Genomic DNA, 115,343 nt, shown 5'->3' with positions numbered 1-115,343 from the left:
CACTAAGCTTCTCGATCCGGTAGGTGGCTGTGTTCCGGTGAATAAACAGCTTTTTAGCCGTCTCATTGACATGACCATCGTTCTCTAGATAAACCTCCAGCGTCCGCAGCATTTCTCTGACATACTCCGGCTCGCGGCTGAGCAGTCCTCTAAGGGTTCCGTTGCAATATTTCTCCATAACTTCTGTCGGGATTTGCCCGAGAAGCAGGGTAAGCTCAAGCTGCCGATAATGCACAACACTTCCATGTACGCCCCCGTGCTGAAGCATTCCCATGCATTCCTTTACCTCTGCAAAAGCTTCCCTCAGCCCATCCGCCTTCGTTTTACAACTACTAATCGCAGCTCGAGGATAATACCCCTTATCAAACTTCAGGTTGTCAAAACAAGCTTGGACTAACTCCTGAAATTGTTCAGGACTCTGACGATCTCCCGGATAGATGGACAATAATCCTTGATCAACGATCACATGAATTCCCTTTAATTCCCTCAGCACAGGGTGCTCGTTGTACTCTTCTTTTAATTTAAGCAGCTCACTCTGGCGTTCCTCACCGGTTGCAGCAGTATCGGTTAATATCAGCCGAAACGGCGACAGAAGCAGTTCAATTTCCAAGCTGAGCGCAGCCTGGGCTAGATCCGTGTAGGTTAAATGCCCACTCAAGCAACGCCTAAGTAATCTACTAAACTCCCTGTGTTCCGACTGTTCAAAATAATCCTCGTAGCCTGAATGAATATGATATGAAATAAGTTCAGCACCCTGAACAAATAAACTCTCTTCCACAGGAAGCAATAAAGGATCGATGGAACAATACAATAGATATCCGGAGCACTTTTCTCCTTGAATTAGTGGAGTACGATAACCCGTCTGATCTTCTACACGGAAGCGATGATTCCGTTTCTGCCATGGCCACCCTTCGAGAAGCTGTGAGGGCTGATATTCTGAGTTGTTGTAGATCACATCCCCACGTGCGCTAACCACCACAAGTGAATGGCCAATCACTTCAGACACTGAATCAAACAACTGACGGCTACGGACGGATCGCAAAGCGAATTGCATCAGCTTTTTCTGCTTCTCCATAATGCTCTGCAGAACATGAGTACTGCGGCTAAGCTCGGCGCGGAACAGACCATTCATCTGATCCGAAAAAGTGAACTGAAACGGTAACTGGATTAAAGGGAAGTTAAGACTCTCCGCTTCAGCAATCAATTGCACCGGTACCTCATCCCAAAATCGCCCCAACTTAATACCCAAAGCCGAAGATCCCCTGCGATTCAATGTTTGCAGCAAAGCAGAGGCATCCTCCAGATTGTCCTTAATTAAATAGGCTGTCGTTAGCAGCATTTCACCTTCTTTGATCCAGTCCGAAATATCGGGTGCATCCATCACATTTATCGACTTCACAATTCGATGCTTCCCCTTGGCCCCCGCAATAAGCTTCGCCTCGGACAAAGGATAAATGGACAACGCTTCTTCAACCGTAAGATGCATGCCATCCCTCCTTTTTAGGATCAATCAAACCATTCCTGATCTTTTAATGTTATTTTATGTAACATTATAATTAAAATGAACCTGCTTGAATAGAGAAAAATTAAATTTATATGTTTATTATGTAAATAAACTTAACATATGGTTGCGTCTATGATTAATTATTCGTCTTTAGTTCACATCACTTGTGCAGGTAGTATAATTAGATCGGACTAAATACATGATGGATTCGGAGGAGATCTTTTGAGTAAAACGCAAGTGTTTACAGGTTCACCCTGGGAGTCGGTCGTTGGTTATTCTCGCGCCATTCGAATCGGCAATCGTATCGAAGTCGCAGGAACAACCGCCATGCAAGACGGGGGAGTAGTCGGTGTAGGAGATCCTTATGCCCAGACGAAATTCATTCTACACACCATCGAAAAAGCGCTAAACCAGCTAGATGCTGATTTGTCGCATGTGATAAGAACAAGAATGTTCGTGACAGACATTTCCCGCTGGGAAGAGGTCGGCAAAGCACACGGCGAATTCTTCAAAGACATTCAGCCTGTAGCAACCATGGTTGAGGTAAAGGCACTCATTGATCCACTACTGCTAGTAGAAATAGAAGTCGAAGCATTCGTAGAATAGATTTCGCACGGGGCATAGGCATGGAGTACGGGGCATGGAGCACGAGGCACAGGGCATGGAGCACGAGGCACAGGGCATGGAGCACGAGGCACAGGGCATGGAGCACGAGGCACAGGGCATGGAGCACGAGGCACAGGGCATGGAGCACGAGGCACCTTCTTTAAGGAAGGTGCTTTGTTTGTTTTCAGAATAAAATATGAGCGTGTTTCGGCTGATCTCTATGGTGCAGGGCATTTATGGCTTTCATTTCGGGCTATAGCGCCGGAATTTCTGCATTCTGGTGCATTTATACACCTCTTTCAGACTATATCGCCAGAATTCCTGCATTCTGGTACATTTATACACCTCTTTCAGGCTATATCTCCGGATTTCCTGAATTCTGGTGGATTTTTACACCTCTTTCAGGCTATATCGCCAGAATTCCTGCATTCTGGTACATTTATACACCTCTTTCAGGCTATATCTCCGGATTTCCTGCATTTTGGTGCATTTATACACCTCTTTCAGGCTATAGCGCCGGAACTCCTACATTCTGGTGGATTTATACACCTCTTTCAGGCTATATCGCCAGATTTCCTGAATTCTGGTGGATTTTTACACCTCTTTCAGGCTATATCGCCAGAATTCCTGCATTCTGGTACATTTATACACCTCTTTCAGGCTATATCTCCGGATTTCCTGAATTCTGGTGCATTTATACACCTCTTTCCGCTGATATCGCCGGAATTCCGAAGTCCTGAGGCATTTTGGCCGTTCAGTTTATCTACATGAGTCAATTTCCTGCATTCTACGAAATTTATACCGTTCTTTTTCATCACATGGAGGTATTTACTAAACCGCTAGTCTTATGCCAACATTTGGGCGCTGTATTTTTCTTTTTACTCTAACGCACCGTTATTGAACCCACTTCGTCACGTTGAGATCTTTTGTTTTCAAAACCAATTTCACCTATCATCTCAAAACCATCAAGAACCATTAAGAACCATTATCTCAAGACCGCCGCCACACCTCCTTCACCCATGTGAGTAACCGATGATCCTGACCATGTCCTGCGATAACGGACAATCCCAACGGTGCCCCATTTGTTGAGCGCATGGGTAATGTCACTTGTGGCAGGCCTGCCAGTCCAGCTATACAGCTCAACATCATCGCCCCACTACGATTCTCCTCCAATCGACTCAAATCCCCTCCACGCAGTGGCGCTGGACCAGGTACTGTCGGAATCACAAGACAATTATCTTCTCCCAGCAGATCGTGTAATTGGGCAGAAATTTCCTTACGCTTATTCTGAGCGATACTACGATCCTTGCCCGCTAAACTGGCAGCCCAAGAGAACCGCGCTGCAATATCAGGCCCAAAGACTGGTTTTACCTTCTCAATCCAGGCGCTATGTGTTACCCATATTTCACTACCTTGCAGCTCTCGAAAAATATCCATCCAGATCTTCAAACCTTCGGGAGCTATTATAGTATCGAGGGTATGATAAGCACCGTTTCGTAAGTGGTTCAGTCCATCTGTTAGAATATCCACATCCTTTGGAGCGACCAACTCCCAACAGTCCGTAGCAACAAATAATGTTTTCATTTTTTCTTGTAAACTTTCCACTTTAGCCTTCTGTGAATTACTCTCCAGTCCCTTCTTCACCTTTTTTTCCGCACCATTTTCTATACTCTCTAAATTTTTCTCTATCCTAGTTTCTAAACTCATCTCTATACTCTCTAAATTTTTCTCTATCCTAGTTTCTAAGCTCATGTCTATACCCTTCTCTAGATTTTCCTGTTCCTCCATGCTTATCGTTTCTTCTTCAACCATGCTCCCAGTACCAAGTAAAACCTCCCCAACCTTCTGGAGTACATCGATACGGTCAGCCATCCAACCTACCGTATCAAATTGCGGCGACAATGGAATCACACCTTCTATATCTACAGCACCATGCGTCGGTCGAAAGCCATATACTCCGCAATAAGCAGAAGGGACGCGAATAGAACCACCTGTGTCTGTTCCAAGTGCAAAATCAACACTACCAGAGGCTACCGCTACTGCCGATCCGCTGGAAGAACCACCTGGGATACAACCTGCGGCACTCGGATTTATCGGGGTTCCATAATGATGGTTCTCACCACCCAGACTGTACATTAGCTCATCCGTATGAGTTGCTCCTTGAAGCGTCGCTCCCGATTGGAGTAGCTGACGCACTACTGCCGCATGTTCTGAAGGCGGATTGTGGCTCCACAGCCAATCTGGGTTGCCTGCGCTAGAACAATGTCCAGCCACCGCATATACATCCTTCACCGCAAAGGTAAGTCCGTCCAATATCCCGTTTCCTAAATTTCCGACTGTTAGTTCGGGATCTATAAACGCACCATACCGATTATCCAGAACCATAGCTCCATCCTCCTCCCGTCACCATTCCTTATAAAATCTTAAACATCCCATCTCTGATCTTAGTCACCTTCTCCTAAACCCTTATTCATACCTTTCTTAATCAACACTTCTAAAACCCTAATCATTTAGTCTTAAAAACTTTTCGTGACGCTAAATTAAGATCTCTTATGCTACTTATCCAAGAAACTTTTCAGTAAACCCTTCCTCCGAAATAACAGGAGGACGAAATTAGGCGTAAGAGATAAGTAAGGTTTGGCTTAACGTCTAGCTAAAGCTTAGCTCTAGGGCGTAGGTCGAAGGCTTAGTACGGATCTTTAAATTGAATTTTTAAATCGAATCTTTAATTCAAATCTTCAGTTCAAGTCTTTAGAAAAACACCTTTAACTCCCCCCTCTGTGAACCTACATTCAAACGCACAAAGCTTCTCCCATCCCTTTCACTCTCCAGCCTATGTCCTACCTCCATCTCCAACTCTAGCTACACGCATCCCACTCTACCAACCAATCGCCGCGCCATCGCAGCGCGGGTCCGTCCCTCCACTACGATATCCATTGTCATCTATCGAAATCACGTGGGCATGACCCACGATCCCGTCATATGCGTCCAGTTTCCGGACTATATGACCAGCTCCCGCCAGACCTGCCAGCACCTCATCTGCTACCCGTCCCTCCACCTTCAGCTCCTGCGTAGGCTCCCCCCACGTTCTCCCCCACACAAAACGCGGTTCACTTATAGCCGTCTGAGGATTCATTCCATAATGCAGCATTCTTGTAAGGAGCAGCGTTTGAGTCTGAGGCTGACCTTCGCCCCCTTGTGTACCATACAGAATCGCTGGTTTGCCCTCTCGGCAGGCCATGGCTGGCATCAGGGTGTGAAAGCTGCGCTTATGCGGCTCAAGTGTATTGATATGACTCGGATCAAGCGAAAAAAATGAACCCCGATTCTGCAGCAGAATCCCGGTATTCCCAGCTACCACACCGGAGCCAAACTCAAAATACAGACTTTGAATAAAAGAGACCGCATTCCCCTCCTCGTCCACAACCGCAGCATATGCAGTATCACTCCCGATGGGCTGACTTGTCAGCTGTGCCGCTTTTTGCATCAAGATCGTAGAGGCCAGTTGCCCTGCATAGTTCTTATCCAGCAGCTGCACCAAAGGAATAGCACTAAAATCCGGATCTGTAAGCACTCTATCCCGATCGCGAAAACTCAGCTTAAGCGCCTCAACAAGCAGGTGATAATATTCATAAGAGCCATGCTCGATTTCTCCGAAATTAAAATGCTCCAATAAATTAAGACTCATCAATCCCGTAAATCCTTGTGAATTTGGCGGCACTTGATACACCGTATGCCCGTGATATTCCGTATGAATCGGCTCGCCCCAATCCCCCTGATGATCCGCAAAGTCATCCCGTGTGAGATAACCCCCAGCTGCCAGCATATAATCACAGATATCTTCAGCGATCTTCCCCTTATAAAAAGCATCCCGTCCACCCGCAGCCAGCGTCCGCAGTGTTACAGCCAGTTGTGTCTGCTGAAATCTCGACCCAGCAGATACAACCCCTCCGCCCGGCATGTAAATCGCAGATGCCTCTGCCGACAATGCCGCTCCAGCAAGCAGAGTATTATTCCGCTGATCCGGCGACATCGGAAACCCGCCCTGAGCATAGCCGATGGCTGGCTCCAGCACCTCCGCTAGCGTTAAACGGCCATACTTACTCAGCATAGCATCCCAGCTATCCACCATCCCCGGCACGGTGATGGCACTACGAATCCCTCGCCTAGGAATGGCATTCTCGCCAGTGAAGCAACTTCTGCGAACTCCGTAACCCGACCGTCCACTTCCGTTATAAGCCCGAACACAAGCCTCCTGCTTGTAATAGGTCAACCAGAACGAATCCCCGCCAAGCCCTGTCATATGTGGGTAGACTACAGCCAGCGTCGCACTAATCGCCACTGCCGCATCATAGGCATTTCCCCCTTTTTCCAACACGCGCGCACCCGCAGCCGAAGCTAAATAATGGGGGCTGACGACCATCGTTTTTGTGCCTATTACGGGTTTCTCCGCCATGTTCCCCATCTCCCTATAAACTTCTCGCTTAATTAATGTCATTTAACATTACATAAAAAACCCTTGTCAATCGATTACGCCAAACCGCAAAATAACCATCCTCTTTTTGTGTCCCATGCACAAAGATTAGTTAATCGCTAGTCAACCTCGTAGCTTCACACATATGAATTGTATAAAATGAGCTCTAAAAACAAGGGGAGGTCTCATGTGATATTCATCCATAACGACTATGTACAATTAGCTATCGCCATGTTCAGAACTGGAATTGTTGGCTATGGAGGAGGACCTTCCGTGATTCCATTGATCCGGCATGATGCGGTAACTCGCTACACTTGGCTAAGTGATGATGAATTCGGAGAGACATTGGCGATTGCCAACGCACTACCCGGACCTATTGCCACCAAAATGGCGGCTTATCTCGGGTATAAACTTCGAGGAGTTAAAGGGGCTATTCTTTCGGTACTGGCACATATTTTACCTAGCTGCATGGCCATGATCTTCCTGTTGTCTGCTGTAAATTATTTAAGTGGCTCGAAGGTAGTCGCTGGAATGATCGCGGGGGTATCCCCTGTCATCGCTGTCATGTTAGGAATAATGGCATATGAGTTTGCACAAAAAGCTTATAAAGGACTAGGGAAATTTCTCAGTATAGCCTTCACCCTACTCGCATTACTCCTGTTACAAATACTAAAAATACATCCAGCTATCGTAATTGTACTTTTCCTTGGTTACGGAGCATTTCATTACCGGATCATTGCGAAGAAACAACAAGGAGGATCAAGCTGATGGACTGGTTAGAGCTCATATACGGATTTTTCATGGCTAATCTGCTTGGATATGGCGGCGGTCCTTCCTCTATTCCGCTGATGTATCAAGAAATCGTTCCCCATTACGGCTGGCTAACCGATGAACAGTTCTCCAATATGCTTGCACTAGGCAACGCCTTACCTGGCCCGATTGCTACCAAAATCGCAGCTTATGTCGGCTATGATGTCTACGGCTGGATTGGACTTATTCTGGCAATATTAGCGACCGTACTCCCCTCCGCAGCAGCGCTTATTATCCTGTTAGAGGTCATGCAAAAATACAAGCATTCCCCCGTAGTGAAAGGGATGACATTGCTTGTTCAACCGGTCATCGCTGTTATGATGGCTGTGCTCACTTGGACAATGGCGAAAGGTCCTGCAGACTCTATCGGAATCTGGCAAACACTGCTCATTGCCGTAATCGCATCCTTTGCCATAAAGCGGCTTAAGCTGCATCCTGCGTTAGTCATCTTAGCCGCTTTTGCCTATGGGGGTCTGGTACTGCGCTACACTGTCTAACGAAACTATTTCAAAATATACTGGGACAACACCGCCTGTACCTCATAAATATTTACGGATTTGTTAAAGGTCTTCTTGAGCGGCACAGCGCTGCTGGATATATAGATACATAACTCCGCATCCAGATCAAAGTGTCCTGCCGTCTCCACGGAATAATGCGAGATGCTTTTGTAAGGAATGGAATGATAATCCGTCTTTTTGCCCGTCAGTCCCTGTTTATCCACTAGAATCAATCGTTTGTCCGTAAAAATAAACATATCTCTAATCAGCTTGTAGGCTCGTTCAATTTTCTCTTGAGGGGCAAGAATTTGTGCGTATTCCCGCTGTACTTCTGCCAGATTCACTTGCGATGCATTCCCCATCAATCCGTCAAAAAGCGCCATTTAACTCCCCCTTTTCATCTGTTAAATTTCAGTGGATTGTCTCCCCCACATAGAACCATATTATTCCACAATTAATATTCTATGCAGTGTAAGCCCCCTCTCTGCCATCTTTTTACTTGCTAAATTTCCGATTATTGTTTACACTGTCATTAAATTTGTTAAGAAAGGGGTGTGGAAGGAATGGATCACAATTGGACCAACAGTGTTATGAGTCGGCTACCTAAAGCGATAGCTGGCATTGCTCATGTAAATGGCGATAACGGGAGAACTCTGTCCATTTCCATGAATTTAATAACACTACACAATTGTGAAATGCCTTTCCTGCCATCACCCGGACGGATCAGTTAACCGGAGAATGATAAGGCCGTGGGGAAATTTCCCTACGGTCTTTTTTTATGGTTTTTTTACAGAATACCAGTTTCGATTTAGGGTTCTGGCGGTGAAAAGGGCATTATTAAAGGAGAATATATATGATTATTCAATGCCAAAATGTTCAAAAATACCACGGTGCACAGCTCGTACTGAATAGCATCACCTTCGATATCCGCCAAGGGGAAAAAATCGGCCTAATCGGCCGCAACGGCTGCGGTAAAACTACGCTTTTCCACTTACTGAATGGTGAAGAGCGCCCCGATCAAGGGCAAATCTCAATTCGCAAAGGCAGCGTAGTAGGTATGCTGGCTCAAATTCAAGAGGTTAACGAAAAAGAAACTGTATATGAGGTTCTACAACGCAGTTTTGCTGAGCCTCTGCAGTGGCAACAACGCCTGCGAGAGCTGGAGCTTGAAATGTCCACCTTCAATACCGGAACGGATGAAACACTATGGAATCGACTGCTGAAAGAATACGGTAGTCTTCAGGATAAATTCGAGACCGCAGGAGGCTACGAAATTGAATCCACTATTCAGCGGGTTGCCACTGGTCTAGGAATCGGAACTGGGCAATATAGCCGACTCTTCTCCTCACTTTCTGGCGGCGAGAAAACTAAAGTCGGACTCGCAGAACTGCTGCTGCGTAGACCTGATGTACTTCTACTCGATGAGCCAACCAATCATCTAGATATGAACGCCATTGAGTGGTTAGAGCAGTACTTACAGAGCTATGACGGTACAGTGTTAGCCATTTCCCATGATCGTTACTTCCTCGATGCTGTAGTCAAGAAAGTGATCGAGATTGAGGATGGCGAGGCTTTTACCTTCCACACCAACTACAGCGGCTATCAAGTAGAGAAGGAAACACGCCTGCTTCAACAATTCGCTGATTATCAAGAACAGCAGAAAAAAATAAAACAAATGCAGGAGAGCATCAAACGCCTCATCGAATTCGGGAATCGCGGGACGCCTCCTAACCCTGCCTTTTACCGGAGAGCAGCTTCCATGCAAAAAGCACTGGATCGTATGGTGAAGGTTAAACGTCCTATTCTAGAGCGCAAATCGATGGATTTGCAACTGCAGCAAAACGATCGCTCCGGGAACCAGGTCGTCATTCTAGAGGATATCGGTAAAGCCTATGGAGCACGAAGCCTGTTTACTGACGCAAACGAAGTGCTTCGCTACGGAGAGACTACAGCGCTTATTGGTGGTAACGGGGCAGGGAAAAGTACACTTTTAAGAATTATATTAGGTCAGGAAACGCCTGACACCGGAAGCTGTACACTGGGTTCAAGAACTGTTGTCGGTTACCTTGCGCAAGAGGCTGTCCCTGACAATAACAAACAATCTGTACTCCGCTACTTCCGTGAAGAGGCCGGACTAGAGGAAGGTGAAGCTCGCGGACAGCTTGCACGTTTCCTGTTCTATGGTGCCGATGTGTTCAAAGACATCACGAATCTGTCTGGAGGAGAATGGACCCGCCTACGTTTCGCTGTGTTGATGCATCGCAAACCTAACCTGCTGATTTTGGATGAACCAACAAACCATCTAGATATCGACTCCCGTGAGGCGCTAGAGGAAGCCTTAGAGGAATTTCCGGGTACAGTACTGGCCGTATCGCATGACCGCTATTTCATTAATCGTCTGTTCCATAAGCTCTGGTCCATTGAAAGTGGACGATTTGGAGTCTTTAACGGTAACTATGAGTATTACAAAGAGAAGCAAGCTGAACAGGTATTGGCAGCACCCGCCTCTATTCCTGAACAGCCTAAGCCTTCCTCTTCAGAAGGAGCCTTTTCACGCTCCGGCAAGTCTCCATCTAACGGGTCCGTGAATGGGACTACGGCTAACTCATCAAGTTCCCGCAAGAAGAGCAAGCTCTTCGATTGGGAAAAGGCTATAGCAGAGGCTGAGGAGCAGCTTGGGGAAATCGATGCCAAAATGCTAGATCCACAGATCAGTAGCAATGCAGCAGAACTCACCGAGCTGCAAAAAGAACGCGATGTAGTGCAAGAACAATTGGATGATCTTTATGCGGGTTGGATGGAAACAACTGGACACTAATGTTTATTAAACAAGGAGGTACGAATATGAGTAACGAAACGAAGATTAAGCTTTTTTGGGAAGAATACACCCAGCTTCATCCACAAGCAGCGAATAACTACGAGGCTTGGGCCTTTGGCGACAGTCCTCAAATGGCCGATGAACTGCTGGATCTGGTCATCCGCGGGATTAAGACAGGAACCGCTTCGAACTATGAGGTTTATGAAGTCTGCGATGACGAGACCTTACCGGAAATTGGACGACATAGTATTCTGTTGGATGGCCGCGGCCATCCGCAAGCAGTAATCGTTACGACAGCAGTACAAATTACGCCCTTTGATGAGGTTGGCGCTGACTTTGCCTATAGCGAAGGCGAGGATGACAGAACATTGGAGTCGTGGCGCTATGAGCATGAGAAGTTTTTCACCAGAGAATCCTTAGCATTTCTGAAGAAGCCTTTTGATCTAAAGATGAAGGTCGTTTGCGAGAACTTTAGACTAGTATATACGAAATCCTAAGAAACTCAGGAAAATAAAAAGGCGGCCTCTTCAGTTACGAAGAGACCGCCTTTGATGTATACTATACAACTATTAGAGTTAGATAATTATTAGAATATGGCTCAGTGCCAAAACCCCAGAATCCAGCCAATCACAGAGATCCATAATGGAATGCTGATTAAGATACCCCAAACCAGCCCAGTGGCAATATTGCCCTCTGCAGGACGCACCACATTTTCCTGTTTTAATGGAATGCTCAACTTTTCTTGTTCCATGCGATCCCCTCCTAAAATTCTTATCGTCACAGTAGAGGAAAAAATGTAGACCGCTCGACCCAAAAAACTTAGAATATTGAACTTTTTTAGATATAAAGGCTCAGCGGCCCAACATTGTAAGTGCTTACATAATAGTTATTACCCAACATTTAAATTATTAAAAACAACACTTTACGGAAGTCATATATAATATGCAGGTTCTTAGTCCAATATTACTACTTTTTCTGGATTTCGTAAATATTCAAACATCATGCGAATCTGCACCTCTGTATTCCGCTCAACTGAGAGCTCAGGCAGTTCATCTTCAGCAAAAAAGGATACTTCACTAGTCTCCACTCCTTGCATCGCCTCGCCGCCCACAATTCTGCACAAAATAAAAAACTTGTACACGTGATACGGCTCCGGAGGGTGGTTATGAAATTTTTTATCCAGAACAGCCAGCAAGCGAATCGCTTCCGCCTCAAACCCTGATTCTTCCCCAATTTCCTTAACAACGACCTCACTCGGTGACAGCCCTATGTCCCCCCAGCCTCCAGGAAGCGCCCACTTTCCATCCAATTTCTCGCGGACAAGCAGAATTCTGTCGTCCTGAAAAACAACACCGCGGATATCTACTTTCGGAGTAGCATAGCCACCCTCACTAGCAAAGGAGAGTCTTATTCTCTCCTTGCTTTCGAACGTATAATTAGCGAGGATATCCACACTTAGCTCCCGCAAAGCTTGATACCGTTCTATATCATAGACATCTTTAGCGTAAGTTAGACCAGTCTGTGCGATGGCCTGTATTTCTTTTGCCCAGGTTAACCATTTCTGCTCCATTGCTGCACCCCTTTTAAATACCTACATTAGGATTACTGGCAAAGCATTAAATGACGGGAGAACAAACCCTTTTTAGCTTCACAACGGTCTATAATCGTAAATCCAGCTTCCGTGATCATCTCATCCATCGGTTCAATCGCAACGATCACCACACGGTCAGCAATCCGGCGAGCATTCACTAAAATAGCAAACTGTTCCTCAGGTGTAATACTAGAATATAGATTATAAGGCATATCTACAATAGCTACATCGTAATGTTCAGTAATGTCAGCAATATCCCCAAGCGTTACCTCACTAGTGAATCCAAAATGGGCAATATTCGTTCTGGCACCGATCGCGATCTGAGGGTTAATGTCACGTCCGACCATATTGATTCCCATCGACAGCGCTTCTACCATCACGGTTCCGATGCCGCAGCAAGGATCAATTGCTCGCACACCTTCCGGGTTCGGAACGGCTATATTGACCGCTGCTCTGGCCACTCGTGTACTAAGCGCAATAGAGTAGCTGCGCGGCTTCTTCATCTGACGGAACCAGGTGGCCTTGTTCTTATGATAAGATCCAAAGTACCAGCGACCGCCCAGCGTAACAATACCGTATACCAACTCAGGGTGGTTTACATCCGCCTCTCCTTCAATACGCAGCCCGATTTCTCGTTCGATCACTCTACGCTCATCATATTCTATTTTGTCCGCAGGAGTCAGATCATTGGTCTTTACAAAAATAACCTTAAACGTCTTACCCCCAAGCTCCACCTGCTCCGTCTGATCATAAATCTCAGGCAAGCTTTCTCCCTCGTACATGACATCAATTCGCTCTTTAATGAAGGGACTGCGGCTTACATCCACTTCTACCTCACTCTTAAAGATTGAAGAAGGTACTTCCTCTCCAAAAAGACAACGGAGCTCCATCTGACATAGTGATAACTCGTCCTCTGAACAGGTATACGTATATATAAATGTGTTTTTTTCACTTTTCTTTAGCAAAATAATCCATCCTCTATCCCAGTAAATTGTAATGTTAGCTTGCTACTCCTGCGTTTCGTGCTGACGATCATAACCAATACGCGCCTTAGCGATTTCAGCATTGTTCCTATTGACCCATTCCACTAGGGAGGTTAGAGGATCAAGCAGGGACTCTCCTAGACTTGTCAGACCGTATTCAACAGTCAAAGGTACCGTAGGCGTGACTTTACGCCAAACTATACCGTCTCGTTCTAAATGACGGAGCGTCTGGGTCAGCATCCGTTGTGATATCCCACTACAACGCCGCTGCAGTTCTTTAAACCGCAGTGCCTTTGCACCCAAATTCACAACAATGAGCACACTCCATTTGTCCCCAACCCTGTCCAGAATTTGGCGGGTGATGGAGCAATCCTCCAGCGTTGGCATTAAGCGAATGGGTTCGTCCATTGAATGTTCCAACTGTAGTTACCTCCATGTAACTTAAGCATGTAATAGACCTTCTTGTCCCTTAAGCTTATCCAGCTTATCATGGTTACTGTTAGTAATCAACAACCGGAAAGGAACTATGAATTACGAAAAAAAGCTCCGGTCATGAGGATCAGATAAGACATCTTTCTAATCGCTTTTGATCCATAATGAGTTCTCCAGTATAATGATTCCTATAGAATGCTAAACAAGACGGTCACGCATGGCGATAAAGCTCATGCCCAGGCGCTTACGAAGCCGGTTTTGCGCAGCAAAACTTAAGGAGGTACATACCCACTATGTCATACGAAACGTATTTTTCAACGCACCGGGATGAACATCTCGAAGAACTAAAACAATGGCTCAAGATTCCAAGTATTTCTGCCTTGTCTGAGCATAAGGACGATGTACTAGCTGCAGCCCATTGGCTGACGGACACACTAAAGAAAGCCGGACTTGAGAACATTGAACTTCATCCGACAGCGGGACATCCCGTCATATATGCTGATTATCTTCATGCTCCGGGTAAGCCAACCATTCTTGTATACGGCCACTACGATGTGCAGCCAGTAGATCCACTAAACCTGTGGACCACACCTCCATTCGAACCAGAAATCCGTGACGGCAAGCTATATGCACGCGGAGCAACGGATGACAAAGGACAAGTATTCATTCACCTCAAAGCGATTGAAGCGATCCTGAAACAAGAAGGTACTCTTCCTGTTAACATCAAGCTCTGTATAGAAGGTGAAGAAGAAATCGGCAGCGTAAATCTGCCTCCATTCCTGGAAGCTAATAAAGAAAAGCTGGCTGCGGATGCGGTGCTAGTCTCCGATACATCCCTGCTCGAACGCGGTCGTCCTGCAATTTGCACCGGACTGCGCGGCCTAGGATCACTTGAAGTGAGCGTGACTACAGCTCTTACAGACCTTCACTCCGGATCTTACGGCGGCGGTGTTCCGAATGCACTGCATGCTCTCGTGTCCTTGCTCAGCTCTCTTCATGACGACAAAGGTCGTGTTTCTGTAAAAGGCTTCTATGATGGTGTACCTGAACTTTCACCTATGCTACGTGAAGAATTTGTGAAGCAAGGCGTGAATGAAGAGAAAATCCGCGAAGGACTTGGACTCGATGCATTATACGGCGAAGAAGGTTACTCCTTTGTAGAACGTATTGGTGCTCGCCCTACACTTGAGCTTAACGGCGTCTATGGCGGTTTCCAAGGCGAAGGTAGCAAGACGGTTATTCCAAAAGAAGCACATGCGAAGATTACCTGCCGTCTCGTTGGCGATCAGGACCCACAGCATATTCTTGATGCCGTTGAGGCGCATCTGAAGGCTAATATTCAAACCGGAGCGAAAGTGCATGTGAAGCAAATGGAGAAGGCGCGTGCCTTTAACATCGATCCATCGAACCCTATTCTGCAAACAGCAGCAGACGCTTACGGAAAAGTATACGGAACCCGCGCCCTCTTCACCAAAGACGGTGGCTCCATTCCGATCATGGAAAGCTTCGCCCGTGTACTTGAAGCACCCGTGGTCCTGATGGGCTTTGGTCTTGATGATGAGAACCTGCATGCACCGGATGAGCATTTCAACCTTGAGAACTTTGATAAGGGACTGCTCACCATTGTTGAGTTCTTGAAAACTGTTTAAGTGAAAAGATAGTATATAAAAAGCCAGGCTTCTCTTCGTTGAGGAGCCTGGCTTTTTGATAATCTAAGCGCAATTCATAATAAAAACCAACTGCCAAAACATAAAAAAATCCTTGCATCGCAAGGATTTGGAAGTTTAAATTATGGAGCGGGTGATGGGAATCGAACCCACGCTATCAGCTTGGAAGGCTGAAGTTCTACCATTGAACTACACCCGCATTAGAAAGTGAGTACAAGAGATATTGTATCACCCCCATAAATAAAAATCAACATTTTTTTGTTCTAGCATAAACGCCTTTCGGCGTCCTTATAAGGACGCCGAAAGGCGTTTAGCTAGAATTATAAGACATAGAGTATGGTGTGAAACTTATACTTTCTTATATTTTACAAGGAAGCACCGAGGGGAGCCTTTTTCAAAAAAGATGTCTCAAATTCAGCAGCGTGAATAGGTTTACTGAACAAAAAGCCTTGAGCTTCATGGCAATGCTGCTCGCGCAAAAACTGAAGCTGCTCCTTGTTCTCCACCCCTTCTGCTGTAACCTTAAGCTTCAAATGATGCGCCATAGAAGTAATCGTGGAGACTATAGCCGCATTATTACTATCCTCCATAACCTCGGAGACAAACGATCTGTCTATCTTCAGCCTGTCAATCGGCATATTCTTCAAATAATGCAATGAGCTATAGCCTGTTCCAAAATCATCGATGCTAATAAATACACCAAGATCTTTCAAACGCTTCAGCTGATCAAAAGCCGTTTCTTTGTCCAAAGTCATACTCTCTGTAATTTCAAGATCGACATAACATGGATCTAATCCAATATCGGTCAAAATGGAATGAATCTTGCCTGCAAGGTTCGGTTGAAGAAATTGACGCATAGATAAGTTGATGGAGACGCATATCGGTTGATAACCAGCTAACTGCCACTGTTTATTTTGAAGACAAGCCGTCTTAAGTACCCATTCCCCAATCGGAACAATCAGCCCACTATCCTCAGCCAATGGAATAAACTCATTTGGTGAGACAATACCACGCTTTGGATGATTCCAACGCAATAATGCTTCCATTCCTACAATCTCTTCCGTCTCCAACTGCACCTTTGGCTGATATACGAGATAGAACTCATCACGTTCAAGCGCTCTTCGAAGATCATTTTCAAGCTTCAATCGTTCCTTTGCCTTCATCTGCATGGCTGGGATATAACGACGAATCTCTACTCCCTGTTCCTTCGCATTATGAACCGCAGTATCCGCATTTTGAATTAGATGTTCAGCCGTTTCCCCGTCACCAGGATATATACTCATCCCTAAACTGAGCGAGATATGATACTCACCAGAGTCTATATTAACGGGGGCTTCAAATAATCTAAGCAACTCTGTAGCCCTTTCCAAACATTCTCCAAGACTTGCTCTATCTGTCATCAGAAAAGCAAACTCATCTGCCCCCATACTATACAGCTCTTCACTGGGTCTAGCCTCATTACCAAGCCGCTCAGACACCAATTTTAATAATAGATCTCCGGCATAATGACCTAGAGAGTCATTTATATTCTTAAAATGATTAATATTCATAATGGCCAAAGCTGAGAATTGATCACTAGTGTCTGGCTCTCCAGCATCAATCATTTCTTCAACACGCTGTGTCAGCCGACGTCTATTTGGAAGTCCTGTTAAATCATCATGATAAGCCAAGTAATTGATCCGTTCTTCAGCCAACTGCTTCTCGTAAAATGGCTCTTCAATCGTCAGTCGATACACACCGGTAAGCAACTGGTAATATGCAACTCCGCTACATAACATCCCAAAGAGATCATCAATATTCCCTCCACTTATGGGAGTCATAAAAAACGCCTGGCCTAGAGAGAAAAAAATCAGTGCCCGAATAATAACAAGCAGCGAGGCTGACTTTTCATTATTGCCAGGAAATACAATGACAGCGACACTCGCCAAGTAAACAAACAGTACCCCCAGATCAACGAATTGTTTAATCGTACTCATCCAAGGCTTAGTAAACAACTCCGGCACTGCCGAGTGGATAAATATAAATAATGCGATAAAGAGCACAATCAACATGAAGGCGATTCTGAATACATTTCTTTTTTCGGTGACGGTCACAGGTTTATCTTCTCTACTAAAAATGAACAATATGCCTAGCCCGCTGGATAGCCGTGAAAAGGTAAGTAGCCACCTTGACTCCTCAGGGGTAATAAATGATGATATCAATGGAAATGCTACAAAACCGAGTGTATGCAAGAAATCAATAATACATATTCCGCCAAAAAGAGCAGCGACATATAATCTTCCTTTAGATAATCTGCTAGAGAAGAACAACCAGCCCTGTGCAAATATCGCAAACCCAAAAGCAACAGTACAACAGCCGACAATGAGGTAGAGTGCAGAAATAATATCCCAATTGTCCAATCGGTTTAGCGATGTATGGAAAATTTGAATGAATAGGAACAGTAAGGCTCCTATAATAGCCGCTTGAATTGTCTTTTTCTCTTCTTGTCTCATAAGTCCCTCGCGTCTGAAAATGATGTCTATTAATAAGCAACTATGTATAGTCTTGTCCTATGTATAAATATCGGCTAGATCGGTCTTTAAAGTTACATTTCTTTTGTGAGGTAGTATTTCCATAACGATTATTCATAAATCTTGCATAAATATAAACCATTTTCTTCTAGCAGGCAAGCATTAATGCCTCCAACTTCCTTATAGGGACGGTCCGCAATTTAGCGAAAAATTATAAGAATAATTTAATTAGAGAAACTTATAGAATTTTTATTCAATAAAAAAAAAAGCACTTCCCCCAATGAACGGGTTCAGTGCTTCTGAACAACAGGTTTATTTATCTCCGAAGTTAACTTCTGGTGTCGTAAGCTTATCATAGAAATCAACCGCTTTATCCTTATCCGCTGATGCGCGTAGCGCCATAGCCGAACGTGGATGCTCATCAAGCGTTCCAGTGATCATGTAAGGAATAATATAGCCCCACTCTTCTTTTTCACGCAAAGGAATCATCAGGCGTTCAATGATATCAATTACAGGACGCAAAGTGTAACGAGTATTCTTCAAATGAGTCACTAGCAACTCTGTAGGACAGTTTCCGGCAGCACGTCCCATTCCATAACAGGAAGCGTCCAGCAGCTCGACACCTTTCTCAGCAGCAATCAACGTATTAGAGAACGCCAGTTGAAGATTATTGTGGGTATGTACGCCCAGGCGTTTGTTAGGCAGATGAGTTTTGAACTTCTCAACCAAATAGTTGATATCATTATGATCTAGACTACCGTATGAATCCACAATGTATACTACATCAACTACGCTCTCACGAATCATTTCGAAAGCTTCTAATAATTCATTCTCCATTACATTAGACAAAGCCATAATATTGATCGTTGTCTCATAGCCTAGATCATGGAAAGTTTGTACCAGCTGCAAGGCTTTCTCCACATCTTTGCTGTAACAAGCCACACGAATCAGATCCAGCATACTTTCGCTGCGAGGTAAAATATCATTCTCATCTACACGACCGATATCAACCAAAGCAGAAAGCTTGGTATGTCCCTTTTGCGGGATAACTTTACGTAAGAAATCATCGTTCAGAAAACGCCACGGTCCGGCACCTTCTGCTCCTTTGAGCAGTTTAGGGGAGTTTTTATAACCGATTTCCATATAGTCAACACCAGCCTCATTCAAGCCGGCATACAGATTTTGCACAAATTCCACGCTGAAATCCCAGTTGTTAACTAGCCCCCCATCGCGAATGGTGCAGTCAACAATCTTACATTGATTAGTCTTCATAATTATCTCCCTTCAATTCCTGCAATCATCGTAACCGCTATTGCAATCATTATAACCGCTAGCATAGCTTTACTATGCAATTTATATCGTTCAATCATACTTTAATGAAGAATAAGTTGTAAAGGATATTTCCTCTAAACTCATTGAAGTGTTACCACATAGTGTCAGCGACAAATATCACAGTATACAAACACTTAAAAATGCTACATTACAATAAAACAGTTGAGATTGATTATCAGTCTCTTTTGGAGGGATTACAATAGCTACTTCTACCTGCTGTTCCTTATTGAAATTACAACCTGGTGCTGCCGGATCTATTCATAAAATAGAAGGAATGAACCCTATTCTACGCCGTCGTCTTGCTGATCTCGGAGTTTCAGAGGGTGTGAGCATCCGTCTTAAAGGAAAGGGACCTTTTTGGGGACCAATTACACTAGAATGCAACGGACAGTTGTTTGCCATCCGCCGCAAGGAAGCTTCTCTGATTGAGGTGAATGTATCTTGAGTTCTATAGCTCTTGTGGGCAATCCCAATACAGGTAAGACCTCTCTCTTCAATACATTAACGACTTCATACGAATATGTAGGTAACTGGTCAGGGGTTACCGTTGAGAAAAAGATCGGAAATCTGAAGAACGGGGCAGGCAGGCTTATAGATTTACCCGGCATCTATTCTCTTCACCCACTCTCCCGCGATGAAGGGGTCGCAGCCCAATATCTAATAGAAGAATCCCCAGAAGCATTAATTAATATCGTGGATGCCTCCCAGCTGGAACGTAATCTGCTGCTCACCCTTCAACTACTTGAGTATGGAAAGCCTACTGTAATCGGTCTTAATATGATTGACGTCGCCAATGCGCGTGGTATTCGTATTAATCAAACCATTTTACAATCAAGATTGGGCGTAACAGTCCTTCCACTTATAGCAAGAACCGGTAAAGGCAGCGTACAGATGCTCAGCATCCTAGAAGAATCGTCAGCTATTCCTGCTGTAAAGTTCAAGCTGAACTATGGCGACATAGTCGAACGAGCGATATCTTCTATAGAAAAGGAATTACGTTCTATAAAAGATCTGCCCAACCACCGTTGGGTCGCTCTACAGCTAATGGAACAGAATCCGGTTATCCTTCAGTTCCTGAAGTCGCGTATAGACGTTACGGAACTGCTGAATATCTGTGAATCTTGTCAGAGTGAGCTGCAAATCAAAAAACTCGCCCTGACACTCCCGCAATGGATTCGCTCGAACCGCATGGAGTATATTCACAATATTTGTATCGAAGTCCTTGATACGACAGCTCAGAAGCCCCATAACTTGACTGAACGATTAGATTCGATATTGACTCATCGCTTTTTGGGACTGCCCTTATTTATCTTCTTTATGTATGTTCTCTTTAAGACTACATTTGACTGGGTTGGCGGACCCCTATCGGATATCTTAGATGGTCTGATATCCGGCCCTATTAGTGATGGAACGAATTCACTGCTTCAAACCATAGGAGCTTCCGGCTTCACACATGCTTTGATCGTGGATGGTATCATCGGCGGTGTAGGCGGTGTACTGGTCTTTGTTCCGCAGATCTTCATTCTCTTCCTGATCATTTCCTTTCTGGAGGACTCCGGATACATGGCAAGGGTCTGCTTGTTGATGGACAGCACCATGGAACGAATGGGACTGAACGGAAAAGCATTCATTCCATTCATCATTGGTTTTGGTTGCAATGTACCGGCCATAATGGCGGCGCGAAGCATCGAACAGCCCAAGGACCGCATGCTGACAACCCTATTAATGCCGCTGATGTCTTGTTCAGCAAGATTACCTGTTTATGCATTATTTGCAGTTGTATTCTTCCCTGAGCAACAAGCGTTTGCCGTTCTCTCTATGTATGTTATGGGTATTGTGTTTGCCCTAATTCTTTGTAAGGTATTCTCTAAATACTTATTCAAAAATGAATCCTCTGTCTTTATCATCGAGCTCCCTCCTTACCGTATGCCGCAGATTAAGACCTTATCGCGCAGCACTTGGGAGAAGGGCAAAGGGTTCCTTCGTAAAGCGGGAACGATTATTCTAGCTGGCTCAGCGATTATTTGGTTTATGTCATATGCGGGTCCCGGTGGATTTGATGTAGAAATGGATCATAGCTTCCTGGCTAAATTCGGTGGCATGATTGCACCACTACTAGAACCGCTTGGTTTCGGAACGTGGCAGGCTGGCTCTACCTTGGTTCCAGGATTTTTAGCGAAAGAGGTTGTTGTGTCTACGATGAATATCATCTATCACGCACCGGATACCGCTGGATTAGAGAATCAAATTTCACAAGTCTTTACACCGCTGAGTGCAGTCAGCTTTATGGCCTTTATCCTGCTATATATTCCTTGTCTGGCCACTGTAGGGGTTATCAAAAAGGAAACAGCCTCTTGGAAATGGACTTTCTTCTCCATTGGCTATTCTCTTGCTCTGGCGTATATCGTATCTTTTGTTATTTTCCAAGGCGGGCGATTATTAGGCTGGTCGTAGAACTTGTAATTTGTTGATTCTCTTAATGAAAGTGGGGCACCGTAATGATAAATGTTCTAATTGTCACTCTGATCTTCGGTTATTCAGGCTGGATCATCTATCGACATGTGCAAAAGGGCAAGCAAGGTGCTTGCGCTGGCTGTGATAAGGGCAAGAGCTGTTCAGCAGCGTCTTTAGATTCTCCCCTCTCCTGCTGCTCAACACCTGTTAACAAGAAGAAGTAGACTTGCACTAACAGTTATATGTAAGGGTTCATAGTTTAGCTTTCAAAGCTTTCGGGTATGTTTGTTATAAGTAATTACAGACTATACCAAGGAGGTAATCACTATGAACACAAAAAAGACATTTTTAACAACCGCTGCATTGGGAGTAGCCTATTTACTGAAAAATAAGGGAACTCGCGATAAAATTATGAACAGTATTCAATCCTTTACTTCCCAATCGAAGACTAAAAAATCCAATGGCACTGTTTAATCTTTATCATCCTTACAAAAGCAAAGAAACCTCGCCTTAGCGAATGGTTGGTCATACAGACCATCTCCCTAAGGCGAGGTTTCTATTTGTTGATTATGAAGAGCTAATCATTCGCTTTCGCCGAGCAACCACTGAACCAATGTGCGAACCATGACTCCTGTACCGCCTCTAGGATTAACTCCACGTTCTTTAGAAAGAAATGCGGTTCCAGCAATATCTAGATGTATCCACGGCAGACCTTCCGCAAACTCACCTACAAATAACCCAGCGGTAGTGGCTCCCCCGAATCTTCCTGCGGTGTTACGGATATCGGCCACTTCACTCTTTAGCATTTCGCGGAATTCCGGGTAAGCCGGAAGCTGCCAAATTTTTTCACCCGAAACATTAGCTGCTGTCAGAAACTGCCCCATGAATTCTTCGTTGTTAGTAACAGCACCTGTAGCTATGTCTCCCAATGTCGATAACACCGCACCTGTCAGCGTGGCGACATCAATAACACGTTTCGCTCCCCACTCGCGGGCATAAGTCAGCGCATCCCCAAGTACAAGTCTACCTTCTGCATCGGTATTCAACACTTCAATAGTTCTTCCGCTCATTGATGTAATGATATCCCCGGGTTTGAAGGCATTAGCAGAAGGCATATTCTCAGCAGATGGAATGACCATTACGACATTAATTCGTGGACGTAATCGGCCTAATGCCTCCATTACTCCAAGCACAGTCGCTGCGCCCCCCATATCACTGATTAACTCTTCCATGCCTGGGGCTCTTTTTAAGGATATCCCCCCTGTATCAAAAGTAATCCCTTTACCGACCAGCCCCACTACATTATCCCAGTGCCCCGTTCCCTGGTAACGGATAACGATCATTCGCGGAGGGTTTACACTTCCTTTTCCGACTGCGAGCAATCCGCCCATTCCTTTTTGCTCAATTTCCCGTTCATCCAGCACTTCGGAAGGAAATCCATAACGTTCAGCTACTTCTATAGCGGCCACAGCAAGGTCAGATGGAGTCAGCAGATTGCCGGGCATATTCGTCAAGTTCCGTGCCAGATTCGTAGCCTCACCAAAAGCCAGCCCTCTCTGCATACCCAGATTCCAGTCATGCTCGAAAGTATTCTCTGACTTCTTCTCCATAGTGAAAATAACCGAGTTTGGACCTGTATATTGTGATTGCTCCTGCTTATACGTGGGACGACGGTAGGAACCAAGTGACAACCCCTCAGACAACGCGTAGGCAATAGATACGCTATCCCCATCTACTGTTAGCTCCTGAATATTTCCCGGCACCTGAAACACTAGCTGTATCGCCTTCAATCGAAGTGCTGCACGAGCTGTCTGAACTGCCATTTGACGTAGATCTTCAGTCGTAAGAAGTTGGTCCCCCTTTCCAACCAAAATCGCAATAGGACAACCGGATGTCTGCTCTAAAGGTAGTACATAAGTCTGGTTTAGCTTTCCACTAAATAGACCTGTCTTCCCTAATAGGCGAATGCTGTCATTCCATCTCTCTGAAAGACCTCCATGTTGGGCCTCCGACTCAGAGATAATAAGGATAAGGGCATCACCCTGTATTTCATCAATGGAACTGCCGCTGTGGAATTGTATATTCATTATGTCTACCTCCATTTGTCTCCCAAAACCAATCCCCATTGTAACATAAGCAAGGCTGATCTCTGCATCTGTATTATCCGCAGGGATCAGCCTCTTAAACGCTTTATATTCTAATTAAATGTACTAATGGATTAATGGCAATGAGATCACAAAATGAGTACCTTCATTAACTCTACTGCTGACAGAAATACATCCGCCATGATTTTTGATGATTCGGTCACTCACGGAAAGCCCGAGCCCAGTCCCATTCTCCTTTGTCGTAAAAAATGGATTGAATAACCTGTCCAGTGTACGGATATCCATTCCCTTACCGTTATCAGAAATGAAAATACGGACCTCAGAGCCCTCCCTGCCGGCTCCAACCTCTATTTTACCCATTAGACCATCTGCTCTATCCGCAACGGCCTCCATAGCGTTTCTAATCATGTTGAGGACTACCTGTTTCATTTGTTTCACATCTCCAGAAATCATCATATCCTCCTGAAAAGGATGTAGATTGATCTGGCAACCTTTCATCAAGGCTTCGCTTTCTGTAAGCAGCACCACCTCTTTAAGTAAGGCTGACACAGGAATCATCCCCACTTGAGGAACTGATGGCTTGGAAGAGGTTAGAAATTCATGGATAATATCGTTCGCACGATCGATCTCCGCCAAGATAATCTTGCCATATTCCTGCTTTCCAAGCTGTTGTAGATGCGGATGAAGCAATTGAATGAATCCACGAATTGCTGTTAATGGATTCCGGATTTCATGGGCAATAGATGCGGATAATTTACCTAGCATAGCTAAACTATCGTTCTGATAAGCTGTTTGCTCAATCAACTTATAATCGGAGATTTCTTTAACTGTAAACAAATAACAACCCTTCATTTGCTCTCCACAGCATAATGTAACCTTCCAATAACGACCATACTCGTCTAAAAACTCATAATTAGATTTTCCTTTGTATACCATCTCTCTATAGCTTTGCAATACTTGCTTTTTCTTAAAGCGGCTCAATCGAACATTAGATAACAGGTGTGATATTGTACAGCCCACAAGGGAGTGTCGGGTTAACTCAAGCATCCCGTACATTTGCTTATTTACAAAACTTATAACTCCCTCTTCATCAAAAAGCATGATTCCGCTGTCAATATTCTCTAGTACATCCTCGTATGTAGTATCCGCAGGTCCTGATTGATAGGTTCTTCCCGGTAATAGAAGACTTTCTTGATATTGGCTAATCACGATACGAAGTTCCCCCTTTTACTGCATTTGACGAAGACGCTAAAGCGACATCAAATTACTATGTATTTGAGTATATGACGAAGCCGCCAGAACATTCGGTAATCGTTGCACTTTTTCCAACCGGTTCAATTATATTCCAATCATATCCAAGTGAAGTAGACAACGCAATCAGAGAAACTGTCGAATGATAAAAAAATTCATAAAATGATTCCAAAGACATATAAAATATCACATCAAATTTTATTTATTACTATTAGTTCGTTCAAATGTATTACACAGTTATAAAAAAACAGAAAAACTAAAAAGCCCTCGCAGTTGCGAAGGCCTTGAAAAAGAAATGGGTTAGACCCAAATTACAAATAATCTTATGCTTTCTGTTGCAGACGAAGGCGTCTCTGACTCATCACAGCTAATCTTTTCTTCAATTCCCGTTCCCACTTCGTGTCCTCAATCTGTTTGGCTACAGCAAGCAGGTCAAGTGCCATATCGATCTGGCTCCGCACAATAGCTAGAGGCTCTTCACTCTCGATGTTAATGACATTCTCGAATATTGCAGTTTCGTCTTCCATGACATAGTCCTGAAAATCCACATCAGTAACTCCGTCCCCATGTGCGTATTCCGCCAAGATCTCATATTCATTCTCGACCTTATAGTGAACCTCTACACGATGACATACCGGACAAAAAAGCAGGGGAACATTATGGACTTGCGTGCGATAATGTTTAAGGGTTCCCTTTGTTCCTACCATACTCGCTCCACAGCAAAAGCTCATATTTGTTCACCCTCCTTAGATTAACTAACTCACCTGAGTTTTTATTATTGTATTACATTACCCTAATGGAGATTCCTCCACTCGAGGACATAATATAACTTTTCACGCCTATTTTCAAATCCATTTTTTTATTTTAGACTTTTTGGAGCAAAAAACCTCCTTACAGAAAAATTTCTGCAAGGAGGTTCAAATCAGAATATCAAAGATCAGATAATAGCAGAGGATCAGTTAAAGGTTTCTGTCACCTGGTTTCCAGTCCATTGGGCATAAGCCACCCGATTGCAGTGCTTGAAGAACTCGAAGTGTTTCTTCTACGCTGCGACCTACATCATTGTGATTAACAACTTGGTATTTCAATTCGCCTTCAGGATCGATTATGAACAATCCACGTAATGCAATGCCTTCTTCTTCAATTAGAATGCCGTAGTCTTTCGCAACTTGTTTCGTAATATCTGCAGCAAGCGGGAAGTTCAAACGGCCAAGACCATTGGAATCCTTAGGTGTATTGATCCATGCTTTGTGGCTGTGGATCGAATCTACACTTGCGCCGAGAATTTCTGTATCAAGTGCTTCGAACTGCGCAGCAGCATCACTAAGAGCTTTGATTTCAGTTGGGCATACAAAAGTGAAGTCCAGAGGATAAAAGAAGAATACCAGCCATTTACCACGGTAGTCGGATAGACTTATTTCACCAAAATCTTTACCATCACCTGATACGGTTTGCATTGTAAAGTCTGGGGCTGGTTTACCAGCTAAACGTTCAGCCATTGCCAAAATCCTCCCTTAATTATGTAAGAAACCAACCATTTCTTGTCATGATATGCTGGAATAATTTACATCTTGTCTACATATCAAATGGTATCATCGTACAAAATCAAAGTCAATCTTAGACAATTTCCACTCTACTCGTAATTAAAAATCAGATTATATTACGCTTTGCGGATAGCTGCAACAATCAGGTCGCCCATTTCAGATGTACTGATCGCTTTGCTCTTATCTACCGCAATATCACTTGTACGGTGTCCTGCATCCAATACTTCAGCCACAGCAGCCTCTATCGCAGCAGCCGCATCCTCATAACCAAAGGTTAAACGGTACATCAGTGCTAAAGACAAGATCGTTGCAATTGGGTTCGCAAGCCCTTGTCCGGCAATATCAGGTGCGGAGCCGTGGACGGGCTCGTAGAGGCCATAATTACCGTCGCCCATCGAAGCAGAAGCAAGCATACCGATAGAGCCAGTCAACATCGCAGCCTCATCGCTCAGGATGTCACCGAACATGTTCTCGGTAACGATAACATCAAAGCTGGCTGGACGGCGCAGCAGCTGCATGGCGCAGTTATCAACGAGCACATGCTCTACTTCTACCTCCGGATATTCTGGAGCAATCTTATTTACAACCTCACGCCATAAACGTGATGTTTCAAGGACATTCGCTTTATCAACACTTGCAAGCTTATTGCGACGCTTGCCAGCAATTTCAAAAGCCTGACGTACGATTCGTTCCACTTCCATTACGTTGTATACACAAGTATCTACAGCTTCTTCTCCATGTTCACCTTGACGACGCAATTTATCTCCGAAGTAAATCCCGCCTGTCAGCTCACGAACGACCATAAGATCTGTTCCTTCCAGAACTTCCGGCTTTAGGGTCGAAGCATCCTTAAGGCAATCGAATACGACTGCTGGACGCAAGTTTGAGAACAATCCAAGCGCTTTACGAATGCCAAGCAATCCGGTTTCAGGACGAAGCTCCTTTGAATTGTTATCCCACTTTGGTCCGCCTACAGCACCCAGTAATACAGCGTCTGCACTACGACAGATTTCTAATGTATCTTCTGGCAGCGGTGTGCCTCTCTCATCTATTGCAATGCCACCAAATAGAGCGTGCTCCGTTTCAAAGGCATAACCAAATACTGCTTCCGTTCTTTTCAATACTTTTTCTGCTTCAGCTACTACTTCAGGTCCAATACCATCCCCTGCGATTACGGCGATTTTTTTAACCTCACTCATCTCAGTCACTCCTCAAGTGGTCTGCTCTAACAGACATAGTTCTTCTTTATATTGTTGTATCATACCCAGTCATAAAGGACAAAGATATAAATTCTATTGAACTGATAGGTAACGCCTATAAGTTAGGTTAGGAAATCCCATCTACCTATAAGGTTGGGGGGATTTTTAGCGTTAAATAATCTATTTTGGGAACTATGAGATTGTCATCCACCAAAAAGAGCTTTTCAGGCTTAAATAACTGTATCTTTTTCAATTTATAAAAATCGTAAAGCACCTGTTCAATTGACAAATTATTCATTAAAAGATATTTCGTCTCTAACATGGTGTTTAGTAATTGATCCTGCAAAATCAAAAATTGACCATTTATTTAGATCGCCAAAGAAAAAAGGTAGTACACCATCGCAACTGGCATTGGCGTGGACATTAGCAAAAGGAGCACTTCCAATACCAGGAACGAGACGAATTAGTTATTTAGAGGAAAATGTAGGAGCTGTGGACATTGTGCTGACTCCCGATGACTTAGCACGTATTGAAGCTGTTAGTCCTCAGTCAGCCGTTCAAGGCGGTAGATATGATGATAGCAGCATGAAAGGTCTCAATATCTAAATTCGTTATACGAATAGACAGCTTCAAATAAGCAGAAAGAAACCCGGCGGGTTACTTAGGTATGCGCTCTATGTAAAAACCATCCTAAGTCCGCTTCATATTTGCTCTTCTTTCTGAAGATGTTTACAATTAAGTTGAAATCATCTACCTAAGGAGTGAATGCGAAGTGCAATATGCTAAGCTTGGCAAATCCGGTATGAAGGTCAGTCGGCTATGTCTTGGAACAATGAACTTCGGCCCACAAACAGATGAACAAGAAGCCTTCCGTATTATGGACGCTGCACTCGACGCAGGTGTTAATTTTTTTGATACCGCTAACATTTATGGCTGGGGTGAGAATTCCGGTCTAACCGAAACGATTATTGGACGCTGGTTTAAGCAAGGTGGTGGGCGACGTGAAAAGGTCGTGCTGGCTACCAAGGTGTACGGAGCTATGAGCGATAAGCTCGACGGACCTAATGATGAACAAGGCTTATCCTCCTATATCATTCGCCGCCATCTAGAGGGCTCTCTGCAGCGTCTCCAGACCGATCATATTGAATTGTACCAGATGCACCATGTGGATCGCAGTGTCTCTTGGGACGAGCTGTGGGGGGCGTTCGAGCTTGCTGTAAATCAAGGCAAGATTGGTTATGTCGGCTCCAGCAACTTTGCGGGGTGGGATATCGCTGTAGCTCAACAAGAAGCCAAGGCACGTGGCTTTTTAGGGTTAGTTTCTGAGCAGCATAAATACAGCCTGACCTGCCGACTTCCTGAACTTGAAGTATTGCCAGCTTCTCTCCATCTTGGTTTAGGTGTTATTCCTTGGAGCCCACTGGATGGAGGTCTTCTCGGGCGTAATGCACTTAAGAAAATAGAAGGCAGCCGCAGTGGAGGAAACGCCGAGCGCGTAGAGCAATTCAAGGATCAGCTTGAGGCATTTGCAAGCTTATGTATGGAGCTTGGAGAACCGCAAGATAATGTAGCTCTAGCATGGTTGCTAGCCAATCCTGCTGTAACCGCACCAATTATTGGACCACGTACACTGGAGCAATTTGAGAGTGCACTACGCAGTCTTGAGATTGTATTAGATGAGTCAGTACTTAAACGGCTAGATGAAATCTTCCCAGGACCGGGCGGAGAAGCCCCTAAAGCTTACGCTTGGTAGGACTATTATACAAAAAGGGAGCCTAGACTAGGCTCCCTTTATTATTCGTGCTTATTCAGCTGTGTCCACGGTCACGCTTCCATTACTTGTGCTTAGGTCCACAGTATATGTTCCTTTACCGAGAATGGCAGTGCCATAGCTATCCCCGTCTCGATCCCAGGACACATTCCCTTTCAGCGAACCATTGCTGGTATCTGCTGTAATCTTCGCATCGGACACCGATGGCAATCCCACCGTAATCTTTCCGTTACTTGACGAACACTTCCATTTTCCGGTCACTGCTGAATTAATAGTGATCTTGCCGTTACTGCTTTTTGCGGTTAATGCACCATCTATATTATCCAATATAATAGCTCCATTAGAGCTTTTGAGTTGCGCTCCACCTTGGATGTTCTGAACAGTCAGTGAGCCATTACTGGTATGTGCCTCTACTCCGCCGGCAACATCATGAATATTTAATACCCCATTACTTGTGTCCACCACTAAGCCAGACTTTAAATTCCAGGCTTCTATCGACCCATCGCTAGTATCAACTTCAACAGCAAGGCTGCTAGGTACATTCACATTTAGATACGGACTTTTAGTATTAAATCCAAACTGAATATTAGAGAACCAATTATGATCTGTATCGAGCTCCATAATCAGCGTATCTCCCTCAGTTTTAACTTTCCATTTCTTTTCCAACGCACTTTCAGCTTCACTTTGGGATTTTCCAGGCAGAAGTAGGCTTCCGTCATAATCCAATGAGCTTCCATCTATCCCCTCGACCTTTACTTTTCCACTTGGAAGTACGATTTTCAGCGTCGTAATATTGTCTTTCACTTCGACATTCCCGCTAAGTGGAGTCAAATGTGTATTCCCAATTAGACTGCTCAGTGAGCCTCCGGCCATTACTGACTGAGCACTGCTTGCTCCAATCAGCAGGATGATCAATAGGATAGCCCAGCCGCTTACACGACTTTTGACATCGGATTTAATAAACAGTCTGAGCAACATCTCGAGTCCAAACAGGATCAACAGTGCTGGCCATAAATAACCTAGTACTTCATAGCTGATCATATTATACTGAGCCATTACAATAATGACGCCTAGCGTAATACAGCCTAAGGCTGCAGTGAAACTCCCGATTTTCCATCTCCCCATAGTCAAATCCCCGTTTCTTATGCTCTCGTATTGTTTCGCAGCATCTTGAGTCCGTATGCTATCAGTCCCAATGAAAGCAAGATCGTACCAATGTTAATCTCAATCAACATTCTCCACAACGTCGGGAATGCTGAAATTACCAGCATAAGAAACCCGGCAACAACACACCCGATACCGACCCAAGCTGGATTCACATCTTCATGTGGGTAACCCGGCATAGAGGATATCCCCATCGTCCAAGGTTCTCCGAAACTGTCTGGATGAAACATCATACGCTCGTGTTCGGCTGCAGTTATTTTCATCCAAGCTGCTTTCTGCAGGGCATCAAACAATTGGTAAAACCATAGTGCAGCTAGGGCAAAAGGGAAGATCATGGGCTCAGACGGAATAAACATAATACATAAGGAAGCCCCGATCATAAACTGCAGTCCCTGCTTTTTGAAGCCTAAATACAAATGACCTACACCAGGAATCATAGCCAGCATAAAAGTGAGCCAACGTCTCTTCTTAATCATAATACATCCTCCTAAATTTTGGATAGCATAAACTTTGGTTTATCTGAATCCATCTATTTTTTATTAATCCCTTTATGACTATTTTCCAAAGCCACCAAACCATTGGGTCACCGAATTCGACACATGACCATTAATTTCAGTGATTCCATAAGCCAAATTCTCAAAAACTCCAAACTGTAACAATAACAAGCTTAAGCAGGCAGCCACAGCATAATGCATCCAAGAAGTTCTAGGAGCAGAACGACGTCTTACGCTTGTCGCTTTAATTGCTCGCTCTCTCCGCCCTGTTTCGAGCTGCTCGATATGGGCCATAACATCTGATGCAAGATCTGGAAAGTCCATCTGTTCATGCTGATATTCGCTGTCTGCTTCCATTTCTGACCATAGAGCTGACATTTCCTTCGCTTCCTCCAGCCACTCCGCGCAATCAGGACAGGATTGTATGTGCAACCGGATACTCAGCTCCATATCTGAAGACAGTAGACCGTCAATGTAATGTGGCATCCATTCCTTCACTATTGCACAATTCATCGCAATTCCTCCCTTTGTCTACGCATCATCTGTCTGGCACGATATAGCTGCGATTCGATCGTCTTAACGGATACACCTTTTTGCTCCGCTATCTCTTGATAAGAATTCCGCTGAAAATAGTACAGCTGTACGACCGACCGGTACGGTTCAGCAAGGCTGTTCACATTCTCACCCAATTCAGCTGATTGTTCCTGCTCTAGCACCTCTTGCTCAGGTGTTTGAGAAGTTACCCAATCATTCTCAGTGTAATCAGCTGCACTTCGATGCCTCCACTCCCTATCATTAGCGCGTTTCCAGTCCAGACAGGTTCGGTAGGCTATACGATACAGCCAGGTCGAGAAGGAAGACTGTCCTCTGAAGGAGGGGAGCGCTTTATATGCTTTTATAAAAACCTCCTGGGCCATATCTTTGGCCGATTCGGCTTCCCCAGTAATCTTGACGCACACTCTGTATACCATGCCTTGATAACGAGTCACCAAATGCCCAAAGGCTTGATGCTCACCGTTCAGCACGGCTGATATCCATTCCGCCTCTTCCAGCTTTCTCCCCTCCTTCACCTTCATAACGTTAGACGCCGGACAAATCCACTTCCCTGCAACTTCATCAAATCTTTTTTTAAAAAATTTTGAAATATCTTTGAGAAGGGAATATATTGTTTTTTGTCGAATAATGTTTAATTACTATGACCAAACGAAAACTCTTTCTAATTATCGTGTTATTTCTTACTATACTGACTTGCTTTCGCTTCCTATGGATTTGGGCTTCGCCTCACGCTATACAACCACAATTAGTCAAAGGAGTACTCGATTTACGAAATAAAGAATTGAATCAAGACAAGCTCCTTACCTTAAAAGGGCAATGGGAGTTCTATCCTAATACGCTGCTTCCCACTTTCAATAAAGAATCGCTAAATAATGCTACGCCTAAAAAATATATACAAGTTCCAGGTCAATGGAACGAAGCAATTAATAATGGCAAAAAAACGGCTTTCGGTTACGGTTCCTATCGGTTACGTATTCTTGTAGATAAAAATGAAAAGCAGTCTTACGGCATCCTCATATCCGGGGTTCGAACCTCTTCGGAAATTTATATTAATGGTGAACTGCTAGGAAGTTCAGGTTCTCCGTCTGCCGATAAGGAAGACTATATTCCTCATGTCTTACCTTACTCCATTTCTTTTACAACTGATGAGAGTGAGATTGAAATTGTCATTCATGCAGCCAACTACTCTTTAGCTCATACAGGCGGGATTTACAAACCCATTTTATTTGGCAACGAAAAAGCTTTAACACACCAGAGGATCGTTTCCATAGGCCTTCAGCTGTTATTATGTGTAGTACTTCTACTTCATGCAGTCTATGCAGCAATATTATATACCATTGGACCGCGGCAAAAGATGTTGATCTATTTTATTCTATTGGTAATTTCCGCTATAACTACTGTTCTCATTGATGATGACAAACTTTTGCTGCATATGCTTCCCTTAAACTACCAATGGAGCTTAAAACTATTAATCATATCTAATATTTTCGCTTTTATATTCATCTTACTAACAAGCAAGCAACTCATGTTTCAGAATTTAAAAATTAAAAGTGTTCGGATCCTTACTAGCTTATCTCTGGTACATATCCTTTTCATACTGCTCGGTCCCGTTGTCCACTATTACGAATCGTATATACTTATTTTTTTCATCAATATATTCGTTCTATCATTAGAAGTTGTAGTTCTCTTTCTGAAATCTACTCTTAGAAACCACGATGGCTCTATTTTTCTATTGTTATCTATCTTAGCCATCGTTAACAGCACCCACTGGGGATTGTTAAAAAATTACGACCTGATCAACGTTACCTATTATCCTTTTGATCTCATTATTGCCTTTTTATGCTTTGCGACTTTTGGATTCAAACGCTATTTCTGGAATACTAAGCAGACTGAAAATCTGGCACAGAGCCTGCAAAGAACTGTTACACAAAAGGATAATTTCCTAGCTAATACCTCTCACGAGCTTAAAAACCCGCTACATAGCATCATTAATATTGCTGAGACCGTCTTAGACAGTGAAAGAGAATCCTTAATGCTTGAGAACGCAAATAATCTAGAACTGCTAATTACCGTTGGAAGACGTATGTCGCTACTAATAAACGATCTACTAGATCAATCACAGCTTCGTGAGAGCAACATTCAATTGCAGCTAAGAGATGTTCCCATTCAATCTGTAGCTGTTGGTGTGCTCGATATGCTCAAATTTCTAACGGAAGGCAAAAACATTACATTAATTTCGGAAATCCCTGACTCCTTTCCTTCTGTTGTGGCAGATGAAAAAAGGCTCATCCAGATTTTGTTCAATCTGCTTCAAAATGCTGTTAAATATACGAGTACAGGCTCAGTGAGAGTCCATGCCGATATTCATAAAGGTTTGGCGCGCATCCATATTACGGATACTGGGATTGGGATGAACGAAGAAACACAGCTAAGAGCCTTTCAACCCTATGAGCAGGGTGACTCAAACATGACAGCAATCAGTGGTGGAATCGGATTAGGCTTAAGCATTTGTAAACAACTGGTTGAACTTCACGGTGGAGAGATTAGCGTAAAATCTTCACTTGGCAAAGGCTCTACTTTTACTTTTACTATGCCTCTATCCGATGCCAGCATCCAAAAATTCAATTCAGAACCCCCAACAGTGTCTGAATACAAGGACAAGCAATCCCAAATTACGCTATCCGAGATTGCCGCTACATCTACTTCATCAACGGATGGAAGAAGACCTAGGATTTTGGCTGTCGATGATGATCCCGTTAATCTGAAAATCCTTACTAGCGTACTGTCCATCAAAGACTATGAAATGGTTACGGTAACCAGTGGAATCGATGCTTTAATAAAGCTAGATACGGATCAATGGGATTTAATCATTACAGATGTAATGATGCCCCAGATGTCCGGCTATGAATTAACACAGAAAATTCGTGAACGTTTTACCATAGCTGAGCTTCCTATTCTACTTCTGACCGCACGTAGCCAGCCGGAAGATATATACACAGGATTTGTTTCGGGTGCAAACGACTATGTAATGAAACCCATGAACGCTATGGAGCTAAGAGGAAGGGTACGTTCCTTAACAGACTTAAAGCAGTCCGTAAATGAACGGCTTCGTCTGGAAGCAGCGTATCTACAAGCGCAAATACAACCACATTTCTTATTTAATACATTAAATTCCATATCTGCACTGGCATCTTTTGATACAAAGCGTATGAGTCATCTCATTGATGCCTTTAGTTCTTATTTGCGGCTAAGCTTTAACTTTTTGAACGCTGAGCCGATGATATCGATTGAACACGAGCTTGAGCTTGTCCGTGCCTATCTGTACATAGAGAAAGAACGCTTTGAGGACAGGATGACCATCAACTGGGATTTACCAGAGAACCTGCATTTTCAGTTACCCCCCTTGACCATTCAGCCACTTGTTGAAAATGCCGTTAGGCACGGTATATTAACCCGCTCCAAAGGAGGTACGCTTACAATATCCATCAAAGAACTGGTTAATGATATTGAGATTACGATTGCTGATAACGGTAAAGGTATGACTGCCGAACAACTTCAACAACTACTGAGCAGTCAGTCTAATGTAACACAAGGGATTGGATTTCTTAATACACATAAGCGGTTGTTACGTGTCTACGCGACGGGTTTGCAAATTAAAAGCAAGGAAGGGCAAGGAACTTCAGTAAGTTTCATAATCCCTTTTGAAAAAAGAAATATGATTCGCAAAAATCCCTATTCACAGACAGACTTGAATGAACCGAAATAGAAGTAAGAGTTTATTGTTTTTTGCTAAAAATACTATGTTGAGTGGTGAAATAACAATGATTCAAGCAGTGTTGGTGGACGATGAACGGCTTGCCCTCGTAAAGTTAGAATTCATGTTAAAAGAAATGGAAGCTGTTCAAATCGTCGCATCCTATACAGATCCTGTCCAAGCCATACAAGAAACTCCAGCATTGGAGCCTGACGTTATTTTCATTGATATTGAAATGCCTGAAATAAGCGGTCTTCAGGCTGCCGCAATTCTGCAAGAGGTCTGCCCAAACGCAAATATAGTTTTCGTGACCGCGTATAACCAATATGCAGTGGAAGCCTTTGAATTAAATGCGATCGATTATATATTGAAGCCCGTACGACATGACCGGTTGCTCAAGACCGTGCAACGCTTGGAGGACAGATTGAAGCTTGCTCCAAAAAGCACAAGGGTAGCGCATGAAATAACGATTCGTTGTTTTCAATCGCTGCGCTTTGAACGAGGAGGACAGCCATTGAACAATCTCCGTTGGAGAACCTCTAAGGCTCAAGAATTGTTTGCTTTCTTGCTTCATAATCGCAACCGATTTGTCAGTAAAGACACCCTGATTGACCTACTGTGGCCAGACTTCAATCTTAAAAAGGCTTCTACCCATCTCTATACAACCATTTATCAAGTACGGCAATGCTTAAAGCAGAGTGAGGTGGACCTGCATATCAGCAACGTCAGTGGCGGTGAAGGGTATTCGCTTGAGACCGGTCCGCTTCTAATTGATGCAGCCCAGTGGGAGCACAACATTCTTGCACTCGAAACTATCACAGAGGACAATTGTGCAGAACATCAAAGCTTATTTGATCTTTATTCAGGAGATTATTTTGGAGATTACGATTATCTGTGGGCAGAGGGCGAACGACAACGCCTGCGCACCATTTGGCTGCACCACGCTATGGGGATGGCCCAGTTCTATATCGACAGCAGCAGAGTTCCTGAAGCTGTAACCGTGTATCAAAGGGTAGTACAGCTTCAGCCCTATTTTGAACAAGGACATTTAGGATTAATGAAGGTCTACGATAGTATCGGGGAACGTTCCGCTGTGGAAGAACAATACAAAATTCTCAAAGATCTATTAATAAGTGAACTCAGTATCGGACTCCCAGCCAGTGTTGAAGAGTGGTACGAACAATGGGAGCTCCATAACCTCAGAGTTCAATAAACAAGAATATACTTTCTGAACATAACAAAGACACCCGATACTATCTGGGTGTCTTTGTTATTACGATATATTATATGCCCTATTATCCTAATACCGGTTGATCTACGAAGGTAACAGCGGTATCTGAAGTGCTGTGCAATTCAAAGATGACAATCTCATTGTCGCCTTGTTTCAATAGAGGACCTGGCACATACATTGTTTTCTGTGGTCCAATTTTCCAATAGCGTCCAAGGTTGAACCCATTAATGAACACGACACCTTTAGTCCATCCTTCCATGCTCAAGAACGTATCACAAGGTTCATCCACAACCAAGGTGCTGCGGAAGAAGCTAGGTTCCACTTGCCTGAATAAACCTTCAAACTGCAGACCAGATAAATCCGTTAATGGCAACGTATAAGTCGTCCATTCAGACAGAAACTGCCGTCCATAACGCACCCCTTCGGTAATCCCTTTACAATCTCTCATAAAAGGACCATAGTTGACGCGTCCTAAATTCTCCACAAGTATACTAACATGCAGCCCTTCGGCCGGCACCTCGAACTCTAATTTAACCTCTGGCTCTACACGATCTAAGGTTGCAGTGAGCTCTCCATTCAGAAAGACTAATGCACGATCATGTAAATCCTGGATGAAGAACTCGTCTTTGGGACGAGGTCCTGTAAGGAACGTACTATAATGAATAAAGCCATAATCCTGACCCAATTTCTCCATCGGTTCAGGGTATGCAGAATGAATGGGTACAGAAATGCGATTCAAGTTTGCGGTAAGTGAAGTTTGCTCCTTCATCTCTACTCTCCCATATGCTCTCTTAGCAACAGGAGCTGGAAGCTCAATGGGTCCGAGATCTGCATATTTGGAGATCACTTCACGAACTGCATAATATTTAGCTGTCGGCTCACCGGATTCACTCAATAAGGAATCATAGTCATAACTAGTTATTGTTGGTTCATAGCTGTCAAACGTATGTCCATTCGCTCCGTTGTAGAACCCAAAGTTGGTTCCGCCGTGGAACATATAGAAATTAACGGATGCACCTAAACTAAGTATCTCATCCAATACCTTCGCTACATCCTCAGCCGGACGCGTATGATGCTCCTCACACCAATGATCAAACCAACCGTTCCAGTATTCCATACACATGATTGGAGCCTCTGGTTGGTATTCACGGAGCTTGTTGAATGCTTCTACTGGACGTGATCCAAAGTTCACCGTCTCCAGAACACCTGGGACCATACCTCCCTGTAACATCGCGTCTTCAGGTCCATCGGAAGTGAATAGTAGTACATCTATCCCACGGGAAATCATGCTGTCTTTTAAATGAGTCAAATAGCGCTTGTCATTACCGTAACTTCCATACTCATTCTCAATCTGCATAGCAATGATCGGGCCGCCATTTGTACATAACAGTGGTTGTAATTTGGGGAGCAATACATCATAATACGCATCTACATGATCTAGAAATGGCTTATGGTAGCATCGAAGACGCATATCCGAATCAGCTAGCAACCAAGATGGCAGTCCACCAAATTCCCATTCTGCACAAATATAAGGTGCTGGACGAACGATGACATGCAGACCCAAATCTCCTGCCAATTCAATAAACCGGACTACATCTGCCATGCCTTCAAAATGAAGTTGGCCTTTCTTCGGCTCGTGTAAATTCCATGCCACATAGGTTTCAACCGTATTTAAGCCGCAAGCTTTTAATTTGATAAGACGGTCTTCCCAATGTTCCGGTAGAGTCCGAAAATAATGGATGGCTCCTGAGATAAGCCGTATCGCCTGATCGTTATAATAAAAGGAAGATCCTGAATAATGAAAAGTTGCCATATTCACAACACCTCGTAATGGTATGATCACTTAAGTAGAATAACTTGCTATCGCTTGATTGATCCGCTCTCTTGCCTCTAAGAGCCATGTTCCATGATCCCTTGGGTATACAGAGAAGGTCAACGATGTACTCAGACCCTCTTCCATAATGGCTATCGTTGCTTTCTTGCCAATTTTCTGTTCAAGTAATTCTAATGCGCGCAAATCCTGTAACCCTTCATATAGAACTTCTAATCGAATGGATTCAATCGGGCCTTCTTTTCCCGGATAGACCAAGTAGGCATCTCCTGAGGGAAATGCATGCTCAGCGTCAGTCGTACGATAAGGGTCCAGTTGCTGATTCAATGAATATTGCGAGTACCAAAAGTTATAACCCCAATGCAAGAAGCCCTGTAATCCGAATTTATACAATTGAAACCCGATTATACGATTTCTAGCAGACGGCATGTTGAAAAACCGGTTGGATACTTGTTCACCTTGAGCGCAGCAATAGTACGTCCAAAGGTCTGGAACCTGATGTTCTAAGAACGGTTCAATATGCGTATTCGCAGGAACCGGCCTTTTCACCAGGCCCTGTTCATACAACTCCAATTCGGACAAAGCGTCCATGATCGGGTAACTTGATAAATGTTTATAAATGATCTCACTTGCAGCTCGGTACGATTCCAAATGTTCCTCTCCTGGTTCATCTGAAATATGGAACCAGCTTTGCTGGTCTATTCCCTGCTCTTTCAAATATTGATCTAAGCAAGGTAATAATTGATCCAAGAAACTACGGTATTCCGCCGAGGATGCGTCCGTATCCCAGCCGAATAGTTGCTGATCTTCACCTTGAATGGTTACCATTATTTTTGGTGCACATTTTGCACCCCATTGAGTAAATAAATGAGAGAACTCAAAGTATTTGAAGCCAAGTCGGCGGCACATCGATACCCAACGAGTAAGCAGATCAAATCCGAATTCATAACGATCTCCCGCTTTAGTCACGGATATCAATTGAACGGTTGGACGTACTCCACCAATGGCTGTATCCAAAGGCGGTGTAAACAACGGAGTTAAGATCATGTTCATACCATGCTTAACCATCGTATCTGCATAACGTTCTATAAGGGCCCAATGCGCTTCACTAAATACTTCGACACCATACTTTGTAGCAAGACAATCCACATGGAACCATTCCGTATGAATTAGCTGTTGCGGCGGTAGTGTTGCAGGGATGACGGTTAACTCGAATACATCTGATTCACCTAACATCTGCCCTTCAGATGATTGGAAGAAGACCTGAATAGAGCGAAGCCCCGTACTCATTGTTTCATCCAAGGTTATCGTCACCCATAAAGATCGCCATTGTCCCGGGATCGATGAAATAGATTGTTGATCCAGCGTATACAATGGATCTGGATATAATCCCGGCGTAGTTCTTAGCACATCGTCATCATGATTTTTGAAACAAGGCATTTCTGAGGGAACAAGTCCAACGGATCTTATACATATTAAATCTGGAAGAGATGACTTTACCTCTACTTCAATATTCTTTAGAAGTGTGTCTGAGGTATAAGCGACTTGGAACGAAAATGTTTCTCCAACAAGTGCGGTTGCACTGTGATAGGATTCATGATTCGGCACTTCATCAGCAAATACCTTAACCAACGAACTTAATAACATCGTCTGAAGTGGCTGTGGAGCATTCATCGTTGCTTCACCTCTTCATCATTACAGACACTTTGTGCAAATTCTTTCAGAACAATACTGTTACCCTCGATGCGAGATTGCTCTGCTGCAAAAGCCATAAGGTGACTTTGAACGGAATGATTGGCTGATGTAAGACCTTGAATCTTCCCTTCCGCTCGAACCAGCTTAACAAAATCTTTGATTAACCCCATATCGCCGCCGCCATGACCAACGTGACCACCTGCATTCTCAAACGAGATTCTCTCTACCTTACCGCTGCCAAAATGGAGCACTTCAATTTCATTCTTCTCCATCGCACCGCGAATTTCTCCCGTGGTACCCATCAGCTTGAGGGTACGACTTACATCTTTGGTAAACGCACTCATTGTAAAAGCTATAGTTACGGAATTAGCGAATTCTAGATTTACCACTTGATGATCGACGACATCATTATCACAATGATAGACACATCGTCCATAAGGTCCTTCCTGAAGAGCATTCAGGCGGGCTTCATAGCTTGGATCATCACTAATTGCCGATGTAGGCCAATCCGTATTCTCCGTCAAATATTGATTAGGAGCATAATAGAGACATTTATCTGCTGCTGGGCATCCATCTGTGCAACGTAGCGGGGCTCCTTCCGGTGCTTCACTAGATTTAAAATGGGACAGTGAGCCAAAGGAAGACACTCGAACACATTCTGAATCTGTCAACCAGGAAAGAATGTCCAGATCATGACAAGACTTAGCGAGAATCATCGGACTGGACTCATCCTTTTTGCGCCAATTCCCTCTTACGAAGCTATGAGCTTGATGCCAGTAACCCACGTTCTCATTATGTTGAATGGACATCAATTGTCCGATCGCACCACTTTCCAGCAGTTCCTTAATCGTAGAGAAGAAATTGGTATATCTCAATACATGGCATATCGAGAAGACACGATTCACTTTAGAGGCCATTTCACCCATAAGTACACATTCCTTGGCATCAGGGGACATCGGTTTTTCTAATAGTACATGATACCCTGCCTCCAGTGCTTTCATTGTTGGCACATAGTGCTGATTGTCTTGGGTACAGATAAATACCGCATCTGCTACTTTCGGGGAGGAAAAAAAATCATCCCAATGGGTAAAGCACACGTCATCAGCCAGCTTATGTCTTTCCTTAAATTTATTTCTCCGCTTCGCATTCGGCTCTGCAACAGCTACAACTTGAAGCTCATTGGGGTGCTGAATCGCATATTCTGAATAATTAATTCCTCGCAGGCCCGCTCCAATTAAAGCAACAGTAACTTTCTTCATCGCAATCTGCTCCTTCATATGAGACTTTATGCTATGTCTGTACTCTATTTCTTTATTCTTTAACACTACCAACGGTCATTCCCTTTACGAAATACTTTTGTAAGAATGGATACACTACCATAATTGGCAATGCGCCCATGAATATTTGCGCCGTTCGGATCGTCTTCTCACTCAGGTTCTCCATCACCTTGAGCTGCTCAATGGACATCGATGACATCTGGGCATTGATAGACATAATCAAGGTAGAAAGATAGGTCTGTAGCGGATAATGCTCAGGTGAATTCAGGTAAAGGATACCGTCAAACCAAGCGTTCCAATGCCCAACTATGGTGAATAAGCCAATCGTTGCGATGGATGGAAGGGATATCGGTAAATAAATTTGCCAAAGTACTCTCCAATGTCCGGCACCATCAATCGTAGCCGCTTCATCCAATTCTCTTGGAATAGCTCTGAAGAAGTTAAGCATCAGAACCATATTCCATACATTCAATGCACCTGGTAAGATAAGCGCCCAAATGGAATCGATTAAGCCTGTATTTTTCACTACGATATACGTCGGAATTAAGCCGCCTCCAAAAAACATCGTAATCGCGAATATCCATACATATACGGTTCTAAACTTAAACTGATCATTCGATTTGGACAGTGGAAAAGCAGTAATAAATACTAGAAACAAGTTAACTACTGAACCGAGCACTACTCGTTTTACGGAGACTCCCAAGGAACGAAAAAACTCTACCTTTTCTCCTAAATATACATAAGCATCCCAGGAAAAGCCGACGGGCCAAAGCTTCACTTCTCCAGCCATCGCAGCTGTATTCGAGCTAAGTGAGATGGAGAGTAAGTGTACAAATGGGATAATGCCGAGTATGGTAATGAAAGTTAACAACAGCGTATTGAACACGATAAATAACTTTCTGCTGAATGATTGTTTATGTAGCACCATCTCCACCTCCTAGAATATGCGGTAATTGTTAAACTTGTAAGCTGCATAGTAAGTTGTTGATACCATAAATAAAGATATTATCGATTTAAAGAGACCCACTGCTGCCGCAGGTCCAAATTGTTGGCTGAACATCCCTAATCGATAGACAAATGTATCTATTATATCTGCGCCTGCATATACAGTCGGGTTATACATAATCAATATCTGCTCAAAACCTGCGTTAAGAATACCACCGAGACCTAATACACTAAGTAAAATAATAATCGGTGCTATACCTGGAAGCGTAATGTTAAGCATTTGCTTCCATTTCCCTGCACCATCTACCTCTGCCGCTTCATACAGCGTCGCATTAATTCCTGTGATGGCAGCAAGCAAGATGATCATATTGTAGCCCATGCCTTTCCAGACATCCGAGCCAATGATAATCCCCCTGAACCAACCATTATCAAGCATGAACATGATAGGTTCTAAGCCCATAGAGGAAATTAAGCCATTAATAGGTCCATTCAGAGAGAATAATTCAATAATGACACCCCCAAGGACGGTCCATGAAAGGAAGAACGGGAGGAAAATGGCGGATTGAATAAAACCTGCGAACCATTTCTTAGTAAGCTCATTTAATAATAAAGCTAGAATGAGCGGGACAAGCAGAGACAATACCATTTTGATGATGGCTATAACTAGCGTATTCCAAAGTACTTGCTTAAAATCCGGTAAATTAAATACATAACGGAAGTTATCTAATCCCACAAAATCGGATTTAAAAAAACCGGATAACGGCTCAAACTGTTGAAACGCCATAACCAGGCCGGCCATCGGTCCGTAGGCATAAATCAGTGTAACAATCACACCCGGTATTAACATGATATGAAGCGGAAATTCTTTCTTGAGTGATTTCATAGATGCCCTCCTCACCAACTTACTCATTTTAAAAACGGGAGGTGAGTCGTCTCACCCGACTCACCTCACCCGCTTTCTTGTTCCTATGATTTATTTCGTAGCTTCCGTGCTATACCATTCATTGACCTCATCGATAATTTCATTACCGCCAAGTGCCTTCCAGCTATCCACGAATTTATCGAAATCATCAAGAGAACCGCCCATGATAATCTTGGTAAAGGACTCTTGCATCAACTTATCCAGCTGACCACCCTTTTCCACTACTGTTGGTGTAGGAAGACCGTAAAACTCGTTGTATACAAATTGTTGATTTTCTTTAATTTGTCGTGTTAAGCCCCAACCACCGTCTTTTGCAGCCCGGCTATAATATTGACCCCAGTTTACACCTTTGGTAGCGTTAGATGTGTCGCCTGCTAGGAAGTCCTTAGTCGCTTTGAAAGTATCTGCAACGGTCTTATAATTTGCATCGTCTATTGTAATTTCAGTCTGATTAGCATCGAGCGCTTTGTTTACTTCCCTGTAAATCGTATCAATATCAACAGGGTTAGCAATCCGTGGGTTAAACCAGTTGTATACATAGCCATCTGCCGCTTTGTTCTTATCCTTGTATTTCTTATTACCAACTTCAATGTAGAAATTGAGCATCTTAATCGCTGCTTCTGGGTTCTTCATCTTTTTGTTCACAACGAAAATTTTATTGCTGCGGATTTTTGGAACAAGTGATTTAGCTGGACCATCAATCCCTGGAAGTTGAATTGCAATCCAATCCGCCTTTGGATCTTTGTCTACGTTGGAGTTAAGTGGCCAGTTCGGATACCACCACTCTCCGTAGGAAATACCCACTTTACCTGCAGTCAGATCTTCTACAGCCTTATTCTCATCCTTTAGTGCAAACTCTTTATCAATAATTCCATCTTTATACCATGCTTGTAGCTTACCAAGTGCAGTCTTCACTTCAGGCTGAATCAATCCCGGTAACAATTTGTCATCGCCGCCTTTAATCCAAGCCGATTGTTTATCACCAACGGAAGGATAAGCACCGAATCCATTAAAGAAACCTCTGACATCAAATCCCCAAAAGAAGAGATTCTTTTGCATGGCGATTCCATAGGTGTCATTCTTACCATTCTGATCTGGATCATTATGTGTGAATGCTTGTGCAACTTTCTCAAGCTCATCGATCGTCTTCGGTGCCTGTAAACCTAGATTATTAAGCCAATCTTGACGAACCCATAGCAACTGCGTGGATAAGAAGGGATCTTCAAATGCAGGAATACCTAATTGCTTACCATCCGCACTGAATGTTTTCATCGCGAATCCACCATCTGAGTCCATATAAGCCTTAAGAGCTGGTGACGCATATTGTGCATAAGCATCTGTCAGATCAGCAAGCATATCTTGCTTTTTAAGTTTCTCATAGTTCTTCTGATCAACTTCTATCACATCGGGTAGATCCCCCGATGCCATGGCAAGCGAGAACTTCTGCTCAAACTGGGCAGAGGGAACGGTCCATTTGTATTTCACTTCAATATTCATCATCTCTTTGAGATCTTTCAGGTAGGCATTTTGTTCCGGTGTTATTCCGCTTGGGGTTCTTGGATCTTCTGGTGGATTATATCCTAGTATTTCTGTAACAGTGACCGTTTCCGGATATTTCCCTAGTGGATCAGGTGCTGTGGCGCTGTCTGTCGCACTATTCGCAGTGTCTTCCTTAGGCGTAGTAGGTTCATTCGTATTTCCATTTCCTTGACTTCCACACGCTGACAATAATGAAAGAATCATCGTTACTGACAAAATCATTTTCCATGGTCCCATTTTTTTCATCTGAACGCTTCCCCCCTTTGTTTGCTGCAATTCTTGTTGTGAATCAGTGTTCCTAGTTATTATTTTAGTCACACGGGAAACCGCTTTCAATTTCACTTTTTTTACATCACTTTCACTTTATTTACTTATTTTGAATTTCGATATTCCTGTGGAGATAAACCCATTTTCCGTTTGAAGAATGTTGTAAAGTAGGATGGTGATTCAAAACCGACCCGGATGGCGATTTCATTTAATTTCAGAGTTGTATTCTTCATCAGCTGCAGAGCAACATGCAGCTTCGTCGACTGGATATACTCTAATAAATTTTGACCTGTCGTCTGTTTATAATAACGAGATAAATAGGACGGATTAAGATGCACCTCTGCAGCAATTGAGGTAAGCGATAAATCTCCAGATAGGTTCTCCTGCACAAATTGGTGAATTTGTTCGATGATTAGCGTCTTGAAATCTTCCTGCTCAATTCCTCCAGCTTTGTGCATCGTATCCTCAAGTTGACTTAGTTTCTCAAGGTCAAGGATAAGCATGTGCTGACCTAATAAAGCTCTCTTAAGAATCATAGAGCGCACTGCTTCAACTTGAAGATGGATCGATTCCCAATGGTTAAGTAAATCCCCCGATATTCCGAATGAAACGCAGACACTTAGCAGCTCATCACACTCATTCTGTACAGGTTCTAATATCCCTCTCATATAAGCAACGATTCCAGGCCAATTCACCCCTTGATCTGGATAGTTACTACGAAAGCGATTCAGCAACCCTTCATCCGGTTGAAGTAGCCATATGAATACACGATCATCATAAATCACTTCTTCACATGCAATAGATGCAGGCAGGTGATCATGGAAAATACGCTGAACAGACGGAGGCATTTTAAATTTAGGATCATCTAGTCGATCCAAGATACCCACAAGAAAGAACGAAGGACGATCTAATGCAATGCCGAACTCTACATCCTTGTAACGTGCATTATTGAGTATAGAAGTGATAGACTCCCCGCTCAGCACCCGCTCCATCAGCTCTCTCTTTAGGAAGGAACTAGCGATTTGATAGTGCATTTGTGCCTTCTCCATTTGAAGTCTACGACGGTTCTCCTCGTCTAGCTTGTCGACTGCTGCCTTCACAGCTTGGAAAATAGGTTCAATTCCTTCCGTTTTCAGAATGTAATTGTCCACATTCTTACGGATCGCTTCGTATACATAATCAAATTCACTGTATCCTGTAAGGAAAATCACTCGGCATAATGGCCAATAATAGACGATTTCGTCCACGAGCTGGAGACCATTCTTCTGAGGCATACGAATATCGCTAACCAAAATATCCAATTTCGTTTTCTTAGCAATTTCAAGAGCTTCGCTTGAGGAGTACGCTTTTCGTATATCCAGTTCAAATTCTGAGTTATCCTGAAACAGTTGGACTAATCCATTCACAATCACAGGCTCGTCATCTACGATTAGTAATCTATACATAATCACACTTCCTTACTCTCATATTTAACTATCAGTTCTACCTTCAATCCTCCGTATTTGCTGCGTGAGACAAACAAGCCACTATCTGGTCCGTACTTCAATTGGAGTCTATTATTAACGTTGATTAATCCCGTCTTCTCAACTTGTTTCAGACCCATCGCAAGTTTCTTCTGCAAGTACTCTATTTCCTCATCTTTTAAAAGATTGCCGTTATCTTCAACCGTGATAATTACTACTCCCTCTTCGCATTCGGCACCAATATAAACAACTCCGTGTCGAGAGTCGTCTTCGAAAGCATGCTCGAACACATTCTCAACAATCGGCTGAATAATCAGCCTCGGTACTAAAATCGCATTCGCCAAAACGGGTATTTCTTCATATTCGAAAGAAATACGATTCGAAAAGCGAATACACTGAATTTCACAATAATCAAGCGCATGCTGATACTCCTTAAAGAAAGGCACCTCGTCCGATCCACTTCTCGTGATGTATTGATAATAGCTCCCTAGCTTTTGTGAGAGCTCAGCCGCACTATCGGAATCTCCTACTTTACACATCATGTAAATATTAAAGAAGCTGTTATAGAGAAAATGCGGGTTAATCTGTGACTGCAATTGCTTCAACTGCGAATGCTGCAGGGCAATCTTCTGCTCATAATTCTCCTCAATAGAACACTTAAGTCTAGAAGCCATGCGATTAAAACTATTAAAAATATAGTAAAACTCATCTTTGGTCTTTGACTCGATGACTAAATCAAGATTATCCGTTTCTACCATACGGAATGTCTTAACCAATTTGGATAAGGGCCTATGAATCATTAGATTTACCGAATAAGAATAAAGTATCATTACCACAATAGCGATGACGAAAGAGGCGTATAGTAGTGTGTTAAATTGGCTTAAGGGCCTTGTGATTTCATTCTGATTCACGTACATAATCAAGGATAGATTCAAAGAACTGATAAAGTTATGGGCAATAAAGTAACTTTTACCGTTCACCTTGTTTATTTCTGGGATATCGGAATTAAACTGATCCTGTTTGGTGATGAGCTTAAGGACCTCAGTAGATACTAACTGATCGTCTGTAGTAGATAGAATATTGCCCAGCTCATTACTTCCCAGAAATACCTCCGATTCTTGATATAAGGTTGCGATTTGATTCAGTGCCTCCAATAGCTTTCCTTTTGAGATTTCAATGTAAGACCAAAGCTCCGCATTATCTCCTGTTTCTATAAGGAAAATCGCATCACCGCTCCGATAGAATGAAGGCTTCTGCTTAACGTTAAGTAACGAGGAAATTTTTTCGTACTCCATATTAGGAATAGGCGTGATCCCCGTCTTACCAGAAATCGTTTTGCCCAGAGACTTAACATATACCCCGGCGTTAACCACGTATTCACTTGAGGCAATGATCCGATTCAATAGATCTTCAGCATTACCGATTAATTCTACCTCTTCATACTTTTCTAAACTTTCGCCTCGAAAACTAAGCTTCTGTATGTTTTTATCTTCTTGAAATTGTAATTGTTGATTGCGGATGAAATATATCTCTTTATCCAGTTGCTTGGAATAGAATGACGCCCCAGCCAGGGATGAGTCCAAAATCGTATTTTTGGTGAATGACATCCCCTTATAATTCACCCAAATATTCATCGATATGAGCGGAATCAAAAAGACGATAAAAACGATGACAACTTTCTGATAGACGAACCATTTTACTTTTCCCGTAGCCAGCAGCTTCATTCTCTACCTCCGTATCTACTCATTTTGAGCCCTTAAAGCTATAAAAAAGACCCGTAAAGTAGTCCTTTCCTCAAGGGAGGATTTTACGGGTAATGACTATTCTTTTAATTATAGATAGACTATCATCATGTCATGCTAAGAAGACTTTCATCCCATCATAGGAAATGATGAAATTCTCCTCTGCTGTATTCTTAACTAAAGTATCGTGCAACTCTGCGCTGTAATGAGAGAAATGAGTGAGAATAAATGATGTACTAGTATCACAGCTTTTTTGTTCAAGCAAACGTTCTCTTACAATCCGACATCCGGAGATCCCCATATGATAATCATATCTATCTTCTAGCCCATAATTACAATCTAGACTAACAACGTCCAGGTGTTTATCACGGAGATAATTGAAGGTTGCATCACTGAATACACCACTATCATTGCCGTATAAGAATCTTGTGTTATTCTGCTCAAGTAAATAGATAAAGCTATGTTCATCCGGCTTGTGATGGGCTGGCAATGCGGTTACTGTCACTTCTCCTAAAGTGAAGGGCATGAAAGGCAGTATGATATGAAACTCGTAAAAAGGATCTTCAATCGTATCGGTTCCATAATCATAGCGCAGAGCTGACTTCATCGTTTCTTCTACCGTTTCATTTCCATAAATATGTAGTTTTTTTCCACTCTCCTGCAGCTGACAATACCAATGTTCATGCCTCATCATGAGCTCTGCTGCTGCAAAATGATCAGTATGCGAATGCGTAACAATCAAATGATTAACTTTCCCCAAATCCAATTTGTAACGAAGCTTATTCATATACATGTCAGGTGAGAAATCCAGCAGCAAATCAGAGTTAATAAGCGCTCCTGTACGAGCGCGAATATTCTTGCCACCAAGCTCCATCGCCATAGAGCAACGTTCACATTGACAAAATAAAGCTGGATAACCCTCACTTGCTCCAGTTCCTAAATACATAAATTCCATGGTATCATCTCCCAGCGCATTTTATGATAGCGCTTACTATTTAGTGAAAAAAGATATAAGCTAAATAGTGTCGCTGGCGCTACATTACGAATAATGAGCGAAAATCCCATTTTCGTCAAGGTTCACTTTGTTGGGAGTTAGGTAAGTAAGTGAAGAAGGTTATGAAGCGAGCAGCCATAGACCAAAAATAAAGAGTAAGGCTCCTCCAATAAGAGGAGGAGCCTTACTCCGTTGACATTTATACTATGGGAGTTGAGTGCCGCCTGTCTTCGCCCGCACCCTTGTCATTACGATGTATTAATTACTTCGTTTAAATCTTCGAGTTAACACAAATCCCACAAGAACTAGACTTCCACCTACTAAGTAAATAGGTAGCGCACTGTCTTCTCCCGTTTTCGGGAGCTGAGTTGGTTTATTGCTGTTATCCCCTGGTTCTTTCACTGTACCTGTCGGTACTTCCTCAACATCAATCTCAATCTCGATCTCTTCTTCATTTCCATTCTCATCTGTCACAATGATCGTGAACTTGTCTTTTCCAACGTAACCTGGATCTGGTGTATAAATCCACTTGCCGTCTTTAGTAATTGTTACCTTACCATGATCGGGCTTATCACCGATACTTGGCACGCCCCCAAGTGGGATTTCGCCTTCAAGCGGAATGTCCTCATCAGTTGTCAGATTCTGCACAGGTGGTGTTACCTGCGGAACAATAGGCGTACTAGTTGCCACCGGTGTGACTGTTGGCGCTGCTGTTGGTGTCACAGTTGGCATTGCCACCACAGGTGTTGCTGATGGAGTAGCAGTAACGATTGCTCCCGGTATTGACGTCGGGGTCGACACAGGGAAAATTGGATTGTCTGGCGTCGACGTCGGTGTTACTGTCGACACAGGTGTTTCCGTCGGCGTTGGTGTTACTGTTGGTGTTGATGTTGGTGTTACTGGTGATGTCGGTGTTGTTGTCGACGTCGGTGTTGTTGTCGACGTCGGTGTTGTTGTCGGCGTCGGTGTTGTTGTCGGCGTCGGTGTTACCGTCGGCGTTGCTGTCGGCTTCGGGATTTTATTGGTTATTGTTAACTTATAACCTGCCGTTGTATTAATATCCACTTCATGTGGTGTTGGATCAAGAATATAACCAACTGGTGCTTCTGTTTCAATTAATACATATTTACCACCTGGCAGCTTGGTAAATTCAAGTATCCCATTTATATCCGTTGTTCCTTCCTTAATCCAGATCTTGTCCTTATCAATGACACGATAGAGATCAAAGACAGCGCCACTTAGCATCTTAGCATTATCCTTATCATCTACCTTAGTAATCGTTAATGGACCTCTTACACCGCTTCCTGTACCGGAACCGCTAGAGAGCTTAACTGTAATATCCTCAGTAGATTCATGTGGAATGACCTTGATGTTCTTACCATCAAATTTAACCTTGTTTGTAACTTTATCATTATGATTTGCGGTGATCAGAGAGTCATATTTTAGAATGTAAGCCTCTGAAATATCTTTTAGGAAACTAAGCTTAAAGCTTTCCTTTCCATCGATATCCGTAGTAATCTCCAGCTTGTAGTCCGTATCTCTAATCAATTCTTGAGAAGTTTCTTTTACAGTTCCATCACTTAAGACTGTCGTTTTAAAGACATGGAATGTATTAGACAAGAGCATTTGATTATCACTCGGAATATCCGTAATTACAGCCTCTGTTACAAAAGATTGGTTACGGTTGATATTAATTACCCAATTAATCTTATTGCCATTCTGTGATCCAGTTTTATTAACGTATTCCCCACCTTGAGGGACATTAACCGAAGCTTCCAGCTTTGCAGACTCTTTTGTATTACCGTCATATAGAATAGCTGTATTGGTAATTTTACTTAAATCAATCGCTTGATCAACAAACATAGTTTTGAAAGTGACATAGAACGCGTAAGTAATGGCTTTGTTAAATGTTACCTTCAGTTCACTGCCAATCACCTTTGCTTCATAATCATTGGAATCCACATTGGCTCCCGGAGTTGGATCTCCATTCTTTCCATACCCCCATTTGTAAACTTTTACAGAATCCTTAACAACAACTTGGCCAGCCGGAATGGAATCAATCAGTTCGGCGTTCTTTAACGTTTTCTGATTATAATTGGCGCCAACGTTCCAAGTAATTTCCTTCGTTTGAGCATTGTAAGAACCACTCTTTTTACCGTTGTTCTTTACCTCGGCTCTAGGATCAAAGGTAGCGGTAACTTCTTTTTTCTTCGGCTTACCATTCTCATCCCATTTAAGTGCGGCTGTATTGGAGAACTTATCCGTATTAGGAGCCAACCAATCATAATTAAAGCTTGTTGTATAAGTAATTGTGTAAGGTTCGGATATCGGATCATTAAAAGTAATTACAAACCCATCAGTAATTGCAACTGGATTACTCTCATTGTAAACAACGCTATGAACGGTCGCAGTTCCACCTTTTGTCGGCTTAACCTTTAAAGTATTTGGAACAAGCTTTAGTCCGGCATTACCGAAAGTATCCGTAACCACCAGATTATCCATAGTCACACTATCGTCGTTAATTTGGATGGTCCAATCAACTGTTTTATTGGCATAGTTAACATTACTATAATTTTTATGAAGAATATGCTGCTTGATATAATTTGAAGCGGGTTCAGTCTTTCCGTCATAAGTAACCTTGTTTGTAATCGTAGTATCATCATGAACTCTGTCATTTGCCTTTGTTTGATATTCAATTCTGTAGGCCGAATGAATATCATTGTTAAATTTCAGGTCAAAACCTTTTAAACCTGTCGCAGTTGTTGGGGTTATCGTATATTCGCTTGAATCAAGCGCTACTGCCCCCTTAACTCCTTGTCCATTTCCGTCGATAGTAACAGGATAGACCTTAACAGAACTAAGGATTAGATCTTGTGTATTGTTGAACAAATCATTCAATACAGCTTTTGCAGCTGTAATTGGTTTTTCATTGTAATTGAAATTTACAGCCCAGGAAATTATCTGAGTCGCTTCATCGTATCCTGTAGATACTTTAGACAACGGTTTACCGCGCCCTACTGGAACTGTAGCATCGTCTTTCTTAGATATTCCGTCACCCGTTAAGATAGCCTCATTCTTAAATGTTGTTGCATCTACACCAGCACCGATAATATCTGTTGAAAATCCAATCCGGTACGCCTTAGTAATTGGCTTGTCATTAAATTTCAGATTAAGCTCTCCAGAAGTGGAAGCTGTCACATCATACTTACTGTTATTCACCAAACTTCCAAGACTTGCAGTCCCATCGACATTCACATCAAGCTCATAAACAGCTATAGATACTGTATTTAGTGACAATTCTGCAGGAAGCTTGTCCGTAACCACCGCATTGTTAATACTGTCTAGTGACTTATTTACATCAACAGTCCATGCGATGCTAGTTGGATTATAATACTGCGGCTTAGGCACACCATTTTTTTCTATCGAAGAACTGTCTTTGGGCTTAAGATTAAGTTCAATGATCTGAGTACCACCCTGTATCGGGAATGTTAGCGTCTGATTTGTGGAGCCTGTAATTTTCTTAGAACTCAAAAGCGATCTTACTGTAAAGGTCCCCCCTACTTGATAGTGGGATTCGATATAATCGTTAAATGTGAATACAACTTTGTTCGTATTTTTGTCGACTGTATAAGTTCCAATAATTTCATCATCAAACATTAGATTATCATTTAGATCGTTATAAAGTTCAAATTGTGTAGGAAGATCAAAGGTAAAGGTTGATCCATCCTCATATTGATGTCCATCAGGAAGTGCCCATGTATAATTCAATTCCGTGTTGGAGTCAAGCTCATATACACTTCCAGTCACCGTACTAGTGTATTTGTCATCGGTGTATACAGCCAGCGTTACACTAGTAATGAGATTATCTCCAATCACAGTGCCGTTTCCACTCGCATATGCTGGCGTATTAAACCCGGAGCCAAAGCTATAAGCCCATTGCGTCACAAGTAATAATACTATGAGCCATGCGCTTATTTTCTTTTTTGATAACATTATTAAAAGCCTCCTTTTCAATTCGTTCATTGTGCTTTTCAAAAGCTCTATCTTTGGATCCAGTACTCTTATGCTCTGTATTTACCTCCTTGAACTTTTCTCCTTCTACAAATTGCCATGCTTACATCTATTGTAAATAGTGCATCTATACATAATCTGAACAGATTACTGTATCAGTCTTTTTCATCCCTTTTTATTCCAAATAAAAAAGCAGGGATATGCGAGTAACTCGCTTATCCCTGCGTATCAATAAATACTCATTTGGACCTTAATTGTAAGGATAGTCAACTTAGAAGAAAGTTAATATAAAAATGTACCTATTAAAGACTAGCGTGATCACGTTTGGTGTAAGTTTTACGTTTCTCCAAAAGCTTGTTCAGCGCATCAATATACGCGCGAGCACTTGCCTCTAGAATATCGGTACTAAGTCCACGTCCCTGTGCAGCAACTTCACCCTGCGACAGTACTACATGAACCTCACCTTGTGCATCTTTACCACGTGAGACGGATTTAATGGAATAGTCCCCAAGGGTAACTTCCTCACCCGTAGCTTTGTCAATTGCGTTGTAGATAGCATCTACTGAACCATTACCTTCGGCAACCGCAACAATTGGCTGCTCTTCCGGACCATTAATAATAACCTTGGCGGTTGGAACAGCTTCATTACCGTAAGTTACGTAAATCGTCTGAAGTCTGAATACTTCTGGCGTATCAATTAACTTCTCTTCAATTAATGCCAAAATATCTTCATCAGACACTTCTTTTTTCTTATCGGCCAAATCCTTAAACCTTGAAAAAGCTGTATTAAGCTCTTCTTCCGATAAATCATATCCTAGATCACTTAACTTATCACGGAAAGCATGGCGTCCAGAGTGCTTACCAAGTACCAGTTTGCTCTCTTTAAGACCAATGGTCTCCGGTGTCATGATCTCATAAGTCGTTTTCTCTTTCAGCATCCCATCCTGGTGAATACCCGATTCATGAGCAAATGCGTTAGCTCCTACAATTGCTTTATTCCCTGGGACCACCATACCGGTGAGCTTGCTGACCAAACGACTTGTGCGAGAAATTTCGGACAACGTTAACGAAGTTTTAGCGCCAAAAAATTCAGCACGTGTCTCCAGTGCCAATGCTACTTCTTCAATCGCTGTGTTTCCAGCACGTTCACCGATACCATTAATCGTTCCTTCGATCTGATCGGCACCATTCTGAATCGCTGCGAGCGTATTTGCCGTAGCCATGCCAAGATCGTTATGACAATGAGCACTAAGCTGTACACGTTCAATATCAGGTACATTTTCTTTTAAATATTTAAAAATAGCTCCGTACTCTGAAGGATTCAGATAACCCACAGTATCCGGAATGTTAACAACATTAGCACCTTCTCGGATAGCCATTCCGACCATTTCAGCCATGAATTCATACTCCGTACGACCTGCGTCTTCTAATGAAAACTCAAGCTTAGGGAAATATTTCTTGGCATATCGGATAGCGGATTGTGCAGTTTCCAGCACCTGAGCTTTATCCATCCGGAGTTTATGCTGGCGGTGAATAGGAGATGTAGCTAGAAAAATATGAATGCAAGGGTCCTGTGCCCCCTGCAGCGCTTCTTTTACAGCGTCGATATCTGTCTCTCTAGAACGCGAAAGACCGATTACCGTGACGTTCTTTACAGCTCTTGCTACCGCATTTACTGAAGCCAGGTCACCTGGTGAAGCAGCAGGAAAGCCCGCTTCCATGCGGTCAATCCCCAGCTTTTCCAGCTGGTAGGCGATCTCTACTTTCTCACGCGTGTTAAGGTTCACACCCGGCGACTGCTCTCCGTCTCGCAGCGTCGTATCGAACACATAAATTTTCCGCATGCAAAGCACCTCCCAAAGATTGTGCTAAAACCCTCAAATGCGGCTCGTATAGTCACGGCCGCATTTGAATGGTCACACTATTTAATCATAAGTATATATGATTACTTCTTAATCCAGTGCATCATTTCACGCAATTGGCTACCTACAACTTCTACTGGGTGAGCAGCTTCGTTGCGGCGAGTAGCTGTAAGGAAAGCACGTCCGGATTGGTTCTCAAGGATGAAGTCGCGAGCGAATTTACCTTCTTGGATATCCGTCAGAACAGCTTTCATTGCTTTTTTAGTATCTTCAGTTACAATGCGTGGTCCAGTTACATAGTCACCGTATTCCGCAGTGTTACTGATGGAATCGCGCATGCTGGACAATCCGCCTTCATATACCATGTCAACGATCAGTTTCAGCTCGTGCAGACATTCGAAGTAAGCCATTTCAGGAGCATATCCAGCTTCTGTCAAAGTTTCGAATCCAGCTTTGATCAGTGCGGAAACACCACCGCAAAGCACTGCTTGTTCGCCGAACAAGTCGGTTTCGGTTTCTTCGCGGAAAGAAGTTTCGATAACTCCTGCACGTGTACAACCAATACCTTTTGCATATGCAAGACCGATTTCTTTCGCTTTACCTGTTGCATCTTGTTCGATAGCAATCAAGCCAGGAACGCCGAAGCCCTCAACATAAGTACGACGAACCATGTGACCTGGAGATTTTGGTGCTACCAGCAACACGTCCGCATCTTTAGGAGCAACGATTTGTCCAAAGTGTACGTTAAAGCCGTGGGAGAACATCAGAGCCGCACCTTTTTTAAGGTTTGGTTCCACTTCGTTTTTATATACGGATGCTTGAGTTTCATCTGGCATCAGAATTTGCACAACATCTGCACGGGATACTGCTTCAGCTACTGGCAATACTTCAAAACCGTCATTTTTTGCAGTTTCGAAAGATTTACCTTCACGAAGACCGATGACAACTTGTAGACCACTGTCACGAAGATTCTGTGCTTGGGCATGTCCTTGGCTACCGTACCCGATTACCGCAATTGTCTTTCCTTTTAATACACTAAGTTCTGCATCCTGTTCATAGTACGTTGTAACTGCCATTGTCAATATCCTCCTTTAATTTGAGACCCATCATAAAGAGCGGGTGCTTCAAGAGAACTGGATTCATATCCTATCAAGCTCCTCTTCAAGCTCCCGCTCTTTAGCGGGAAGTTCATTCATATCATATCAGATTAATGCAATCAAGCAGTAATCCGTTAAAGTCGCAAAATAAAATATTTAAGAGTTACCGCGCACCATAGCCGTAACACCTGTGCGAGAAAGCTCTCTGATCCCATAAGGCTTCAAAAGCTCGATCATCGCATCAATCTTCTGTGTATCTCCAACTACCTGCACCAGCAATGTTGTACTTCCGATATCTACAACCGAGGCTCGGAAGGTTTCTACAACACCCATGATCTCCGGACGCTCACTTGGATCAGCGTTCACTTTAATCAGAGCCAGCTCACGTGCTACCATTGGCTTAGCTCCAAGATCAACGACTTTGATAACATCAATTAGCTTATAAAGCTGCTTCTCGATTTGTTCAAGGGTATGCTGGTCGCCAAGAGTAACGATAACCATCCGGGATAATCCGACCTCTTCGGACTGGCCGACTGTAATACTCTCAATATTAAATCCGCGGCGACCGAACAAACCTGACACCCGCTGAAGCACACCCGGCTGGTCATTTACGAGTACAGAAATCGTATGTCTTGTCACTGTTATTCATCCCCCATCAGCATATGATCGATGGTTGAACCTTGAGTTACCATCGGGTAGACATTCTCGTCTTTTGGAACAACGAATTCTACCAATACTGGACCCGGTGTTTCCAGAGCTTGCTGCCATGCATCACGAGCCTCTTCCTTATTCGTGGCCCGTAGACCTTTTACGCCATAAGCTTCAGCCAGCTTTACAAAATCCGGACTGCCTGCAAGGTCTGTATAGCTATAACGTTTGTCATAGATAAGATTCTGCCATTGGCGAACCATTCCAAGTACCTGATTGTTAATAACAACGATTTTGACCGGTATGTTGTTAATCGAACAAATCGCAAGCTCTTGGGAACACATTTGCATGCCGCCGTCTCCGTTAATCGATACTACCAATCGATCAGGATGTGCCATTTGTGCACCAATTGCTGAGGGGAATCCGAAGCCCATCGTTCCAAGACCACCTGAAGTAATCCATGAACGCGGATGATTGAACTTGTAATATTGTGCTGCCCACATTTGATGCTGGCCAACGTCCGTAGTAACAATCGCTTCACCGTTAGTGGTGTCATTAATCATTTCAATAACCCATTGTGGTTTAAGCTCTGTCTCCGAATCTTTATACCTAAGTGGCTGATCAAGCTTCGACTGCGCGATATGCGTTCTCCAAGCATCAGCCTTAGATGCACGGCCAACCTCAGGAATCAGCATTTCCAGTACAGTTTTTACATCTCCAACGATCGGAATATCAGGCGATACATTTTTTCCGATTTCTGCAGGATCAATATCGATATGCACGATCTTGGCTTTTGGCGCGAAGCCGTCAAGCCTACCCGTAACACGGTCATCAAAGCGGGCGCCGATATTAATGAGCAAATCGCATTGTTGAATCGCATTGTTTGCGGTATATGTGCCATGCATACCTGGCATTCCCATCCAAAGCTCTTCTGCACTTGGGAAGGCTCCAAGTCCTAGCAAGGTTGTAGTGATTGGAATCTCTGTCCGTTTCACGAATTCGAACATTGCTTCATGTGCTCCGGAGTAGATAACTCCTCCACCCGCAATGATAATTGGACGTTCAGCAACCGCAATCGCACGAACCAATTTATCAAGCTGCAGTTTGTTTGGAACTGTACAAGGGTTGTAGCCACGAAGATTTACGGTCTTCACTGGTGTGAACAATGTCTTTGCCGCGGACACATCTTTCGGAATATCGATCAACACAGGACCTTTACGACCCGTATTCGCCACATGAAAAGCTTCATGAATGACACGTGGGAGATCCTCAACATCTCTTACAAAGTAGCTGTGCTTAGTGATTGGCATCGTGATTCCGGTAATGTCTGCTTCCTGGAAAGCATCTGTACCGATCAAGCTGGAGAATACGTTACCTGTGATTACAACCAATGGAGTGGAGTCCATATATGCTGTAGCAATACCTGTTACAAGGTTTGTTGCTCCAGGACCTGAGGTTGCGATACATACCCCTGGTTTGCCACTTGCTCTAGCGTAACCGTCAGCTGCATGAATCGCGCCTTGCTCATGACGTGTTAACACGTGATTGAAATCCGTAAAACCGTACAATGCATCATAAATGTACAATACAGCCCCACCTGGATAACCGAATACTGTGTCTACACCCTCCAATACAAGGCTGCGGAGTAGTATTTCCGAACCGGTAATGACTTCCGGCTCCATCCATTTTTCTTTTAGCTGCTCTGTAGACCGTAATTCCGGTATTTGCGCGCTCATCAGTATTCCTCCTCCGATATTTAACATTCATTATGCAAATGACGGACCGTCCTCTATACATCAGCAATAGTTATTTATAAAACAAAAAAACCTTTCGCCTCCCACGCACAGTATTAGCGCGTGAGGGACGAAAGGTTGATCTTCCGTGGTACCACCCATGTTTGCATTACATCTCGCGATGCAACGCCTTATCAGGTATACAAAAATCCATCGATGTAGGCAAGGGCCCTAATCTCTGTAACCTGAAGTCCGTAACGCGGACTAAACGATTCCCCCTAATAATTCCACCACTCTAGCCAGTGGACCTTTCAGGGAAACAGCTCCGAGGTGAGCTCGTATATAAGGGATTTCGGTGGAGGTTGCAGCAAATCCTCACACTCTCTGAGCAAAAGAGCCCTTAAAACTTCGTCCTCATCATCGCCGATACATGTATGTTCGTTAAAATGTTTAGACACATTATATGATTCCTAACACGGATAGTCAATACCCATATTTTTAAAATCGTCACAACTCCTACTTCTACGCTCTCGGAACGCCTGACCCTCTCCCAACATATGATGTACGACAATGCGTGGAAAGGGGACGCTCTAATGATTCGCTATCGTCGACCCAAGCAGGATGACGTTATTATTTTTGATTTAATCGAGCGACAGCTTGTACCATTATCTCATCTGCCGCAAACTGAAATCACTAAAATCAAAAAGGATTTACCCCGTCGCCTGGGACACGGAATCACCCTTGTCACCTGTCCCGACTATGAAAGCGATCCAAACGGGTTTGTCCATTTCTTGCTGCATGGTGATTTACTCTACATCGATATGCTGGCTATTGCACCCGAAGCCCGGCGAAAACACTTGGGGAATATGCTTATGGATCGAGCAGAAAGGTTTGCACTATCTCGCGGATGTCATCGTTCTAAGGTTTCCGTAGATTTAGGGAATGAAGCAGCGCTATCCTTTTATCAAAAATTGGGCTACAGCGTAGCCCGTTATCAGTCCCTAAGTTTTTGTTATGAGCTTGAGAAACGCTTCATGTAGCTAAAGCAGCTCTGATCGGAACTTAAAAGAATCCAAAAGGTTGATATGGTGTACCTCCGTACCCATAACCTCCATAAGGAGTTCCATATCCGTAACCGCCGCCATAAGGTGTAGCTCCGCCATAGCCACCACCATAACCACCGCCATAAGCATAAGGTGCAGTTCCAACGGCGAGCAAATCAAACAGCACTAATGGAATGATTGCTTTCGTTTGTACTTTTTTACCACTTACACGTTGCAATATAAGACGATTTCCTGATACTCGTAGCAGCTTACCTGTAACCTGAGTGCCATCCTTTTTCACAGCGATGATCTGCTTACCTACGAGTCTCATAACCTGCTTTTTCGTAACTGGCTTAGTCATAATATCCCCTCCAAAAAAATGTTTTGCAAGCCTCTGATTCCCATCATCTTCAAAACAGTTTATTCGTTTAGAAGGACCTTCGCCTGTACACTTGCCTGTACTTTTCAATGTTTATCCATATCGATGCTAACAAAAAAACCGCATTTCCGGAAAAAGTCCGGAGATGCGGTTCGGTAATGTTATAAGCTAAAAATTGAAAAGATCTAGCGCTTACTAGGATCGTATGGCTGACCTAACGCCTTAGGAGCAGCGGAACGACCTACAGCACCCACCAATACAATGATCGTTAATACGTAAGGAATCATAAAGATAAACTCTTGTGGAATGTCCTTTGACCATTCAAACAATTGTACGTAGTTACGGATCGCTTGAGAGAATCCGAAGAATACAGCAGCGCCAAAGGCACCAAGCGGATTCCACTTACCAAAGATCATCGCTGCAATCGCAATAAAACCTTGACCTGAAATCGTATTATGTCCAAAGGTTCCCGTTGTAGTTAGAGTGATTGTAGCACCACCGATACCAGCCAGCAATCCACTCAGCATTACGCCGATATATCTCATCCGCTTCACCTTGACCCCTAAGGTGTCTGCAGCACTAGGATGTTCACCTACTGCGCGTAAACGCAGTCCAAATGGCGTTTTAAACAAAACGAAATAAATAACAATAACCAGCACAATGGCCAGATAAGTGGTCGGATAGGAATTAAATATCCCTTCACCAATCACCGGGATTTTAGAGAGTCCAGGAATTGCAACCTTGTTAAACCCATCGATTAGTGGAGTTTCAGCAGATCCATCAAACAACAGCTTTACCATGTAGAGCGTACTGCCTGCGGCTAAAAAGTTAATAACCGTACCACTGATCGTCTGATCCGATTTAAAGGTAATAGCTGCAACTGCATGAATTAGTGAACCAAGTACCCCGACGGCCATAGCACATAGTACGCCAACCCAAGGAGCCCATTCACCCATCCCAGCATCTTGAGCATAATAACCGCCCACTGCTGCGGCAAAAGCACCAAACATCATCAAACCTTCAAGTCCAATATTTACGACACCGGAGCGTTCAGAGAAGATGCCGCCAAGTGAGGCAAAAATAAGCGCTGTGGAAAAAACAAGCGTTGTATTAAGCAGTTGACCTAACGTCTGCAGATCCATCTATAACACCTTCTCTTTCTTGCGCTTGAAGTAAAAGGGCTTAAGCACCCAGCGCACAATCCCTTGTGCCGCAATAAAGAATATGATTGAACCTATAACGATACGAATAAGCTCTGGAGGAACATCTGCAGCAAAACTCATTCCTGCAGAACCATAAGTCAACGTACCATAGAGAATCGCAGCAAGAACAACACCAAGTGGATGTGTTAAACCAAGTAGAGCCACTGCGATACCATCAAATCCATATCCTGGTGATGCCGCGAACACAGATTGATAATGGAATACACCCAGTACCTCCCCTGCTCCGGCCAACCCTGCAAATACTCCACTTATGAACATTGCTTTTACAACGTTACGGCCAACATTCATACCTGCGTACTCGGCAGCATGAGGATTGTAACCAACAGCACGCATTTCATATCCTTGTTTAGTCTTCCATAAGTAGACATAGAAGAATACTGCTGCGGCAAGGGCAATAGCTGTTCCCCAGTGCAGACGTGCATTGTCAAATAACGAATTCAAGAACGTCATAGAAAGTGAAGCTGGAATATCCTCGGAACGATTCTGTCCCGGGAGTAACAGAAATGCTCTTACAATATAATTCGACAAGTACAGAGCAACCCAGTTTAACATGATCGTGGTAATAACTTCATTAATCCCACGTTTGGCCTTCAAGTAGCCAGCGATACCAGCCCACAGACCTCCACATAACCCCGCTATAATAACAGCAAGCGGAACCAATATGAATCCTGGCAAGGCTGCAAATTTAATGCCCACCACGGTCGCAGCTGTCATACCAATCATCACTTGTCCGTCTGCCCCGATATTAAACATCCCTGAACGGAATGCAAAGGCTACGGCTAAACCAGTGAGCATTAATGGCGTCATTTCGCGCACGGCTTCACCAAAGTTGTACAAGTTACCAAATACGCGTGAGAACAGTGCGGAGTAAGCAGTTATCGGATCATAACCACCCATAAGCATAACTATTGCTCCCACAAGAAAACCAAGCACGATGGCGACAAGAGGAACGATATAGCTGTCAGTTGTGAAGATTTTTTTGAACTTATTCAACTGCCTTACCTCCCCGCTTCAAGCTGCCTGCCATCATAAGACCCAGTTCCTGGTCATTCGTATCCTGCGGGAACACTTCACCGACAATTTTGCCTTCATAGATAACAGCAATTCTGTCTGATACATTCATAATCTCGTCCAATTCAAACGAAATGAGCAAAACAGCTTTTCCTTGGTCACGCTGTGCGATAAGCTGCTTTTGAACAAACTCGATAGCACCAACATCTAGACCGCGTGTTGGTTGTGCTGCAATAAGTAATGTCGGATCTTTATCTATTTCCCGAGCAATAATCGCTTTCTGTTGATTTCCGCCGGATAGAGAACGTGCTTTGGTCTGAATTGAAGGTGTACGCACATCAAATTGCTCCACAAGACCTTCAGCATATTTATCAATGACATCATTTTGCATAAAGCCATTTTTGTTATATGGACTCTTATAGTAAGTTTCCAGAACCATGTTCTCACTTACTGAGAAATCAAGCACCAAACCATGCTTATGACGGTCCTCTGGAATATGAGACACATTCATCTCCGTAATCTTACGCGGGGATAAATTAGCTATTTCGTTCCCGGACACCTGAATAGAACCAGAATCAATTTTACGCAGACCTGTAATGGCCTGAATTAGTTCACTCTGTCCATTGCCATCTACACCAGCTATTCCAAGAATTTCTCCGGCTTTCACATCAAAGCTAAGGCCGTCCAGCACTGAGACACCATCTTTACTCTTGCTGTTCACATCCTTCAGCTCGAGTACAGTTTTGCCAACCTCAGGAGCCTTCTTATCCACCTTGAAGGTTACGCCACGTCCAACCATCTTCTCAGCTAGTTCATTCGGATTAGTCTCTGCGGTATTTACGGTATCGATTACTTTTCCGCGTCTAATAATGGTGACCCGATCAGATATTTGCATAATTTCTTTAAGCTTATGCGTAATCAGGATAATAGATTTTCCCTCTGCAACAAGCCGCTTCATAATCGCCATCAATTCCGTAATTTCTTGAGGCGTAAGTACTGCAGTCGGCTCATCAAATATGAGAATATCCGCTCCGCGGTACAGGGTCTTCATAATTTCTACCCTTTGCTGCATACCTACAGAAATGTCATGAATAACGGCATTTGGATTCACTTGCAGGCCATATTGCTCCGATAGCTTCCGAACCTGTTCCGCAGCGGATTTATAGTCAATTTTAAGACCTTTCTTCGGCTCCATCCCAAGAACGATATTCTCAGTCACCGTAAAAGGTTCCACAAGCTTGAAATGCTGATGCACCATACCAATACCAAGCTCAATCGCTTTATTGGGGTTATCAATAATAACCGGTTTCCCGTCGATTTCAATACTACCTTCATCCGGTTGGTACAATCCAAATACGATATTCATTAGAGTAGATTTGCCTGCACCATTCTCACCTAGCAATGCAAGGATTTCACCCTTCTTTAATGTCAAGCTAATGGAATCGTTAGCAACAATACCGGGAAATCGTTTTGTGATTTGCTTCAACTCTACGACTGGAGCCGCAGCACTCATGGAATCACCCTCATCACAGAAATATATAACTACCATGTAGACACGGATGTACCGCCCTTTTCAAGGCGGTATAACTGTGTCTAACTTATTATAACCAGTGCTTTAACAAGGAATAAGGCCAGCGCATAACCGGCCTTATTCCTTGTTGCTTATTGATATCCGATAAATTAAAGGGAGATATTACTCTGCAGGAACTGTAATGATTCCATCAATGATTTGTTTTTTGAAATCTTCAACTTTAGCCAAGATCTCTTCAGAAACGTTAACTTTAGATGTATCAGAGATACCTACACCATTGTCTTTCAAACCAAGAACAGTTGTAGTACCGCCTTTGAAAGTACCGTCGATTACTTCTTTGGAAACCTTCTTCACAGCTTCGTCAACGCGTTTGATCATGGAAGTCAAAGTTACGTCTGTACCAAATTCAATGGATTGGTCTTTGTCTACACCGATAACCCATACTTTAGCACCGCCGGCTTTGTTACGGGATTTAGCTTCGTTAAATACGCCATTTCCTGTTGCACCAGCAGCAGGGAAGATGATGTCATTACCATCGTTGTACAATGTAGCTGCAAGGGATTTACCAGTATCCGGTTTGTCATATGCACCTGCATAAGTAATTGTAACTTTAGCTTCAGGGTTAACTGCCGCTACACCAGCTTTAAATCCTACTTCAAAACGTTTGATTACTGGGCTTTCCATACCACCAATGAAAGCTACTTTGTTAGTTTTTGTAGTCAAACCAGCAACCACACCAACCAAGAAAGAACCTTCGTTCTCAGAGAAAGTAACGGATGCAACGTTAGGAGCATCTACAACGCTATCGATAATTGCCAAGTTAGCATTTGGGTTCTCACCAGCAACCTTTTTAATTGCGTCGCCAAGATCAAAACCGATACCCCAAGTCAAGTTGTAGCCATCTTTAACGAATTGGTTAAGGTTTGGCTCATAGTCAGCATTGGATTTACTTTGCAAATATTTAACGGAAGTGCCAGTTTCTTTTTCAAGAGCCTGTAATGCTTCCCATGCGGATTGGTTAAACGACTTATCGTTAACACCACCGATGTCAGTAACCATACCAAATTTGAAATCTTTTCCAGCGTTTGTTCCACCATTTGTTCCTGCGTTAGTCTCGCCATTTGCAGCATTCTTAGCGTTGTTGTTTCCGCAACCCGCCAATACTACTGTAAATGCCAGCAACATTACAAGAGATAGTTTGAAAACTTTTTTCATTGAATGTGATCCCCCTTAAAATATTGGATGTCTTCTGTGTTCTGCTTGGACATTCCATAGATCAAATTATAACTGCAATAAAATCTAAAATCCAGTCCATAAATGACCTCAGGTCAATAATAATTTGTACTTTTTCGCAAGTAACCGCTTTCCATGACACGGCATGTAATCATCATGTTTGGGTGATGTTAGAAAACCTTAATTTCTTCTGTATAGTATTCCAACACATTACAAATATTATTGCACACTTATGCGTTTTCTATTATCATGATTGCTTAGTATTTGCACTGAAAGGAAGTTATCAGATATGACCGATGAAAAAAATCCACAAACGATGCCGGCTTTTAAGTATTGCCGTGAATCACGCGTTTTCAAAACAGGACGCGTTTTCCCTAATGATGTCAACAATCACAAAACATTGTTTGGCGGCAAGCTTATGAGTGGCATTGATGAAGTAGCCTCCATTTCAGCTATGCGCCATTGCCGCGCTAACGTCGTCACAGCCTCTACAGACTCCGTTGACTTTTTGAGACCTATCCGACCTACAGACTCTGTATGCTTCGAATCCTTCGTTTCTTGGACAGGACGCACAAGCATAGAGGTATTTGTAAAGATCATTTCAGAAAATCTATATACGGGTGAGCGCGCCGTAGCCGCCACTTCATTTCTTACCTTTGTTGCAGTCGGCGAGGATGGCACTCCCACTCCGGTTCCTGCTATTATCCCGGAAACCGATGAAGAGAAACTGATCAATGAATCCGCTAATGAACGTTCTGAGCTGCGCAAAGTGAGAAGAACCATCAGCAAAAAACTCGCTGCCGAACTCAATACTGTGAAGTACTGGGAATAACTCTGCATCAAGCAGAGTTTTTTCCTCATTCCTTAAACAAGCTTTCATTCTATACACTGTATACCGCACAAAAAAGCACCGCTGCATGGGCAACACGCAGACGGTGCTTTTCGATTATATCACAACACTTACGCGTTGATTTTCTCTTTGGCAATACCAGCCAATGAGTTGAATGCGTTAAGATCATTTACAGCCAGATCAGCCAACATCTTACGGTTAACTTCTACACCAGCCAATTTCAGGCCGTATACAAGCTTGCTGTAAGAAAGACCATTCAAACGAGCTGCTGCATTAATACGAACGATCCACAGTCTGCGGAAGTTACGTTTAGTTTGACGACGGTCGCGGTAAGCGTAAACCATCGATTTCATTACTTGTTCTTTAGCTGTTTTAAAAATGCGGTGTTTAGAACCGAAATAACCTTTTGCCAATTTCAACACTTTTTTATGTCTACGACGAACTACAAATCCGCCCTTAACTCTTGCCATATTAATAAACCTCCCAAAAATGTGTGATAAACTATTTCAAGTTAGCCAATCCTTGTTTCAAACGTCTTACATCCCCAGGGGCCATTACTGGATTACCGTTCAGAACGCGCTTAGCGCGTTTAGATTTGTGGGACAGCAAGTGGTTTTTGTGAGCTTTGTAACGTGTTACTTTACCAGTTCCGGTAATTTTGAAGCGACCTTTCAGGCTGCTATGTGTTTTCATCTTAGGCATGGTGTTTCCTCCTTGAATATTATGCGGCGCCAAATTGCAGGTAAGCAAGTGACTCCAGATTTATTGGGCTTTAGGAGCCAAAATCATAATCATGCTGCGACCTTCCAGCTTAGGCTGGCGCTCAACAACAGATATATCAGCCACTTCGTTCTTAACTCTCTCGAGGATTTTCTGGCCGATATTCGCATGTGTAATCTCACGTCCGCGGAAACGTACGGAGCACTTCACTTTATCGCCTTCACCCAAGAACTTGATCACATTGCGGAACTTGGTTTGATAATCATGTTCCTCAATGTTAGCACGGAACCAGACTTCCTTGATATCAACGATCTTCTGGTTCTTACGTGCTTCCTTCTCTTTCTTCTGCGTTTCATAACGGAACTTGCCGTAATCCATGATGCGGCATACCGGCGGCTTAGCCTGCGGTGCTACATTGACTAAATCTAGATTAAGATCGATCGCCATTTGCAACGCTTCGCGGATCGGTTTAATTCCGATTTGTTCACCTTCCGCACCAACCAACCGAACTTCTTTGGCCCGAATTTCATCATTGATCATATGTTCCTTACTGATAACTCTCCACCTCCGGATCTTTTTAGCAACTATACTATCCTACTCCATAAAAAAGGGGTGCCGGTAACACCCGACACCCCGTGTTTGATCAACGTTCATGAACATTAACATTCATAAAGCATTGAGATCAAAACCAGCCGGCGAAAATGCCAGTCAGGTGAGAAGCAGGTGCTTCTTCTTGCAATCCCTATGATTTGCGTACTTGAATACTATACACCACTCCAAACGGAGTGTCAAATCTTTTTATACAACATCTTTAAATATGTTAAACCTGTTTGCTTTGCACTTCTTCAAGTCTTACGACACGCGTATGCTTGGTATGGCTCCATTGCTTGTTGTTCTGCGTGAAGAACGCATAGAACGTAATAGGATACCAAGAGATCAGGTAAATTGGGAAGAACAACAGATAAGCGTACACCTTCTTAAATTTAACCTTCTCCAAAGCCATCGCAACCCCAAAGGTCACCAGATTCAAGCCGATAGCAAGGAAGCCGAGCCAGACTGGCAAGCTGCCGTAAATATTAGCGATGTTTGGTCCGTTAAAGAGGGCCATATCCACCCACATTACCGCCGTCATTAAAAAGGTAAGCAAAACAATATATACATTCGCTCCGTAAAGCGCGAGGTCAAACTTTGTTAAGCTGCGTTCTTTAATACTTTGCCAAAGTAATGGAAAAAAATAACGACGTGCTACAGTAAAGTGTCCCTGCATCCAGCGCAGACGCTGTCTTGATGAAGCCTTGAAAGTTAGAGGCTTCTCATCAAAAACCTTTGCGTCATAATTGAACTTTGGATATACACCATGAGATGCACTGCGCATCGTGAACTCCAGATCTTCAACCAAGCTTGTAGCTCCCCAGCCCATCTCTTTAAGAAGAGTGGTCTCGAAACACATTCCTGTTCCGCCAAGGAAGTTCGCCATATTCAAATTATGGCGTGAAAGTTGCCACAAACGGTTAATATACCAATACGACACACCATACGCTGCAGTGATCCATGAATCTTCTGGATTCTTAGTATCAATATAACCTTGAATAACACGTGCTCCTGAACAAAGATCATTGTTCATCTCCATTAGGAACTCTGTATGTGCCAGATTATCGGCATCAAACATTACGACTGCATCATATTGACGCTGCATGCCCCAAAGCTCCTTGAGCATCCATTCAATTGCATAACCTTTACCACGCAGATTCGGGTTAGTGCGGACACAAGCGTTCATTCCGTGCTCTCTAACGATGCGAGCTGTACCATCTGTACAATTGTCACAAATTACAAATACGTCAAACAGTTCTGAAGGATAGTTAAGCTGCTTCAGGTTCTCCATTAACGCGCCGACGACTTCTTCCTCGTTATGTGCAGCAACTAGTACTGCAAATGTTTTTTCTGGCTTATACTTTGTTTTTGTCTTTTTCCTGTGTAGACCAAATAACGAAAAGGTAAACTGATAAACTGCGATTGCTGCCAAGATCACTTGGAGCGTAACAAACAGTGCGTCTGTCATGACCTTTTGATGCCCCCTTTTTTCACTCTCGGTGTTCTTTTTTTCTCTCTAGATTGCTTAACGTTCCTTCTGACCCTTTTGTTGCATCCCTTTACAATAGACCAAGAGTATTCTTATTCTCGGCAGACTTCACAATTTTTATATATGTTGTTTAAAAGAATTGTATGGAATCCATGATTTAGGATCCTTATTTATCTCTTACCCTTTTAAACATGTTTAGTCCGCTTGAATCATTGTACGGCGTTAGCGGCTCTAAGTCAAAACTAGCAAATTTCTAGCAAAACTGAGCTTTTCCTTGAAATGGACTACCTTTAAAAAGTATGATTAAGACAGATCTATGCTAAAGAACGGACTGCTCATAAGCACCTGTTATCGGTAGCCAACTGGCGGAGGGACAAGATATGAGACATTTATTCATGAAGCTACATCTCTGGGAGCAGCGCCTTTTTAAGTGGATCAACGGACGAATGCATAATCGCTTTCTGAACTTTTGGCTCTTCTATCTCACTCATTTGGGTGGAGCTACAAGCACAATTGTTATCAACATACTGATCTGGGCATTTGCTCCTCAGGCATGGAGAACTGCCAGCCTGCAAGCAATGACAGCTCTAGCTGTTAGCCATTTGCCCGTTGCTGTCGCCAAAAAACTGTATCCACGCATGCGGCCTTATCTGGCGTTACCGGATACGAACACATTTCGTAATCCATTAAAGGATCATTCTTTTCCGTCTGGTCATACTACAGCTATCTTTGCTTCAACGGTCCCATATATGGTAGCATTTCCTGCCTTAACCGTTATTCTGCTGCCCCTGGCCTGTATTGTCGGGTTTTCACGCATTTATCTGGGATTACATTATCCATCAGATGTATTTGCAGGCTTAGTGATCGGAACCAGTGTCGCAGCAGGTACCATAGCCTTATGGATCTGAAGTATATAGGTTAAACCGGGAAAACCTTTGAGAATAGGTGAATCAAAATTGCAAAAAAAAAGAATCTTAATACTCTCAGAAGGCTTTGGCGCGGGACATACTCAAGCTGCTTATGCACTGTCGAGCAGTCTGCGCCAACTGTCACCTAATTTACAAACAAAGGTGCTGGAACTAGGGAATTTTCTAAATCCCAAAATGGCACCTATTATTCTGTCCGCTTATCGCAAGACGGTAACGACTCAACCAAAGCTGATGGGCTACGTCTACCGCCATCAGAAATCATTTAATCGTCTTACCACACTTGCCCTGCATCGTATATTTTATACGCATACCAAAAATGTTGTTATGCAGCTGAAGCCTGACGTTATTGTCTGTACACACTTTATTCCGGGTGCTGTAGTATCTCGGCTAAAGAGAGTGGATCCTACCTTACAGGTACCGCTCGTAACTGTTATAACGGATTATGACGCACATGCCAGCTGGATCAGTCCAGAGGTAGACCGTTATCTGGTTTCAACACCTGAGGTTAAGTCCAAATTGCGCATGCGGAACATTCCTGCTGCAAAAATTCGGGTCACCGGGATACCCGTACATCCTAACTTTTGGGAGCATCCTGGAAAGCAGGAGATACGAGAGCAATTCAATCTAAAGGATATCCCCACAGTACTAGTCATGGGCGGCGGCTGGGGGATCATGAATGATCAGGTAGTAAATGCCTGTCTTGCAGACTGGCGGGACAAGATTCAGATTGTCTTTTGTCTCGGAAATAACGATAAGCTGCTGCGTGAAATGAAAGAAGATCCTCGTTATAATCATCCCAATATTTCTCTAATCGGCTTTACGCGTGAGATCGATAAACTTATGGAGGTATCCGATCTGCTAGTCACAAAGCCGGGTGGAATGACCTGTAGTGAAGGACTCGCTAAAGGAATTCCGATGCTTTTCTATCACCCTCTGCCCGGGCAGGAGGAGGAGAATTGCCGCTATTTTACTGCATCAGGCTTCGGAGAGCCGATAGAATCTTTAGACGTAGTCGTAATGTGGATGGAACGCCTCTTAAACAACTATGAAGACGTGCAGAATAAGCGGAAGCTCCATCTAGAGGAAATCGCTCGATACCACCCCTTACAAAGCGCTCAAAGCATTATCGAATTACTGGAATAGCAAATAAAGCGGCAAGCCTCCATATCTCTGGAGACTTGCCGCTTTATTGTTAACTACAGCCGATATTTATCTAATCGAGTAGCCTGATACTGTTTGAGTGCTTCTGCGCCTACAATTGCCTCACAACGATGGATATTCACGCCACGTCCCACAAATTTCGTCTCGTATTCCGTCATAATATGATCCTCATTTATGATGCCGTCTGCATGTAGGTCCAAAGAAATATTTTTCATCTGTAAACCAAAGTCTGCAAATGCATTCAATGAAAATTCAAATAGGCTTCGGGAATCTGTTTTCAGATGAATTTCACCTAGGTCGCTTAGCAGGCCGCGATATTTGTCAAGAAAACGCGGATGTGTCAAACGACGTCGAGCATGCTTACTCTTAGGCCACGGATCACTGAAGTTAAGATAAATTCGTTCCAGCTCTCCAGGAGCAAATACTTCCTCTGCGTAATCAATATTGGCAAGCGCCAATTTCAGATTAGGTGGCGTCTCATGACCTGCTGGCTCCCAAACTGCTCTAGCCTTATCTCCAGCACGACGGATCAGTTCATCATACATATCAACGCCGATAAAATTAATATCGGGATATTTGAAGCTCATTTGGCTGATAAACTGCCCCTTGCCCATTCCGAACTCCACATGGATCGGATGATCATTTCCGAACAGCTTGGACCACTCACCTTTATAACTACGAGGGTCAAGAATGACTAGATCGGTCTGTTCTTCCAAACTTTCACGTATTCCTTTTCTTCCGCGTAAACGCATAGGTATTCCTCCGATTATCTCTTATACGATAACTGTCACTTGCAATATTGTGCCGAAATTGTCCCGAAAAGTAAAGGGATTGGGGTAAAAAGAAAAAGGAATTCTCTGGTTCAGCTCTTAAATGAGCTATCCAGAGGAATTCCTTCGTTGTGTATATTTGGATTTAAGGCTCATTCTTGTCCGGTAGATTAGGATCTACTTTGTGTTTGAGCTTGTGGCAAATGTCTTTTTTTCGAATGCACTACGAATTTTACGCTGTGCATCTGTCTTGATCTTAGGGTTTCCGTTAAATTCCACGCCTGTTAGTGCAAGGGCTTCATCTGGCGTTAAGTGGACTTCAATCGAATCTTTACCCTCAGCATATACCGTTTGAGAATTCATTGCTATCACCTCACGGTTATTATTATGGATCGGACGACACGAAATTATGAACTCCTGGTTGAATTTCTTTATGCCACAGCAGCTTTTCACACTCTGAATATAACATACTATGTAAGCATTTTCAAGTTGAAAGCGCCTTACTTGCAGCCTATTTTTAATGCCAGTCCCGGGAGTGAATGTTACGCCGAGCTCTGTTTTTTGATACAATGTATTGGATTATAAAGAAACGGCTGTGTGTTCTCTTTTATAAAGATGCCATCCGTCTCAGAAAAATATAAGAATCAGGATTCTTATCCATGATTATATTTTCAGAAAGGAGCTCTTTGTGTCTAATCTTCAATACACTACTCCTCCGCTCCTGTGGGGGGATAAACGTTTCCATACTTGGAATTATGAAATGCGTGAGCAAATGAATACCAAGGTGTTCAAAGTTATGCTCGATGCAGGCTTTACCTGTCCCAACCGTGATGGCTCCATCGCTAAAGGTGGTTGTACTTTTTGCAGTGCCAGAGGTTCTGGTGATTTTGCGGGAAGTCGCCGAGATGATCTCGTCACCCAATTTAATAATATCCGTGACAAACAGCATCTAAAATGGCCAAACGCTAAATACATCGGATACTTTCAGGCCTATACCAATACGTACGCTCCGGTCGAAGAGCTTAGAGAATATTTCGAAGTGATTTTGCAGCAGCCAGGTGTCGTAGGACTATCTATTGCTACACGGCCTGACTGTTTGCCAGATGATGTTGTCGAATATTTAGCAGAGCTAAACGAACGCACGTATCTGTGGGTAGAGATGGGTCTTCAGACTATACACGACTCTACTTCAGAGCTAATTAATCGGGCTCACGATAGCCAGTGTTATGTAGATGCTGTTGAGAAGCTGCGGCGTCACGGCATTCGTGTCTGCACCCATATCATTCACGGTCTTCCACAAGAGACGCATGAAATGATGCTTGAAACTGTATCTGCTGTGGCTCGCATGGATGTGCAAGGAATTAAGATTCACCTTCTGCATCTCATGCGTAAAACACCAATGGTGAAGCAATACGAAGCCGGATTGCTTCGATTCATGGAACAGGACGAGTATGTGAAGCTAATTGCCGATTCACTCGAAATTCTGCCTCCTGAGATGATTGTGCACCGTCTAACTGGCGACGCGCCTCGAGATCTCTTAGTCGGACCGATGTGGAGTCTCAAGAAATGGGAAGTGCTAAATGCCATTGACGCTGAACTTGTTGCCCGCGATACTTGGCAGGGTAAGTATTGGAGGAAGAGCTGATGGGCTTTATGTCCGTTCTAAGCTTTGCCCATAAATTAATCTCTGAGCGACTGACCTTAGGTGACCGAGCTATCGATGCTACTGTGGGGACAGGTGCAGATACGCTTTTTCTGGCCAAAACAACCGGCATTCGCGGGGAAGTCTATGGTTTCGACATCCAAGCTGCAGCATTGAGGTTGGCTGAAGATCGACTGCGGCTTGCAAGGGAGGATGCGCCTTCGCTCGCTGACGTCACCTTGCTGGAACGCAGCCACGCCGAAATGGCCGAAGCCGTTCCTGCAATCTGGCATGGCACCGTTGGGGCTGTGATGTTTAATCTTGGCTACTTGCCTGCGGGCGATGCCGACAAGAATATCATTACTCAGCCTGACAGTTCTATTGCAGCCTTGGAGGCTTCACTCCAGTTACTGCGTCCAGGGGGAATCATTACGGCAGTTCTTTATCCCGGCCATGCAGGTGGAGATCTCGAAGCCGCCTCTGTTGAATCATGGGCAACGGCAGTCTCCCCACTTGTAGCGCAGAGCATTGTTTACCGCCAGCTGCAGCGCAAGGATTCACCTTATGTAATTGCGCTCGAGAAGAAAAAAGGAATCCCCTCTTAATCTGTAAGTAATTAACAATCTTATATTTGGAAGGAAGATGTAATAATGACACAACCATATCCTTTGAAATTTCAACCGGAGTTTAAAGAACGTGTCTGGGGAGGCCGTGCGCTGGAGAAATTCGGGCTAGATCTACCTGAGGGACATATTGGTGAAGGCTGGATGATCGCCGATCACGCGAATGGTACGTCTTCGGTGGTAAATGGAGCGTTAGCCGGCAAAGGCTTGGATCAAATTCGTGAGCAGTTCGGCCATGAATGGTTCGGAAGCAAAGGAATTTCAGAGGCGGGCGGTAGATTCCCTCTACTAATCAAATTGCTGGATTGCAACGACAATCTTTCCGTTCAAGTCCACCCTACAGATGATTATGAGGGATTACCTCAAGGTGAACTGGGCAAAACAGAGATGTGGTACGTGTTAGACGCTAAGCCAGGTGCCAAGATCATTTATGGTCTTAAAGATGGTGTTGACCGTGAAACATTGCGCGAAGCACTGGAGAAAGGAACCGTTATGGATAGCCTTCAAGAAGTATCTGTCTCCGCAGGAGACTCCTTCTATATTCCAGCCGGAACCGTTCATGCGCTATGCGCTGGTGTCGTTGTAGCAGAGATTCAGCAAAATTCCGACACTACATACCGCATTTATGACTATGACCGTCCAGGCCTGGATGGAAAGCCACGCGAGCTTCATATTGAAGATTCACTTAATGTGACAGCCTATGAAGGCGCCGGGGCTACTTCTATGAAGACAGATAACGCAGTCCCTGGAGAGTGGTTGCAGCTTGCCGCTTCACCATATTTTATCGTAGAAAAGGGAATCGTAAATGGTTCATGGGACCTCACCACTACAAAAGACAGCTTCACTATTCTAGTGATCTGTGAAGGCAGTGGACATCTTACGTGGGATGGCGGCTCTCAGCCTTATGCTGCAGGAGAATGCTATCTGATTCCTTCCAACCTCGGCCGTTACGCTATCGAAGGTCATTCTACTGTGCTTCGTTCTTATTTACCATAAGTCGAGAACCTTTAGGAGGAATGGAGCATGAAGGAAAACAGTTTTACCCTAACGGATCCTATAGGTGTAAATATCCATGTCTATGAATGGTTACCTGAATCCGATGTTCCAGTTAAGGGTATCGTGCAAATTTCTCACGGAATGTGCGAAACGGCTGTCCGTTACGCTCGGTTTGCGGAAGCATTAACCGGAATAGGTTATGCAGTATATGTAAATGACCACCGGGGACATGGTAAAACCGCTGGTCAAGTCAATCTCCTCGGCGATGTCGGAGAGGACGGATTCTATTGGATGCGGCGCAACCTGCTTCAGGTAGCCGCCAAAGCACTTTCCAAACATGAAGGAAAGCCCATCTTTCTTTTCTCTCATAGCATGGGCTCCTTTCTGGCCCAAAAGCTGATGTGTGAAGAAGGTAACGAAATCTATACAGGGTTTATCCTAAGCGGTACAAATGGTCCCCGCAGTATGCTGCGCCTTGGCGAATCTCTGGCTAGTGCACAGCTTAAGCTAAAGGGAGAACATCACCGCAGTGTATTGATGAATAGCTTAGTATTCGGCAGTTACAACCGTGCCTTTTCTCCCGTAAGAACAGCTTATGACTGGCTGAGCAGCGATGCTGCAGAAGTTGATAAGTACATTTCCGATCCATTCTGCGGAGCCATTTGTACGACACGTTTTTTCCGTGACTTCTTCCACCTCCTAAGGGAGATTCATTCCGAAGAATCACTTAGCACATTATGTACAAGCAAGCCCATTTATATATTTGGTGGAGATAAAGATCCTGTAGGGATGACCGGCCAAGGTATTCCCCGTCTAGCTGAGTTGTATAAGAAACGAGGAGTGGCAGACGTTGAGTATCGACTATATCCAAGTGGCAGACACGAGATGCTAAATGAGGTAAACCGGGATCAAGTTACAGCTGATGTAATTAACTGGCTAGACCAGCATCTCCCTTCTGAGGTTACGGCTACAAGTTAAGAAAAAGCCGAAGTTTTGAGGCTAGTGGATTTTATGTAGAGCAGCGGTCCTCCCGTTATTGGGGGATCGCTGCTTTTCGTTTTGGGTTGTGTGCAGCTTACTTTACCCCTTACTACCTTACTTTCCCCCACTGCTTTCGGACTCAGATGACGATTGCGAATGACGCAAAAATAGACCGCCCCAAAGGAACGGTCTATCCATCAAACTGAACCGCCTTATTACAATGGCAGCGTATAGTACTGAGCACGTTGGCTCTCGTTCTGCTGGTACATCACGATCAGGAGCGTGCGACCTTCTCGAACGGAAGAAGGTTCAGCTACGGCTACAGCCGAGCTTGTGGTTTGGACAGACTCTTCTAAACCACTCTCTGTGCCTCCTTGTATTAGCGACTCTGAAGAAGGTACAAACCCGTCGACAACATTGTCCGCTTCCTCTTCCTCTGAACCCCCATCTGCCCGTAGACCGCTGATGGATTCCAGCACCGCTTCAAGCGAGAACGGTAGCACTTCAAGCACCGTATATTTTTGCAGCTCTCTTTCACTGAGTCCGGCTTCTGCCAACTGCGCAGAGATTTGACCCGGATTAGCAGCGATATCCCTCAAGTAACTCGACCAATCCGACTTATCCAGCACGAAATCCCACCAGATTTTGCGAGGCTTATACTTGTGTCCTAGGAAATAATCAAGCTTCATTAGCCCAGTAATAATATCCATAGACGGAGTCCCACGATCTATCAAGAAGGACTGCAAACGGATAAAGAGATCTTCCAGTTGATGCCCAATCTTTTGCCAGCCTCTCTCCTCCCAATAGTCACCGAACTCCTGGAAGAAATCGAATGGGGAATCAAACACGTGACGGATCAAGTATTTGGCCGTATGGTCCATCCGATGGCTGTTCCAGTATTTCTCCAGCACATCCTCAAGCCGCTTCAACCGGATAATATCCGAGAAGGACATCATATGACTGCTAAGAATTTCGTAAGGGGCATGTTCCATATACGTATACTCATATTTTGCCGCCTGAGCGCGCAAGCCCGTCCCCCGAAGCATTTTGAGGAATCCAAGCTGCAGCTCTTCTGGCTCCATAACGAATACATCATTAAAGGTTTTGCGGAAGGTGGTGTAATCCTCCATTGGCAGCCCCGCGATCAAATCTAGATGCTGATCGATATTGCGACTTTCCTTAATCTTCATCACGGTACGTGACAGTTTCTTAAAATTCTGGCGACGTTTAACGAGCTCGTTCGTCTCATCATTCGTAGACTGTACACCAATCTCAAATCTGAAGATGCCCGGAGGCGCATTCTTGGACAGGAAATCCAGAACTTCTGGCCGCATGATATCTGCTGTAATTTCAAACTGGAATACACAGCCTTGATGATTGTCGATCAGGAATTGAAACATTTCCATCGCATAGTTACGATTGATATTGAAGGTGCGGTCCAAAAATTTAATGATTTTGGCACCATTCTCAATTAAGTAGAGGAGATCAGACTTCACGCGTTCAATATCATAGTAACGTACACCTACCTCAATGCTGGATAAACAGAATTGACAGTTAAACGGGCAACCACGGCTTGTCTCAAAATAAACAATACGTTTACTCAAATCTGGAATATCCTCGGGAAAACGGTGAGGCGTAGGCAGCGTATTTAAATCGCTTTTTGGACGAGGTGGATTTACAATGATCTCCTCTCCCTTACGATAAGCAGCGCCATACACAAAATGAAATTTCCGGTCGTCTCTCAGCTCCTGCAGCAGATGATGAAAGGTCTCTTCTCCATCTCCGTTGACAATAAAATCAATACCGGCCTCTCTTTTCATCCAATGCAGCGGCTCATACGAAACTTCCGGTCCTCCCAGAACAATCGTAACCTCAGGCATCACTTGCTTAAGAATTCCAATCAGCTTAAGCGTCTCTTCGATATTCCAGATATAACAGGAAAATCCAATCACATCTGGTCGTTTCTGAAACAAGTCGGACACGATATTCATCACGGGATCTTTGATGGTGTACTCTACCAAATGAATATCATTAAATTCATGCTCACTGTAAGCTTTTAGCAAACGAATCGCCAGTGAAGTATGGATGTATTTGGCGTTTAATGTGGTTAGGATGATTTTCATGCTACACGACCTTCTCTACATTTCATTTTGAAAAAACTCTAGGAATGCTTTACCGTACTTCCGGTATTTCACTTCCCCTACGCCCTTCACTCTCAGCATTTCCGCTTCGGTCTGCGGACAAACCACACTCATCTCACGCAGCGTTGCATCATTAAAAATAATATAAGATGGCACATGCTCTCGGCCTGCCAGTTCCCGCCGAATCAGACGCAGTTGCTCAAAGACGGTCTCATTGACTGCCGAAGGTGACAAATCATGTCCACGACTACGAACTCGCGTACCGGATGCCGTACCTGCTCGTGATGGCCGCGCCACTCGCTGCATCACCTCACGTTGGCCTCGCAGTACCTCAGCAGCCAAAGGCTGGAGCCGTACTACGGGATATTGTCCTTCAGACAATGCCAGATATCCTTCAGAGATAAGTACATTGATACTCTCCGAGATCTCCTTCTCCGTCCGGCTCGACATCGCACCATGGGTCGGCAGCTTATCAAAACCATACTGCATCACCTTCTGATTGCGAGAACCTTTAAGCACAGAAGCCACCAACGCTACTCCATAACGCTCTCGCATACGGTGGATGCAAGAGAATATCTTCTGTGCATCTACAGTCATATCTACAAGCTCTCGTTCATCCGTACATGAGCTGCAAATCCCGCATGGCTTGTCTCCATGTGCCTCACCAAAATAATCCAGCTGAGCACTCCGCAAACAACGGTTAGTATAGCAATAATCAATCATTTGCTGAAGTTTGCGATATTCGTTAGCTTTGCGGTCCGTATCCTGCGGATTCTGCTCAATTAGGAACTTTTGTGTCATAATATCCTGCGCACTAAAGAGCAGGATACACTCACTAGGTTCACCGTCACGGCCAGCACGACCAGCCTCTTGAACATAAGCTTCCATATTTTTCGGCATATTGTAATGAATTACGTAACGGACATTGGATTTATCAATCCCCATCCCAAAGGCATTCGTGGCCACCATGACCCGGATATCATCATATAGGAAGCCTTCCTGACTATCTGCCCGCTCCTGATCATTCATCCCTGCGTGATAGCGGCCTGCTGCTATTCCTGAAGCCTGCAGCCTTTGATATAGATCATCTACTTCTTTGCGTGTAGCCGCATATACAATGCCCGGTTGGTGGGAATGCGTCGCTGTGTAGTCCATGACGAATTCTCGCTTATTCTCTCCACGTAGCACAGACATGGCTAGATTATCTCTTCCGAGTCCAGTCATGAAAATACCTGGCTCGCGCAGACGAAGCAGCCGAACCATGTCCTCCATAACCTCTGGCGTCGCCGTCGCTGTAAATGCAGCCAAGATAGGTCGTTCTGGCAACTCGTCCACAAATGGCGATACCGACAAATAACTTGTGCGGAAATCATGTCCCCACTGTGATACACAGTGTGCCTCATCTACAGCCACACAGGAAATAGACAGCTCAGCCATCTCTAGACGGAACCAATCCAGCTCTAGTCTTTCGGGCGCGACATAAAGCAGCTTCAAATCACCGCGACGGGCAGCCCGAATCCGCTCATTTACTTCTTTTCCGCTTAACGTGCTATTAATAAAGGCTGCCGGAATACCTGCCGTGGTCAATGCATCCACCTGATCTTTCATCAGCGAGATCAATGGCGATATCACCAATGTCAGTCCGGGCAGCAGCAATGCAGGAACCTGATAGCAGATCGACTTCCCGCCTCCAGTAGGAAGAATTCCTAGCGTGTCTCGACCTTCCAGCAAGTTCTGAACAATCTTCTTCTGACCATCCCGAAAATCTGGATAACCGTAATATTTCTGCAATTCAGCCTGCGCCTGTTCAATAGTAGGTGCTTGCATCTTCATATCTCTCATAACCCCTTAAGCGTTTCTATCTTTAGTTTAGCGGTCAATGGTGTATTGAGCAACACTCCTGAACTATCATCACCTTGTTCTTCTTTTGAAATATTTACATAAAAGGTCTTCTTTTAAGCCAAGCTTTAAGATGAGTGATTTCATAGAAAGGTGGAGCGACCGTGCAAAATTGGAAACAAAAATATACCTCTTTTAAACAAAAGCCTGCACGCAAAGAGACCTCTGCCCAGGAGAATCGTCCGCTAAAACCACTGGATTCCAGCCTAAAAAGCAATATAAGCTTCATTCGACAAGTCTTTGGAGAAGACAGCGACCTTATTGTCCGTAACTTTAAAGTGTACGGTAGATATGATGCGGCTATTATCTTTTTTTCTTCTGTAGTCGACCAGAATCAGATTCAGAACTATGTTTTAAAGCCGTTAATGAATGTTTCCTCCGACCCCTCAGAAATTCCAGAAGATTTAAAAGATCTAGCTGATTACATCTGGAGTATGACGGTACAAGTAACACAAGGGAACCGAACTAAGGACCTAAATACTCTAGCCTCCATTTTGTTAGAAGGAAATGTAGTCCTACTCATAGATGAAATGGATCAGGCCCTGTATTTCAATCTGCGTAAAATTGAGCACCGTAGCATTGAGCAACCTCAAACTGAACAAGTCATACGTGGTTCGCGAGATGGGTTTATTGAGAATTTACAATCCAATCTCTCCTTACTTCGCTATCGACTGCAAACGCCGGATTTTCGTGTAGTAACTGCTCCTCTTGGCGCACGGACGCGCTCAAAAGTAGCTGTTTGTTATATCGAAGGAATAGCAGATCCAGGACTAGTTCAAAAGGTGATGAAAAGATTGTCAGCTATAAATGTAGATGGCATCCTTGATTCGGGGTATATTGAGCAATTCATAGAAGATCATCCCCTCTCCCCGTTTCCACAGGTTCAGCCAACCGAACGTCCGGATAAATCTATAGCCTCTTTATTAGAAGGACGAGTCATCATCCTTGTAGACGGCTCACCATTTTGCCTCATCGTCCCAGCGCTTTTCAATCAGTTCTTTCAGACGGTGGATGACTATACGGAACGTTTTGTTGTAGGAAGCCTCCTAAGAATGATCCGCCTGATCGCATTATTATTTTCCCTTTTCTTCCCAGCCTTATATGTCTCCATCATCTCTTTCAATCCTGAGCTACTGCCGACAGAGTTCGCCGTAGCTATAACAGGTGCAAGAGCTGGCGTACCCTTTCCAGCCGTATTGGAAGTTCTGATTATGGAAGTCTTCATGGAGGTGCTGCGTGAAGCAACCATTCGCTTACCGCAAATGATTGGCGGGGCTCTTTCTATTGTAGGTGTGCTTGTCATTGGTCAGGCAGCTGTAGCAGCAGGTCTGGCGAGTCCAACTACCGTAGTTGTTGTCGCTATAACGACCATAGGGTCTTTTGCCACACCCGCTTACAATGCCGCTATTTCTTCAAGAATGCTTAGATTTCCATTGATTATATTGGCAGGCTGCTTTGGTCTGTACGGAGTAATGCTTGGCACGATTGTTATTGTTAACCACTTATTATTTCTGGAATCCTTTGGTGTTCCCTACATGACCCCCTTTGTTCCTACAATATGGAAGGACCTTAAGGATAGTATCGTTCGGGTACCTCTATGGTGGATGCGAAGTCGCCCAAGCTTTCTTAATACACCTGACCCTGATCTTCTTGCGAATGATATCCCCAAAATGCATACCGATCTTATTTTTAAGGAGAAAGGTGAACCTGATGAATCGTAACCGCCCCATAACAACGATCCAAGTCATGGCTGTAATCATCAGTACGATTATAGGAATAGGAATTTTAAGTATTCCTCGTTATATGGCTGAAGCCGGAGACAGTGGTGCACCGCTCGTAACTGCTTCTGGCGTACCTGTTGCTTTTTTGGGTTGCTGGTTTACTGCGGTTGTCTGCCGAAAATTCCCTAACGAAACGTTGTTCGTGTTCAGCCGTCGCCTTCTCGGAACTTGGCTCGCGGATATTTTCTCCATGCTTATTTCTTTGTTTTTTGCTTTCTCTGCCGGGATCACCATGCGCCAATTCGGAGAAGTATGTATTGCGGTTGTCTTTAAAAAGACACCAATCGAAGCAGTAATTCTCTTAATGCTCCTACTGGTTGCCTTATCAATCCGTAGAAATATTGTAAAATTCACTTATGTACATGTTTTTTATTTACCCTTTATTCTATTATCCGTTATCGCAATTATATTGGTAGCTATGAGAAATGTTGATGTTCTGAACTTGCTACCCCTCACCGGAAATCACACCACCTTATCAAGCTTTTCCAAAGGGACAATTACGTCTGCCACCCTATATCAGGGCACATTTGTCATAACACTATTAGTTCCTCTTATGAAAAAACCTCAACAAGCCCTTAAAGCAGGCATTATTGCGCTTGGTTTCATTGGATTCATTTATATAATGATCGTTTGGGTCACTCTAGGCATGTTTGGAGCTCAAGAATCCAAAATACTTTCCTATCCAACCCTAGAAGCAGCTCGCTCCATATCCATCGGCGCAGGACTATTAGAACGGTTTGATGCTCTTTTTATAATAATATGGGTGATTTCTATATTCACTACCATCTTTACGAACTACTACATAGCTGCATACTCTCTGCAACAAGTACTGCGGCACAAGGATCGCCGCCTGATCTCCAGTTTCTTATTTCCGCTTATCTTCATTTTTTCACTTTTCCCGAGAAATATATTTCAGGTCAATACATTTGCCAGCATTACAGGCATATTCGGTTTGGTTTTTTTGACCATCTACCCTCTTTTATTATGGTTAGCTTCTCTAATCCGGCATAAAGGAGCCCTGTCTCATGAATAAAAAAACTTACAAGCGTGTAGTTCTTATCTTTATTCTCTCACTCCTGTCTGGATTGCTCGCAGGCTGCTGGGACCAGCTTGAAATTGAAGACCGTGCATTGGTACTAGGGTTATCCATTGATTCCGTCCCTTCAGACAGTAAAATAAATGATGATCAAACCACTCACTTAAAAAGCGCAAATATTAACAATCCCCAAATTCGTGTGACCGCCCAAATTGCGGTACCGGGAAGAGTTCCACTCGGACCTGGCAGTGGGGGTGAAGGCGGGGGTGGAAATCAAAGTCCAGTATGGGTCGTAGAAGTATATGGATACACATTAGATGATGCCATGAACAATTTACAGCAGCAAATTTCCGATCCACGTTATTTGATTCATTTAAGAGTGATTATTATTAGTGAGGATGTTGCGAGAAAAAGCATGGATGACTTAAATGATTATTTGCGACGCAATCCAGAAGTTCGTCGCCGGACCTGGCTGCTAGTATCCGAAGGGGAAGCTGCTAAATTTATGAATATAAATCCTCCACTGCAGCGAGTACCGACCCTTTACATCCTGTCCACCATGGAGAAAGCAGTGACATCAGGAAAATTTCCCGGAAATTATATAGGCGTGTTCTGGTCAGCTGAATCCAAATGGGGAGAAAGTGGTTATCTGCCTTACGTCTCTTTACATCAGGAGGACAATATCATGATTAAAGGCCTTGCTTACTTTAGCGGTGGATTAATGGTGGGTTCAACGCTTCCTATTGAAATTGGCGCGTATATGGCCATGAAGGGCATTAATCCTGGAGGATACTCTGATCTTTTCAATGCTGAAGAATTCGGTCCGGTGATGCTCAAGGTCAACGACCGTTTTACGAGAGTGAAGGTGCAATTCAAAGAGGGCAAACCTCATATTATCTACAACATCTCTTTAGAGGCGGCTCTAGATGAGCATTTACGTAGCAATATCCCTATCGATTCCAGCCGGTCTTTAGAAAAGATTGAAGATATCTTTCAAAAGAGAGTGATCGGTATTTTCAACCGCTTTATCGAAGAAACTCAACAAGCGCATTCCGATGTCTTTGGCATGGGTGAATATATTCGTGCATATGCTCCCTCCTACTGGAAAGCCCATGTTCGTGACAAACATGACTGGGAGCAGCAGTATTCCAATCTCAGTATTGAAGTTAAGTTGAAAACTCACATCGATAGAGTAGGTCTAAAACAAAATTAAATGACGTTTATAGGAGGCTCTATTATGCTCTATCACCAGCTAACCTACGTAATTGTTGCGCTGCTGATCTCCAGTATTCTGTTGCTTACTGTGGATACTAAAATATATGCAGTCAATGCTATGCACCGGGAAAAGAAATACGCTAATGTGATCGGTTGGATATATCTCAGCTTATTCCTGCTGATAGGACTAGCTCAGCTATTCTATCTATAAATCTAATTCGTTTCTTGCTGCCCTTCACATAGTATTTCTTAACAGCCCATGGTATATTGAGGAGTACAATATTAAAGGACGGAGAATGCAGTCATGAACTCAAGAAGAAATCCTAAAGAAACAGCTAAAAGAGGTACTCGCTCTCACAGCAAGCCAAATGGCAAGCTTAATCATAAAACTAAAGCACCTGCGGCACCGAAGTCTTTTACAGTAAATGAACCTTCTGAGCTGCTCCCCTTCCTACTCACCCACATCACAGGCCGTGGACGAAATGCAATCAAATCTATCCTCTCACGTGGGCAAGTGGCGGTGAATGGTAAGGTTGTCACTCAGCATAATTTCCAATTACATCCGGGTCAAACCGTGGCGATCGATCAAGAGAAGCCCGTACAAGTAGCGGAGATGATCGGACTTACCATCGTCCATGAGGATGATGATCTAATCATTATTCAGAAGGATGCCGGACTGCTATCGATTGCCACTGCGGAAGAAAATGAATTGACCGCTTACCGCCAGCTTATGGAGCATGTTCGCGTCAGCAATCCTAAGAACCGAATTTTTGTCGTACACCGCTTGGACCGCGATACATCTGGGGTAATGATGTTTGCCAAAAGCGAACGGATCCAGCAGGCACTGCAAACTACGTGGAAGGATACCGTGAAAGAACGTTCTTACGTAGCTCTAGTCGAAGGCGCCGTTAAAAGACCTGAAGGTACAGTGAGCTCTTGGCTAAAAGAAACCTCTACCCTGAAAATGTACTCCAGTCCTCATGAAGGCGATGGTCTACATGCGATTACACATTATAAGCTCATTCAGGCGAACCGCCACTTCTCGTTGCTTGAGGTAAAACTTGAAACTGGGCGCAAAAATCAGATTCGTGTTCATATGGCAGATATCGGCCATCCGATTGCAGGAGACAAGAAGTATGGTGCAGAGACCAAAACGGTAGGTCGTCTCGGTCTGCATGCTCGTGTACTTTCTTTTATTCATCCTACAACAGGAGAGTTAATGACCTTCGAAAGCCCAATTCCGAAGACATTCCTGAAATATACCGCACCTGCACCTACGAACTGACAAGATCACAGTGAATACCCATTCATCCTAAGGGGGCTGATTACAGTGGAGCTTACTACACTACAATCGCTACAATAACTTAACAAAGAATGGGTGATTAGCTATGACAACAGCACATCATTATGAATGTATTGAACGTTTACCCACGACTGAGGAGCATGCCTCCTTATGGGAAGCTGTCGGTTGGGGGAACGTGAATACGGAAATGACTGCAGCCTCTCTGGCTCATTCGGTGTATGGCATGGTCGTTGTACAGGAAGACAAGGTTATCGGTATGGGGCGGATCGTCGGCGATGGTCATATGTATTTCTATATTCAGGACGTAGCCGTGCTTCCCGAATTTCAGGGCCAAGGCATTGGTAATGCCATTATTGAGCAGCTACTACACTATATTCGGTCTCATTGTTATTCTGGCGCGTTCGTCGGTCTGTTCGCATCACATGGCAAGGATACCTTTTATGAAAAATATGGCTTTCAGAATCATGCTCCCGGTATGACGGGCATGTTCAAGGTCATGGAGTAACACTGGAAAGATGCCCGGTCCATATGGTCCTTGGGCATCTTTTTCACTTCTATTTAGATCATGTTACAATATTAATAAACAAAAGAAGGTGCCATTATTGTTCCATCCTACTGTCTTCGATAATATTAAAATTGCTTTTGAGAACCAAATCTACGATTACGATAATCTGGACGGAATTCTGGTAGTTACGGATCGTTCCGACCTTCTGAATATGGCATTGATGTCCAGAGAATTCAGCCTTTCCTTCCAATTAACTGCCGGCAGGAGTGTAACCGCCGAAGTCTTCCTCACTTCTTCTGTGAAAGATCTCAGTGATGAAATATTGGAGGTGCCTAACACAGATCCCGGCTGCAATCTTTCATTACGTTTTTATATGGAAATCGAAGATATCCCTGCTGAATGTCAAGCGATTGAGAGTATTCTTAAAGCGATATGGGGACCTGAATTTCAGCCCGTACAGTCTTTAAGCTTCATTTATGGGCAAGAAGGCGAAACCTACAATAACTGCATTGAGCTGCAATTCAAAAGACAAATCACTGAGGAGCAGATGGAGGACATTCCGAACCTGCTGAATCATCTTCTGCAAAGTGTAGAAGAATTGGAATCTTTCTCCGTATAATTCCTGCTGCACACCGTTCGTACTTTGGAAAAGAGGTGAGCAAGAAATGAAATTCCTACCTGCTGCCAAAAGTAACCGTTGGTTTCTCTGGATGGCCGTTTATGGTGTTTTTCTGTGGCTGCTTTTCATTCTGCACAGATTCGTTATGATGGCCCATTCATTGGATATCACACTCTTACTGCGCTTCGCACTTTTTTCCATTATCGTATCTGGTATCGTTAACGTCTTAGGATGGTTTGGAGCTCGTCTGCTCTGGTTAATCACTACAACAGGAATTATTATCGGTTCGGTGATTATGCTAAGCTACACCTATAGAGAGATGTCCGGTTGGGAGGATCTCGCGGGATTCCTAGCTTTTTTCTTTTTTACCTGTGGAGGATTTGCACTCGGTTTGTTGGCAGAGAGTATTCGTCTGCTGGTTAAGCATTGGCCGAAAGCTTGAATGGAGGAGTTGATAGATCGTTGTCCAATTCTTTTCTCACCAAAAATGCATTGTCCCATTCCTTAAAAGAACTAATGGAACATACGTCGCTCAATAAAATCACAGTCAAACAGCTCGTGGACCATTGCGGACTTAATCGACAAACCTTCTATTATCATTTTCAAGATATATTTGATTTACTGGGCTGGATCTATAAGACCGAAGCTGTAGAAAGCATCGCCCAGTATCGTAGCTATAGTACATGGACGGACGGCTTCTATAGAATCTTCTGCTATATCGAACGAAATAAAACCTTTTGCTGCAACACCTTGAACTCACTGGGCAGAAATCATCTGGATGCCTATCTATACGAAGTGACAAATGATCTTATTATGGGTGTCATAAACGAACTGTCCGCCGGGATGGAGGTTAGCCATGAAGATAAACATTTCATTGCTAATTTCTATACACTGGCCTTCACAGGTCTCGTCATTCAATGGATGAGAGACGGGATGAAAGAGCATCCGGATCACATTATCGAGAAGCTAAGTGTACTCATTGAGGGAAATTTTCTAAAAGCTTTGCACAAATATGAGAACAAGCCGTTGTAACCTTTGGGTTCAACGGTTTTTTTGTCTAAAAACTAGACACATGAACCATAATGACCAAAATCCATACACTCTAAAAGGTTTGATTATACCTTCAAAATTGGAGTTGGTTTACATTAAGAGTGTGATTATTTCAACAACAACTTGGAGGCGACCATTGTGAAAAAAGAGTACGGTAATAAACAGGTTTATTTTGTCGGTGGCGGAATTGCATCCTTAGCGGGCGCGGCTTACCTGGTCAGAGACTGTGACTTTCCGGGACAGAACATTCACATTATTGAAGAGATGAAGATTCTCGGTGGCAGTAACGACGGCGCAGGTGACGCTGAGCACGGTTATGTCATTCGCGGTGGCCGGATGCTTAACGATGAGACCTATGAGAATACATGGGATTTACTCATGTCGATTCCCTCCCTCGACCATCCTGAGAAATCCGTTAGAGAAGAGATTATAGAATTCGATACCGCCAATCCAACACATGCTAACGCTAGACTCGTTAACCGCAACGGTGAGGTGGAAGATGTATTGTCCATGGGCTTCGATATGGCTGACCGGCTTGCGATGGGTAAATTGATTATTACACCGGAAGAAAAAATGGGAAAAGCTCGGATTAACGACTGGTTTGGTCCACACTTTTTCACCACGAACTTCTGGTATATGTGGGCTACTACTTTCGCATTCCAGCCTTGGCATAGCGCTGTAGAGCTTAAACGATATATGATTCGCTTCGTTCATGAGTTCCCAAGAATTCAAACCCTGGAAGGCGTAACCCGCACTCCATATAACCAGTACGATTCTATCATCTTACCTATGCACAAATATCTCGAAGGCTTCGGCGTTGACTTTACACTGAAATGTACAGTAACTGACCTGCAGTTCAAAGAAGGAGATGGCATTACCGTAACCCAAATGAACGTCCTGCGCCAAGGTGTCCCAGACGTTATTAACATAAGCGAAGACGATATCGTAATCGTCACGAACGGCTCCATGACTGAAGGATCAAGCCTTGGATCCATGACCTCTGCCCCACGTCTCAATGGAAAGGGTAGCTCATGGAAGTTATGGGAGAACATCGCTGCCAAAAAACCAGGTCTCGGCAATCCATCATCCTTCGATGATCATATCGATGGTTCGAAATGGGAGTCCTTTACCGTGACCTTCCAAGATTCCAAATTCTTCGATCTTATGGAGAAATTCACTCGTAATCGTGCAGGTACTGGCGCATTGGTTACCTTTAAAGATTCGAGCTGGTTAATGTCCGTTGTCTTAGCTTTCCAACCGCATTTCCGCAATCAACCAGAGCACGTAAAAGTATTTTGGGGTTACGGTTTGTACCCTGACAACGTAGGAGACTTCGTGAAGAAGAAAATGAGCGAATGTACCGGTGAAGAAATTATGGAAGAATTAATCGGTCATCTTCATTTCGAAGAACATAAGGACGAGATCATGGCAACTGCTAATTGTATTCCATGTATGATGCCTTATATCACTTCACAATTCATGCCTAGATTAAATAGCGACCGACCTAAAGTAGTGCCTGAAGGCTCCACTAACCTTGCCTTCGTTGGCCAATATTGCGAAATTCCAGATGATGTTGTATTCACGGAAGAATACTCTATCCGAGCAGCAAGAACTGCAGTATACACATTGCTCGGCATTAACCGGCCTATCGAGCCTATCAATCAACATCAGTACGATGTCCGCACCTTGTTCACAAGCTTTATCACTTCTTTTAGATAAACACATCATAAAGAAACAAGCGCTTCTGGATAGATTCAGGGGCGCTTGTCTTTGTAGTGTGTAAAACATGATTTAATAAGAACTCTCCATTCCAGGCGAAATCGTGTGTATGTTAAGCTCAACATGAATTTCAATAGAATGGATGAGAGAATATGTACATCGAAAATGGAAATTTAGTCATTCGTAATGCAACAGCAAATGATGTCCCCCGGTTATGCAGTTGGTGGAACGATGGAAAGATTATGGCACATGCCGGTTTTCCAAATGGCATCGGCTGCACAGAGCAGGATATATTGGAGAAGCTTTTGACCGACACCGAACTTAATCGTCGCTTGATACTGGACATCGAAGGTGTCCCATCAGGAGAAATGAACTATAGAACCATTGCCGACGGCACTGCAGAAATTGGCATCAAAATCTGTGATTCTAACGAACAGGATAAAGGCTTTGGAACTGTATTTTTAACCATGTTGATTAACTTTTTATTTGAAGATATGGGATATCGCACAATCGTTCTCGATACCAACGCCAAGAATTCAAGAGCTCAGCATGTATATGAGAACATTGGCTTTCGTAAAGTTGCCCTTCATTTGAATTCGTGGAGAAATCAACTTGGAGAATGGCAATCTTCTATTGATTATGAATTAACAAGAGCAGAGTTTCGGAATTAAAAAAAGAAGAAATGGAAACTTCTCCATCTCTTCTTCTCTACACTATACAAACTTTATATATTGCAAGATCCGTCAGCGCAGCCATCATCCGTGGATACTTCAGATTTTCCATTGCCAACCACCTGCAGCGTTGGTCCTGCTTGCTCCTCCGCCCACACGGTATCCAACACCTCTGTAAACACAGGCCCTGGCTGTGCACCAGATAACGCATATTTATTGTTGAACACGAAGAATGGTACACCGGTAATATTAAGACGGCTTCCTTCTTCGATATCGCCGTTCACTTCAGCTGTGTATGCATCTGTCTCCAACATTGCCGTTACTTCTGCCTGATCCAGCCCTACCTCAGCAGCAAGTGTAGCAAGTACACTACGATCACCAAGATTTAATGAATCCGTAAAGTAGGCGCGTAGCAGACGTTCGGACATTTCTGCACCTTTTCCTTTTGAGCTTGCAAAGTGACTCAGGCGGTGACTATCGAAAGTATTCGTATGCTTCATCGTATCGAATTGAAAATTCAATCCTACATCTTGCGCTTGCTCAGCTAGCTGTGCGTTCATTGCTTTTGCTTTTTCAATCGTCATACCGTATTTGGAAGCAAGCATCTCATGAATACTCTTTGTCTCATTCACTTTTGCGTGTGGATCTAGTTGAAAGCTACGGAATACCACCTCTACTTGATCACGGTTCGGAAATTGACTCAGCGCATTCTCCAAACGTCTTTTACCAATATAACAAAATGGACACGCATAATCGGACCAAATATCTATTCTCATGAAAAAACCCCCTAATATTATTATTCATTTGTAGCTGCTTAATTAGATTGATAACTAAATATTCGTCGCTTACTATTATATAGTTAAAAACCGAAAAATACAAACTTAACTTTTATTAAAGAACTCTTATTAGACCTGAACCCCAACTAAAAGTATACAAAAGTGGTATATACGATCTTCTTCAGGACCGATAGAATGAAAGTAACCATTTCGCCGGAAGACTGCATTCAGAGTAGCGGGCGAAAGAAGTCCTGAAGGGGGATTTAAGATATGTATGATCTATCTATAGTGATTCCTACCCGTAACCGAATTAATGATCTTACGGTCTGTATAGAGTCCATTGGCAAGCAGACAAATCTTGAGGATATCTCCATCGAGCTATGGATTGTGGATGACGGTGAGATCCCTGAGGACAGATTAGCCTATTATCGTGAAATACTAACTGAATTACCGCAGGCTGAACTGCATTATCATCGTAAAACTAAGCCTGGCCTCTGGCTTTCCCGTTACGAAGCGCTAGGACTTATTCATGCAGAAATTGTACTCCACTTAGATGACGATGCAGAATTAGATGACCCCTTATATATTCGAAGACTGCTAGATACTTATGCAGCTGATGATTCCATTGTTGGTGTAGGTGGTGTAGCCAAAGGCATACATAGTAGCATGCCAAGCAGGCTATTCGGAATGCTAACCGGACAAATGTCCGGATCACCAGGCAGATTGTCGGCAAGTATGTTTGCAGGCTCGCAATTCCTTTGGGGAAAGAAGAAGCATGTATTTGAAACGGATTTTTTTCACGGCTGCAATATGTCCTTCAAGCGCTCGGCACTGCTTGATATTAAACCCTATCCATGGATGACAAGCTATTCCATAGCCGAAGATATTTATTTGTCTCATTTGGCCAGCCGCTATGGCAAGCTTGTGATTAACCCCGCCATGAAAATCATCCATCATGAGTCGCCAGGCTCTCGCGATAAGGCGGGTATTGTAGCACAAGCTACAGCCGTTAATCACTACTATCTGCTCAACTTGCGTAAAGCTCCGTTTATGAATTATGCTGCCTTGATCTGGACACTGTCATGTCTGACGGCTAAAGCAACCTTAAAGCGGAATTTCAAAGCCGTTAGCGGATATGCCAAGGGCATCCTCTTCGTATTAAATCCTCGTAAGAATAAATACAGTGAATATATGCTTGATTAATTAGCATTGTTTTATTCTAAATCTTCTGCGTTGCTCCGAATCAGGATACGGGGCTTTTTTTGCTATGGTGACCGATTTATCCCTTAATCTGTCATGAAATTAATTTCCATCAACCTGATATCTAGGGTATTATAAGTAATGATGTGGTTTAGAAACTAACTTTATGGATGGTGGAATATGTTCAAGAACAAAAAAACGACGCTGATCCTCGTTGTAATTGTCATCGTCGTCATAGCTGTCGGTGCTTGGCTAATTACTAAGGATAAAGACGATAAAACAGCGGGAACTACGGGTAGCGCAACAACATCCGGAAAAGGAGAGGAAAAGTCTCTCTCACAAACTTTTTATATTTATGACACTGTTGTGAATATCAAAGTGTTCGGTGCTACAGTAGAACAGAAAAATATGGATGATATCCAGCAGATGCTGGAGCGAATGGATATGGAGCTTAGCCGCACCAAAGAAGGTGGAGAGACTTACGCAATCAATCAGGCAGCAGGAAAAGAAGCGGTTGTTGTTTCTGACGAGACCCTGGATGTAATTAAACAATCCATACAATACGCAAAGGAAATGGACGGGCTATTTGATCCTACAATCGGTCCGTTAATCGATCTTTGGAATATCGGTAGCGGTGGAGATAAAGTCCCTCCCCAAGCTGAAATTGATAAAGCGAAGAGCCTAACCAATTACAAGGACGTTGAAATTGATGAAGCTGCGAAAACTGTAAAGCTGATGAAGGAAAATATGGTGCTAGATCTGGGCGGCATTGGTAAAGGTTATGCTGCTGACCGTATCGCTGATTATTTGAAAGAGCAAGGTCTGAATAGCGCTATGATTAACCTCGGAGGCAGCAGTATTATTGCTCTCGGTAAGAAGCCAAACGGAACGGAATGGAATATCGGATTGCAGGATCCGGATCAAAGCCGCGGCACACAGCTAGGAACCATTAAAATCTCAGATGAGGTCATCGATGCTTCTGGTGTTTACGAACGGTATTTTATGCAGGACAATGTTCGTTACCATCATATCCTTGATCCACGTACAGGATATCCTTCTCAGAACGGTCTCAAAAGCCTTACCATTATGAGCCCGAATGCAACAGATGCAGATGCCTTATCAACGGGGGTATTCTTGATGGGAATTGAAGAGGGTATGAAATATCTTGAATCTTTACCTGAAGATGTGGAAGCTTTCTTTATTACCGACGACAACAAAATCTATGCCACCGCAGGTATTAAAGAAAGAATGAATCTGACGGATCCAACGTACAGCTTCGCAGACTAAATGAAAAAAGCTTGCCCCATAAAGCCGAAGCCGGCTTTCTAGGGAGCAGGCTTTTTTTATAGATCTGACTAGGAGCAGCGAGAAGGACGCCTCTCTCTCAGTTAAACATACGAACAAGAAAGAACTATGGTTTAATACAGTTAAACCTCGGAAACATCTACATCAACAAAGGAGCGAAATTCATGAACCTTGTGAGACCCCTACCTTCCATAGCGGCTGGCGCGATATTATGGCGGTTGCGGCGGGTAATGCTCATACGGGTAATGCTCATACCATCGGGCTTAAATCGGACGGCACGGTGGTTGCTGTGGGTAATAATGAACAGGGTCAATGCGATGTACACAGCTGGCAAGGCATCCAACTACCAAGAAATTAGTTTTCAAATTTATTAATTCATAAAATAATGAAAGCCATGCGCCGATTCCTCTCGCATGGCTTATGTTTTGTACCTCCTCTTACACAAAAGGAAGCTTGCCAAATTCCTTATAGTTAGTAAAAATATAACTAGGTTTATGATCCGTAGCCGGTTGTCTGCCTCTCGGATTGTACCAACAAACCTTCCATCCAGCCGCAAGCGCTCCAACTACATCATTAGCCCAAGTATCCCCTATATAAAGCGAGTTCTCCGCCAAAGTGCCTGACTTTTGGTTTACGTGCACGAATATTTCCGGATCCGGTTTAGCAAGACCTACAGCATCAGAAATAAAAATCATATCCTCGGGAATAATCTGATCTAACCCTAATCCCACAATCTTATTCATCTGATGATCCTTCGGTCCATTCGTAATAATGCCTACCTTATGACCGTCCGCAATGAACCGTTCAAGGTGCTCACGCACGCCATCAATCATTTGAATAGTGTATTGTCGTCCAATATATGCCGCTTGTACCGCCGAAGCTTGGTCACGATCAATCTGTAACCCATACTCTGCAAAAGCAAGCTCCAACCGCCGCACTCTTGTCTCTTCAAGCGGAATCTCACCGCGCAAATACATCGGCCATAATACATCACTATGATGTCTCACTTTATAGAATAATTCCGCAAAGTCCAGACAATTCTCATCTGGGCGGAGCACTTCACGCACTGCTTCTTTAAAAGGAACCAGATGATCATATAATGTATCATCGAGATCAAAAAAGATTGCCAACTTATGACTTGTTTCCACTTTAACGCCCCTTACTCATCTTTCTCTCTAGCTATCTTCAGAAAAAAAGGTTATAGGTATAAAATTCATCATCTCGAAGGTATCCATGCGCTTCATACAACCGCTGCGCACCCACATTCACTGTCATCGTTGTCAAGGACAAGCCCTTCGTATTCGTAGAGAGGGCATGGTCTCTAGCACTGTCCAGCAGTTTGGAACCTAGGCCATGCCCTCGCAGTCCCTCAGTAACAAACAAATCATTCAGTATCCAGAGGCGCTCCATCGTAACCGATGAAAAAGAAGGATAGAGCTGTGTGAAGCCCCGCGCGCGTTTCTCATCGCCTCCCCCCTCAACCACCATAAGGATCACAGATTCATTCAGCTTTAGCCTGTCAGCTAAGAAGGCGCGTGCACCTTCCCGATCTGAGGCTGCTCCATAAAATACTCGATACTCATCAAATAATGGGATGAGCCGTTCTAAATCATCCAGAACCACTCGTTCTATACGATAGTTATTCATCCTCAGCGCTCACTTTCCGGCTTCGCCCGTTTTAACCTCATTGTAAATGGTTACCGAGCCGTTCACCATGGAGAGAACGCCGAATGATTTGGACAATTGAGCCTTATTCCTTTGAATCGTAGAACACATGCCGGGCACTAACTTTACCCGCTTCGATATCTAAAATTCCGAAAGAATACAATTTCTCACGCCGCTTATCTGTAGGAGAACCTGGATTAAATAGCAGGATACCATTCTCCTCTCTTAGCAAGGGCTGATGTGAATGACCAAAGAGAATACAATCCACCTCATCATTCGCAAAAGCAAGCAGGGCATTTCCATCCGTTCCTTTGCGAGAATGCGGCGTATGTCCATGAACCATTCCGATTCGGATTCCCTCAAGAGTAATAATCTTGCGTTCTCCGAAACGTTCAATGATCTCATCGCCATCATTATTTCCGGCAATACCCTCTACCGGTGCTAATTTCGTCAGTAAATCATAGATCCCCATACTCACCCAATCACCCAAATGTAGGATTAAATCCACATTTTGAAACTCTGCAATCAGCGCCTTTGGCAGAGACTTAGCCATTCTTGACATATGTGTATCAGATACGACTCCTACTTTCATTAATCTCATCTCCTAATCTACCATACTCAACTTTTGTTATCGCACATATCCATAAATCTAATATTCAAATAATTGTACGATTTGCTTAAGCGAGAAGCAAGTTCTGTGACTTCTTCCGCTCCCTTGCTGGAGTAAGTGAACAAGAAGAAAGTTCTATTCTCGATTTGAAAATTGTCTGACTGCCTCTCTTTTACAATCTTTAATTCCTAACATCAACTTCCCACAATTTGTGATATAGTTCATATACTTCCAATTGCGAAATAAGAAACAATGATCTTATAGACAAACCCATAATTTGTTTAATGTTGAATATTACGGAAACAGCTTGTTACTTTTGACGGAAGGATGGATCATTTTGGAGTTGGATCTTAACGGGATCAATGCTGATTCACTGGTTCAGATGCTTAAGGCGTCATTTACCCTTGAAAACTGGGACGGTATCCTCCAAATCGCCGATAAACTATACAGCGAGATTAATCACTTCTACAGCATAAATCAGCGGGAGAGCACCGACGGGCAGAAGGAGAGCGACTTCGGGTTAAAACGCAGCATCGTCTATTACTTCGGATTTTCAATGTGTTTGAAAGGGATTGCGCTTGAGAAGATGGGCCGGTATGACGAGGCTAGAGTGTGCATCTCGAAGTATGAGGAATTGGGATGGATTAACGATATGGACGCAGGCGGCTGGGCAGAGGTTGAATATTATAGTGAAATTGCCCGAGCTAACCGATATGTGATTGATCTGAACGAGGGGAACACAGAAGTTCTACCGGATTATCTGGTTTTCCTGCGGCATAACAACGAAGAGCTCTTGCCAGGCATGACACATATTCTGGAGTCCGCGATCAAGCATGAGTACAACGTCGATGAGGTGCTGATCGAGTTCAAAGAGCAGATCGAGTCGATGGAGGAATACTACGAAACAAATAGGAATATTCGTTATTACTTAGATTTCATTTACTTAAAGGCAAAATATTATTCCTTAAATGGGAACATATATGACGCTATAAATATGCTTTCATATGCTATGGCATCATCCGTTAAGTTTAAAGATGATACGGGGTTCCGCAAGTCAGCGGCTCTCTTTGAGAAACTCCGGAATCAGACAACCCCAGAGCAGTTGGACAAGTACCTCGGGTTGATGGAACAAATACTAGTCTAGGGAGGATTTTAAAAATGAAGAAAAAAGTATCTATGCTAGCCTTGATTCTGGTTGCTTTGCTAAGTGTTAATGGTGCGATAGTTAGCGCCGACGGAGACTTCACCGCCACGGCCAAGATTCCAAGCGGCGGCATCGCCCCTATGAGCCATGGGGTAGACCATTAATTAAATCAATAATTGGACGAGCCCCTGCAACCTAAGCAGGGGCTCGTTTGATATGTTCATTAATTAAATTTTGTTCCAGCACCATTAGGACTCTCGATCCTGCCAATTCCATAGTCTTACTTCCCCCACATGCAAATCGCTGACCCATGTTTCTTCCTTCAGCTTAAGCAATTCTTTCACCGGACCGGTTACTACAGCTCCATATAGCCTAACTCCGTTCTTCTCCAAATAACTAATGGAATCATCCAAATCAATAAACGGAATTACCCTGTCCGCGATTGATTTATGCTCTTGCATCAAGTGCAGCGTCTTGAGGAAGTTCGCATTACGCAGTTCACCATCCCCATACGACTCAACAGATGGAGAAACACTCGAACGGCTAGTCACCCCTCCAAACCATCCTCGCTTCTCCCTCGATTCCTGCGTCACTTTCATATCATCCGCATGCCAAATTGGCATATATGGAAAACCTAATGGATCATTAACTACTGGCTGTCGTGTCCGTGGACCTGTATCTGCCGCAAACCACAAAGGCTGAAGATTCTTAGGCTCAAACTTCTTCAACAGCTCATCTGTCGTAAAAAATTGATCAAAAGATAAGTACGCTTCCGCTACTGTTCCTTCCGGCAGCTTCTCCAATCTCTCCCACTCATTACTGTTATCCATACTGTTTGTCGCAGATTGATTCTCCTGTGGATACACAAAATAATAACCTACACTTCTACTATCATCCGTCCATGAATAGTTGTAGAGTCTAGCCCATCCAAATAAAAGCTTCATGGAATAATCCCCGACAGTAATTTGTTCATCTCCCACTTGTTTCTCTATCTTACTTGTCAGATTCATGCTAAAAAATGGACCGGTACCACTACTCAAATGTACAATCGTATTCGGCTGTGAGACAGCAATAGCGGAAGAAACAACATCACTATAAGTCTCTCCTCTTTCTCCAGTGCTATAAAATATCGCAGTGATGACACTGCTGATAATCAAGAAAATTAAAAACGCAGAAATTACCGTTAAAGTATTCGAAATCCGAGCTCTCCATTTACCCCAGCGGATGATCTTTTTTTCCTTGCCAGGTCTGTTTTTTTTACCCTTGCCGAATTTTATGTTCTTATCCTCACTTGAAGCCCGCTCTTCTTCACCCATCAGTTCATCCAGATAAGCCTGATAAGCTTCCATCTTCTCTAACTCCCGCTCCACTTCATCTCTATCCTCGCCAGGAAGAGTACCTTCTCCATACCTTTTTAATTTCTCCTTGAATTCCTCACTCATGCTCATTCCTCCTCCGTTCCGCTTCACGCAGCTTCTGTCTGGCTCGAAAGATCAATATCTTATATTGGGACAGGCCCACATTCATAATGTCCGATGCTTCCAGATAACTAAGACCATGAAAATCATGTAGTAGCAGTGCATGCCTCTGATTGTCCGGTAGCTCACCTATCGCAATCCTCATCTCTTCCCAACGTTCCTGCCGAAGCAGCGTGCTTTCCGTGGTATCTGGATGGGCGAGCTGTTTAAAAAAATCCTCACTCTGAACAGTACTGCGTCCTTCCTTCCGCTTATAATCTACGAAGGCATTGTACGCGACACGGAACAACCACGGCTTAATCTTCTCGTCTTTACAATCCTCCAAATATAAATAAGCACGGTAAAAGGTCTCCTGCATTAAATCTTCGGCCGCGTGATGATCACCACAAAGGGAGCGCAAATAGCGGTAAATATCCATCACATACATCTGATATATTTCATCCAGTGAATTTCGCTTCATGCACTCCCCCCTTAACCTAACCACGTATGCCAACATAAAAAGTTACAGTTAAATTCAACAACTAGTATGAATATACCAGTTATTCTATGGAAGAATGCGAAAAAAAAGCCCGCTGACAAGGAGGTTTACTCCTGCCAACAGGCTTTTTAATAATCATCGGAATATTTATTGATCGTTCAATTCTCCAGGTTACTCTGCTTACAGAACAACCTCAACTTCTTTGAGCATTTCACTAACAGAGATTAAACCGCCACCGGACAAGTACCAGTAGTTAGGATCAAGGTAAATGATTTTACCGTTTTTAAAAGCATTTGTGTTCTTCACGAGATCGTTCTCAACTGCATCCTTCGCTGAACCGGATTTGCTGCCATCACTCTTCACAGCTGCATCTCTATCTACTACGAACAGATAATCCGGATTCTTGTCGGCTACATATTCGTACGATACGCTTTGACCATGAGTGGATACTTCGATTTTATCATCCGCTTGAGCAAATCCGAATACATCATGGATAATACCAAAACGTGAACCTGAACCATAAGCACTGATTTTTCCTTCATTGGCAAGAATAATAAGAGATTTTTTACCATCGGCTTTAGCTTTCTCATTCAGAGCTTTAACGGAGTCAGTAATAGTCGCAAGCTCAGCTTCTACTTCAGCTTCCTTGCCAAAAATTTGGCCCAGCGTCTTCACATTTTTCGTGAAGGATTCCATGTAATTCGCATTATCTACAGCAACGTACAATGTAGGTGCAATTTTGCTGAATTCATCATAAGAATCTTGCTGTCTGCCGGAAATGATGATCAGATCAGGAGAAAGACTATTTATTTTTTCGAAGTCAGGCTCTTTCAAACCACCGACATTCTCATATTTGGCATCGCTATATTTAGAGAGATAAGAGGGTACATTGCTTTGAGGCACTCCAGTCACCTCTACGCCCAGTTTATCCAAAGTATCGAGTGTACCGAAGTCAAATACAACGACTTTCTGCGGGTTACTCTTAATCGTAATTTCTCCAAGTTCATGCTTAATAGTAAGCTCTTTGGATTCTGTATTCGGTGCAGTAGTAGCCTCTGTATTGCCTGCCGCTGCTGTATTATTATCTGAAGTTGCTGCATTATTGGAGCCACAGGCCGCCAAGATTACGGCAAGAAACACTGTCATGATTAGTAAAGATACGTTCTTCTTCAAAATATTCACCCCTATAATTTATAGTCAAGCTATTTGAATTATTCGCGTATTCGTCAAGAAGCTGGCGCCTATCACTTCTAGCGTTACGTCATAATAATTTCCGAATATAAACGGCGTCTTGTTTAAAAATAGACACCAATTTTACGACCACCTATTGTTTCTATAGGGATATCCATGTCATATACATCCCTAAGCACTACAGTATCAATAATTTCATCCACCGTACCCGATGAAGCTACCCGCCCATTCTTGAGCGCTACAATGTAGTCAGAGTAACAAGAAGCGAAATTAATATCATGAATGACGAGCACAATCGTCTTGCCCTTCTCTTCTACCAATCGGCGTAACACCTTCATAATTTGTACAGAATGCTTCATATCCAGATTGTTGAGTGGTTCATCGAGCAAAATATACTCAGTGTCCTGAGCCATAACCATCGCAATATACGCTCTCTGACGTTGTCCACCACTAAGCTGATCAATATATTTATCCTGCATCTCTTGAAGGTCCATGTAAGCAATCGCTTCGTCAACGAACGCTCGATCCTCAGGTGTGAGCTTCCCTTGTGAATAAGGGAACCTTCCGAAAGAAACAAGTTCCTTCACGGTGAGGCGTACGCTGATATGATTGGACTGCTTTAGCACCGATATTTTACGAGCAAGTTCATTACTCTTACAGCTGCCAATTTCCTTCCCTTCAATCAGTACTTCTCCTGCGTCTTTAGAGATAAGTCTACTGATCATGGAGAGCAACGTGCTTTTACCAGCTCCGTTAGGGCCGATAAACGAGGTGATTGCACCCTTTTTAATGGTTAAAGACACATCATCAACAACGGTTACTCCGCCATAACGCTTGCTTACATGCTTAACTTCTACCACGACTTATTCTCCTTTAACAGCAGATAGACAAAGTAGACGCCACCTGCAAAATTAATGATTACACTAACCGTAGTAGTGAATCCAAACACACGTTCAACTAGAAACTGTCCCCCGACAAGAGCAATAATGCTTAGCAAAATCGTGCCGGGAATCAGATAGGAATGCTTATACGTACGGAACAACTGATGCCCCACATTGGCTACTAGTAAACCCAAGAAAGTGATCGGCCCCACTAAAGCCGTTGATATTGAAACGTAGATGGATACAATTACTAACAGCCTTTTGACTACATAGTCATAATTGATTCCTAAGTTAATGGCTTCATCTTTCCCTAAAGAAATAACATCTAAATACTTCACAAATCGCATGAAATACAGCGTAGTTAACGCTAGAACAACTGTAGACAATATCAGTAGATCACTGCTGACGTTGTTGAAGCTGGCGAACATTTTTCCTTGCAGAATCAGGAATTCATTCGGATCAATGAGCACTTCCATAAAAGAAGATGCACTCTGGAACATCGTCCCCATAATAAGTCCTACGAGCAGCAGGAAGTATATGTTTTGACCCTCTCTTCGGAACATTAGCTTATACAGCACACCTGAGAACAGAACCATGATACAAGCTGAGAACAAGAAATTCACATTTTTATTCATAAACGTCATATTTGATGAGCCTAGGGCGTATACACCGAACGTCTGGATCAACATGTACAAAGAGTCTAGCCCCAGAATACTAGGTGTCAAAATCCGATTGTTCGTAATGCTCTGAAAAACTACGGTAGAGACAGCTATCACCGCTCCGGTAATTAAAATGGCCGCCAGCTTTCTCCCCCGACTGGGTAGAACATAATCCCAATTGCCCATAACATGATAGGTCATAAACAAGACGATGAGAGCAACAGCGCTTAAGGATAATATAGTTAGTTTCGTCTTCATCACTAATTCGCCTTTCTTCTCATCAGCAAGTAGATAAACAGACCACTTCCGATGACGCCTACCGTGAGACTGATTGATATTTCGTATGGATATATAATGAGCCTGCCCAGAATATCACAGAACAGGAGGAACACCGCACCGAGAATGGCAGTATGCGCCAGATTTTTTTTCAAGTTATCGCCTATGTATAGCGTTACTATGTTAGGTACAACAAGACCTAGGAAAGGAATTGTACCTACGGTTAAAATAACTACTGAAGAGATTAACGCTACAATCACCAATCCTACGTTCACAACCGCTTTGTAGTTCATACCGAGATTAACGGAGAAATCCTCCCCCATACCGGCAACGGTGAACTTATTGGCGAAAACATACGCGAGAATAACAAGCGGAATACTGATATAGATTAATTCGTATTGACCCTTAATAATCGTTGAGAAATCGCCAAGCATCCAAGACGAGATATTCTGAACCAAATCATTTTTGTAAGCAAAAAATGTAGTAATCGAGCCTACAATGTTCCCGAACATGAGTCCGACCAGCGGGATGAAAATACTATCCTTGAACTTGATCCGATCCAAGATTCTCATAAATATAAATGTTCCCAATAGGGCAAAAACAAAAGCAACGAGCAGCTTCTGCATCGGCGTCGCCCCTGTGAACAGCATCAGGGACACGAGAATACCGAATTTCGCGGAATCCATCGTGCCCGCCGTAGTGGGAGAAACGAATTTATTTCGTGATAATTGCTGCATAATTAATCCGGCAATACTCATGCTTACACCAGCTATAATCAGTGCAGCTAAGCGTGGAATCCGGCTGACTAGCAGAGTCTGCATCTGAGATTCCGTAAGCGAAAAAAGATCCAAAGGTGAAATATCTTTTACGCCTATAAACAAAGATATAAATGAGAATACTATTAGAAGTAGGGACAAATATTTTAGTTTCATGAGTTGTTCCTTATCTGTTTAATAGTTAAATAGTTTGAGAAATAGATGATATTATCGGTATTGATAATGATTTTCATTTGCACTATGTTCGATTATACCTAAGCCCACTTTGAGGGTCAACCCTTTCGTATAGTAAAATTTAAAACAATTGAATTTTATAAATTACATTAAAAAAGAGACACCCTAATAGGCATCTCTTTATCACATGATCTATTTCCGCTAGCTATAGCAGTTATTTATACTTGTGCCAATCCTGACTACTGTTCTCCAACAGATGTGCAAAATCATTCTCAAGCCGCTTTTGCTCAGCTTTTCGCTGATCTTCAACCGCTTTACGAGCAGCTTCCTTGCGGTCATTCTCTTCCGCTTTCAACGCATCAGATTGCGCCTTCAGCTTTCCAAGAACATCACTGCTCAACAGGTCTTTTAGCGTAGCTGGTGCATCGGTCGCAGCAGGACGCGGAGTGGTAGGCATTTTCTTTTTTTTAGCCACTGTCAATCATCCCTTCTAGTAATGAATTAATTTGGAATTCGTTTAAATTATTGGTCTTTTCGTTTATAATGTTCACTAAGAGGTGAGCCATATGAAGTCCACTGATTTATGTCCCCAACTACAAAAAAGTATGGATATTATCGGCAGGCGTTGGACAGGTTTGATCATCTACCAGCTCCTCCAAGGACCACAACGTTTCAATGTGATTGAAGCAGCTTTGCCCATCAGCGGAAGGTTACTCTCCGAACGGCTTAAAGAGCTGGAACTGGAAGGAATCGTTCTTCGAGAAGTATTCCCTGAGACACCTGTGCGAATCCAATATTCCTTAACGGATAAAGGACTTGCCCTAGAAACAGTCATCCGAGATTTGCAGCGTTGGTCAAAAATATGGATTGATTGTGACACAAATAACGTAGGCTCAACACTTGAAATGTAAGCGTTTCAAGTGTGGCTATTAGATTTTAAGTCCTATGATCACCAAATCACGTTCTATACCATCCAGTTCAGCCACACCAGGCAGTAATCCCCACTCTTCAAAACCAAATTTCTTCAGTAAGCCGAGGCTTGGATCATTATGTCCAAACACAAAGCCAACTAAGTTCTTAATACCAAGACTAGGGGCTTTCTCAATAGCCTCTGTAAGAAGAATTCTACCGGCTCCACCACCACGGAACTTTTCACTTACGTATACACTAATTTCTGCTGTTGCATTATACGCTGGACGACCGTAGAACGATTGAAAGCTGAACCATGCCGCAATTTCATCCCCCTGCTTAAGTACCCACAAAGGGCGATGATGGCTGTTATGTTCAAGGAACCATTTTTCTCTGTCTGCAACAGTAATTGGTTCCAGATCCGCAGTGACCATCCGTCCAGCAATCGTTGAGTTGTAAATCTCCACAATAGCTGCTAAGTCTGCAGGTGTTGCATCTTCAATCCTGCTATTCTCCCATTTCATCCCTTGATTCCCCCAAATGTGTTAATTACTTAGGCCGACCTGCTCCTGGCTCCATAGCCACAGCCGCTGCGCCTCTTGTCTATTCTGCGCTCTGGGAGACAGCTGCTTAATCTTTCGTCGATAATAATATTGTCCTGTTACTTCTCGAAGCTCAAGTGCCGTTGCCAAATAAATCGCTGTATCGGCTCCTTGCTCGGGTGTTAAGAAGAAGTATGACAGCAGCTTAAGGATCGACTTGCCGAAGCCCGTCTCTCGGTTCACACCGATATTCGTGCCTACTGCTCCTGGATGTACGCAATTCACAGTCACCTTTGTACCATGAAGACGCAAAGCCAGCTCCCTTGTGAACAAAATATTAGCTAGCTTGGACCGAGCGTAGGCTTTGGCGGGATTGAAACGGCGATCGAGGGTTGGATCTTCATAGTGAAGTGCACCTATTTTGTAAGCACCGGAAGCAACGACAACGATACGGCCTTGCTCTGCTGCCTTTAAAGGCTCCAGTAACAGATTCGTAAGCAGATAATGCCCCAAATGGTTTACACCAAGATCCATCTCAAAGCCGTCCTTCGTAAGCTGACGCTTAATCGTGACTACCCCAGCGTTATTGATGAGTATATCTAGAATCGGATATTTCCGGGTGAATTCCTCCGCAAAACTACGAATGCTCTCCAGCGAGGCCAGATCACACAACATCAGCTCGATATCCTCGGAGTGGCTCTTTTGTTTAGCGGCAGCAAGCGCTTCTTCTCCTCGCTGGCGATTGCGGCATACCATTATTACTTTGGCTCCCTTGCGAGCCAGTTCAACTGTCGTCGCTAGCCCCATTCCGGAATTTGCTCCAGTTACAAGTACAATTTTACCCTTCATCCCAAGAATCACTCCTCTCTCAACAACCGTACCCCAATAAGCTTCCACCTAACCTTACGAGAAGTATATTTAAAGATTATGTTACACCAACTAGTAGTCTCAAGAAAAGCTACATCTCACGATTAATGGTATAGATGAACAAATATGCGTTACTGCTTAAGGTTAAGTTCTAGAATAGGGATGTCGTGATTAGCCAACGATAGGTGTAGTTCATCATGTGCGTCTAGTCTATTTTTGATCTATAATAAGAATATTGCGGTTCTAATCGTGAAGTTGAAAGGGGAATACCAACTATGAATAACGCTCTGACAAGCCTAGAGCAGCAAATGGCGAGTGAAGGACTTGATGCCCTCCTCGTAACAGATCCCAAACATGTCTACTACTTAACCGGATTCGCCAGCGATCCGCATGAACGCTTCCTGGGTCTGCTGTTGATACGTGGAGAGGAGCCTATGCTGATTCTACCCGCACTAGATGCGGAAGCAGCTCAAGCCGCTTCTTCAGTCACCAAACTCCTAACCCACAGTGACACTGATAATCCCTATATCCTGCTTAAGGATTGTTTCGGCAGCAGTAAGATAGGTACTCTTGGCATAGAGAAGGAACATTTCTCAGTAGCCCGTTTTGAACATTTAACCGCTGCCGTTCCAGCGGAACGATTTAGTGATATTGGTCCATTGCTGCGCAGCATGCGTTCCAAAAAGACCCCGGATGAAGTTAAGCGCATGAAGCATGCCGCTGAGCTAGTTGAGGAAGCTTTGCGCCGCGTGCTTACCCATGTAAAATCAGGTGTTACAGAAAACGATCTAGTAGCTGAGCTAGAATATCTAATGAAAAAGGTTGGCGCTTCTGGCCCTTCCTTTGACACCATGGTGCTTTCTGGTCCGAAAACCGCCCTGCCTCACGGTGTTCCAGGCAACCGGGTCATTCAGCCAGGTGACTTCCTGATGTTTGATATCGGGGTATACGCTGATGGTTATGCTTCCGATATTACACGTACCTTTGCTATTGAATCCGTGGATGACAAGCTTGTCACGATCTACAACACCGTGCTCGCTGCTAACGAAGCTGGGATCGCTGCTTCCAATCCTGGAGCTCCTTTCGGTTCTGTCGACAAAGCTGCACGTGACGTGATTGAAGAAGCCGGATTCGGAGAATATTTCTTGCACCGTGTCGGACACGGACTGGGTATGGATGTACATGAATATCCATCACTCCATGGACAGAACGATGACATTATCGAAATCGGCAACGTGTTCACCGTTGAGCCAGGGATTTATGTACCCGGACTAGCAGGTGTGCGTATCGAAGATGATCTGATTATTACAGCTGAAGGTGCGGAGACCTTAACAAGCTTCCCTAAGGAACTGACTATTCTTCATTTGTAGAAAAGAAAATATAGCCGTAGTTCATATGAGCCCAATATTGATACCAAGAGTATCCGAAAAATATTAGAATCAAAGATAGCCCATCCCTAATAAGTTGGAAAAGAATCACTTTCAACTTACTGTGATGGGCTTTCTCTTTTTCCCGCACCATACTCGACTTATTCAGACCCTTTCAAATCCATAATCCCTTTCAACATTTCATCTGCCATTTCCGCATATTGGTTATCTCCATTAGTTGACTTTGCCTGTCCGCATCATTCTACTATTCAAATTTTAACTGGAGAGAATCACAAATTGGCATATAGCCTATCTTTTGATAGATGCTATTAGATGTGGGATTTGCTAAATCCGTATATAAGACGCACTTAGTAAATCCTTTATCCAATGCAAGTTGGCTTATTTGCGCCACAATTGAAGTAGCATAACCCTTACTGCGCTCATATGGAGGGGTATATACAAATGCCACGCCAATAGCCGTCTGCATTACCCTTGTATATCCTGCCATAGAAACGGGTATCCCGTTGTCCTCTAAAATATAGAGTTTTTTCGATGCTATTCGGTAGAGGTAAGGGTCTGCATCTTGCGGGATGGACATTTCTGTTTTGCCATAACTCGCCGCTGCATAAAATGCTTCAGCCCAGTATGGGAAAAAGTGAATATCCTTTTCATCCAGCAATCGAACGATACCAACCTTTTGAATGTCTGGATTTACTGCCGTAAGTTCATATATACGTTGGCTCATGGTTGTTTTAATAGTTAATCCCTTGCGCAAGGTATATTCTTTGGCAAAATACTCTGCCAAGGTTTTTTCGGTTGTCACACCTGGAATTTCACGATCTTTTAATCCATCTATCAGACAGTTTATAGCTTCTGGGTTAATTTTGTTGTCCGTTGCATAAAGCGTAATATTGTGTGGCGGTGTCATTATGGCGGTAAGTTGTATGCCCTTAGCATCCGAAATCGTTGCCATAAGCCAATTTATAGGGTCACGCCAGTCTGTTTTGTCTTTTCCTTCATGCCCAATTATGATATTGCCAAGAGGAATCAAATTTTGCGCTTCATGACGCATCAGCACATCATAGGTATCAATGTAAAACTCATGCACATCCGTATACAATTTGAATTGCATTACAATATCCCCCTTTCACCTGCTCAACGTTTTTCCGGATTTTTCGAAACTAATCGTTCTTTCTTACGGTTTACTGATTTATCAAAAGCACTCCTGCGCTTTAACCCTGCCTGTTGAACTGCACCACTCCTTACCCAAAGCTTCAGCATGATCAATTTCAACTTGCCGTAATGTCAAACGTTCTGTAGCCATCAATTTACTCATTCGATAACCCTCCAATTTAATAATTAATTTATGAAGACGCAAAAAAACCCCATCCCATTTGGGACGGAGCTGCTCCGCGTTACCACCCTGATTGACGTTTATAATAAACGCCCACTTAGCCATCGTCCAACAACGATGCTTCTTTGTAACGGTAGAATCCCGGGCCCATCTACTATAATTCGGGGGCCAGCTCTGAGGTGATTTTTCGATTCGGATACCCGCTGCCTCGCACCAACCGGCAGTTCCCTGAACGGCATTTCCGTATCTACTTGTCCTCTTCATCGTATTTGGTAATTATTAATTAAGCTCAATATAAGATATTTGCAAAATTGTGTCAATAACTCAAACAACAACTGCCAAAAGAACTGCTATTCCGCAGAAATCTCTACGTACTATCTAACCCCAATTTGACGCCGAAATTAGGCATTAACCTTGCCTAGGGCGAATATCTTAACGGGAAAGTACATTTTAAAAATGAGGTGATACTCTTGGGATACTTCGTTACTGTGGAACCGGGCGTAAAAGTATTTATAGAGGACATCAATCCGAAGGGAAATAAAACGATACTTTTTATTCACGGATGGCCGCTAAACCATAATCAGTTCGAATATCAGTTCAATTTCCTTCCTAAGCTCGGTTATCGTTGTATCGGAATGGACTGGAGAGGATACGGCAATTCGGATAAACCATTCGATGGTTACGGTTTTGATAGATTAGCAGATGATCTTCGTATGGTCATCGAGGCGTTACAGCTAAAAAACATAACACTGGCAGGACACTCTACCGGAGGCGCGATCTCAATTCGTTATATGGCTCGTTATAAAGGGTACGGGGTATCTAAACTCGTCCTAATCGACGCTGCGTCTCCATCAAGCGTTCCAAAAGAATTTACGAATAAAATTATCGAAGATACAAACAATGACCGTCCAAAAATGCTGCAAAACCAAACGGAGCTTTTTTTCTTTCAGTACATTTCTGAACCGAAATCCGAATGGTTCTTTCTAATGGGTTTACAAGCTGCGAATTGGTCGACTTCCGCCATTATGGTCACGCTAAGAGACGAGAATGTTTACAACGATCTTGGACAGATCGATGTACCCACATTAATTATTCATGGAATTCATGATAAAGTCGTTCCGTTTACCCAAGCTCAGGAAACAAATAAGCTGATTAAAAATTCGCAATTAGTTCCATTCCAATACAGCAGCCATTGCCCTTTTTTGGAGGAGCGTGATAGATTCAACACACTATTATCTTCTTTTGCATAACGCCTCGCCAATCTAATACCTTATCCTTCAGTTCACTAATTCATCTTCTGGCAACTGCTCTTCTGGCTCCTCACGCCTGCATTCCCCACATCCCACGAATCGACTCTGCCTCTTTAACCATCCTGCCGACTAGCTCTGAGACTGTAGGGATATCATGGATCATTCCTGTTACTTGACCAGCCCAGCCGATGCCCTCTTCTTTAATGTCATCATAAACCCAGCGCTTGTTGGCTGCGCCGCTGATGTATTCTTTTAAGGCCTCATACGTCGGTGTTACACGCTCGACTTCAAGAATTTTGTCGCTATATTCATTGCGCAACACTCGCGCGGGCGCTCCGATAGATCGTTTGATTACGACTGTATCTGACTCAGAGCTTTCTACTAGGGCTTTTTTATAAGAAGCAGCCGCATGAACACATTCAACCGTAGCAACAAAACGTGTCCCCATTTCAATTCCCTCAGCCCCCAGTGCATGGGCAGCCATCCATCCGCGGCCATCCCCGATCCCGCCTGAAGCAATCACAGGAATTTCAACCGCATCCACTACTTGGGGCACGAGCACCATAGTCCCAACATCATCACGTCCCAAGTGTCCTCCTCCCTCTTGGCCAACAACAATAACCGCAGAAGCGCCTAATTGTTCAGCTTTTTGGGCTTGTCTACGTGAGGAGACGAGCACGAGCGTTTTAATATTCGTAGACCGAAACATTTCCAGCATGGGGGCTGGATTTCCTCCGGTGAGGCTCACGACGGGAACCTTCTCGTCGATGGCGATCTGCACCCGATCTTCATAACCAATACCATGCATACCGATGGCAAAATTAACACCAAATGGCTTGTCCGTCAAAGTACGTACCCGTTCTATTTCTGAACGTAAAGCCTCTGCACTCGGAAGACTCATCGCTGTGACCTGACCCAATCCACCAGCATTCGAAACTGCAGCCGCGAGGTCTGCATAACCTAAATAAGCAAGTCCACCTTGAATAATAGGGTACTCTATGTGCAATAACTCCGTAATACGGGTGTTCCATTTCATTTTCATCTACACCTTTCCTATCTTTAACCCAAGCAGAATCATAGCGAACAACAAGGCAACTCCCACCGCTATATAATCCATTTGCTGCAATTGCAATACCCTATAAGAAGTTCTCCCTTTACCATTTCCATAAGCACGCGCATCAATCGCATAACTCAGCTGTTCAGCACGTTGAATCGTCGTGAAGAGCAAAGGAATAATGATCGGGATGTAAGCAAATATCCGTCTAGGCGGCGATAATGCTGTAAGATCATAACCTCTTGCCTTTTGTGCGAGAAGAATACGATCCAGCTCCTCCTTGATGGTAGGAATAAACCGAATCGCAATCACTATCATTAATGAGAGTTGTTCTACAGGTACCCCCAATTTGGACAGAGGAGCTAACAGCTTTTCAAGACCATACGCTAAATCTAGCGGTTTAGTAGTTAATGTTAATATTGAGGCTAATAAGATGAGCAATATTATACGCCATACAAAACGTAATCCCATTCGCAGTCCTTCTTCAGTCACCTCAATAAATGACCATGACCAGAGGATCGTTCCTTTGGTAAACACGGCGTTATACACAAAGGTAAACAGCAAAATAAATAATAGCGGGCGCAGCCCTCGCCAGAAAAAATGAAAAGGAACCTTTGAAAAAAGTAAAATTCCGAACACAAAAAAGGTTGCAATAACATAGCTAAGACCTGTTCCAAGCGTTAGAAAGCTCAGCATGAGAATCACGATACCAATAAGCTTTGTACGAGGATCTAAACGATGGAAAATCGAATGCGTCTCCACATATTGACCCACTAATACGGAATCAGCCATGTTCATGCCCCCTCGAGTGCCAAATCGGCAGAACAGCATCGAAGATATCCTGCTCTTTACAGCTAGAAACCTCTATTTTTTGACCGGATAGTTCCTCTACTAGCTTCAATAGCTGTACGGGTTCAGGCATGGACAAACCTAATTCTATTAATAATTCTTCCTTTTCCAGAAATAATGTTCTGGGGTTATAATGCCCTTTTAGCTGACCTTTGTGAAAAACCATCACCTCATCCGAGTACTCGGCAACATCATCCATCTGGTGTGAAACGAAGAGAAGCGTGCGCTGGTCTTGTTGTTGCCATGATTTCAGCAGCTTCAACAAAGATACTTGGCTGGCTGGATCGAGCCCCGCTGTTGGTTCATCCAAAATTAGCAGCTTCGGATTCGTCATCAGCACAGAGGCAATAGCCACACGGCGCTTTTCTCCACCGCTTAATTGGAATGGATTTAAAAGGAGAATCTCCTCTGACAGACCTACTTGCGGCAAAATCCTTTCAATCGCCTCTGTAATTTGCTGACTTGAAGCCCCCTGCAGATTTAGAGCAAAAGCAAGCTCCTTATACACCGTGGTTTCGAATAGCTGATGCTCCGGATATTGAAAGACGAAGCCCAGCTCAGGGACGACCTTTAATTGTCCTTTGGCATCTCTGGGAGCAGGCTGCTGATCAATCCAATAGTCGCCTTTTACGGTGGGAATCAAGCCCTTCAGCACTTTGACAAAGGTAGACTTTCCTGCGCCCGTTGGACCGATAATCGAAATCCATTTGCCCGCAGAAAGGGTACAGTTTACATCGTGCAAAGCCACATGATCAGCATAGTTCACACTTAAATGATTTAATTGGTAGACCATTGTGATCGGACTCTCCCCTTCCAATCGGGTGTTGGCGGCGCTGCTGAATGGAGTAATGCTTGTACACGCACTGCAAAGGGCAGTTGTAATTGATAGTCCGCAACAGGCATCGTTTCAAAAAAAGCCAGTGGATCGCCGTCAAACTCAAGCCGCCCTTGATGCAGGAGTAATAATCGCTCTGCTGAAAGCACTTCCTCCATATGGTGAGTGATCTGAATAATGGTCAGACCTTGTCGATGCAGCTCTTGCATGATGGAAAGCACCTGCTGTCTTCCCTGAGGATCAAGCATAGAGGTGGCCTCGTCAAAAATAATGACTTGCGGGCGCATCGCCAGTATAGCGGCAATAGCAACACGCTGCTTTTGACCTCCAGAAAGCTGATGTGGCATAGCATCCAGATAATCCTCCATATGAACAGCCTGCAAGGCATCCTCCAATCGGCTGCGCATTTCCTCCCTTGGCACACGAATATTCTCCAAACCAAAAAGCACCTCATCCATAACGGTTGTGGTGATAAATTGATCCTCTGGATTCTGAAAAACAAAGCCGATTTGCTGATGAATTTCTGTAAGATCAGCTGGCTTTGAGGTGTCTAGGCCCTTAAATTGTATCGCCCCTTTTCGCGGCAGCAGCAAACCGTCCATTAGCTTGGCAATGGTTGATTTGCCAGAGCCATTAGCGCCAACAATCGCCACAAATTCCCCCGCTTCTATTGTAAAGCTGATATCCTCTAAGACGGGCTGACCCTTTTTATAATAAAAATGAACTTGATCGAAGGTAAGCATTTATTCACTCCCCTTTTGACGGTGCCAAGCAGCGAAAAATGCCTCAATGCTGTTCTCGGAAAAGGCAGGCGCAGGCTTATCCCATTTCGTCACCTTTGATCCATTCACAGCAAAGATTTCACCGGTTAAATCCGCATCGGTCTCGCTCAATACTGCATTTACGAAGGTAGCAATATCCTCTGGAGCGCCTATTCGCCAAAACTCCGGGAACGGTTCATTACGACTGGCATGTTTCTCTTTCAAATGATCAATGACAGGTCTGGTCATATCTGTTAAAGCGGCTGGTGAAATCGCATTTACCCTAATCTTGTCACGCTTCAACTCCGCTGCGAGTGTCCACATCATTCCGAGAATTCCAGCCTTGGCTGCACTATAATTTACCTGACCCACGGAGCCTGTTAACCCAGCGGTGGAGGTCATCAACAGAATATCGCCGCCTGTCTGACGCATATGCGGTAGTACGCGTTGAATGCTGTAATAGGTGCCATTTAAATGTACATCCAGCACGGCCTTCCATTCTTCATCTGTCATCCGTAGACACTTCTGATCCTGCAAATTGCCAGCGTTCGCTATCAACACCTCAATATGGCCGTATTTAGCAATAACCTCATCAACCATTACAGAGACCGTAACTGGATCTGCTACATTCGCAGAGTATCCCGATGCTTCACCGCCTGCCTGACGAATCTCGCGCACAACCTCATCGATTAAGACTTGTTTTGTGCCATTTACAGCCACTTTATAACCGGACTTGCCGAGCTGCACGGCGATACTGCGCCCGATCCCTCTTGTCGCTCCAGTAATTAAGGCTACTTTGTTCATGATTACACCTCTTTCACTGAAAAAGCTCCTGAAGCAATAACATCGCCAGCTTCTGTTGTAAGGATCACTTTCACAACGCAGTCATCCTCCACAAAATCAAAAATAACGACATTATCTACTTCTATAGGTTGATGAAATTTCAGCTCATACCGAGTGATCCACTGTGCCCGATGCTCAGCGAGATATAAGGATTGAGCTAATCCCATAAGATACATTCCATGTGCAATGGGCCGCTTAAATCCCACTTCAGCTGCAGCATCTTCATCTAGATGAATAGCGGCCAGATCTTGGGAAGCAGCTGCATATTGCCGGATGGCTTCAGCAGTTATGAATTTTTTCATCATGATTATCACCTACCCGAATTAACACCGTTTCTGCAGTAACTATAAGCTCACCTTCACATTTACAAACCAGTGTATGGTTGTAAAAGGTCAACTTGCCCTGCCGGCCTTCCTTTTGCACCTTGCTCGTTAATGCTAATTCACAATCTAACATCATTCCCGCTGTAATCGGAGCTTGATATGAAAATTTCTGAGTGCCGTGAAGCAAAGGTTCTCCCTTATTAAGCCAAGGAATATCGAAGGCCTGCCAAAAAATAATAGGCATCGTAGAAGGAGCAATCAGATGACCGTTAGTCGTCTGCACGGGTGCCTCAATACTCTGCGCATAGTCCGAAATCCACTCAGCTGACACATGAATCTGATGATGAATGCAGTTCATTCTACCGCCTCCACAAGCGTTGCCAGCCCCATCCCACCGCCGATGCCCAAAGTGGCAAGTCCCCTTTTATAAGGAGTACGCTGCATTTCAGCAAATAACCTCGTCATTAAAATGGCTCCGGACGCCCCGTATGGATGACCGATAGCTAATGCGCCTCCTCCAAGATTGACCTTTTCCTGTGGAATCTGAAGCTCGTTCAGTGAGGCTAGAACTTGCGAAGCAAAGGCTTCATTAAACTCTACAATATCTAAATCGGTTATGGTCAGCTGTTGACGATGTAACACCTTGTGTACAGCTGGAACTGGCCCCATACCTAAGTAGTTCGGATCTACACCTGCCGCTTGCGCATCCACTACACGCAGGATAGGCTTAAGCTTGAGTTGCCGACATTTCTCACGGGACATCATTAATAGAAGCGCCGCACCATCATTAATAGGACAAGCATTTCCAGCAGTGACAGTACCCTTTTCTTCAAAAATTGGCGGTAGCTTTCGCAGCTTATCCAAGCTCGTATTGACCCTAGGACATTCGTCGGTATGCACCCACTCTCCCTCAACCAGAAGAGGTACAATCTCCTGCTGAAACTGGCCACTTTGCTGAGCATGAACGGCCTTCTGATGGCTTTTTAAGGCATATTGATCCTGCTCTTCGCGCGAAATCCCGTACTTCCGCGCTACATTTTCCGCAGCAATCCCCATATCCGGATCACCGTAAGCGCTAGGTGTAAAATGAGCACGGGTATATAGCTGTGGAATACCCATCAAGGTCTGTGGCTTAGCCATCTTCCAGGGAGCACGGCTCGTGCTTTCAACGCCGCCTGCGAAATAAATCTCACCAGCACCGCTTTGAATAAGCCTAGCTGCAATATTAATCGCCTCTAGCCCAGAACCGCACTGCCGATCCACAGTGACACCCGGAACCGAAACAGGCAATCCCGCTTCGAGCGCTGCTACCCGGGCAATATTCCCACCCGGACCGACCACATTTCCAATAATGACATCATCGATTATATCTACAGGCAGGTTTGTCTCTGCCACAATATGCTGAATAAGCGGCGCCAGTAATGCTTCCGGCTCCAATGTACTTAATAAGCCGCCCATCCTGCCAATCGGTGTGCGTTTTGCCATGACAATCACTGCTTCGATCATACCATCGCTCTTTTCACATAGTCTTTCATCGCTTGCCGGGCAATTTTTCCGCTGCTAGTATAGATAAACTCCTCTACTGTCAGCAGCTGCTTCGGCGCTTTGTAGCTTGCTAAATACTGGCGACAATAATTCTTTATTTCGTCTATAGATAAGTGCTTTTCGCCGTTCCATTTCACGAGGACTGCCAACTGTTCTCCCCAGTATTCGTCAGGGACGCCAAGCACCATTACTTCTTGAATTTCCGGAAGATGCTCCAGCACTCGCTCTATTTCCTCTGGATAAATGTTCAACCCACCGGATATGATTCTATTCTTCAAGCGACCTGCCAGATATAAATAACCAGCTTCATCCTGATAAACATAATCTTCTAAAATAAGCCATCCGTCT

Annotated in this window: 113 protein-coding genes, 1 tRNA gene, 1 pseudogene and 2 other annotated features (2 of these 117 only partly in view); of the genes and pseudogenes, 44 read left to right on the top strand and 71 right to left on the bottom strand. The window is 43.7% G+C overall.

Features of this window, described 5'->3' with window-relative positions:
- Nucleotides 1–1,486: the 5' portion of a PucR family transcriptional regulator gene (locus ACN6MV_RS07040; RefSeq protein ID WP_042125168.1), read on the bottom strand. The gene continues 89 nt to the left of window position 1, outside the view; the window shows 1,486 of its 1,575 coding nt (coding positions 1–1,486); the start codon lies at nucleotides 1,484–1,486; its stop codon lies beyond the left edge, outside the window.
- Nucleotides 1,487–1,726: 240 nt separating this feature from the next.
- On the opposite strand from ACN6MV_RS07040, the gene ACN6MV_RS07035 reads away from it, so the two are divergent.
- From ACN6MV_RS07035 to ACN6MV_RS07025, 3 genes are read left to right on the top strand one after another with little or no spacing between them, the layout of a single operon-like run.
- The gene (locus ACN6MV_RS07035) at nucleotides 1,727–2,110 is read left to right on the top strand and encodes a RidA family protein (RefSeq protein WP_042125165.1); all 384 of its coding nucleotides are present in this window, start codon (nucleotides 1,727–1,729) and stop codon (nucleotides 2,108–2,110) included.
- 34 nt (nucleotides 2,111–2,144) lie between these two features.
- Nucleotides 2,145–2,303 (top strand): hypothetical protein, encoded by a 159-nt coding sequence (locus tag ACN6MV_RS07030; RefSeq protein WP_419886002.1) that lies wholly within the window; start codon nucleotides 2,145–2,147, stop codon nucleotides 2,301–2,303.
- Between the two features lie 43 nt (nucleotides 2,304–2,346).
- A complete protein-coding gene (locus ACN6MV_RS07025) occupies nucleotides 2,347–2,850 on the top strand; it encodes a hypothetical protein (RefSeq protein ID WP_419886001.1) in 504 nt (167 codons plus the stop codon).
- A gap of 250 nt (nucleotides 2,851–3,100) precedes the next feature.
- Here the strand turns inward: ACN6MV_RS07025 and ACN6MV_RS07020 are convergent, their stop codons facing one another.
- Nucleotides 3,101–4,495: an amidase family protein gene (locus ACN6MV_RS07020; protein ID WP_419886000.1), complete on the bottom strand. Its 1,395-nt coding sequence runs from the start codon at nucleotides 4,493–4,495 to the stop codon at nucleotides 3,101–3,103.
- A 493-nt stretch (nucleotides 4,496–4,988) separates the two neighbouring features.
- A complete protein-coding gene (ggt, locus tag ACN6MV_RS07015) occupies nucleotides 4,989–6,566 on the bottom strand; it encodes a gamma-glutamyltransferase (RefSeq protein WP_419885999.1) in 1,578 nt (525 codons plus the stop codon).
- A 207-nt stretch (nucleotides 6,567–6,773) separates the two neighbouring features.
- On the opposite strand from ggt, the gene ACN6MV_RS07010 reads away from it, so the two are divergent.
- On the top strand, nucleotides 6,774–7,352 hold the full coding sequence (locus ACN6MV_RS07010) for a chromate transporter (RefSeq protein ID WP_419885998.1): 579 nt from the start codon (nucleotides 6,774–6,776) through the stop codon (nucleotides 7,350–7,352).
- Nucleotides 7,352–7,891, top strand: coding sequence for a chromate transporter (locus ACN6MV_RS07005; RefSeq protein ID WP_419885997.1), 540 nt, complete (start codon nucleotides 7,352–7,354; stop codon nucleotides 7,889–7,891). The genes ACN6MV_RS07010 and ACN6MV_RS07005 overlap by 1 nt, the downstream gene beginning before the upstream one ends.
- 5 nt (nucleotides 7,892–7,896) lie before the next feature.
- Here ACN6MV_RS07005 and ACN6MV_RS07000 read toward each other — a convergent pair whose 3' ends face one another.
- Nucleotides 7,897–8,274 (bottom strand): PH domain-containing protein, encoded by a 378-nt coding sequence (locus ACN6MV_RS07000; protein ID WP_042125154.1) that lies wholly within the window; start codon nucleotides 8,272–8,274, stop codon nucleotides 7,897–7,899.
- Between the two features lie 180 nt (nucleotides 8,275–8,454).
- On the opposite strand from ACN6MV_RS07000, the gene ACN6MV_RS06995 reads away from it, so the two are divergent.
- The 3 genes from ACN6MV_RS06995 (at nucleotide 8,455) to ACN6MV_RS06985 (ending at nucleotide 11,206) form a co-directional block, all read left to right on the top strand.
- Nucleotides 8,455–8,622 carry a hypothetical protein gene (locus ACN6MV_RS06995; protein WP_419885996.1) on the top strand — a complete coding sequence of 56 codons (168 nt, stop codon included), beginning with the start codon at nucleotides 8,455–8,457 and terminating at the stop codon, nucleotides 8,620–8,622.
- Between the two features lie 122 nt (nucleotides 8,623–8,744).
- Complete coding sequence (locus ACN6MV_RS06990) at nucleotides 8,745–10,709, top strand: ABC-F family ATP-binding cassette domain-containing protein (protein ID WP_419885995.1); 1,965 nt, start codon at nucleotides 8,745–8,747, stop codon at nucleotides 10,707–10,709.
- Between the two features lie 26 nt (nucleotides 10,710–10,735).
- Nucleotides 10,736–11,206: an ASCH domain-containing protein gene (locus ACN6MV_RS06985; RefSeq protein ID WP_419885994.1), complete on the top strand. Its 471-nt coding sequence runs from the start codon at nucleotides 10,736–10,738 to the stop codon at nucleotides 11,204–11,206.
- A gap of 101 nt (nucleotides 11,207–11,307) precedes the next feature.
- Here the strand turns inward: ACN6MV_RS06985 and ACN6MV_RS06980 are convergent, their stop codons facing one another.
- The 4 genes from ACN6MV_RS06980 to ACN6MV_RS06965 all read right to left on the bottom strand — a co-directional run bounded on the left by ACN6MV_RS06980 (nucleotide 11,308) and on the right by ACN6MV_RS06965 (nucleotide 13,703).
- Complete coding sequence (locus ACN6MV_RS06980) at nucleotides 11,308–11,460, bottom strand: hypothetical protein (protein WP_170880319.1); 153 nt, start codon at nucleotides 11,458–11,460, stop codon at nucleotides 11,308–11,310.
- Between the two features lie 201 nt (nucleotides 11,461–11,661).
- Nucleotides 11,662–12,279 (bottom strand): NUDIX hydrolase, encoded by a 618-nt coding sequence (locus ACN6MV_RS06975; RefSeq protein WP_419885993.1) that lies wholly within the window; start codon nucleotides 12,277–12,279, stop codon nucleotides 11,662–11,664.
- Between the two features lie 32 nt (nucleotides 12,280–12,311).
- Nucleotides 12,312–13,265, bottom strand: a complete 954-nt coding sequence (locus ACN6MV_RS06970) for a TRM11 family SAM-dependent methyltransferase (protein ID WP_419885992.1) — start codon at nucleotides 13,263–13,265, stop codon at nucleotides 12,312–12,314.
- Between the two features lie 42 nt (nucleotides 13,266–13,307).
- Nucleotides 13,308–13,703 carry a helix-turn-helix domain-containing protein gene (locus tag ACN6MV_RS06965; protein WP_341111072.1) on the bottom strand — a complete coding sequence of 132 codons (396 nt, stop codon included), beginning with the start codon at nucleotides 13,701–13,703 and terminating at the stop codon, nucleotides 13,308–13,310.
- A 305-nt stretch (nucleotides 13,704–14,008) separates the two neighbouring features.
- Here ACN6MV_RS06965 and ACN6MV_RS06960 point away from each other — a divergent pair, with 305 nt between their 5' ends.
- On the top strand, nucleotides 14,009–15,364 hold the full coding sequence (locus tag ACN6MV_RS06960) for a dipeptidase (RefSeq protein WP_341111071.1): 1,356 nt from the start codon (nucleotides 14,009–14,011) through the stop codon (nucleotides 15,362–15,364).
- Nucleotides 15,365–15,507: 143 nt separating this feature from the next.
- On the opposite strand, the gene ACN6MV_RS06955 is transcribed toward ACN6MV_RS06960, so the two are convergent.
- The 3 genes from ACN6MV_RS06955 to ACN6MV_RS06945 all read right to left on the bottom strand — a co-directional run bounded on the left by ACN6MV_RS06955 (nucleotide 15,508) and on the right by ACN6MV_RS06945 (nucleotide 19,164).
- Nucleotides 15,508–15,581 (bottom strand) — tRNA-Gly (locus ACN6MV_RS06955).
- A gap of 166 nt (nucleotides 15,582–15,747) precedes the next feature.
- Nucleotides 15,748–17,874, bottom strand: coding sequence for a putative bifunctional diguanylate cyclase/phosphodiesterase (locus ACN6MV_RS06950; RefSeq protein ID WP_419885991.1), 2,127 nt, complete (start codon nucleotides 17,872–17,874; stop codon nucleotides 15,748–15,750).
- A 330-nt stretch (nucleotides 17,875–18,204) separates the two neighbouring features.
- A complete protein-coding gene (locus tag ACN6MV_RS06945) occupies nucleotides 18,205–19,164 on the bottom strand; it encodes an aldolase catalytic domain-containing protein (RefSeq protein ID WP_170880320.1) in 960 nt (319 codons plus the stop codon).
- A 286-nt stretch (nucleotides 19,165–19,450) separates the two neighbouring features.
- Between ACN6MV_RS06945 and ACN6MV_RS06940 the strand changes: the two genes are divergently transcribed.
- From ACN6MV_RS06940 to ACN6MV_RS06925, 4 genes are all read left to right on the top strand, one after another.
- Nucleotides 19,451–19,669, top strand: coding sequence for a FeoA family protein (locus tag ACN6MV_RS06940; protein WP_339289706.1), 219 nt, complete (start codon nucleotides 19,451–19,453; stop codon nucleotides 19,667–19,669).
- Nucleotides 19,666–21,678, top strand: coding sequence for a ferrous iron transport protein B (gene feoB / locus ACN6MV_RS06935; protein ID WP_419885990.1), 2,013 nt, complete (start codon nucleotides 19,666–19,668; stop codon nucleotides 21,676–21,678). Before ACN6MV_RS06940 ends, feoB begins: the two co-directional genes overlap by 4 nt.
- Before the next feature lie 44 nt (nucleotides 21,679–21,722).
- Nucleotides 21,723–21,902: a FeoB-associated Cys-rich membrane protein gene (locus ACN6MV_RS06930; protein WP_076119959.1), complete on the top strand. Its 180-nt coding sequence runs from the start codon at nucleotides 21,723–21,725 to the stop codon at nucleotides 21,900–21,902.
- 103 nt (nucleotides 21,903–22,005) lie between these two features.
- The gene (locus ACN6MV_RS06925) at nucleotides 22,006–22,152 is read left to right on the top strand and encodes a hypothetical protein (RefSeq protein ID WP_170880321.1); all 147 of its coding nucleotides are present in this window, start codon (nucleotides 22,006–22,008) and stop codon (nucleotides 22,150–22,152) included.
- 107 nt (nucleotides 22,153–22,259) lie between these two features.
- Here ACN6MV_RS06925 and ACN6MV_RS06920 read toward each other — a convergent pair whose 3' ends face one another.
- The 5 genes from ACN6MV_RS06920 to leuB form a co-directional block, all read right to left on the bottom strand.
- Nucleotides 22,260–23,765 carry a leucyl aminopeptidase gene (locus ACN6MV_RS06920; protein WP_419885989.1) on the bottom strand — a complete coding sequence of 502 codons (1,506 nt, stop codon included), beginning with the start codon at nucleotides 23,763–23,765 and terminating at the stop codon, nucleotides 22,260–22,262.
- A gap of 123 nt (nucleotides 23,766–23,888) precedes the next feature.
- A complete protein-coding gene (locus tag ACN6MV_RS06915; RefSeq protein WP_375105112.1) occupies nucleotides 23,889–24,992 on the bottom strand; it encodes an ATP-binding protein in 1,104 nt (367 codons plus the stop codon).
- Nucleotides 24,993–25,357: 365 nt separating this feature from the next.
- Nucleotides 25,358–25,765 (bottom strand): hypothetical protein, encoded by a 408-nt coding sequence (locus tag ACN6MV_RS06910; RefSeq protein ID WP_042125131.1) that lies wholly within the window; start codon nucleotides 25,763–25,765, stop codon nucleotides 25,358–25,360.
- Nucleotides 25,766–25,993: 228 nt separating this feature from the next.
- On the bottom strand, nucleotides 25,994–26,533 hold the full coding sequence (locus tag ACN6MV_RS06905; RefSeq protein WP_419885988.1) for a peroxiredoxin: 540 nt from the start codon (nucleotides 26,531–26,533) through the stop codon (nucleotides 25,994–25,996).
- A gap of 161 nt (nucleotides 26,534–26,694) precedes the next feature.
- Nucleotides 26,695–27,777 (bottom strand): 3-isopropylmalate dehydrogenase, encoded by a 1,083-nt coding sequence (gene leuB, locus ACN6MV_RS06900; protein WP_076119963.1) that lies wholly within the window; start codon nucleotides 27,775–27,777, stop codon nucleotides 26,695–26,697.
- Between the two features lie 282 nt (nucleotides 27,778–28,059).
- Between leuB and ACN6MV_RS06895 the strand changes: the two genes are divergently transcribed.
- On the top strand, nucleotides 28,060–28,383 hold the full coding sequence (locus ACN6MV_RS06895) for an aldo/keto reductase (protein WP_375105111.1): 324 nt from the start codon (nucleotides 28,060–28,062) through the stop codon (nucleotides 28,381–28,383).
- Nucleotides 28,384–28,549: 166 nt separating this feature from the next.
- Nucleotides 28,550–29,530 carry an aldo/keto reductase gene (locus tag ACN6MV_RS06890; protein WP_076119966.1) on the top strand — a complete coding sequence of 327 codons (981 nt, stop codon included), beginning with the start codon at nucleotides 28,550–28,552 and terminating at the stop codon, nucleotides 29,528–29,530.
- Between the two features lie 51 nt (nucleotides 29,531–29,581).
- On the opposite strand, the gene ACN6MV_RS06885 is transcribed toward ACN6MV_RS06890, so the two are convergent.
- The 4 genes from ACN6MV_RS06885 to ACN6MV_RS06870 all read right to left on the bottom strand — a co-directional run bounded on the left by ACN6MV_RS06885 (nucleotide 29,582) and on the right by ACN6MV_RS06870 (nucleotide 32,282).
- On the bottom strand, nucleotides 29,582–30,673 hold the full coding sequence (locus ACN6MV_RS06885; protein WP_419885987.1) for a DUF4097 family beta strand repeat-containing protein: 1,092 nt from the start codon (nucleotides 30,671–30,673) through the stop codon (nucleotides 29,582–29,584).
- Nucleotides 30,674–30,690: 17 nt separating this feature from the next.
- On the bottom strand, nucleotides 30,691–31,188 hold the full coding sequence (locus ACN6MV_RS06880) for a hypothetical protein (RefSeq protein ID WP_076119968.1): 498 nt from the start codon (nucleotides 31,186–31,188) through the stop codon (nucleotides 30,691–30,693).
- Between the two features lie 78 nt (nucleotides 31,189–31,266).
- Nucleotides 31,267–31,719 carry an anti-sigma factor family protein gene (locus tag ACN6MV_RS06875; protein WP_419885986.1) on the bottom strand — a complete coding sequence of 151 codons (453 nt, stop codon included), beginning with the start codon at nucleotides 31,717–31,719 and terminating at the stop codon, nucleotides 31,267–31,269.
- Nucleotides 31,716–32,282, bottom strand: a complete 567-nt coding sequence (locus ACN6MV_RS06870; protein WP_419885985.1) for an RNA polymerase sigma factor — start codon at nucleotides 32,280–32,282, stop codon at nucleotides 31,716–31,718. The genes ACN6MV_RS06875 and ACN6MV_RS06870 overlap by 4 nt, the downstream gene beginning before the upstream one ends.
- A gap of 260 nt (nucleotides 32,283–32,542) precedes the next feature.
- Between ACN6MV_RS06870 and ACN6MV_RS06865 the strand changes: the two genes are divergently transcribed.
- Together ACN6MV_RS06865 and ACN6MV_RS06860 are read left to right on the top strand one after the other, a co-directional pair.
- Nucleotides 32,543–35,527, top strand: coding sequence for an ATP-binding protein (locus tag ACN6MV_RS06865; protein WP_419885984.1), 2,985 nt, complete (start codon nucleotides 32,543–32,545; stop codon nucleotides 35,525–35,527).
- Between the two features lie 55 nt (nucleotides 35,528–35,582).
- The gene (locus ACN6MV_RS06860) at nucleotides 35,583–36,728 is read left to right on the top strand and encodes a response regulator (RefSeq protein WP_419885983.1); all 1,146 of its coding nucleotides are present in this window, start codon (nucleotides 35,583–35,585) and stop codon (nucleotides 36,726–36,728) included.
- 82 nt (nucleotides 36,729–36,810) lie between these two features.
- Here ACN6MV_RS06860 and ACN6MV_RS06855 read toward each other — a convergent pair whose 3' ends face one another.
- The 14 genes from ACN6MV_RS06855 to ilvB all read right to left on the bottom strand — a co-directional run bounded on the left by ACN6MV_RS06855 (nucleotide 36,811) and on the right by ilvB (nucleotide 58,775).
- Nucleotides 36,811–38,559 carry a glycoside hydrolase family 35 protein gene (locus tag ACN6MV_RS06855; protein ID WP_419885982.1) on the bottom strand — a complete coding sequence of 583 codons (1,749 nt, stop codon included), beginning with the start codon at nucleotides 38,557–38,559 and terminating at the stop codon, nucleotides 36,811–36,813.
- A gap of 30 nt (nucleotides 38,560–38,589) precedes the next feature.
- Nucleotides 38,590–40,251 carry a DUF4091 domain-containing protein gene (locus ACN6MV_RS06850; RefSeq protein ID WP_419885981.1) on the bottom strand — a complete coding sequence of 554 codons (1,662 nt, stop codon included), beginning with the start codon at nucleotides 40,249–40,251 and terminating at the stop codon, nucleotides 38,590–38,592.
- Entirely contained in the window at nucleotides 40,248–41,531 is a 1,284-nt protein-coding gene (locus tag ACN6MV_RS06845; protein WP_419885980.1) for a Gfo/Idh/MocA family protein, read from the bottom strand. The genes ACN6MV_RS06850 and ACN6MV_RS06845 overlap by 4 nt, the downstream gene beginning before the upstream one ends.
- A 52-nt stretch (nucleotides 41,532–41,583) precedes the next feature.
- Nucleotides 41,584–42,477, bottom strand: a complete 894-nt coding sequence (locus tag ACN6MV_RS06840; protein ID WP_375105104.1) for a carbohydrate ABC transporter permease — start codon at nucleotides 42,475–42,477, stop codon at nucleotides 41,584–41,586.
- Between the two features lie 9 nt (nucleotides 42,478–42,486).
- Entirely contained in the window at nucleotides 42,487–43,377 is an 891-nt protein-coding gene (locus ACN6MV_RS06835) for an ABC transporter permease (protein WP_341111043.1), read from the bottom strand.
- Between the two features lie 90 nt (nucleotides 43,378–43,467).
- A complete protein-coding gene (locus tag ACN6MV_RS06830) occupies nucleotides 43,468–45,201 on the bottom strand; it encodes an extracellular solute-binding protein (protein WP_375105103.1) in 1,734 nt (577 codons plus the stop codon).
- Nucleotides 45,202–45,326: 125 nt separating this feature from the next.
- Complete coding sequence (locus tag ACN6MV_RS06825) at nucleotides 45,327–46,667, bottom strand: response regulator transcription factor (RefSeq protein ID WP_419885979.1); 1,341 nt, start codon at nucleotides 46,665–46,667, stop codon at nucleotides 45,327–45,329.
- A gap of 2 nt (nucleotides 46,668–46,669) precedes the next feature.
- The gene (locus ACN6MV_RS06820; RefSeq protein WP_419885978.1) at nucleotides 46,670–48,409 is read right to left on the bottom strand and encodes a sensor histidine kinase; all 1,740 of its coding nucleotides are present in this window, start codon (nucleotides 48,407–48,409) and stop codon (nucleotides 46,670–46,672) included.
- Nucleotides 48,410–48,539: 130 nt separating this feature from the next.
- On the bottom strand, nucleotides 48,540–49,382 hold the full coding sequence (locus ACN6MV_RS06815) for an MBL fold metallo-hydrolase (RefSeq protein ID WP_419885977.1): 843 nt from the start codon (nucleotides 49,380–49,382) through the stop codon (nucleotides 48,540–48,542).
- Nucleotides 49,383–49,679: 297 nt separating this feature from the next.
- On the bottom strand, nucleotides 49,680–53,414 hold the full coding sequence (locus ACN6MV_RS06810) for a collagen binding domain-containing protein (protein ID WP_419885976.1): 3,735 nt from the start codon (nucleotides 53,412–53,414) through the stop codon (nucleotides 49,680–49,682).
- A 320-nt stretch (nucleotides 53,415–53,734) separates the two neighbouring features.
- On the bottom strand, nucleotides 53,735–55,276 hold the full coding sequence (locus ACN6MV_RS06805) for a 2-isopropylmalate synthase (protein WP_341111031.1): 1,542 nt from the start codon (nucleotides 55,274–55,276) through the stop codon (nucleotides 53,735–53,737).
- A gap of 101 nt (nucleotides 55,277–55,377) precedes the next feature.
- Nucleotides 55,378–56,370, bottom strand: coding sequence for a ketol-acid reductoisomerase (ilvC, locus tag ACN6MV_RS06800; protein ID WP_036679485.1), 993 nt, complete (start codon nucleotides 56,368–56,370; stop codon nucleotides 55,378–55,380).
- A 177-nt stretch (nucleotides 56,371–56,547) separates the two neighbouring features.
- The gene (gene ilvN / locus ACN6MV_RS06795; protein WP_209445830.1) at nucleotides 56,548–57,036 is read right to left on the bottom strand and encodes an acetolactate synthase small subunit; all 489 of its coding nucleotides are present in this window, start codon (nucleotides 57,034–57,036) and stop codon (nucleotides 56,548–56,550) included.
- Nucleotides 57,033–58,775, bottom strand: coding sequence for a biosynthetic-type acetolactate synthase large subunit (gene ilvB / locus ACN6MV_RS06790; RefSeq protein ID WP_339289680.1), 1,743 nt, complete (start codon nucleotides 58,773–58,775; stop codon nucleotides 57,033–57,035). Before ilvB ends, ilvN begins: the two co-directional genes overlap by 4 nt.
- A 590-nt stretch (nucleotides 58,776–59,365) precedes the next feature.
- On the opposite strand from ilvB, the gene ACN6MV_RS06785 reads away from it, so the two are divergent.
- Entirely contained in the window at nucleotides 59,366–59,812 is a 447-nt protein-coding gene (locus ACN6MV_RS06785) for a GNAT family N-acetyltransferase (protein ID WP_339289679.1), read from the top strand.
- Nucleotides 59,813–59,834: 22 nt separating this feature from the next.
- On the opposite strand, the gene ACN6MV_RS06780 is transcribed toward ACN6MV_RS06785, so the two are convergent.
- The 5 genes from ACN6MV_RS06780 to ACN6MV_RS06760 all read right to left on the bottom strand — a co-directional run bounded on the left by ACN6MV_RS06780 (nucleotide 59,835) and on the right by ACN6MV_RS06760 (nucleotide 65,174).
- Nucleotides 59,835–60,176 carry a hypothetical protein gene (locus tag ACN6MV_RS06780; RefSeq protein WP_339289678.1) on the bottom strand — a complete coding sequence of 114 codons (342 nt, stop codon included), beginning with the start codon at nucleotides 60,174–60,176 and terminating at the stop codon, nucleotides 59,835–59,837.
- 203 nt (nucleotides 60,177–60,379) lie between these two features.
- Nucleotides 60,380–61,336 carry an ABC transporter permease gene (locus ACN6MV_RS06775; protein ID WP_339289676.1) on the bottom strand — a complete coding sequence of 319 codons (957 nt, stop codon included), beginning with the start codon at nucleotides 61,334–61,336 and terminating at the stop codon, nucleotides 60,380–60,382.
- Complete coding sequence (locus ACN6MV_RS06770) at nucleotides 61,337–62,410, bottom strand: ABC transporter permease (protein ID WP_042125082.1); 1,074 nt, start codon at nucleotides 62,408–62,410, stop codon at nucleotides 61,337–61,339.
- A complete protein-coding gene (locus tag ACN6MV_RS06765; protein WP_042125080.1) occupies nucleotides 62,403–63,941 on the bottom strand; it encodes an ABC transporter ATP-binding protein in 1,539 nt (512 codons plus the stop codon). The genes ACN6MV_RS06770 and ACN6MV_RS06765 overlap by 8 nt, the downstream gene beginning before the upstream one ends.
- Before the next feature lie 180 nt (nucleotides 63,942–64,121).
- Entirely contained in the window at nucleotides 64,122–65,174 is a 1,053-nt protein-coding gene (locus ACN6MV_RS06760; RefSeq protein ID WP_419885975.1) for a BMP family lipoprotein, read from the bottom strand.
- Between the two features lie 307 nt (nucleotides 65,175–65,481).
- Here ACN6MV_RS06760 and ACN6MV_RS06755 point away from each other — a divergent pair, with 307 nt between their 5' ends.
- Entirely contained in the window at nucleotides 65,482–66,024 is a 543-nt protein-coding gene (locus ACN6MV_RS06755; protein WP_042125076.1) for an acyl-CoA thioesterase, read from the top strand.
- Nucleotides 66,025–66,152: 128 nt separating this feature from the next.
- Here ACN6MV_RS06755 and rplT read toward each other — a convergent pair whose 3' ends face one another.
- From rplT to ACN6MV_RS06735, 4 genes are all read right to left on the bottom strand, one after another.
- Nucleotides 66,153–66,512 (bottom strand): 50S ribosomal protein L20, encoded by a 360-nt coding sequence (gene rplT, locus ACN6MV_RS06750; protein WP_042125073.1) that lies wholly within the window; start codon nucleotides 66,510–66,512, stop codon nucleotides 66,153–66,155.
- Nucleotides 66,513–66,543: 31 nt separating this feature from the next.
- On the bottom strand, nucleotides 66,544–66,744 hold the full coding sequence (rpmI, locus tag ACN6MV_RS06745; protein ID WP_036679507.1) for a 50S ribosomal protein L35: 201 nt from the start codon (nucleotides 66,742–66,744) through the stop codon (nucleotides 66,544–66,546).
- A 60-nt stretch (nucleotides 66,745–66,804) separates the two neighbouring features.
- Entirely contained in the window at nucleotides 66,805–67,302 is a 498-nt protein-coding gene (infC, locus tag ACN6MV_RS06740) for a translation initiation factor IF-3 (protein ID WP_042125071.1), read from the bottom strand.
- Between the two features lie 56 nt (nucleotides 67,303–67,358).
- Nucleotides 67,359–67,503 (bottom strand) — a sequence feature (ribosomal protein L20 leader region).
- A gap of 79 nt (nucleotides 67,504–67,582) precedes the next feature.
- A complete protein-coding gene (locus ACN6MV_RS06735) occupies nucleotides 67,583–68,821 on the bottom strand; it encodes a glycosyltransferase family 2 protein (RefSeq protein WP_042125070.1) in 1,239 nt (412 codons plus the stop codon).
- A gap of 401 nt (nucleotides 68,822–69,222) precedes the next feature.
- Here ACN6MV_RS06735 and ACN6MV_RS06730 point away from each other — a divergent pair, with 401 nt between their 5' ends.
- Both ACN6MV_RS06730 and ACN6MV_RS06725 read left to right on the top strand, forming a co-directional pair.
- On the top strand, nucleotides 69,223–69,750 hold the full coding sequence (locus ACN6MV_RS06730) for a phosphatase PAP2 family protein (protein WP_042125066.1): 528 nt from the start codon (nucleotides 69,223–69,225) through the stop codon (nucleotides 69,748–69,750).
- A 48-nt stretch (nucleotides 69,751–69,798) separates the two neighbouring features.
- Nucleotides 69,799–70,914, top strand: a complete 1,116-nt coding sequence (locus tag ACN6MV_RS06725; protein ID WP_375105096.1) for an MGDG synthase family glycosyltransferase — start codon at nucleotides 69,799–69,801, stop codon at nucleotides 70,912–70,914.
- Between the two features lie 53 nt (nucleotides 70,915–70,967).
- Here the strand turns inward: ACN6MV_RS06725 and trmB are convergent, their stop codons facing one another.
- Together trmB and ACN6MV_RS06715 are read right to left on the bottom strand one after the other, a co-directional pair.
- Nucleotides 70,968–71,684 carry a tRNA (guanosine(46)-N7)-methyltransferase TrmB gene (gene trmB / locus ACN6MV_RS06720; RefSeq protein WP_036679523.1) on the bottom strand — a complete coding sequence of 239 codons (717 nt, stop codon included), beginning with the start codon at nucleotides 71,682–71,684 and terminating at the stop codon, nucleotides 70,968–70,970.
- A 195-nt stretch (nucleotides 71,685–71,879) separates the two neighbouring features.
- On the bottom strand, nucleotides 71,880–72,065 hold the full coding sequence (locus tag ACN6MV_RS06715; RefSeq protein WP_042125061.1) for a hypothetical protein: 186 nt from the start codon (nucleotides 72,063–72,065) through the stop codon (nucleotides 71,880–71,882).
- 325 nt (nucleotides 72,066–72,390) lie between these two features.
- On the opposite strand from ACN6MV_RS06715, the gene ACN6MV_RS06710 reads away from it, so the two are divergent.
- From ACN6MV_RS06710 to ACN6MV_RS06695, 4 genes are read left to right on the top strand one after another with little or no spacing between them, the layout of a single operon-like run.
- A complete protein-coding gene (locus ACN6MV_RS06710) occupies nucleotides 72,391–73,347 on the top strand; it encodes a TIGR01212 family radical SAM protein (RefSeq protein ID WP_042125059.1) in 957 nt (318 codons plus the stop codon).
- Complete coding sequence (locus ACN6MV_RS06705) at nucleotides 73,347–73,949, top strand: class I SAM-dependent methyltransferase (RefSeq protein WP_042125057.1); 603 nt, start codon at nucleotides 73,347–73,349, stop codon at nucleotides 73,947–73,949. The genes ACN6MV_RS06710 and ACN6MV_RS06705 overlap by 1 nt, the downstream gene beginning before the upstream one ends.
- Nucleotides 73,950–73,994: 45 nt before the next feature.
- Nucleotides 73,995–74,963 carry a type I phosphomannose isomerase catalytic subunit gene (locus ACN6MV_RS06700; protein WP_419885974.1) on the top strand — a complete coding sequence of 323 codons (969 nt, stop codon included), beginning with the start codon at nucleotides 73,995–73,997 and terminating at the stop codon, nucleotides 74,961–74,963.
- A gap of 27 nt (nucleotides 74,964–74,990) precedes the next feature.
- A complete protein-coding gene (locus ACN6MV_RS06695) occupies nucleotides 74,991–75,941 on the top strand; it encodes an alpha/beta fold hydrolase (RefSeq protein ID WP_419885973.1) in 951 nt (316 codons plus the stop codon).
- A 218-nt stretch (nucleotides 75,942–76,159) separates the two neighbouring features.
- Here ACN6MV_RS06695 and ACN6MV_RS06690 read toward each other — a convergent pair whose 3' ends face one another.
- Together ACN6MV_RS06690 and recQ are read right to left on the bottom strand one after the other, a co-directional pair.
- Nucleotides 76,160–78,067, bottom strand: a complete 1,908-nt coding sequence (locus tag ACN6MV_RS06690) for a B12-binding domain-containing radical SAM protein (protein WP_419885972.1) — start codon at nucleotides 78,065–78,067, stop codon at nucleotides 76,160–76,162.
- Between the two features lie 15 nt (nucleotides 78,068–78,082).
- Nucleotides 78,083–79,918 carry a DNA helicase RecQ gene (recQ, locus tag ACN6MV_RS06685; RefSeq protein WP_419885971.1) on the bottom strand — a complete coding sequence of 612 codons (1,836 nt, stop codon included), beginning with the start codon at nucleotides 79,916–79,918 and terminating at the stop codon, nucleotides 78,083–78,085.
- Between the two features lie 170 nt (nucleotides 79,919–80,088).
- On the opposite strand from recQ, the gene ACN6MV_RS06680 reads away from it, so the two are divergent.
- The 11 genes from ACN6MV_RS06680 (at nucleotide 80,089) to ACN6MV_RS06630 (ending at nucleotide 89,883) form a co-directional block, all read left to right on the top strand.
- Complete coding sequence (locus ACN6MV_RS06680; RefSeq protein ID WP_419885970.1) at nucleotides 80,089–81,705, top strand: spore germination protein; 1,617 nt, start codon at nucleotides 80,089–80,091, stop codon at nucleotides 81,703–81,705.
- On the top strand, nucleotides 81,695–82,798 hold the full coding sequence (locus ACN6MV_RS06675) for a GerAB/ArcD/ProY family transporter (protein WP_419885969.1): 1,104 nt from the start codon (nucleotides 81,695–81,697) through the stop codon (nucleotides 82,796–82,798). The genes ACN6MV_RS06680 and ACN6MV_RS06675 overlap by 11 nt, the downstream gene beginning before the upstream one ends.
- The gene (locus tag ACN6MV_RS06670; RefSeq protein WP_419885968.1) at nucleotides 82,791–84,014 is read left to right on the top strand and encodes a Ger(x)C family spore germination protein; all 1,224 of its coding nucleotides are present in this window, start codon (nucleotides 82,791–82,793) and stop codon (nucleotides 84,012–84,014) included. The genes ACN6MV_RS06675 and ACN6MV_RS06670 overlap by 8 nt, the downstream gene beginning before the upstream one ends.
- Nucleotides 84,015–84,038: 24 nt before the next feature.
- Nucleotides 84,039–84,227 (top strand): CLC_0170 family protein, encoded by a 189-nt coding sequence (locus ACN6MV_RS06665; RefSeq protein WP_419885967.1) that lies wholly within the window; start codon nucleotides 84,039–84,041, stop codon nucleotides 84,225–84,227.
- Nucleotides 84,228–84,320: 93 nt separating this feature from the next.
- Nucleotides 84,321–85,301 (top strand): RluA family pseudouridine synthase, encoded by a 981-nt coding sequence (locus ACN6MV_RS06660; protein WP_341111013.1) that lies wholly within the window; start codon nucleotides 84,321–84,323, stop codon nucleotides 85,299–85,301.
- Between the two features lie 103 nt (nucleotides 85,302–85,404).
- Nucleotides 85,405–85,824 carry a GNAT family N-acetyltransferase gene (locus tag ACN6MV_RS06655; RefSeq protein WP_419885966.1) on the top strand — a complete coding sequence of 140 codons (420 nt, stop codon included), beginning with the start codon at nucleotides 85,405–85,407 and terminating at the stop codon, nucleotides 85,822–85,824.
- A 97-nt stretch (nucleotides 85,825–85,921) separates the two neighbouring features.
- Complete coding sequence (locus tag ACN6MV_RS06650) at nucleotides 85,922–86,443, top strand: hypothetical protein (RefSeq protein ID WP_042125040.1); 522 nt, start codon at nucleotides 85,922–85,924, stop codon at nucleotides 86,441–86,443.
- Nucleotides 86,444–86,489: 46 nt separating this feature from the next.
- A complete protein-coding gene (locus tag ACN6MV_RS06645) occupies nucleotides 86,490–86,885 on the top strand; it encodes a hypothetical protein (RefSeq protein ID WP_042125038.1) in 396 nt (131 codons plus the stop codon).
- A gap of 20 nt (nucleotides 86,886–86,905) precedes the next feature.
- Nucleotides 86,906–87,475, top strand: a complete 570-nt coding sequence (locus ACN6MV_RS06640) for a TetR-like C-terminal domain-containing protein (RefSeq protein WP_042125036.1) — start codon at nucleotides 86,906–86,908, stop codon at nucleotides 87,473–87,475.
- A 156-nt stretch (nucleotides 87,476–87,631) separates the two neighbouring features.
- Entirely contained in the window at nucleotides 87,632–89,212 is a 1,581-nt protein-coding gene (locus ACN6MV_RS06635) for an oleate hydratase (protein WP_419885965.1), read from the top strand.
- A 152-nt stretch (nucleotides 89,213–89,364) separates the two neighbouring features.
- Complete coding sequence (locus ACN6MV_RS06630) at nucleotides 89,365–89,883, top strand: GNAT family N-acetyltransferase (protein ID WP_042125033.1); 519 nt, start codon at nucleotides 89,365–89,367, stop codon at nucleotides 89,881–89,883.
- Between the two features lie 53 nt (nucleotides 89,884–89,936).
- Here ACN6MV_RS06630 and ACN6MV_RS06625 read toward each other — a convergent pair whose 3' ends face one another.
- Entirely contained in the window at nucleotides 89,937–90,659 is a 723-nt protein-coding gene (locus ACN6MV_RS06625; RefSeq protein WP_042125031.1) for a DsbA family oxidoreductase, read from the bottom strand.
- A gap of 270 nt (nucleotides 90,660–90,929) precedes the next feature.
- Here ACN6MV_RS06625 and ACN6MV_RS06620 point away from each other — a divergent pair, with 270 nt between their 5' ends.
- The 3 genes and pseudogenes from ACN6MV_RS06620 to ACN6MV_RS06610 form a co-directional block, all read left to right on the top strand.
- Nucleotides 90,930–91,862, top strand: a complete 933-nt coding sequence (locus ACN6MV_RS06620) for a glycosyltransferase family 2 protein (protein WP_419885964.1) — start codon at nucleotides 90,930–90,932, stop codon at nucleotides 91,860–91,862.
- A gap of 177 nt (nucleotides 91,863–92,039) precedes the next feature.
- Nucleotides 92,040–93,146 carry an FAD:protein FMN transferase gene (locus ACN6MV_RS06615; protein WP_042125028.1) on the top strand — a complete coding sequence of 369 codons (1,107 nt, stop codon included), beginning with the start codon at nucleotides 92,040–92,042 and terminating at the stop codon, nucleotides 93,144–93,146.
- Nucleotides 93,147–93,357: 211 nt separating this feature from the next.
- A pseudogene (locus ACN6MV_RS06610) lies at nucleotides 93,358–93,522 on the top strand (RCC1-like domain-containing protein); the annotation flags it as partial.
- 79 nt (nucleotides 93,523–93,601) lie between these two features.
- Here the strand turns inward: ACN6MV_RS06610 and ACN6MV_RS06605 are convergent.
- From ACN6MV_RS06605 to ACN6MV_RS06595, 3 genes are all read right to left on the bottom strand, one after another.
- Entirely contained in the window at nucleotides 93,602–94,312 is a 711-nt protein-coding gene (locus ACN6MV_RS06605) for an HAD family hydrolase (protein WP_419885963.1), read from the bottom strand.
- A 37-nt stretch (nucleotides 94,313–94,349) separates the two neighbouring features.
- A complete protein-coding gene (locus ACN6MV_RS06600) occupies nucleotides 94,350–94,811 on the bottom strand; it encodes a GNAT family N-acetyltransferase (RefSeq protein ID WP_419885962.1) in 462 nt (153 codons plus the stop codon).
- Between the two features lie 103 nt (nucleotides 94,812–94,914).
- Nucleotides 94,915–95,421 carry a metallophosphoesterase family protein gene (locus ACN6MV_RS06595; RefSeq protein WP_042125020.1) on the bottom strand — a complete coding sequence of 169 codons (507 nt, stop codon included), beginning with the start codon at nucleotides 95,419–95,421 and terminating at the stop codon, nucleotides 94,915–94,917.
- 355 nt (nucleotides 95,422–95,776) lie between these two features.
- Between ACN6MV_RS06595 and ACN6MV_RS06590 the strand changes: the two genes are divergently transcribed.
- Together ACN6MV_RS06590 and ACN6MV_RS06585 are read left to right on the top strand one after the other, a co-directional pair.
- Nucleotides 95,777–96,583, top strand: coding sequence for a DNA-binding protein (locus ACN6MV_RS06590; RefSeq protein WP_419885961.1), 807 nt, complete (start codon nucleotides 95,777–95,779; stop codon nucleotides 96,581–96,583).
- A 14-nt stretch (nucleotides 96,584–96,597) separates the two neighbouring features.
- Nucleotides 96,598–96,747, top strand: a complete 150-nt coding sequence (locus ACN6MV_RS06585) for a hypothetical protein (RefSeq protein WP_156114739.1) — start codon at nucleotides 96,598–96,600, stop codon at nucleotides 96,745–96,747.
- An 84-nt stretch (nucleotides 96,748–96,831) separates the two neighbouring features.
- Here ACN6MV_RS06585 and ACN6MV_RS06580 read toward each other — a convergent pair whose 3' ends face one another.
- The 7 genes from ACN6MV_RS06580 to ACN6MV_RS06550 form a co-directional block, all read right to left on the bottom strand.
- The gene (locus ACN6MV_RS06580) at nucleotides 96,832–98,025 is read right to left on the bottom strand and encodes an anti-sigma factor (RefSeq protein WP_419885960.1); all 1,194 of its coding nucleotides are present in this window, start codon (nucleotides 98,023–98,025) and stop codon (nucleotides 96,832–96,834) included.
- Entirely contained in the window at nucleotides 98,018–98,521 is a 504-nt protein-coding gene (locus ACN6MV_RS06575; protein WP_042185661.1) for a sigma-70 family RNA polymerase sigma factor, read from the bottom strand. Before ACN6MV_RS06575 ends, ACN6MV_RS06580 begins: the two co-directional genes overlap by 8 nt.
- Nucleotides 98,522–98,719: 198 nt before the next feature.
- Nucleotides 98,720–99,712 (bottom strand): siderophore ABC transporter substrate-binding protein, encoded by a 993-nt coding sequence (locus tag ACN6MV_RS06570; RefSeq protein ID WP_269321982.1) that lies wholly within the window; start codon nucleotides 99,710–99,712, stop codon nucleotides 98,720–98,722.
- 122 nt (nucleotides 99,713–99,834) lie between these two features.
- Entirely contained in the window at nucleotides 99,835–100,590 is a 756-nt protein-coding gene (locus ACN6MV_RS06565; RefSeq protein ID WP_042125014.1) for an ABC transporter ATP-binding protein, read from the bottom strand.
- Nucleotides 100,584–101,528, bottom strand: coding sequence for an iron chelate uptake ABC transporter family permease subunit (locus ACN6MV_RS06560; protein ID WP_042125012.1), 945 nt, complete (start codon nucleotides 101,526–101,528; stop codon nucleotides 100,584–100,586). The genes ACN6MV_RS06565 and ACN6MV_RS06560 overlap by 7 nt, the downstream gene beginning before the upstream one ends.
- 2 nt (nucleotides 101,529–101,530) lie before the next feature.
- Nucleotides 101,531–102,478, bottom strand: coding sequence for an ABC transporter permease (locus tag ACN6MV_RS06555; protein WP_042125010.1), 948 nt, complete (start codon nucleotides 102,476–102,478; stop codon nucleotides 101,531–101,533).
- Between the two features lie 232 nt (nucleotides 102,479–102,710).
- Nucleotides 102,711–102,971 carry a YqkE family protein gene (locus ACN6MV_RS06550; RefSeq protein ID WP_042125008.1) on the bottom strand — a complete coding sequence of 87 codons (261 nt, stop codon included), beginning with the start codon at nucleotides 102,969–102,971 and terminating at the stop codon, nucleotides 102,711–102,713.
- A 91-nt stretch (nucleotides 102,972–103,062) separates the two neighbouring features.
- Between ACN6MV_RS06550 and ACN6MV_RS06545 the strand changes: the two genes are divergently transcribed.
- Entirely contained in the window at nucleotides 103,063–103,407 is a 345-nt protein-coding gene (locus ACN6MV_RS06545; RefSeq protein WP_042125006.1) for a winged helix-turn-helix transcriptional regulator, read from the top strand.
- A gap of 18 nt (nucleotides 103,408–103,425) precedes the next feature.
- On the opposite strand, the gene ACN6MV_RS06540 is transcribed toward ACN6MV_RS06545, so the two are convergent.
- Entirely contained in the window at nucleotides 103,426–103,929 is a 504-nt protein-coding gene (locus ACN6MV_RS06540; protein WP_375105075.1) for a GNAT family N-acetyltransferase, read from the bottom strand.
- Nucleotides 103,930–103,950: 21 nt separating this feature from the next.
- Complete coding sequence (locus ACN6MV_RS06535) at nucleotides 103,951–104,796, bottom strand: SDR family oxidoreductase (RefSeq protein WP_419885959.1); 846 nt, start codon at nucleotides 104,794–104,796, stop codon at nucleotides 103,951–103,953.
- Nucleotides 104,797–105,089: 293 nt separating this feature from the next.
- Between ACN6MV_RS06535 and ACN6MV_RS06530 the strand changes: the two genes are divergently transcribed.
- Nucleotides 105,090–106,184 carry a M24 family metallopeptidase gene (locus ACN6MV_RS06530; RefSeq protein WP_042125000.1) on the top strand — a complete coding sequence of 365 codons (1,095 nt, stop codon included), beginning with the start codon at nucleotides 105,090–105,092 and terminating at the stop codon, nucleotides 106,182–106,184.
- A 262-nt stretch (nucleotides 106,185–106,446) separates the two neighbouring features.
- Here the strand turns inward: ACN6MV_RS06530 and ACN6MV_RS06525 are convergent, their stop codons facing one another.
- Nucleotides 106,447–107,313 carry a GNAT family N-acetyltransferase gene (locus ACN6MV_RS06525; RefSeq protein ID WP_419885958.1) on the bottom strand — a complete coding sequence of 289 codons (867 nt, stop codon included), beginning with the start codon at nucleotides 107,311–107,313 and terminating at the stop codon, nucleotides 106,447–106,449.
- 81 nt (nucleotides 107,314–107,394) lie between these two features.
- Nucleotides 107,395–107,517 carry a hypothetical protein gene (locus tag ACN6MV_RS06520; protein ID WP_419885957.1) on the bottom strand — a complete coding sequence of 41 codons (123 nt, stop codon included), beginning with the start codon at nucleotides 107,515–107,517 and terminating at the stop codon, nucleotides 107,395–107,397.
- 56 nt (nucleotides 107,518–107,573) lie between these two features.
- Nucleotides 107,574–107,808, bottom strand: a binding site (T-box leader).
- 197 nt (nucleotides 107,809–108,005) lie between these two features.
- Here ACN6MV_RS06520 and ACN6MV_RS06515 point away from each other — a divergent pair.
- Nucleotides 108,006–108,785 (top strand): alpha/beta fold hydrolase, encoded by a 780-nt coding sequence (locus ACN6MV_RS06515; protein ID WP_419885956.1) that lies wholly within the window; start codon nucleotides 108,006–108,008, stop codon nucleotides 108,783–108,785.
- A 70-nt stretch (nucleotides 108,786–108,855) separates the two neighbouring features.
- Here ACN6MV_RS06515 and ACN6MV_RS06510 read toward each other — a convergent pair whose 3' ends face one another.
- The 9 genes in view from ACN6MV_RS06510 to ACN6MV_RS06470 are tightly spaced (at most 6 nt apart) and all read right to left on the bottom strand, a layout consistent with a single transcriptional unit that may run on beyond the window.
- Nucleotides 108,856–109,821 (bottom strand): NAD(P)H-dependent flavin oxidoreductase, encoded by a 966-nt coding sequence (locus ACN6MV_RS06510; protein ID WP_419885955.1) that lies wholly within the window; start codon nucleotides 109,819–109,821, stop codon nucleotides 108,856–108,858.
- A gap of 6 nt (nucleotides 109,822–109,827) precedes the next feature.
- Nucleotides 109,828–110,631 carry an energy-coupling factor transporter transmembrane component T family protein gene (locus tag ACN6MV_RS06505; RefSeq protein WP_419885954.1) on the bottom strand — a complete coding sequence of 268 codons (804 nt, stop codon included), beginning with the start codon at nucleotides 110,629–110,631 and terminating at the stop codon, nucleotides 109,828–109,830.
- On the bottom strand, nucleotides 110,624–111,481 hold the full coding sequence (locus ACN6MV_RS06500; protein WP_042124990.1) for an ATP-binding cassette domain-containing protein: 858 nt from the start codon (nucleotides 111,479–111,481) through the stop codon (nucleotides 110,624–110,626). Before ACN6MV_RS06500 ends, ACN6MV_RS06505 begins: the two co-directional genes overlap by 8 nt.
- Nucleotides 111,466–112,266: an energy-coupling factor transporter ATPase gene (locus tag ACN6MV_RS06495; protein ID WP_042124988.1), complete on the bottom strand. Its 801-nt coding sequence runs from the start codon at nucleotides 112,264–112,266 to the stop codon at nucleotides 111,466–111,468. The genes ACN6MV_RS06500 and ACN6MV_RS06495 overlap by 16 nt, the downstream gene beginning before the upstream one ends.
- Nucleotides 112,267–113,088, bottom strand: a complete 822-nt coding sequence (locus ACN6MV_RS06490; protein ID WP_419885953.1) for an SDR family oxidoreductase — start codon at nucleotides 113,086–113,088, stop codon at nucleotides 112,267–112,269.
- A gap of 2 nt (nucleotides 113,089–113,090) precedes the next feature.
- Complete coding sequence (locus tag ACN6MV_RS06485; RefSeq protein ID WP_419885952.1) at nucleotides 113,091–113,432, bottom strand: MaoC family dehydratase; 342 nt, start codon at nucleotides 113,430–113,432, stop codon at nucleotides 113,091–113,093.
- Nucleotides 113,407–113,808 carry an FAS1-like dehydratase domain-containing protein gene (locus ACN6MV_RS06480; RefSeq protein ID WP_042124981.1) on the bottom strand — a complete coding sequence of 134 codons (402 nt, stop codon included), beginning with the start codon at nucleotides 113,806–113,808 and terminating at the stop codon, nucleotides 113,407–113,409. Before ACN6MV_RS06480 ends, ACN6MV_RS06485 begins: the two co-directional genes overlap by 26 nt.
- On the bottom strand, nucleotides 113,805–114,956 hold the full coding sequence (locus ACN6MV_RS06475; RefSeq protein WP_042124979.1) for a thiolase family protein: 1,152 nt from the start codon (nucleotides 114,954–114,956) through the stop codon (nucleotides 113,805–113,807). Before ACN6MV_RS06475 ends, ACN6MV_RS06480 begins: the two co-directional genes overlap by 4 nt.
- On the bottom strand, nucleotides 114,953–115,343 hold the end of the coding sequence (locus ACN6MV_RS06470; protein ID WP_419885951.1) for an AMP-binding protein. The gene runs 1,091 nt beyond the window's last position; the window shows 391 of its 1,482 coding nt (coding positions 1,092–1,482); its start codon lies off the right edge, out of view; its stop codon occupies nucleotides 114,953–114,955. Before ACN6MV_RS06470 ends, ACN6MV_RS06475 begins: the two co-directional genes overlap by 4 nt.

Source organism: Paenibacillus sp. B-A-8 (assembly GCF_048572915.1).
In the GTDB taxonomy this organism is placed as follows: Bacteria; Bacillota; Bacilli; order Paenibacillales; family Paenibacillaceae; genus Paenibacillus_AQ.
The sequence above is the reverse complement of the archived record's forward strand: the minus strand, read 5'-3'. Positions and strand labels throughout refer to the sequence as shown.

What these genes read in the sequence shown, in the direction of transcription:
- ACN6MV_RS06675 (WP_419885969.1), top strand. Translation starts at nt 81,695, where the DNA reads ATGAATCGTAACCGCCCCATAACAACGATCCAAGTCATGGCTGTAATC.
- ACN6MV_RS06735 (WP_042125070.1), bottom strand. Translation starts at nt 68,821, where the DNA reads ATGACAGACGCACTGTTTGTTACGCTCCAAGTGATCTTGGCAGCAATC.
- leuB (WP_076119963.1), bottom strand. Translation starts at nt 27,777, where the DNA reads ATGAGTGAGGTTAAAAAAATCGCCGTAATCGCAGGGGATGGTATTGGA.
- infC (WP_042125071.1), bottom strand. Translation starts at nt 67,302, where the DNA reads ATGATCAATGATGAAATTCGGGCCAAAGAAGTTCGGTTGGTTGGTGCG.
- ACN6MV_RS06880 (WP_076119968.1), bottom strand. Translation starts at nt 31,188, where the DNA reads ATGATTAAGAAGAGACGTTGGCTCACTTTTATGCTGGCTATGATTCCT.
- ggt (WP_419885999.1), bottom strand. Translation starts at nt 6,566, where the DNA reads ATGGCGGAGAAACCCGTAATAGGCACAAAAACGATGGTCGTCAGCCCC.
- ACN6MV_RS06985 (WP_419885994.1), top strand. Translation starts at nt 10,736, where the DNA reads ATGAGTAACGAAACGAAGATTAAGCTTTTTTGGGAAGAATACACCCAG.
- ACN6MV_RS06820 (WP_419885978.1), bottom strand. Translation starts at nt 48,409, where the DNA reads ATGAAGCTGCTGGCTACGGGAAAAGTAAAATGGTTCGTCTATCAGAAA.
- ACN6MV_RS06620 (WP_419885964.1), top strand. Translation starts at nt 90,930, where the DNA reads ATGTATGATCTATCTATAGTGATTCCTACCCGTAACCGAATTAATGAT.
- ACN6MV_RS06660 (WP_341111013.1), top strand. Translation starts at nt 84,321, where the DNA reads ATGAACTCAAGAAGAAATCCTAAAGAAACAGCTAAAAGAGGTACTCGC.
- ACN6MV_RS06885 (WP_419885987.1), bottom strand. Translation starts at nt 30,673, where the DNA reads ATGGGGAGATGGAAAATCGGGAGTTTCACTGCAGCCTTAGGCTGTATT.
- ACN6MV_RS06485 (WP_419885952.1), bottom strand. Translation starts at nt 113,432, where the DNA reads ATGATGAAAAAATTCATAACTGCTGAAGCCATCCGGCAATATGCAGCT.
- ACN6MV_RS07000 (WP_042125154.1), bottom strand. Translation starts at nt 8,274, where the DNA reads ATGGCGCTTTTTGACGGATTGATGGGGAATGCATCGCAAGTGAATCTG.
- ACN6MV_RS06495 (WP_042124988.1), bottom strand. Translation starts at nt 112,266, where the DNA reads ATGCTTACCTTCGATCAAGTTCATTTTTATTATAAAAAGGGTCAGCCC.
- ACN6MV_RS06695 (WP_419885973.1), top strand. Translation starts at nt 74,991, where the DNA reads ATGAAGGAAAACAGTTTTACCCTAACGGATCCTATAGGTGTAAATATC.
- ACN6MV_RS06850 (WP_419885981.1), bottom strand. Translation starts at nt 40,251, where the DNA reads ATGAATGCTCCACAGCCACTTCAGACGATGTTATTAAGTTCGTTGGTT.
- ACN6MV_RS06925 (WP_170880321.1), top strand. Translation starts at nt 22,006, where the DNA reads ATGAACACAAAAAAGACATTTTTAACAACCGCTGCATTGGGAGTAGCC.
- rpmI (WP_036679507.1), bottom strand. Translation starts at nt 66,744, where the DNA reads ATGCCTAAGATGAAAACACATAGCAGCCTGAAAGGTCGCTTCAAAATT.
- ACN6MV_RS06930 (WP_076119959.1), top strand. Translation starts at nt 21,723, where the DNA reads ATGATAAATGTTCTAATTGTCACTCTGATCTTCGGTTATTCAGGCTGG.
- ACN6MV_RS06575 (WP_042185661.1), bottom strand. Translation starts at nt 98,521, where the DNA reads ATGAAGCGAAATTCACTGGATGAAATATATCAGATGTATGTGATGGAT.
- ACN6MV_RS06920 (WP_419885989.1), bottom strand. Translation starts at nt 23,765, where the DNA reads ATGAATATACAATTCCACAGCGGCAGTTCCATTGATGAAATACAGGGT.
- ACN6MV_RS06705 (WP_042125057.1), top strand. Translation starts at nt 73,347, where the DNA reads ATGGGCTTTATGTCCGTTCTAAGCTTTGCCCATAAATTAATCTCTGAG.
- ACN6MV_RS06755 (WP_042125076.1), top strand. Translation starts at nt 65,482, where the DNA reads ATGACCGATGAAAAAAATCCACAAACGATGCCGGCTTTTAAGTATTGC.
- ACN6MV_RS06830 (WP_375105103.1), bottom strand. Translation starts at nt 45,201, where the DNA reads ATGAAAAAAATGGGACCATGGAAAATGATTTTGTCAGTAACGATGATT.
- trmB (WP_036679523.1), bottom strand. Translation starts at nt 71,684, where the DNA reads ATGCGTTTACGCGGAAGAAAAGGAATACGTGAAAGTTTGGAAGAACAG.
- ACN6MV_RS07030 (WP_419886002.1), top strand. Translation starts at nt 2,145, where the DNA reads ATGGAGCACGAGGCACAGGGCATGGAGCACGAGGCACAGGGCATGGAG.
- ACN6MV_RS06875 (WP_419885986.1), bottom strand. Translation starts at nt 31,719, where the DNA reads ATGAATTGTGCAATAGTGAAGGAATGGATGCCACATTACATTGACGGT.
- ACN6MV_RS06905 (WP_419885988.1), bottom strand. Translation starts at nt 26,533, where the DNA reads ATGGCTGAACGTTTAGCTGGTAAACCAGCCCCAGACTTTACAATGCAA.
- ACN6MV_RS06690 (WP_419885972.1), bottom strand. Translation starts at nt 78,067, where the DNA reads ATGAAAATCATCCTAACCACATTAAACGCCAAATACATCCATACTTCA.
- ACN6MV_RS06580 (WP_419885960.1), bottom strand. Translation starts at nt 98,025, where the DNA reads ATGAGTGAGGAATTCAAGGAGAAATTAAAAAGGTATGGAGAAGGTACT.
- ACN6MV_RS06775 (WP_339289676.1), bottom strand. Translation starts at nt 61,336, where the DNA reads ATGGATCTGCAGACGTTAGGTCAACTGCTTAATACAACGCTTGTTTTT.
- ACN6MV_RS06945 (WP_170880320.1), bottom strand. Translation starts at nt 19,164, where the DNA reads ATGAAGACTAATCAATGTAAGATTGTTGACTGCACCATTCGCGATGGG.
- ACN6MV_RS06870 (WP_419885985.1), bottom strand. Translation starts at nt 32,282, where the DNA reads ATGAAGGTGAAGGAGGGGAGAAAGCTGGAAGAGGCGGAATGGATATCA.
- ACN6MV_RS06825 (WP_419885979.1), bottom strand. Translation starts at nt 46,667, where the DNA reads ATGTATAGATTACTAATCGTAGATGACGAGCCTGTGATTGTGAATGGA.
- ACN6MV_RS06545 (WP_042125006.1), top strand. Translation starts at nt 103,063, where the DNA reads ATGAAGTCCACTGATTTATGTCCCCAACTACAAAAAAGTATGGATATT.
- ACN6MV_RS06490 (WP_419885953.1), bottom strand. Translation starts at nt 113,088, where the DNA reads ATGAACAAAGTAGCCTTAATTACTGGAGCGACAAGAGGGATCGGGCGC.
- ACN6MV_RS06780 (WP_339289678.1), bottom strand. Translation starts at nt 60,176, where the DNA reads ATGACTAAGCCAGTTACGAAAAAGCAGGTTATGAGACTCGTAGGTAAG.
- ACN6MV_RS06840 (WP_375105104.1), bottom strand. Translation starts at nt 42,477, where the DNA reads ATGGTGCTACATAAACAATCATTCAGCAGAAAGTTATTTATCGTGTTC.
- ACN6MV_RS06730 (WP_042125066.1), top strand. Translation starts at nt 69,223, where the DNA reads ATGAGACATTTATTCATGAAGCTACATCTCTGGGAGCAGCGCCTTTTT.
- ACN6MV_RS06715 (WP_042125061.1), bottom strand. Translation starts at nt 72,065, where the DNA reads ATGAATTCTCAAACGGTATATGCTGAGGGTAAAGATTCGATTGAAGTC.
- ACN6MV_RS06950 (WP_419885991.1), bottom strand. Translation starts at nt 17,874, where the DNA reads ATGAGACAAGAAGAGAAAAAGACAATTCAAGCGGCTATTATAGGAGCC.
- ACN6MV_RS06785 (WP_339289679.1), top strand. Translation starts at nt 59,366, where the DNA reads ATGATTCGCTATCGTCGACCCAAGCAGGATGACGTTATTATTTTTGAT.
- ACN6MV_RS06810 (WP_419885976.1), bottom strand. Translation starts at nt 53,414, where the DNA reads ATGTTATCAAAAAAGAAAATAAGCGCATGGCTCATAGTATTATTACTT.
- ACN6MV_RS06860 (WP_419885983.1), top strand. Translation starts at nt 35,583, where the DNA reads ATGATTCAAGCAGTGTTGGTGGACGATGAACGGCTTGCCCTCGTAAAG.
- ACN6MV_RS06760 (WP_419885975.1), bottom strand. Translation starts at nt 65,174, where the DNA reads ATGAAAAAAGTTTTCAAACTATCTCTTGTAATGTTGCTGGCATTTACA.
- ACN6MV_RS06595 (WP_042125020.1), bottom strand. Translation starts at nt 95,421, where the DNA reads ATGAAAGTAGGAGTCGTATCTGATACACATATGTCAAGAATGGCTAAG.
- ACN6MV_RS06500 (WP_042124990.1), bottom strand. Translation starts at nt 111,481, where the DNA reads ATGGTCTACCAATTAAATCATTTAAGTGTGAACTATGCTGATCATGTG.
- ACN6MV_RS06655 (WP_419885966.1), top strand. Translation starts at nt 85,405, where the DNA reads ATGACAACAGCACATCATTATGAATGTATTGAACGTTTACCCACGACT.
- ACN6MV_RS06670 (WP_419885968.1), top strand. Translation starts at nt 82,791, where the DNA reads ATGAATAAAAAAACTTACAAGCGTGTAGTTCTTATCTTTATTCTCTCA.
- ACN6MV_RS06765 (WP_042125080.1), bottom strand. Translation starts at nt 63,941, where the DNA reads ATGAGTGCTGCGGCTCCAGTCGTAGAGTTGAAGCAAATCACAAAACGA.
- ACN6MV_RS06960 (WP_341111071.1), top strand. Translation starts at nt 14,009, where the DNA reads ATGTCATACGAAACGTATTTTTCAACGCACCGGGATGAACATCTCGAA.
- ACN6MV_RS06560 (WP_042125012.1), bottom strand. Translation starts at nt 101,528, where the DNA reads ATGAAGACGAAACTAACTATATTATCCTTAAGCGCTGTTGCTCTCATC.
- ACN6MV_RS07005 (WP_419885997.1), top strand. Translation starts at nt 7,352, where the DNA reads ATGGACTGGTTAGAGCTCATATACGGATTTTTCATGGCTAATCTGCTT.
- ACN6MV_RS06805 (WP_341111031.1), bottom strand. Translation starts at nt 55,276, where the DNA reads ATGCGGAAAATTTATGTGTTCGATACGACGCTGCGAGACGGAGAGCAG.
- ACN6MV_RS06615 (WP_042125028.1), top strand. Translation starts at nt 92,040, where the DNA reads ATGTTCAAGAACAAAAAAACGACGCTGATCCTCGTTGTAATTGTCATC.
- rplT (WP_042125073.1), bottom strand. Translation starts at nt 66,512, where the DNA reads ATGGCAAGAGTTAAGGGCGGATTTGTAGTTCGTCGTAGACATAAAAAA.
- ACN6MV_RS06525 (WP_419885958.1), bottom strand. Translation starts at nt 107,313, where the DNA reads ATGCAATTCAAATTGTATACGGATGTGCATGAGTTTTACATTGATACC.
- ACN6MV_RS06600 (WP_419885962.1), bottom strand. Translation starts at nt 94,811, where the DNA reads ATGAATAACTATCGTATAGAACGAGTGGTTCTGGATGATTTAGAACGG.
- ACN6MV_RS06540 (WP_375105075.1), bottom strand. Translation starts at nt 103,929, where the DNA reads ATGAAATGGGAGAATAGCAGGATTGAAGATGCAACACCTGCAGACTTA.
- ACN6MV_RS06980 (WP_170880319.1), bottom strand. Translation starts at nt 11,460, where the DNA reads ATGGAACAAGAAAAGTTGAGCATTCCATTAAAACAGGAAAATGTGGTG.
- ACN6MV_RS06475 (WP_042124979.1), bottom strand. Translation starts at nt 114,956, where the DNA reads ATGATCGAAGCAGTGATTGTCATGGCAAAACGCACACCGATTGGCAGG.
- ACN6MV_RS06505 (WP_419885954.1), bottom strand. Translation starts at nt 110,631, where the DNA reads ATGGCTGATTCCGTATTAGTGGGTCAATATGTGGAGACGCATTCGATT.
- ACN6MV_RS06665 (WP_419885967.1), top strand. Translation starts at nt 84,039, where the DNA reads ATGCTCTATCACCAGCTAACCTACGTAATTGTTGCGCTGCTGATCTCC.
- ACN6MV_RS06520 (WP_419885957.1), bottom strand. Translation starts at nt 107,517, where the DNA reads ATGAGTAAATTGATGGCTACAGAACGTTTGACATTACGGCAAGTTGAA.
- ilvC (WP_036679485.1), bottom strand. Translation starts at nt 56,370, where the DNA reads ATGGCAGTTACAACGTACTATGAACAGGATGCAGAACTTAGTGTATTA.
- ACN6MV_RS06555 (WP_042125010.1), bottom strand. Translation starts at nt 102,478, where the DNA reads ATGAAACTAAAATATTTGTCCCTACTTCTAATAGTATTCTCATTTATA.
- ACN6MV_RS06530 (WP_042125000.1), top strand. Translation starts at nt 105,090, where the DNA reads ATGAATAACGCTCTGACAAGCCTAGAGCAGCAAATGGCGAGTGAAGGA.
- ACN6MV_RS06645 (WP_042125038.1), top strand. Translation starts at nt 86,490, where the DNA reads ATGAAATTCCTACCTGCTGCCAAAAGTAACCGTTGGTTTCTCTGGATG.
- ACN6MV_RS07020 (WP_419886000.1), bottom strand. Translation starts at nt 4,495, where the DNA reads ATGGTTCTGGATAATCGGTATGGTGCGTTTATAGATCCCGAACTAACA.
- ACN6MV_RS06835 (WP_341111043.1), bottom strand. Translation starts at nt 43,377, where the DNA reads ATGAAATCACTCAAGAAAGAATTTCCGCTTCATATCATGTTAATACCG.
- recQ (WP_419885971.1), bottom strand. Translation starts at nt 79,918, where the DNA reads ATGAAGATGCAAGCACCTACTATTGAACAGGCGCAGGCTGAATTGCAG.
- ACN6MV_RS06975 (WP_419885993.1), bottom strand. Translation starts at nt 12,279, where the DNA reads ATGGAGCAGAAATGGTTAACCTGGGCAAAAGAAATACAGGCCATCGCA.
- ACN6MV_RS06625 (WP_042125031.1), bottom strand. Translation starts at nt 90,659, where the DNA reads ATGAGAATAGATATTTGGTCCGATTATGCGTGTCCATTTTGTTATATT.
- ACN6MV_RS06700 (WP_419885974.1), top strand. Translation starts at nt 73,995, where the DNA reads ATGACACAACCATATCCTTTGAAATTTCAACCGGAGTTTAAAGAACGT.
- ACN6MV_RS06995 (WP_419885996.1), top strand. Translation starts at nt 8,455, where the DNA reads ATGGATCACAATTGGACCAACAGTGTTATGAGTCGGCTACCTAAAGCG.
- ACN6MV_RS06910 (WP_042125131.1), bottom strand. Translation starts at nt 25,765, where the DNA reads ATGAGCTTTTGCTGTGGAGCGAGTATGGTAGGAACAAAGGGAACCCTT.
- ACN6MV_RS06585 (WP_156114739.1), top strand. Translation starts at nt 96,598, where the DNA reads ATGAAGAAAAAAGTATCTATGCTAGCCTTGATTCTGGTTGCTTTGCTA.
- ACN6MV_RS07025 (WP_419886001.1), top strand. Translation starts at nt 2,347, where the DNA reads ATGGCTTTCATTTCGGGCTATAGCGCCGGAATTTCTGCATTCTGGTGC.
- ACN6MV_RS06815 (WP_419885977.1), bottom strand. Translation starts at nt 49,382, where the DNA reads ATGGAATTTATGTATTTAGGAACTGGAGCAAGTGAGGGTTATCCAGCT.
- ilvB (WP_339289680.1), bottom strand. Translation starts at nt 58,775, where the DNA reads ATGAGCGCGCAAATACCGGAATTACGGTCTACAGAGCAGCTAAAAGAA.
- ACN6MV_RS06535 (WP_419885959.1), bottom strand. Translation starts at nt 104,796, where the DNA reads ATGAAGGGTAAAATTGTACTTGTAACTGGAGCAAATTCCGGAATGGGG.
- ACN6MV_RS06845 (WP_419885980.1), bottom strand. Translation starts at nt 41,531, where the DNA reads ATGAAGAAAGTTACTGTTGCTTTAATTGGAGCGGGCCTGCGAGGAATT.
- ACN6MV_RS06855 (WP_419885982.1), bottom strand. Translation starts at nt 38,559, where the DNA reads ATGGCAACTTTTCATTATTCAGGATCTTCCTTTTATTATAACGATCAG.
- ACN6MV_RS06510 (WP_419885955.1), bottom strand. Translation starts at nt 109,821, where the DNA reads ATGAAATGGAACACCCGTATTACGGAGTTATTGCACATAGAGTACCCT.
- ACN6MV_RS06630 (WP_042125033.1), top strand. Translation starts at nt 89,365, where the DNA reads ATGTACATCGAAAATGGAAATTTAGTCATTCGTAATGCAACAGCAAAT.
- ACN6MV_RS06990 (WP_419885995.1), top strand. Translation starts at nt 8,745, where the DNA reads ATGATTATTCAATGCCAAAATGTTCAAAAATACCACGGTGCACAGCTC.
- ACN6MV_RS06480 (WP_042124981.1), bottom strand. Translation starts at nt 113,808, where the DNA reads ATGAACTGCATTCATCATCAGATTCATGTGTCAGCTGAGTGGATTTCG.